At 37.8% G+C, this 115,343-nt stretch carries 114 protein-coding genes, 2 tRNA genes, 2 other RNA genes, 6 pseudogenes and 3 riboswitches (1 of these 127 running past the window's edge); of the genes and pseudogenes, 31 read left to right on the top strand and 93 right to left on the bottom strand.

The annotated features are described in order from the left end of the window. Positions 1 to 202 (top strand): annotated as a pseudogene (locus tag ACSU6B_RS03505) (IS110 family transposase); the annotation flags it as partial. Positions 203 to 702: 500 nt separating this feature from the next. Here the strand turns inward: ACSU6B_RS03505 and ACSU6B_RS03510 are convergent. The 5 genes from ACSU6B_RS03510 to ACSU6B_RS03530 all read right to left on the bottom strand — a co-directional run bounded on the left by ACSU6B_RS03510 (position 703) and on the right by ACSU6B_RS03530 (position 4,851). Continuing rightward, positions 703 to 1,092, bottom strand: a complete 390-nt coding sequence (locus ACSU6B_RS03510; RefSeq protein ID WP_410882805.1) for a VOC family protein — start codon at positions 1,090 to 1,092, stop codon at positions 703 to 705. Positions 1,093 to 1,243: 151 nt separating this feature from the next. Then, complete coding sequence (locus tag ACSU6B_RS03515; RefSeq protein ID WP_410882807.1) at positions 1,244 to 2,041, bottom strand: fumarylacetoacetate hydrolase family protein; 798 nt, start codon at positions 2,039 to 2,041, stop codon at positions 1,244 to 1,246. Between the two features lie 74 nt (positions 2,042 to 2,115). After that, complete coding sequence (locus ACSU6B_RS03520) at positions 2,116 to 3,381, bottom strand: cation:dicarboxylate symporter family transporter (RefSeq protein ID WP_410882809.1); 1,266 nt, start codon at positions 3,379 to 3,381, stop codon at positions 2,116 to 2,118. Positions 3,382 to 3,407: 26 nt separating this feature from the next. Further along, positions 3,408 to 3,983 (bottom strand): FumA C-terminus/TtdB family hydratase beta subunit, encoded by a 576-nt coding sequence (locus ACSU6B_RS03525; RefSeq protein ID WP_410882811.1) that lies wholly within the window; start codon positions 3,981 to 3,983, stop codon positions 3,408 to 3,410. A 25-nt stretch (positions 3,984 to 4,008) separates the two neighbouring features. Continuing rightward, a complete protein-coding gene (locus ACSU6B_RS03530) occupies positions 4,009 to 4,851 on the bottom strand; it encodes a fumarate hydratase (protein ID WP_410882813.1) in 843 nt (280 codons plus the stop codon). 197 nt (positions 4,852 to 5,048) lie between these two features. Between ACSU6B_RS03530 and ACSU6B_RS03535 the strand changes: the two genes are divergently transcribed. Together ACSU6B_RS03535 and ACSU6B_RS03540 are read left to right on the top strand one after the other, a co-directional pair. Then, positions 5,049 to 5,936 carry a LysR family transcriptional regulator gene (locus ACSU6B_RS03535; protein ID WP_410882815.1) on the top strand — a complete coding sequence of 296 codons (888 nt, stop codon included), beginning with the start codon at positions 5,049 to 5,051 and terminating at the stop codon, positions 5,934 to 5,936. Positions 5,937 to 6,628: 692 nt separating this feature from the next. Next, complete coding sequence (locus ACSU6B_RS03540; protein WP_410882817.1) at positions 6,629 to 7,633, top strand: DUF3231 family protein; 1,005 nt, start codon at positions 6,629 to 6,631, stop codon at positions 7,631 to 7,633. 139 nt (positions 7,634 to 7,772) lie between these two features. Here the strand turns inward: ACSU6B_RS03540 and ACSU6B_RS03545 are convergent. Beyond that, positions 7,773 to 9,222: pseudogene (locus ACSU6B_RS03545) on the bottom strand (IS1182 family transposase). Positions 9,223 to 9,481: 259 nt separating this feature from the next. Here ACSU6B_RS03545 and ACSU6B_RS03550 point away from each other — a divergent pair. Next, positions 9,482 to 9,715 carry a DUF3892 domain-containing protein gene (locus tag ACSU6B_RS03550; RefSeq protein ID WP_410882819.1) on the top strand — a complete coding sequence of 78 codons (234 nt, stop codon included), beginning with the start codon at positions 9,482 to 9,484 and terminating at the stop codon, positions 9,713 to 9,715. A gap of 373 nt (positions 9,716 to 10,088) precedes the next feature. On the opposite strand, the gene ACSU6B_RS03555 is transcribed toward ACSU6B_RS03550, so the two are convergent. From ACSU6B_RS03555 to ACSU6B_RS03585, 7 genes and pseudogenes are all read right to left on the bottom strand, one after another. Then, on the bottom strand, positions 10,089 to 10,715 hold the full coding sequence (locus tag ACSU6B_RS03555; RefSeq protein ID WP_410882821.1) for a class I SAM-dependent methyltransferase: 627 nt from the start codon (positions 10,713 to 10,715) through the stop codon (positions 10,089 to 10,091). Between the two features lie 76 nt (positions 10,716 to 10,791). Further along, a pseudogene (locus tag ACSU6B_RS03560) lies at positions 10,792 to 10,918 on the bottom strand (YnfA family protein); the annotation flags it as partial. 237 nt (positions 10,919 to 11,155) lie between these two features. Then, positions 11,156 to 13,756 carry a phosphoenolpyruvate synthase gene (ppsA, locus tag ACSU6B_RS03565; protein WP_410882823.1) on the bottom strand — a complete coding sequence of 867 codons (2,601 nt, stop codon included), beginning with the start codon at positions 13,754 to 13,756 and terminating at the stop codon, positions 11,156 to 11,158. Between the two features lie 47 nt (positions 13,757 to 13,803). Continuing rightward, positions 13,804 to 14,020: pseudogene (locus ACSU6B_RS03570) on the bottom strand (helix-turn-helix domain-containing protein). A gap of 10 nt (positions 14,021 to 14,030) precedes the next feature. After that, a complete protein-coding gene (locus ACSU6B_RS03575; RefSeq protein WP_410882825.1) occupies positions 14,031 to 14,249 on the bottom strand; it encodes a DUF2975 domain-containing protein in 219 nt (72 codons plus the stop codon). Between the two features lie 20 nt (positions 14,250 to 14,269). Beyond that, positions 14,270 to 14,740 (bottom strand): DUF2975 domain-containing protein, encoded by a 471-nt coding sequence (locus tag ACSU6B_RS03580; RefSeq protein WP_410883304.1) that lies wholly within the window; start codon positions 14,738 to 14,740, stop codon positions 14,270 to 14,272. A 3-nt stretch (positions 14,741 to 14,743) separates the two neighbouring features. Continuing rightward, positions 14,744 to 15,328 carry a nucleotidyltransferase family protein gene (locus tag ACSU6B_RS03585; RefSeq protein WP_410882827.1) on the bottom strand — a complete coding sequence of 195 codons (585 nt, stop codon included), beginning with the start codon at positions 15,326 to 15,328 and terminating at the stop codon, positions 14,744 to 14,746. A 100-nt stretch (positions 15,329 to 15,428) separates the two neighbouring features. Between ACSU6B_RS03585 and ACSU6B_RS03590 the strand changes: the two genes are divergently transcribed. The 3 genes and pseudogenes from ACSU6B_RS03590 (at position 15,429) to ACSU6B_RS03600 (ending at position 16,293) form a co-directional block, all read left to right on the top strand. Further along, the gene (locus ACSU6B_RS03590; protein ID WP_410882829.1) at positions 15,429 to 15,518 is read left to right on the top strand and encodes an NUDIX hydrolase N-terminal domain-containing protein; all 90 of its coding nucleotides are present in this window, start codon (positions 15,429 to 15,431) and stop codon (positions 15,516 to 15,518) included. A gap of 38 nt (positions 15,519 to 15,556) precedes the next feature. Continuing rightward, positions 15,557 to 15,757, top strand: a pseudogene (locus tag ACSU6B_RS03595) (IS3 family transposase); the annotation flags it as partial. A 131-nt stretch (positions 15,758 to 15,888) separates the two neighbouring features. Further along, complete coding sequence (locus ACSU6B_RS03600) at positions 15,889 to 16,293, top strand: hypothetical protein (RefSeq protein ID WP_215006982.1); 405 nt, start codon at positions 15,889 to 15,891, stop codon at positions 16,291 to 16,293. A 32-nt stretch (positions 16,294 to 16,325) separates the two neighbouring features. Here the strand turns inward: ACSU6B_RS03600 and ACSU6B_RS03605 are convergent, their stop codons facing one another. The 4 genes from ACSU6B_RS03605 to ACSU6B_RS03620 form a co-directional block, all read right to left on the bottom strand. Continuing rightward, complete coding sequence (locus tag ACSU6B_RS03605; RefSeq protein WP_410882831.1) at positions 16,326 to 16,682, bottom strand: fluoride efflux transporter FluC; 357 nt, start codon at positions 16,680 to 16,682, stop codon at positions 16,326 to 16,328. Positions 16,683 to 16,687: 5 nt separating this feature from the next. Further along, positions 16,688 to 17,062, bottom strand: coding sequence for a fluoride efflux transporter CrcB (gene crcB / locus ACSU6B_RS03610; protein WP_215006988.1), 375 nt, complete (start codon positions 17,060 to 17,062; stop codon positions 16,688 to 16,690). Between the two features lie 83 nt (positions 17,063 to 17,145). Then, the gene (locus ACSU6B_RS03615) at positions 17,146 to 17,526 is read right to left on the bottom strand and encodes a DUF2680 domain-containing protein (RefSeq protein ID WP_410882833.1); all 381 of its coding nucleotides are present in this window, start codon (positions 17,524 to 17,526) and stop codon (positions 17,146 to 17,148) included. A 47-nt stretch (positions 17,527 to 17,573) separates the two neighbouring features. Beyond that, entirely contained in the window at positions 17,574 to 17,912 is a 339-nt protein-coding gene (locus ACSU6B_RS03620; RefSeq protein WP_410882835.1) for a PepSY domain-containing protein, read from the bottom strand. A gap of 319 nt (positions 17,913 to 18,231) precedes the next feature. Here ACSU6B_RS03620 and ACSU6B_RS03625 point away from each other — a divergent pair, with 319 nt between their 5' ends. Then, positions 18,232 to 19,608: a cation:proton antiporter gene (locus ACSU6B_RS03625; protein ID WP_410882837.1), complete on the top strand. Its 1,377-nt coding sequence runs from the start codon at positions 18,232 to 18,234 to the stop codon at positions 19,606 to 19,608. Positions 19,609 to 19,819: 211 nt separating this feature from the next. Here ACSU6B_RS03625 and ACSU6B_RS03630 read toward each other — a convergent pair whose 3' ends face one another. The 3 genes from ACSU6B_RS03630 to ACSU6B_RS03640 form a co-directional block, all read right to left on the bottom strand. Then, positions 19,820 to 20,317, bottom strand: a complete 498-nt coding sequence (locus ACSU6B_RS03630; RefSeq protein ID WP_410882839.1) for a peptidoglycan recognition protein family protein — start codon at positions 20,315 to 20,317, stop codon at positions 19,820 to 19,822. Between the two features lie 15 nt (positions 20,318 to 20,332). Then, entirely contained in the window at positions 20,333 to 21,145 is an 813-nt protein-coding gene (locus tag ACSU6B_RS03635; RefSeq protein ID WP_410882841.1) for a protein phosphatase 2C domain-containing protein, read from the bottom strand. Between the two features lie 401 nt (positions 21,146 to 21,546). Next, complete coding sequence (locus tag ACSU6B_RS03640; RefSeq protein ID WP_410882843.1) at positions 21,547 to 22,311, bottom strand: sulfite exporter TauE/SafE family protein; 765 nt, start codon at positions 22,309 to 22,311, stop codon at positions 21,547 to 21,549. 126 nt (positions 22,312 to 22,437) lie between these two features. On the opposite strand from ACSU6B_RS03640, the gene ACSU6B_RS03645 reads away from it, so the two are divergent. Continuing rightward, positions 22,438 to 22,521 carry a DUF5808 domain-containing protein gene (locus ACSU6B_RS03645; RefSeq protein WP_410883306.1) on the top strand — a complete coding sequence of 28 codons (84 nt, stop codon included), beginning with the start codon at positions 22,438 to 22,440 and terminating at the stop codon, positions 22,519 to 22,521. Positions 22,522 to 22,991: 470 nt separating this feature from the next. Here the strand turns inward: ACSU6B_RS03645 and ACSU6B_RS03650 are convergent, their stop codons facing one another. The 11 genes from ACSU6B_RS03650 to ACSU6B_RS03700 all read right to left on the bottom strand — a co-directional run bounded on the left by ACSU6B_RS03650 (position 22,992) and on the right by ACSU6B_RS03700 (position 29,509). Further along, positions 22,992 to 23,600 carry a DedA family protein gene (locus tag ACSU6B_RS03650; protein ID WP_410882844.1) on the bottom strand — a complete coding sequence of 203 codons (609 nt, stop codon included), beginning with the start codon at positions 23,598 to 23,600 and terminating at the stop codon, positions 22,992 to 22,994. A gap of 344 nt (positions 23,601 to 23,944) precedes the next feature. Beyond that, positions 23,945 to 24,030, bottom strand: an RNA gene (gene ffs / locus ACSU6B_RS03655) — signal recognition particle sRNA small type. Next, positions 24,030 to 24,101: transfer RNA gene (locus ACSU6B_RS03660), tRNA-Asn, on the bottom strand. Before ACSU6B_RS03660 ends, ffs begins: the two co-directional genes overlap by 1 nt. 66 nt (positions 24,102 to 24,167) lie before the next feature. After that, positions 24,168 to 24,530, bottom strand: a transfer-messenger RNA (tmRNA) gene (gene ssrA, locus ACSU6B_RS03665). A gap of 9 nt (positions 24,531 to 24,539) precedes the next feature. Further along, a tRNA-Ser gene (locus ACSU6B_RS03670) sits at positions 24,540 to 24,630 on the bottom strand. 202 nt (positions 24,631 to 24,832) lie between these two features. Continuing rightward, positions 24,833 to 25,675: an aldo/keto reductase gene (locus ACSU6B_RS03675; protein WP_410883308.1), complete on the bottom strand. Its 843-nt coding sequence runs from the start codon at positions 25,673 to 25,675 to the stop codon at positions 24,833 to 24,835. Positions 25,676 to 25,760: 85 nt separating this feature from the next. Beyond that, the gene (locus ACSU6B_RS03680; RefSeq protein WP_410882845.1) at positions 25,761 to 26,777 is read right to left on the bottom strand and encodes a thiazole biosynthesis adenylyltransferase ThiF; all 1,017 of its coding nucleotides are present in this window, start codon (positions 26,775 to 26,777) and stop codon (positions 25,761 to 25,763) included. Next, entirely contained in the window at positions 26,774 to 27,541 is a 768-nt protein-coding gene (locus ACSU6B_RS03685; protein ID WP_410882847.1) for a thiazole synthase, read from the bottom strand. Before ACSU6B_RS03685 ends, ACSU6B_RS03680 begins: the two co-directional genes overlap by 4 nt. 1 nt (position 27,542) lies before the next feature. Beyond that, positions 27,543 to 27,746, bottom strand: coding sequence for a sulfur carrier protein ThiS (thiS, locus tag ACSU6B_RS03690; RefSeq protein WP_168243388.1), 204 nt, complete (start codon positions 27,744 to 27,746; stop codon positions 27,543 to 27,545). Positions 27,747 to 27,756: 10 nt separating this feature from the next. Next, positions 27,757 to 28,887 (bottom strand): glycine oxidase ThiO, encoded by a 1,131-nt coding sequence (gene thiO / locus ACSU6B_RS03695; protein WP_410882849.1) that lies wholly within the window; start codon positions 28,885 to 28,887, stop codon positions 27,757 to 27,759. Beyond that, the gene (locus ACSU6B_RS03700) at positions 28,871 to 29,509 is read right to left on the bottom strand and encodes a thiamine phosphate synthase (protein ID WP_410883310.1); all 639 of its coding nucleotides are present in this window, start codon (positions 29,507 to 29,509) and stop codon (positions 28,871 to 28,873) included. The genes thiO and ACSU6B_RS03700 overlap by 17 nt, the downstream gene beginning before the upstream one ends. Before the next feature lie 120 nt (positions 29,510 to 29,629). After that, positions 29,630 to 29,738: riboswitch (TPP riboswitch) on the bottom strand. A gap of 177 nt (positions 29,739 to 29,915) precedes the next feature. Here ACSU6B_RS03700 and ACSU6B_RS03705 point away from each other — a divergent pair. After that, a complete protein-coding gene (locus ACSU6B_RS03705; RefSeq protein WP_215007023.1) occupies positions 29,916 to 30,332 on the top strand; it encodes a DUF1284 domain-containing protein in 417 nt (138 codons plus the stop codon). 119 nt (positions 30,333 to 30,451) lie between these two features. Here ACSU6B_RS03705 and queE read toward each other — a convergent pair whose 3' ends face one another. From queE to ACSU6B_RS03765, 12 genes are all read right to left on the bottom strand, one after another. Then, positions 30,452 to 31,180 carry a 7-carboxy-7-deazaguanine synthase QueE gene (gene queE / locus ACSU6B_RS03710; protein ID WP_410882852.1) on the bottom strand — a complete coding sequence of 243 codons (729 nt, stop codon included), beginning with the start codon at positions 31,178 to 31,180 and terminating at the stop codon, positions 30,452 to 30,454. Next, complete coding sequence (gene queD, locus ACSU6B_RS03715; protein ID WP_410882854.1) at positions 31,177 to 31,653, bottom strand: 6-carboxytetrahydropterin synthase QueD; 477 nt, start codon at positions 31,651 to 31,653, stop codon at positions 31,177 to 31,179. The genes queE and queD overlap by 4 nt, the downstream gene beginning before the upstream one ends. A 3-nt stretch (positions 31,654 to 31,656) precedes the next feature. Beyond that, a complete protein-coding gene (gene queC, locus ACSU6B_RS03720; protein ID WP_410883312.1) occupies positions 31,657 to 32,310 on the bottom strand; it encodes a 7-cyano-7-deazaguanine synthase QueC in 654 nt (217 codons plus the stop codon). Between the two features lie 253 nt (positions 32,311 to 32,563). Beyond that, positions 32,564 to 33,595, bottom strand: a complete 1,032-nt coding sequence (locus ACSU6B_RS03725) for a LacI family DNA-binding transcriptional regulator (RefSeq protein WP_410882856.1) — start codon at positions 33,593 to 33,595, stop codon at positions 32,564 to 32,566. A gap of 191 nt (positions 33,596 to 33,786) precedes the next feature. Continuing rightward, positions 33,787 to 36,969, bottom strand: coding sequence for a glycoside hydrolase (locus ACSU6B_RS03730; RefSeq protein ID WP_410882858.1), 3,183 nt, complete (start codon positions 36,967 to 36,969; stop codon positions 33,787 to 33,789). A 368-nt stretch (positions 36,970 to 37,337) separates the two neighbouring features. Next, positions 37,338 to 38,396: a PrsW family intramembrane metalloprotease gene (locus tag ACSU6B_RS03735; protein ID WP_215006518.1), complete on the bottom strand. Its 1,059-nt coding sequence runs from the start codon at positions 38,394 to 38,396 to the stop codon at positions 37,338 to 37,340. A 135-nt stretch (positions 38,397 to 38,531) separates the two neighbouring features. Continuing rightward, positions 38,532 to 39,107, bottom strand: coding sequence for a hypothetical protein (locus ACSU6B_RS03740; protein WP_410882860.1), 576 nt, complete (start codon positions 39,105 to 39,107; stop codon positions 38,532 to 38,534). Between the two features lie 332 nt (positions 39,108 to 39,439). Then, positions 39,440 to 40,147 (bottom strand): DNA alkylation repair protein, encoded by a 708-nt coding sequence (locus tag ACSU6B_RS03745; RefSeq protein ID WP_410882862.1) that lies wholly within the window; start codon positions 40,145 to 40,147, stop codon positions 39,440 to 39,442. 494 nt (positions 40,148 to 40,641) lie between these two features. Next, the gene (locus ACSU6B_RS03750; RefSeq protein ID WP_410882865.1) at positions 40,642 to 41,031 is read right to left on the bottom strand and encodes a cupredoxin domain-containing protein; all 390 of its coding nucleotides are present in this window, start codon (positions 41,029 to 41,031) and stop codon (positions 40,642 to 40,644) included. 204 nt (positions 41,032 to 41,235) lie between these two features. Further along, the gene (locus ACSU6B_RS03755; RefSeq protein WP_410882867.1) at positions 41,236 to 42,465 is read right to left on the bottom strand and encodes an MFS transporter; all 1,230 of its coding nucleotides are present in this window, start codon (positions 42,463 to 42,465) and stop codon (positions 41,236 to 41,238) included. Positions 42,466 to 42,509: 44 nt separating this feature from the next. Further along, entirely contained in the window at positions 42,510 to 43,535 is a 1,026-nt protein-coding gene (locus ACSU6B_RS03760) for an ROK family transcriptional regulator (protein ID WP_410882869.1), read from the bottom strand. Between the two features lie 290 nt (positions 43,536 to 43,825). Continuing rightward, positions 43,826 to 44,236, bottom strand: a complete 411-nt coding sequence (locus ACSU6B_RS03765; protein ID WP_410882871.1) for an Lrp/AsnC family transcriptional regulator — start codon at positions 44,234 to 44,236, stop codon at positions 43,826 to 43,828. A gap of 118 nt (positions 44,237 to 44,354) precedes the next feature. Here ACSU6B_RS03765 and ACSU6B_RS03770 point away from each other — a divergent pair, with 118 nt between their 5' ends. Then, a complete protein-coding gene (locus tag ACSU6B_RS03770; RefSeq protein ID WP_410882873.1) occupies positions 44,355 to 45,116 on the top strand; it encodes an MBL fold metallo-hydrolase in 762 nt (253 codons plus the stop codon). Between the two features lie 61 nt (positions 45,117 to 45,177). Here ACSU6B_RS03770 and ACSU6B_RS03775 read toward each other — a convergent pair whose 3' ends face one another. Continuing rightward, positions 45,178 to 46,071 carry a DMT family transporter gene (locus tag ACSU6B_RS03775; protein WP_410882875.1) on the bottom strand — a complete coding sequence of 298 codons (894 nt, stop codon included), beginning with the start codon at positions 46,069 to 46,071 and terminating at the stop codon, positions 45,178 to 45,180. 365 nt (positions 46,072 to 46,436) lie between these two features. Here ACSU6B_RS03775 and ACSU6B_RS03780 point away from each other — a divergent pair, with 365 nt between their 5' ends. After that, the gene (locus ACSU6B_RS03780; protein ID WP_410882877.1) at positions 46,437 to 47,306 is read left to right on the top strand and encodes a LysR family transcriptional regulator; all 870 of its coding nucleotides are present in this window, start codon (positions 46,437 to 46,439) and stop codon (positions 47,304 to 47,306) included. Positions 47,307 to 47,517: 211 nt separating this feature from the next. On the opposite strand, the gene ACSU6B_RS03785 is transcribed toward ACSU6B_RS03780, so the two are convergent. Together ACSU6B_RS03785 and ACSU6B_RS03790 are read right to left on the bottom strand one after the other, a co-directional pair. Continuing rightward, positions 47,518 to 47,655: a hypothetical protein gene (locus ACSU6B_RS03785; protein ID WP_410882879.1), complete on the bottom strand. Its 138-nt coding sequence runs from the start codon at positions 47,653 to 47,655 to the stop codon at positions 47,518 to 47,520. Positions 47,656 to 48,168: 513 nt separating this feature from the next. Continuing rightward, a complete protein-coding gene (locus ACSU6B_RS03790) occupies positions 48,169 to 49,995 on the bottom strand; it encodes an APC family permease (RefSeq protein WP_410882881.1) in 1,827 nt (608 codons plus the stop codon). A gap of 160 nt (positions 49,996 to 50,155) precedes the next feature. Beyond that, a riboswitch (cyclic di-AMP (ydaO/yuaA leader) is annotated at positions 50,156 to 50,300 on the bottom strand. 155 nt (positions 50,301 to 50,455) lie between these two features. Between ACSU6B_RS03790 and ACSU6B_RS03795 the strand changes: the two genes are divergently transcribed. Both ACSU6B_RS03795 and ACSU6B_RS03800 read left to right on the top strand, forming a co-directional pair. Then, positions 50,456 to 50,584: a hypothetical protein gene (locus tag ACSU6B_RS03795; protein ID WP_168243370.1), complete on the top strand. Its 129-nt coding sequence runs from the start codon at positions 50,456 to 50,458 to the stop codon at positions 50,582 to 50,584. A 797-nt stretch (positions 50,585 to 51,381) separates the two neighbouring features. Then, a complete protein-coding gene (locus tag ACSU6B_RS03800) occupies positions 51,382 to 51,537 on the top strand; it encodes a hypothetical protein (RefSeq protein WP_214716742.1) in 156 nt (51 codons plus the stop codon). 784 nt (positions 51,538 to 52,321) lie between these two features. On the opposite strand, the gene ACSU6B_RS03805 is transcribed toward ACSU6B_RS03800, so the two are convergent. From ACSU6B_RS03805 to allC, 4 genes are all read right to left on the bottom strand, one after another. Beyond that, entirely contained in the window at positions 52,322 to 52,789 is a 468-nt protein-coding gene (locus ACSU6B_RS03805) for a CoxG family protein (RefSeq protein WP_410882883.1), read from the bottom strand. Positions 52,790 to 53,037: 248 nt separating this feature from the next. Beyond that, positions 53,038 to 54,615, bottom strand: a complete 1,578-nt coding sequence (locus ACSU6B_RS03810) for a phytoene desaturase family protein (protein ID WP_410882885.1) — start codon at positions 54,613 to 54,615, stop codon at positions 53,038 to 53,040. A gap of 252 nt (positions 54,616 to 54,867) precedes the next feature. After that, positions 54,868 to 55,992, bottom strand: coding sequence for a pyridoxal-phosphate-dependent aminotransferase family protein (locus ACSU6B_RS03815; protein ID WP_410883314.1), 1,125 nt, complete (start codon positions 55,990 to 55,992; stop codon positions 54,868 to 54,870). 144 nt (positions 55,993 to 56,136) lie between these two features. After that, on the bottom strand, positions 56,137 to 57,384 hold the full coding sequence (allC, locus tag ACSU6B_RS03820) for an allantoate deiminase (RefSeq protein WP_410882887.1): 1,248 nt from the start codon (positions 57,382 to 57,384) through the stop codon (positions 56,137 to 56,139). 199 nt (positions 57,385 to 57,583) lie between these two features. On the opposite strand from allC, the gene ACSU6B_RS03825 reads away from it, so the two are divergent. Next, positions 57,584 to 59,185: a PucR family transcriptional regulator gene (locus ACSU6B_RS03825; protein ID WP_410882889.1), complete on the top strand. Its 1,602-nt coding sequence runs from the start codon at positions 57,584 to 57,586 to the stop codon at positions 59,183 to 59,185. A 189-nt stretch (positions 59,186 to 59,374) separates the two neighbouring features. Here ACSU6B_RS03825 and ACSU6B_RS03830 read toward each other — a convergent pair whose 3' ends face one another. From ACSU6B_RS03830 to azlC, 9 genes are all read right to left on the bottom strand, one after another. Beyond that, a complete protein-coding gene (locus ACSU6B_RS03830; RefSeq protein ID WP_168243364.1) occupies positions 59,375 to 59,521 on the bottom strand; it encodes a hypothetical protein in 147 nt (48 codons plus the stop codon). Between the two features lie 103 nt (positions 59,522 to 59,624). After that, the gene (locus tag ACSU6B_RS03835) at positions 59,625 to 59,966 is read right to left on the bottom strand and encodes a hypothetical protein (protein WP_410882891.1); all 342 of its coding nucleotides are present in this window, start codon (positions 59,964 to 59,966) and stop codon (positions 59,625 to 59,627) included. 141 nt (positions 59,967 to 60,107) lie between these two features. Then, positions 60,108 to 60,668 (bottom strand): NADPH-dependent FMN reductase, encoded by a 561-nt coding sequence (gene ssuE / locus ACSU6B_RS03840; RefSeq protein ID WP_410882893.1) that lies wholly within the window; start codon positions 60,666 to 60,668, stop codon positions 60,108 to 60,110. A gap of 646 nt (positions 60,669 to 61,314) precedes the next feature. Then, the gene (locus ACSU6B_RS03845; RefSeq protein ID WP_410882895.1) at positions 61,315 to 62,514 is read right to left on the bottom strand and encodes a phosphoglycerate dehydrogenase; all 1,200 of its coding nucleotides are present in this window, start codon (positions 62,512 to 62,514) and stop codon (positions 61,315 to 61,317) included. 183 nt (positions 62,515 to 62,697) lie between these two features. Further along, a riboswitch (ZMP/ZTP riboswitch) is annotated at positions 62,698 to 62,778 on the bottom strand. Between the two features lie 94 nt (positions 62,779 to 62,872). Next, positions 62,873 to 63,898, bottom strand: a complete 1,026-nt coding sequence (locus ACSU6B_RS03850) for a threonine aldolase family protein (RefSeq protein ID WP_410882897.1) — start codon at positions 63,896 to 63,898, stop codon at positions 62,873 to 62,875. 364 nt (positions 63,899 to 64,262) lie between these two features. Then, a complete protein-coding gene (locus ACSU6B_RS03855; protein WP_410882899.1) occupies positions 64,263 to 65,177 on the bottom strand; it encodes a VOC family protein in 915 nt (304 codons plus the stop codon). Between the two features lie 629 nt (positions 65,178 to 65,806). After that, positions 65,807 to 66,283 (bottom strand): PaaI family thioesterase, encoded by a 477-nt coding sequence (locus ACSU6B_RS03860; protein ID WP_410882901.1) that lies wholly within the window; start codon positions 66,281 to 66,283, stop codon positions 65,807 to 65,809. Between the two features lie 35 nt (positions 66,284 to 66,318). Next, on the bottom strand, positions 66,319 to 66,651 hold the full coding sequence (locus ACSU6B_RS03865; protein WP_098933906.1) for a branched-chain amino acid transporter permease: 333 nt from the start codon (positions 66,649 to 66,651) through the stop codon (positions 66,319 to 66,321). Next, positions 66,648 to 67,391 (bottom strand): azaleucine resistance protein AzlC, encoded by a 744-nt coding sequence (gene azlC, locus ACSU6B_RS03870; protein ID WP_410883316.1) that lies wholly within the window; start codon positions 67,389 to 67,391, stop codon positions 66,648 to 66,650. The genes ACSU6B_RS03865 and azlC overlap by 4 nt, the downstream gene beginning before the upstream one ends. Before the next feature lie 219 nt (positions 67,392 to 67,610). On the opposite strand from azlC, the gene ACSU6B_RS03875 reads away from it, so the two are divergent. Continuing rightward, the gene (locus tag ACSU6B_RS03875; RefSeq protein WP_410882904.1) at positions 67,611 to 68,999 is read left to right on the top strand and encodes a PLP-dependent aminotransferase family protein; all 1,389 of its coding nucleotides are present in this window, start codon (positions 67,611 to 67,613) and stop codon (positions 68,997 to 68,999) included. A 106-nt stretch (positions 69,000 to 69,105) separates the two neighbouring features. Here the strand turns inward: ACSU6B_RS03875 and ACSU6B_RS03880 are convergent. The 3 genes and pseudogenes from ACSU6B_RS03880 to ACSU6B_RS03890 form a co-directional block, all read right to left on the bottom strand. Further along, a pseudogene (locus ACSU6B_RS03880) lies at positions 69,106 to 69,219 on the bottom strand (aldo/keto reductase); the annotation flags it as partial. A gap of 299 nt (positions 69,220 to 69,518) precedes the next feature. Next, complete coding sequence (gene htpG, locus ACSU6B_RS03885; RefSeq protein ID WP_410882905.1) at positions 69,519 to 71,399, bottom strand: molecular chaperone HtpG; 1,881 nt, start codon at positions 71,397 to 71,399, stop codon at positions 69,519 to 69,521. A 232-nt stretch (positions 71,400 to 71,631) separates the two neighbouring features. Beyond that, positions 71,632 to 71,979 carry a hypothetical protein gene (locus tag ACSU6B_RS03890; RefSeq protein ID WP_410882907.1) on the bottom strand — a complete coding sequence of 116 codons (348 nt, stop codon included), beginning with the start codon at positions 71,977 to 71,979 and terminating at the stop codon, positions 71,632 to 71,634. Positions 71,980 to 72,297: 318 nt separating this feature from the next. Between ACSU6B_RS03890 and ACSU6B_RS03895 the strand changes: the two genes are divergently transcribed. Both ACSU6B_RS03895 and ACSU6B_RS03900 read left to right on the top strand, forming a co-directional pair. Continuing rightward, the gene (locus ACSU6B_RS03895; protein WP_168243354.1) at positions 72,298 to 72,483 is read left to right on the top strand and encodes a hypothetical protein; all 186 of its coding nucleotides are present in this window, start codon (positions 72,298 to 72,300) and stop codon (positions 72,481 to 72,483) included. A gap of 142 nt (positions 72,484 to 72,625) precedes the next feature. Then, entirely contained in the window at positions 72,626 to 72,781 is a 156-nt protein-coding gene (locus ACSU6B_RS03900) for a hypothetical protein (RefSeq protein ID WP_215002037.1), read from the top strand. A 298-nt stretch (positions 72,782 to 73,079) separates the two neighbouring features. Here the strand turns inward: ACSU6B_RS03900 and ACSU6B_RS03905 are convergent, their stop codons facing one another. The 6 genes from ACSU6B_RS03905 to ACSU6B_RS03930 form a co-directional block, all read right to left on the bottom strand. After that, positions 73,080 to 73,874, bottom strand: a complete 795-nt coding sequence (locus ACSU6B_RS03905) for a COG4705 family protein (protein ID WP_410882910.1) — start codon at positions 73,872 to 73,874, stop codon at positions 73,080 to 73,082. A gap of 24 nt (positions 73,875 to 73,898) precedes the next feature. Continuing rightward, positions 73,899 to 74,330, bottom strand: coding sequence for a GtrA family protein (locus ACSU6B_RS03910; RefSeq protein ID WP_410882912.1), 432 nt, complete (start codon positions 74,328 to 74,330; stop codon positions 73,899 to 73,901). A gap of 9 nt (positions 74,331 to 74,339) precedes the next feature. Then, a complete protein-coding gene (locus ACSU6B_RS03915) occupies positions 74,340 to 75,332 on the bottom strand; it encodes a glycosyltransferase family 2 protein (RefSeq protein ID WP_410882914.1) in 993 nt (330 codons plus the stop codon). Between the two features lie 23 nt (positions 75,333 to 75,355). Beyond that, the gene (locus ACSU6B_RS03920; RefSeq protein WP_410882916.1) at positions 75,356 to 77,044 is read right to left on the bottom strand and encodes a DUF6044 family protein; all 1,689 of its coding nucleotides are present in this window, start codon (positions 77,042 to 77,044) and stop codon (positions 75,356 to 75,358) included. Positions 77,045 to 77,562: 518 nt separating this feature from the next. Then, positions 77,563 to 77,751 carry a hypothetical protein gene (locus ACSU6B_RS03925; RefSeq protein WP_251032964.1) on the bottom strand — a complete coding sequence of 63 codons (189 nt, stop codon included), beginning with the start codon at positions 77,749 to 77,751 and terminating at the stop codon, positions 77,563 to 77,565. A 40-nt stretch (positions 77,752 to 77,791) separates the two neighbouring features. Next, positions 77,792 to 78,070 carry a hypothetical protein gene (locus ACSU6B_RS03930; protein WP_410882918.1) on the bottom strand — a complete coding sequence of 93 codons (279 nt, stop codon included), beginning with the start codon at positions 78,068 to 78,070 and terminating at the stop codon, positions 77,792 to 77,794. A 250-nt stretch (positions 78,071 to 78,320) separates the two neighbouring features. On the opposite strand from ACSU6B_RS03930, the gene ACSU6B_RS03935 reads away from it, so the two are divergent. From ACSU6B_RS03935 to ACSU6B_RS03945, 3 genes are all read left to right on the top strand, one after another. Beyond that, positions 78,321 to 79,229: an MBL fold metallo-hydrolase gene (locus ACSU6B_RS03935; RefSeq protein WP_410882920.1), complete on the top strand. Its 909-nt coding sequence runs from the start codon at positions 78,321 to 78,323 to the stop codon at positions 79,227 to 79,229. 104 nt (positions 79,230 to 79,333) lie between these two features. Beyond that, positions 79,334 to 80,017, top strand: a complete 684-nt coding sequence (locus tag ACSU6B_RS03940) for a YhcN/YlaJ family sporulation lipoprotein (protein WP_410882922.1) — start codon at positions 79,334 to 79,336, stop codon at positions 80,015 to 80,017. 284 nt (positions 80,018 to 80,301) lie between these two features. Further along, a complete protein-coding gene (locus ACSU6B_RS03945; RefSeq protein WP_410882924.1) occupies positions 80,302 to 81,123 on the top strand; it encodes an SGNH/GDSL hydrolase family protein in 822 nt (273 codons plus the stop codon). 211 nt (positions 81,124 to 81,334) lie between these two features. Here ACSU6B_RS03945 and ACSU6B_RS03950 read toward each other — a convergent pair whose 3' ends face one another. The 4 genes from ACSU6B_RS03950 to ACSU6B_RS03965 all read right to left on the bottom strand — a co-directional run bounded on the left by ACSU6B_RS03950 (position 81,335) and on the right by ACSU6B_RS03965 (position 84,041). After that, complete coding sequence (locus tag ACSU6B_RS03950) at positions 81,335 to 81,514, bottom strand: hypothetical protein (protein ID WP_214716784.1); 180 nt, start codon at positions 81,512 to 81,514, stop codon at positions 81,335 to 81,337. A 65-nt stretch (positions 81,515 to 81,579) separates the two neighbouring features. Further along, the gene (locus ACSU6B_RS03955) at positions 81,580 to 82,407 is read right to left on the bottom strand and encodes a histidinol-phosphatase (protein WP_410882926.1); all 828 of its coding nucleotides are present in this window, start codon (positions 82,405 to 82,407) and stop codon (positions 81,580 to 81,582) included. 118 nt (positions 82,408 to 82,525) lie between these two features. Beyond that, the gene (locus ACSU6B_RS03960) at positions 82,526 to 83,089 is read right to left on the bottom strand and encodes a DUF2062 domain-containing protein (RefSeq protein WP_410882928.1); all 564 of its coding nucleotides are present in this window, start codon (positions 83,087 to 83,089) and stop codon (positions 82,526 to 82,528) included. A 145-nt stretch (positions 83,090 to 83,234) separates the two neighbouring features. Further along, positions 83,235 to 84,041: an HAD family hydrolase gene (locus ACSU6B_RS03965; RefSeq protein ID WP_410882930.1), complete on the bottom strand. Its 807-nt coding sequence runs from the start codon at positions 84,039 to 84,041 to the stop codon at positions 83,235 to 83,237. A 236-nt stretch (positions 84,042 to 84,277) separates the two neighbouring features. Between ACSU6B_RS03965 and ACSU6B_RS03970 the strand changes: the two genes are divergently transcribed. Further along, complete coding sequence (locus ACSU6B_RS03970) at positions 84,278 to 85,540, top strand: MFS transporter (RefSeq protein WP_410882932.1); 1,263 nt, start codon at positions 84,278 to 84,280, stop codon at positions 85,538 to 85,540. A 61-nt stretch (positions 85,541 to 85,601) separates the two neighbouring features. Here ACSU6B_RS03970 and ACSU6B_RS03975 read toward each other — a convergent pair whose 3' ends face one another. Further along, the gene (locus ACSU6B_RS03975; RefSeq protein ID WP_410882934.1) at positions 85,602 to 86,114 is read right to left on the bottom strand and encodes a hypothetical protein; all 513 of its coding nucleotides are present in this window, start codon (positions 86,112 to 86,114) and stop codon (positions 85,602 to 85,604) included. 213 nt (positions 86,115 to 86,327) lie between these two features. Between ACSU6B_RS03975 and ACSU6B_RS03980 the strand changes: the two genes are divergently transcribed. Both ACSU6B_RS03980 and ACSU6B_RS03985 read left to right on the top strand, forming a co-directional pair. After that, entirely contained in the window at positions 86,328 to 87,425 is a 1,098-nt protein-coding gene (locus ACSU6B_RS03980) for an AbrB family transcriptional regulator (protein ID WP_410882936.1), read from the top strand. Between the two features lie 72 nt (positions 87,426 to 87,497). After that, positions 87,498 to 88,235: a metallophosphoesterase family protein gene (locus ACSU6B_RS03985; protein ID WP_410882938.1), complete on the top strand. Its 738-nt coding sequence runs from the start codon at positions 87,498 to 87,500 to the stop codon at positions 88,233 to 88,235. 134 nt (positions 88,236 to 88,369) lie between these two features. Here the strand turns inward: ACSU6B_RS03985 and ACSU6B_RS03990 are convergent, their stop codons facing one another. Next, positions 88,370 to 89,023 (bottom strand): YcnI family copper-binding membrane protein, encoded by a 654-nt coding sequence (locus ACSU6B_RS03990; protein WP_410883318.1) that lies wholly within the window; start codon positions 89,021 to 89,023, stop codon positions 88,370 to 88,372. 58 nt (positions 89,024 to 89,081) lie between these two features. Then, positions 89,082 to 89,675: a DeoR family transcriptional regulator gene (locus ACSU6B_RS03995; protein WP_410882940.1), complete on the bottom strand. Its 594-nt coding sequence runs from the start codon at positions 89,673 to 89,675 to the stop codon at positions 89,082 to 89,084. 238 nt (positions 89,676 to 89,913) lie between these two features. Between ACSU6B_RS03995 and ACSU6B_RS04000 the strand changes: the two genes are divergently transcribed. Continuing rightward, positions 89,914 to 90,231, top strand: a complete 318-nt coding sequence (locus tag ACSU6B_RS04000) for a hypothetical protein (protein WP_088087033.1) — start codon at positions 89,914 to 89,916, stop codon at positions 90,229 to 90,231. A gap of 134 nt (positions 90,232 to 90,365) precedes the next feature. Next, entirely contained in the window at positions 90,366 to 90,587 is a 222-nt protein-coding gene (locus tag ACSU6B_RS04005) for a hypothetical protein (protein ID WP_088087032.1), read from the top strand. A 46-nt stretch (positions 90,588 to 90,633) separates the two neighbouring features. Here ACSU6B_RS04005 and ACSU6B_RS04010 read toward each other — a convergent pair whose 3' ends face one another. Further along, positions 90,634 to 91,455: a GNAT family N-acetyltransferase gene (locus tag ACSU6B_RS04010; RefSeq protein WP_410882943.1), complete on the bottom strand. Its 822-nt coding sequence runs from the start codon at positions 91,453 to 91,455 to the stop codon at positions 90,634 to 90,636. Positions 91,456 to 91,683: 228 nt separating this feature from the next. Here ACSU6B_RS04010 and ACSU6B_RS04015 point away from each other — a divergent pair, with 228 nt between their 5' ends. Next, positions 91,684 to 91,902: a hypothetical protein gene (locus ACSU6B_RS04015; protein ID WP_410882945.1), complete on the top strand. Its 219-nt coding sequence runs from the start codon at positions 91,684 to 91,686 to the stop codon at positions 91,900 to 91,902. Between the two features lie 173 nt (positions 91,903 to 92,075). Here ACSU6B_RS04015 and ACSU6B_RS04020 read toward each other — a convergent pair whose 3' ends face one another. From ACSU6B_RS04020 to ACSU6B_RS04055, 8 genes are all read right to left on the bottom strand, one after another. Further along, positions 92,076 to 92,465 carry a YybH family protein gene (locus ACSU6B_RS04020; RefSeq protein ID WP_410883320.1) on the bottom strand — a complete coding sequence of 130 codons (390 nt, stop codon included), beginning with the start codon at positions 92,463 to 92,465 and terminating at the stop codon, positions 92,076 to 92,078. A 22-nt stretch (positions 92,466 to 92,487) separates the two neighbouring features. Further along, positions 92,488 to 92,943 carry a GNAT family N-acetyltransferase gene (locus ACSU6B_RS04025; protein ID WP_410882947.1) on the bottom strand — a complete coding sequence of 152 codons (456 nt, stop codon included), beginning with the start codon at positions 92,941 to 92,943 and terminating at the stop codon, positions 92,488 to 92,490. Between the two features lie 346 nt (positions 92,944 to 93,289). Next, complete coding sequence (locus tag ACSU6B_RS04030) at positions 93,290 to 93,769, bottom strand: COG4315 family predicted lipoprotein (protein ID WP_410882949.1); 480 nt, start codon at positions 93,767 to 93,769, stop codon at positions 93,290 to 93,292. Between the two features lie 189 nt (positions 93,770 to 93,958). Continuing rightward, the gene (gene clpP / locus ACSU6B_RS04035) at positions 93,959 to 94,540 is read right to left on the bottom strand and encodes an ATP-dependent Clp endopeptidase proteolytic subunit ClpP (protein ID WP_410882951.1); all 582 of its coding nucleotides are present in this window, start codon (positions 94,538 to 94,540) and stop codon (positions 93,959 to 93,961) included. A 27-nt stretch (positions 94,541 to 94,567) separates the two neighbouring features. Further along, positions 94,568 to 95,290: a sigma-70 family RNA polymerase sigma factor gene (locus tag ACSU6B_RS04040; protein WP_410882953.1), complete on the bottom strand. Its 723-nt coding sequence runs from the start codon at positions 95,288 to 95,290 to the stop codon at positions 94,568 to 94,570. Between the two features lie 316 nt (positions 95,291 to 95,606). Beyond that, entirely contained in the window at positions 95,607 to 97,088 is a 1,482-nt protein-coding gene (locus ACSU6B_RS04045) for a sucrose-6-phosphate hydrolase (RefSeq protein ID WP_410882955.1), read from the bottom strand. A 67-nt stretch (positions 97,089 to 97,155) separates the two neighbouring features. Beyond that, a complete protein-coding gene (locus tag ACSU6B_RS04050; protein ID WP_410882957.1) occupies positions 97,156 to 98,589 on the bottom strand; it encodes a sucrose-specific PTS transporter subunit IIBC in 1,434 nt (477 codons plus the stop codon). A gap of 156 nt (positions 98,590 to 98,745) precedes the next feature. Beyond that, positions 98,746 to 99,732 (bottom strand): LacI family DNA-binding transcriptional regulator, encoded by a 987-nt coding sequence (locus tag ACSU6B_RS04055; protein WP_410882959.1) that lies wholly within the window; start codon positions 99,730 to 99,732, stop codon positions 98,746 to 98,748. A gap of 197 nt (positions 99,733 to 99,929) precedes the next feature. Here ACSU6B_RS04055 and ACSU6B_RS04060 point away from each other — a divergent pair, with 197 nt between their 5' ends. Continuing rightward, positions 99,930 to 100,127 (top strand): hypothetical protein, encoded by a 198-nt coding sequence (locus ACSU6B_RS04060; RefSeq protein WP_066253763.1) that lies wholly within the window; start codon positions 99,930 to 99,932, stop codon positions 100,125 to 100,127. 134 nt (positions 100,128 to 100,261) lie between these two features. Continuing rightward, entirely contained in the window at positions 100,262 to 100,450 is a 189-nt protein-coding gene (locus ACSU6B_RS04065) for a hypothetical protein (protein ID WP_410882961.1), read from the top strand. Between the two features lie 44 nt (positions 100,451 to 100,494). On the opposite strand, the gene ACSU6B_RS04070 is transcribed toward ACSU6B_RS04065, so the two are convergent. The 6 genes from ACSU6B_RS04070 to ACSU6B_RS04095 form a co-directional block, all read right to left on the bottom strand. Continuing rightward, positions 100,495 to 100,863: a hypothetical protein gene (locus ACSU6B_RS04070; RefSeq protein ID WP_410882963.1), complete on the bottom strand. Its 369-nt coding sequence runs from the start codon at positions 100,861 to 100,863 to the stop codon at positions 100,495 to 100,497. 309 nt (positions 100,864 to 101,172) lie between these two features. Further along, positions 101,173 to 102,531, bottom strand: coding sequence for an MATE family efflux transporter (locus ACSU6B_RS04075; protein WP_410882965.1), 1,359 nt, complete (start codon positions 102,529 to 102,531; stop codon positions 101,173 to 101,175). A 282-nt stretch (positions 102,532 to 102,813) separates the two neighbouring features. Further along, positions 102,814 to 104,292, bottom strand: a complete 1,479-nt coding sequence (locus ACSU6B_RS04080; RefSeq protein ID WP_410882967.1) for a SulP family inorganic anion transporter — start codon at positions 104,290 to 104,292, stop codon at positions 102,814 to 102,816. A 371-nt stretch (positions 104,293 to 104,663) separates the two neighbouring features. Continuing rightward, entirely contained in the window at positions 104,664 to 105,683 is a 1,020-nt protein-coding gene (locus ACSU6B_RS04085; RefSeq protein WP_410883322.1) for an MBL fold metallo-hydrolase, read from the bottom strand. Positions 105,684 to 105,821: 138 nt separating this feature from the next. Continuing rightward, positions 105,822 to 106,706, bottom strand: a complete 885-nt coding sequence (locus ACSU6B_RS04090; protein WP_410882969.1) for a hypothetical protein — start codon at positions 106,704 to 106,706, stop codon at positions 105,822 to 105,824. Between the two features lie 179 nt (positions 106,707 to 106,885). Beyond that, positions 106,886 to 107,086 (bottom strand): cold-shock protein, encoded by a 201-nt coding sequence (locus tag ACSU6B_RS04095; protein WP_066253749.1) that lies wholly within the window; start codon positions 107,084 to 107,086, stop codon positions 106,886 to 106,888. A 383-nt stretch (positions 107,087 to 107,469) separates the two neighbouring features. Between ACSU6B_RS04095 and ACSU6B_RS04100 the strand changes: the two genes are divergently transcribed. Both ACSU6B_RS04100 and ACSU6B_RS04105 read left to right on the top strand, forming a co-directional pair. After that, positions 107,470 to 108,699: an MFS transporter gene (locus ACSU6B_RS04100; protein ID WP_410882971.1), complete on the top strand. Its 1,230-nt coding sequence runs from the start codon at positions 107,470 to 107,472 to the stop codon at positions 108,697 to 108,699. A 53-nt stretch (positions 108,700 to 108,752) separates the two neighbouring features. Further along, positions 108,753 to 109,481, top strand: coding sequence for a protein-glutamine gamma-glutamyltransferase (locus tag ACSU6B_RS04105; protein ID WP_410882973.1), 729 nt, complete (start codon positions 108,753 to 108,755; stop codon positions 109,479 to 109,481). A gap of 54 nt (positions 109,482 to 109,535) precedes the next feature. On the opposite strand, the gene ACSU6B_RS04110 is transcribed toward ACSU6B_RS04105, so the two are convergent. From ACSU6B_RS04110 to ACSU6B_RS04120, 3 genes are all read right to left on the bottom strand, one after another. Beyond that, positions 109,536 to 114,428 carry a DUF4132 domain-containing protein gene (locus tag ACSU6B_RS04110; protein ID WP_410882975.1) on the bottom strand — a complete coding sequence of 1,631 codons (4,893 nt, stop codon included), beginning with the start codon at positions 114,426 to 114,428 and terminating at the stop codon, positions 109,536 to 109,538. A gap of 14 nt (positions 114,429 to 114,442) precedes the next feature. After that, on the bottom strand, positions 114,443 to 114,865 hold the full coding sequence (locus tag ACSU6B_RS04115; protein ID WP_410882977.1) for a hypothetical protein: 423 nt from the start codon (positions 114,863 to 114,865) through the stop codon (positions 114,443 to 114,445). Between the two features lie 154 nt (positions 114,866 to 115,019). Beyond that, positions 115,020 to 115,343: the final stretch of an ABC transporter substrate-binding protein gene (locus tag ACSU6B_RS04120; RefSeq protein ID WP_410882979.1), read on the bottom strand. It continues 681 nt past the right edge of the window; only the last 324 of its 1,005 coding nucleotides appear in the window; the start codon falls outside the window, past its right edge — the gene reads right to left on this strand; the stop codon is at positions 115,020 to 115,022.

Below are 115,343 nucleotides of genomic sequence, written 5' to 3' on the forward strand. Positions count from 1 at the left end.
GGGTAAAAAACGTGCTGGTATTGTAGTCGCTCACGCAATGTTACGTATCTCTTATTATCTCTTAACCCGAAAAGAAATGTATGTAGACTTAGGCGAAGACTACTTTGATAAGCAAAGACAACAATCTATCGTCCGGCATTCACTGAGACGACTCGAAAGTTTAGGATACACCGTTACGTTAGAAGAACCTAAAGCATCTTAATCCAGTCACATTCTAAACCATAGATCCATGAATCTGGCGCTCTCCCCTTTTTTAAAAAATGAATGAGCTGCGTCCTCTTTAGTATTGCCTTTTTTCACTGAGTTAAAAGAGTTAATTTTCATGGTAGTTGCATAAGGAAAAAGCGATACCCTTGTTGAAGTATCGCACCCGTTTGTTTAAGTAGATTTATTCACAATCTTGTTCTTTATAAAAATAAAAAGGCACTATAGCAAGCTAGTGCCTACTCGCTTCAGGTAACACCTATTTTATGTTAGGCGTACTCAAGGTCATAGATTTATTTCTAAAAAGGCAAAAGCCCATTATCGTTAATCTTTTTCCGCTCCTAAGCTTCTATATCTAAAACCTATTGAAGCTGCTATGCCAATGCCGACTCCAAACCAAGCAGCTATACTCGGAACACAGGTCTCCTTTTTGTTAAATTTTTTATTTTATCCTAGCGAAAAGTTTTGGTTATACATCAGAAATCCTATTAAATAATTTTAATTTCTTGCTCGTTCGACCAATTGTAGTAATTCACCATTAGGTCCATAAAATAAAATCATAAGACCGCCTTCAAGTGTTGATTTTGGTTGGTCCGATAAAAATTTAATTCCTTTTTTTTCATAATAGCTAATTGCTTGATTAATATCCTCAACTGTAAAAGCAAGGTGGTTAACAATCCCACTTTTGTTATACTCACCTAAAGGACCAATATCTCGAATCAGTTCAATTTCCATACTAGGTTGTTCTACCAGATATAAAAATGCCATCTCTCTCGTTTTAGAAGATCCTCTAAGGCGAACCTTAAATCCAAACATATCTGTGTAGTATTGAATAGCATGATCCATATTGGCAACAATGATGGCTGTATGTTCCATTTTTTTAATCATTTAGATTCCTACTTTCATCATAAATAACAAATTTATATAGGAGTCTCACACCCACACTGGGTTTCTCTTATTCCTGGAAAATTTGAAATATGAAGCATTCACCAACTTGGACACTGGCGATATCCTAACAAATGTCCTTTTCCTATAACTGCTATATTACATAATTACACAGCTTACCGATATTTTCTACTTCCACAGTAACGCTGTCACCAGATTTCATTTGACAACTGCCAGAAGGAGAACCTGTAGCTAAAACATCACCGGGCTCCAATGTCATAATCTGAGAAACCCAACTAATAAGGTAAGGAATGGAAAGTGACATTTGATTCGTATTACCATCCTGAACCACTTTACCATTTAAAGTTGTAACGATTCGTAAATTGGTTGGATCTATGCCTGCTACAATCCAAGGCCCCAATGGGCCAAAAGTGTCAAAACCTTTGCCGCGTGTGAACTGAGGGTCCTTTTGTGTTAGATCTCTTGCTGTTACATCGTTAAATATAGTACAGCCAAATACATAATCCAACGCTTCTTCTTCTTTAATATTTTTTCCTCTTTTCCCAATTACAAGTGCCACTTCCCCTTCCAACTCCACCTGTTGAGTTAAATTACTTGGTGGAAGAACGATTTCCCCTTGATCTGGAATCAAGCTAGTTGTAGGTTTTAAAAATAAAAAGGGTTCTTTGAGGTTGGCTGTTCCACCCGTCTCTTTTGCGTGTGCTGCATACGTCCAACCAAAATTAATCACTTTTGATGGTGCCACAGGCTCCACAATTTTCACATCATCATATTTCACTCTTACACCGTCAAATTTCAGTTCATTGTTTATAATTTCAGTAAAATTGCTGGACAACTGTAATATTTCGTCATCCTCAACAATTCCGTAATATACTTTACCTTTATAGTTCTGATAACGAACTATCGTTTGTGTTTTTTGTAGTACCTGCATTAGAAATCAACTCCATATTACAAATATTTACAAAAGAAGGGCTGCAAATTCATGCAGCGACCCTTCTAGATTCCCTAAACAGCAGTTTTACTGGAAACCACGTCTGTCTTATTCCTTTCATGATCAAATTGACCTTCCCATTTCGTAATGACTACGGATGCTAAAGCGTTTCCAATTATGTTAATAGTAGCTCGGCCCATATTTAAGATAAAGTCAATTCCTGCGATAAAAGCTAAACCTTCAAGCGGAAGGCCTGCAGCTGCCAAAGAAGAGAGGAGCACTACTAATGCTCCGCCGGCTACTCCAGAGATGCCTTTGGAAGTAATCGCAAGAATTATCAGCAACGTAATTTGTGCACTTAGTGACATGTCAATTCCGTAAAGCTGGGCAATAAAAAGGGAAGCAACAGCCAGATATATACAAGATCCATCCGTATTGAAGGAATATCCAACTGGGACTACAAATGAAACGATCGATTTCGGACACCCATAGCTCTCCAGCTTCTTCATCACTTGGGGTAGAGCGGATTCGGCACTTGACGTAGAAAAAACAAGAAGGAATTCATCCTTAAAAAATTTGATAAACTGGATAAAATTGATTTTAAATAATTTGGCTACTAATCCAAAGCAGACGATAGCGAAGAGCAGGTAAGCTCCATAAGCTGTAACGATTAATTTTCCTAATGGAATCAGTGAGGATGCACCAAACTTGGAAATGGTTACACCAATTAGCCCAAAAACCCCGAACGGTGCCACTTTAAGAACATAGGAAACCATATGGAACATTGCACTAGAAAAGCTTTTAAAGAAATTCAGCAGGGGCTTCCCCGTTTCTCCCATCGCGGAGATACTTAGACCTAACAGAGTAGCGAAGAAAATAACAGGTAAAAGCTGCCCTTGGGCCATCGAGTCAATGATATTTGAAGGAACTATATTAATAATAAAATCTAAATGACTCCCCTTAGCCATCTCCTGTTCAGTCGCCATGTATGTTGATATGTTCCCTTGAGTAAGCGTTTGCATATTAACCCCCGTGCCAGGGTGGAAAACGTTTGCAAATAAAAGACCGATTGCAATGGCGATCGTGGTAGCCACTTCAAAATATAGAATGGTTCTAAACCCTAATTTCCCGAGTTGCTTGGCACTGCCCATACCGGCAATGCCAACCACAATACTTGAAAAAACAACGGGAACTACAACCATTTTAATTAACCGCATAAAAATGTCGCCTACTGGTTTTAAATAGGTCTCGACTCCAGGATGTTTGTAAAATACCAACCCAACGATGATACCAAAGATCAGACCAAGTAAAATTTGGATAGGGAGCCCCAGTTTTTTCATTAGATAATCCTCCTATTTTTTATCCTTTAAATTAGTCCTATTATTTTTTCTATTGATCGATACTTAGCGATTTCCTGCTCATAAAGATCGTTACCGTATGCATCATAGACAACCATAACCGGGAAATCCTTAACAATAAGTTGACGAACAGCCTCTGGGCCCAGATCTTCATATGCAACTTCTTCTGCGGATTGGATTTTATCGCTTAAAAGCGCGGATAGCCCCCCAACGGCAGAAAAACAAATGGCTTGATGATCTTTGCATGCGTCTTTCACCGATTGACCTCGTGGTCCTTTTCCAATCACACCCTTAACCCCGTATTCAAACATGGCCGGTGCATAGGGGTCCATACGGGAGGCTGTTGTAGGAGCGATGGATCCAATCACTTGACCAGGTTTAGGAGGTGTAGGTCCAGCGTAAAAGATGATATGGTTTTTCAGGTCCACAGGAAGTGGTTGATTTTTGTCCAACAGCTCGAGAAACCGCTTATGGGCAGCGTCTCTGGCTACATAAATAATTCCATTTAGGAAGACTTCATCTCCTGCGTGTAAATTTAAAACATCCTCAATAGTAAGCGGCGTTTGTAAGTAGACTTTAGCCATTTATTAGCACCTTCCTTTTGCAAATTTAGAGTACATGCGATTTTTTACGTGCAGCATGGCACTGGATATTCACGGCTACTGGAAGAGCTGTGATATGGCATCCGTAGGTTTCTGTAGCTACCCATAATGCCGTATTAGTACCACCCAATCCCTGTGGACCAATTCCCAGCTTGTTAATCTCTTCGAGTAATTCTTTCTCTAGCTGGGCAATATGCGGTTCGTGATGATGCACGCCAATTTCACGCAGAACGGCCTCTTTAGCAATCTCCGTTACCTTATCAAAGGTCCCACCAACGCCTACCCCCACTACTATAGGAGGACATGCTCTTCCTCCAGCCGCTTCGATCGTATCCAATACAAATTTTTTCACCCCTGCCACTCCTTCTCCAGGGAGCAAGAATTTCATCGCACTCATATTTTCACTTCCGCCACCCTTAGGCAGAACCGTTAATTTAATTTTGTCACCTGGAACGATTCTGGTGTGTATCACACCCGGGGTATTATCGTTTGTATTGATTCGAAGTAATGGATCCCCTACGACTGAATTACGAAGGTATCCCTCTTTGTAGCCTTTTCGAATGCCCTCATGAATCGCCGCTTCAAAATCTCCTCCCTCAATTTGTACTTCCTGGCCCACTTCTGCATAAACAACGGTAAGCCCTGTATCATGGCAGTAAGGTCTGTCTTCTTTGGCAGCCAAGTTAGCGTTTTCAATTAGCTGTTCAAGAATCGACTTCCCCAACGGAGACTGTTCTGTTTCCAAAGCCTTATGGAATCCATTCACAATGTCTTCCGGTAAGTAATAACAAGCCTCCCAGCAAAGTACAGAGACTGCATCGCGAATCTGTTCTACAGAAATCTTTCTCATTCTTCATCCATCCTTTTAATTTTTTTGTTTATGCTTAAAATATAGCGAGAAGAGGTTGATTTGTGCCCCTCTCCGTTTGTCCCTTGAACCAAGTATAGAACAAAAAAACATTCATGTATAATGAATGTTTATGAACGTTTTAATCGACAAAGTCAATCAAAGCTGGTAATATCATAGTCGTAAGGAGGAGAGTCACTTTGGAACTTAATTGGTTAAATACATTTATAACGGCTGCAGAAGAGGGAAATTTCAGGAGAACTGCGGACAGGCTCCATGTTGCCCAGTCAACGGTCACGCTTCATATTCAAAATATTGAGGACGAGCTCGAAACTCAGCTGTTCGACCGCGTCGGTAGGTCAGTTCAGTTAAATCCAACAGGACTCGGATTCTTACAGTACGCCAAAACCATTTTGGAGAACTACAACGAAAGCATAGAATATGTTGCAAGGCGTCTTCAGGGTTACCAGGAAACCATCAAAATCTCTGTAGCTACGGTCGTTGCAACAACATATCTTCCCAGTTGGATTAGAGAGTTTCGCAAAATGAGTCCAGAAACAGAGTTCTCAATTGAAGTGACGGATTCGAGTTCAGTAATAAAAAGCGTGATCAATCGGGAGTGTGACATCGGCATTGGCCGAATTCCCGCAGTACAGGAACACTTGGAAATCATTGAACTATATAACGACCCAATTGTTCTAGTTGGTCCACACGGCGTAGGTGTACGAAATGAAAGAGAGTTTAGTACGAACGATATCTTTCATGAAAATTTACTGTTCACCTATAATCATCCACTATATTGGGATGATCTGTTATTTCAACTTCGGCAACACGTGTCAAATGTGAGAACCATGAAGGTAAGCAAGGTACACGTTTCCGTTGAATGGATTAAGGAGGGGATGGGCATATCCTTTCTTCCGCTCACAACAGTGAAAGACCAGGTAGAGAAGGGAAATATCGATATAATTCCTTTTCCATACTTCTCTCTCCCGTCTGCACACACCTACTTACTGACGCGTAAGAATCAAAACCAGACAATCAATAGTTTTATCGAGTTAATATCAAGGAGAGATTTTACTTTTAAGTGAGAACAACCATAGGACAGGCGTCTAACGAGCTCCAAAATAGAGTGGAGGAAAAATTGGAATATATAAGAAATCGATTTTTCCCAATAGTATAAACTCCATAAGGTATTAACCTTTCTTTTGTTCTAGAGAAATAACAAAAACAGCAAAAAGACTGCACTTTCATCTAGTGATAAGTCCTTTTGCTGTTTTTCGAGAAAAATCTGCTTTCTTATTTCGCTAAGGCTCCTTTAGTCTAAATACATACTTCATTAACTCATATCATTATAAATGTTCAATTGTTTTGGGAGCTTTTCTCAAAGATATGACCCTATTGTTGAATAATAGTAAATAATCATTCTTTAACTAAACTGCCACGTTAGTTCAACAAGAAAAAGCTGTTAGTCACCTAACCTTCCCCTTTACCTTAATAAGAAAAGGCGATTACTCTTTGTTCAATAATCGCTCCTTTTCTTTTCTATTCAATAAAGTTTATTTTATTTTCCTGACACCACTCAATCGCAATTTGTTTAAAATACTCGTCCCGGTATGAATACCATTGATCCTTAAGTATTGTCATTTTTCTAATCTTGAAGAAACTTATTTTCATGGTAGTTCATCAAGAAACTACTCAACTAATCATCTAAAAGGTTTAAGTCCAAAGAAATGCATACCTATTTCTGTATTAGTGAAAAATACTGAAGAGGTGAGAACAAATGGAAAATGATAATTTAAAACTTACATCTTCCGAAATAGGAACACTATGGGGGGAGTATGTAAACGGAACAATGGCCGAGATAGTAAATAGGTATATGATTTCTATTTTAGAAGACGAATCAATAAAAGAAGTTTTTGAAACAGCCATTGAGACATGGGAAAAGCAAAAGAAGCAGCTTGTTTCCTTCATTGAGAAGGATGGATTTCCAGTTCCCATTGGATTTACTGAGTCCGACCTTAATAAAAGTGCAGAGAGATTGTTTTCTGACACATTCTGCTTAAATTATTTACATATTATGACTATACATGGTTTGTTGGGTCATACAACTGCTCTAAGTGTTTCTGTCAGAAAGGACATACGGGAATTTTACAATTCATGTGATAATGATGCAAAAAGTATGTACGATTTAACCATTGAGTTATTGCTTAAAAAAGGAATATTCCAAAGAGACCCCTATTTCTATCCTAACGAGAGCCCTGAATTTATTTCTACCAAAGATTTTACTGATGGATTCTTCGGAAAAGGGAGACTTTTATCTGCTACAGAAATTATCAGTATTTCTCTAAACATTAAAAAGGGCATTATGGCAAAGGTCCTTTCAATCGGATTCAGTCAAGTCACAGAATCGAAAGAAGTAAGAAAGTTTTTTGAGGAATTAGAAAAAACCGCAGATGAAAACCTACAAGCACTTTCAAAAATAATGCACAAGGATAATTTGCCAGTTCCAATGTCGTGGGAATCAGAGGTTACAACGTCAAAAGACTCTCCTTTTTCAGATAAATTAATGTTGTATCATATGGGTTTCTTGGCTCAAACTGCACAAGTATATTACGGGACAGGTCTAGCAGGAGCCATGCGAACAGACCTAGCTGTAGCTTATGAAAAAGCAATTCTAAAAACATTAGGAATTACCAAAAACTGGTTCGATATTATGGTGAAAAACAAGTGGTTAGAACAGCCACCACTTGCTCCCAATAGAAAAGAACTTGCACAAGATAAATAAGATATACCCCTCATTAGTGAAGGGCACTGAAAAACTTTCGTTTTTTATGTTTTAATGTATAACTTAGAATTTAAAAAGACATCCAATCGTTCCATTTTTGACGATTGGATGTCTTTTTCCTATTTATTATCTCTTTGATCTACTTCATCAGTGTGAGAATTCGCTTGAGATTCACAGCGAAGATCGTGATCGCACCTTGCATTTGCATGCCAATCAGACCCGAGGAAGATGCAACATCATACCCGTGCCTATGCTTTAGTTCACTATTCTTCGCTTCTATTTTATAGCGTTCCTTTGTTATCGTTTTAAAGGTTTCGCTATTTTGGAACAATTCATGGTCTGAATGCTCCTTAGACTTGATTGTAACAGAATACGTTTTACTTTTTGCGCCATCTTGATAACACCCGTCTTTGAATGGACAGATTTTGCATTTCTCCACATCAAAGTAATACGTATCTCGTTGATTCTTTCCTTTATTTTTTCTGCCCTGACGGGCTTTTCGTATAGCCATGTGGCCAGCTTTGCATACGTACATCCCTGCATCTTTATTAAACTCAAATTATTCTTCTTTTGTTCGCCCACCTTGGGTAATTTGCGGATTCAATTTCGAAACTAACTGTAATTCATTGCTCTTGGCAAATTGGATATTGTCTTTCTCAGAATACGCTGTATCACCAATGACTGTATCAATTTCCATCCCTGTTTCTTGACTTTTCTCAATTAACTCTTGAAGATATTTGCCATCACTTTTTTCGCCCGTTGTCACAATCGCTGCTGTAATAATACGCTCATCATTCATAGCAATATGAGTTTTATATCCAAAGAAAGATGAGTCCGCTGTTTTATGACCCACCCGTGCGTCTGGGTCCGCGGATAAAAGTAGTTGTTCCTGGTGATCTTCCACAATCTCTTTTAAATAATTAAGCTTCTCTTTTACATTTGGATACTCACGTATCGCTTCTTCCGCCTCTACAGTTTATAACTTGACGACAATAATTCAGTTCATCAACTAGTTCATTCGAAGTTGTTTTTGGTGGGAACTTCTCTTTCATTTTTTCATTAACTTGGTATACAGCTTTTCGAAGGTTTTTCGATTTTTCAATCAAGACCTCTTTTGGAAACTTTTGATTATAACGTGCTTTTGTATGTGTGGCATCAACAATAATCGTTTTACTTTTGATGAGTTCTTTCTCCAATGCAATTTCTACTGTCTTTTGAATAAGCATATCTAATAAACTCACATCTTTAAGACGGAGTTTACGGAATTTAGTTAAGGAACTAGGATTAATGACGGGATCTTCTGGTGCCATGTCGAGGAAATATTTAAACGACATATCATATTTAGAACGTTCTACGACATCCACATCGGACAAATCGAAGATAGATTTCAACAATAAATATTTAAACATACGAATAGGTGGCACTGCATTGCGACCGTTGTCGAGGCAATATTTATTTTGTAATTCTTCTAGGACAAATGAAAAGTCGACTATTTCATTCATTTGTCGTAGCATATTATCTTTTAGAATAACGATATCGTAAATAGCCATAAATGGGCTGAGCGATAAAGACTGTTGATTGGAAATCATTCCGGACACCACCTAAAGTTAGTACTTTCATTATACAAAAAACACGCAATCCTTACCTCTAATAAATTGAGGTAAGGATTGCGTGTTTAGGTCGAAGGTACTTTTTCAGTGCCCTCCATTAGTGAGGGGTATATTTTTAATTAGCTTCTTAATTTAATGGATAATTCCAACATAAAGTAGCTATTCCTTCTTCAAGTAACCTGCCAGTGAATTTTTTTATTTTTTTAAGTCATCCTACTTATATATAGGAGGCGAAATTATGGAAAAACGTCAAGAATCTGTCATCGCCGTCCGTAAGAATGGAGATGACGATATTATTGAATTAAAGTTGTCAAACGGTCAAATCGTTGATTACAAAGAAGCACAACAGATGGTAAAAAGTAGGTTAATTGTAAACGTCAATGTTTTCAAGGGTGGCGATGGAGAGGAACATCTTCGGAGCAATCCGGACGGTGATCCGACCAACAACCTTGATAATCTCCCCCAGTTCTAACGAAAATATAAAAAAGAGTCTTTTAGTAACGGGTTCCATTATGAAGTACAAAATTCCAATTCGCAGTTAAAATCACGGGAGAATTAACATTAGGAATAACAAGAAAATTAACAAAATAATCGGCATATAAAAATACGCTCAGGGCATATAAACTCTGAGCCTTTTTCTATATATTGGGCTTATTGAATTATAGCCCCAGTTATTTTAAGTAGATTTGTTCACAAACTTGTTCTTTTCCACTCATTTATTACAAGAATGCTGCCCAATTGATATATATAAAAGGCTTCTTATTATTTAAGGAAAAGCAGCCGTTAAGATATCCACATCCTATCTCCTAACAATTCACTTTTTTATATTTATTTTATGATTATCTTTATATTTCTTTCTTACATTTTACAATTAAAAAATTTATTGGAGGTTTATTTTTCATGTTCTTACTTGGCTCGTCAATTTCTGAAAACTCTACAAGGCCATATTTTCCAAATTCTTGTTTTATGGAGTCAGAATCATAAAAAAACATTTTTACGCCTTCCATTATCTCGAAATAGTCTTTATCCAATTGTTTTCCCTTACCAAACATTGGGGCTTTTTTTGAAACAGTTGTAAAAATCATATATCCATTTGGCTTTAACTGATTATAGCAATCTTTAATAAACTTATCTCTCTCTCGATTATTCAATAAGTGAATAAGTGCATAGCAAAATATACCATCATAAAGTTTGTTATCAAAAGGCATGTCAGTTACTGAACCATGAAAAATACTAATAACAAGCCCATTTTGCCTCGCCAAATCAATCGCTGTTTTTGAAATCTCAATACCTGTAACATCTATTCCATTGTCAATAAAAACCTTTGCATTTCTACCATATCCAATACCTGGTACTAGTATATCTTTAACATTCCTTTCAAGGAAAAAGTCCTTTGTTAATGTTGCGGAGTCTGTAGGTTCAAATCCCCACATCGTTTGTTTTTCTATAAAACTTGATTCCCAGAATTCCATTATATTCTATCTCCTTTAGGTTTTATTTTAGTTTGGCTGCTATGTTGACTCTTGCACTGTTACTTTAATAAGAAATTTATTGAAGTGTTACGAACAAGATTATTGAAGCACCAATTAAACATATCCTGCACCCACCCAATCATAAAAATCAGGTGTTTTTTTATCTATGCCCCATCCCATAAAACAGATAGTACGATAAACACTTCCTAACCATAAATCAATATTTAAAGTAAAACGTACTCTTATTCAATTATCCTGATTCGTTACATTAAGTACAACATTTCACAATATATTCTGTGGAAAAAGAAAAAGGCGACCTTCATCTTGAAGGATCGCACCCATTAGTTGAACAAAAAACCTTAAAACATAAAAATAATTATTCTATAACAAAAGATAAGAATTTCAATATAACATCTTTCATACTGTAAGGTATTCAGCCATTACAATATTTCGATATACCCTTCTGTTCCATGCACGCGAATTCGTTGCCCGTCTCTTATCAGTTTGGTTGCATTTTCTACCCCGACAACTGCTGGTAATCCATATTCACGTGCGATAACTGCTCCATGAGTCATCAGTCCACCAACTTCGGTAACTAGTCCTTTTATGGATACAAATAAAGGTGTCCAGCCAGGATCAGTAAAGGAGGTGACTAATATATCACCATCTTCTAAATCAGCATCTTCCATGTTTAAGATGACACGCGCTCGTCCCTCTATCACTCCGGAAGAAACAGGCAGCCCTAACATCGCTTCGGCTGGGAGATTTTCTCGTTTGTACTCACCCGTAATGATTTCACCATCAGACGTGATCACACGTGGGGGAGTTAGTTTTTCATATAATTTGTACTCGTCTTTTCGTTTGCTGATGATCTGGTAATCCAGTTTGTTTGTACGTACGACTTCGGGAAGTTCTTCAAAAGTGAGGTAGTAAATATCTTCTTTTTCATGAACTACGCCCGCTTTTACGAGTCGTTCGGCTTCTTTCAGTATAGCCTGCTTATAAACGAAGTAGCGATTAACAATGCCGTATTTTGGATATTCACGATAACCGATGAAATTCCGAATACGATCGATCATTCGTTTTGTCTCTTTGGCCTTTTGTTCACCATCCGGCAATTGCTTCAATCGAACTAATAACTCTTGTTCTTTTTTCAAAGCCTCCTGTTTCCCTTGCTCAAATTTCCGCTTACCGGCATCAGGCTCAAAGTTTTTGATGATACTGAGAATCATGGGGACAAGTGTAATTGGTTTTTCGCTCCAACGAGTTTTCGTAATATCGATTTCTCCGCTGCACCGCATTCCATATTTGTTGAGATAATCATAGATAGCGTCCCGTGTTTCCTGTCCGCCATTAAACTTAACCAGTTCTTCCAAAAAGTTATCATCTTTTACATGGTGTAAATAATCAATTACTTCTGGATATGGACGAATCACATCTGCGACATCCAATAATGCTAGACCCATTTCCGAAGTAATATTGTTTGGTACAGATTGAGAAAGTATGTCTGCTACGTTTTTTTCACCTAACCACTCCATCATTTTTTCATTGATCCAACGTGAAGCATTTATAGCAGTCATAAAAACAGATGTACTTTTTGGGTCAAATAAAATCTTCTTTAACTCTTTGATATCTTCCAAAATAAAATCAAATAGATCCGATCCTGATTTCGTTTTAATCTTTTGTTTTAACTCTTCTATCGACGTTTGACTGCGCTTAATCAACTCATGAACAATGGTCTGATTGTTTTTGATTTCTTCCGGCATATCTGTATTGTTTCTGTTGGGACTCGGTGCTTTTTGATCATTTGGTAACGATTTTATAAAATCTCCTCGCTCTACAACAGTCGTAAGTGCGTCTTTCATGAGCGGATCGTGTTGTCCCATGGTATTTAATAAAATGTTTCTGCTGTCAGGTGAAGCCAGCATAGGTGTGACATCCACAAACAACCTTCCACCAGCTTTACGCATAGGTGCAGGAGTTATTAACAGGTGAAAAGACAATCCCAATGGTTTTAAGGGCGCGGTCATCATTTGTTGATGGCCAACAGATACATAGACGTGATTTTCTTGATCATTCGCTTCAGGGATGGGGAAAAGCGTCGTGATTGGACGGCTCTGGACAATATAAAAAGTATCATCAACCAAACACCACTCGATATCTTGCGGGAAGCCAAAATGAGCTTCGATATGTTTTCCGATCCGTGCCAGTTGTAAAATTTGTTGGTCGGTAAGAGTGTTAGTCTGTTGCTGATCGGGATCGATCTGCTGGGTCTCTGTTCCGCCTTCTTTTCGTCCATAAATAGCCAATTTTTTGGTTGCTATCCTCTTATCGACGATTTTATCTTCCTGTACTTTATAACAATCGGCAGATACCAAGCCAGAGACCAGTGCTTCTCCTAGCCCAAAACTGGCTTCGATTGATAGCAGCTTTCGGTTAGAGGTAATCGGATCAGCGGTAAATAAAATCCCTGATGCCTGTGGGAAAACCATCCGTTGAATGATAACGGATAAATACACTTGGCTGTGGTCAAATCCGTTTTGTATACGGTAGATTACCGCACGATCCGTAAATAGGGAAGCCCAGCATTTGCTGATATGCTGCAAGATGGCTTCTTTTCCGATGATATTTAAATAGGTGTCTTGTTGACCAGCAAAAGAGGCATGTGGTAAATCTTCAGCAGTCGCACTAGACCGCACTGCATATGCATGTTCATCGCCAAACTGGGAGAGATAATGAGCAACTGCGCACGCAACATTGGAAGGAATTTCTACTTCTATAATGAGTTGTCGAATCTTCCTGCTGATTTCACCAATTTGATCTCGATCCTCTACATTTAGCATTGTTAGTTGATCTAACAATGCTTGAAACGTTTCGTTATGTTCGATGGCTTTTTGATATCCCACTGTTGTAACGCAAAATCCTTCTGGTACTTGTATTCCTTGAATTTTTGATAATTCCCCTAAATTTACCGCTTTTCCGCCAACGAGCAAAAGCTGTGTTTTTTCCATTTCCTGAAAACCGAGAACCAATGAACCCATTCTACATCCCTCCAACAAATCTCATTAATCCGTATTTTCCAAGTATTTTAAATCTCTTCATCGCTTTTGTACTCTAAAATATCTCGGGGTTGACAATCCAATGCCTTACATATCGCTTCTAATGTTGAAAAATTGAATCGCTTTTGCTTTCCCGTTTTTCAGAATGGAAAGGTTCGCCATTGTAATCCCAACCCTCTCCGAAAGTTCGGTTACGCTCATTTTCCTTTTAGCCAGCATCACATCAATATTGATTATAATTGCCAAGTTATCCACCTCACACTATTAAATCATTTTCAGATTTTATTTCTACGACTTCATGTACAAGCCTTTGGAGGACACCAGCAAAGGTTGCGATTACGCTTAAAGCAAAGGTCGAATATAATCCCATTGCTATGACACCTGCTCTGTCACCTTCCATATATATATCAACAAATATGATTCCTGCAACAATCAAGGCAATGATTGTGATGGCACAGCACTTGATAACCTTCAAAGCTTGCTATGTTCTCCACCTCAGACCGTTAAATCATTGTCTGATTTTATATCAATCGCTTCTTTTAAAAGCTTTTGGAGAACAGCAGCAAAAACTGCAATCACCATGGAAGCAAAAGGTACAACCAATCCGACAAAGATAACTCCTGGGGCGTCGTCTTTCTCCGCAAAGAGATAGAAGAGCGGCAATACTAGTACATGCAAGATACTGATTGTGATGGCACAGTGTTTGATTTTCTTTAAAGCTTTTACAGAAATTTGCGAGAAGGCTTTATTTTTGTCAATATAACGTAATAGTTTGAAAGCCTGATACAAAGCAAAGTAAAAAGGGATCGCCGATGCATAAAAAACAATGGAAACGAGATATTTTATATAAGCAAACTCTGGAAGCAATTTTGCTGCAACATTCCCTAGCTCAGGCACCAAAAAGATACACAAAGCAAGAACCGGAATTCCAATTAAAGGTATCCAATCTAGATTCTGTATCGAAATATATCATCCTTTAGAATAATCAATGGCTTTTTGAAAATCCTCCAGTGTATCTACATCCATTAATACTCCCGGATCATCTACATTTATGTATTTTTTTTCGTAACCGCCCAGGACCGCACGCAAATTACTTTCTGAATTGGTTTCGATAATTTTTTGTTTCACTTCGCTTGATAATTTGATAGGGTGACCGCCTTTATAGTTAAAGCTGGGAATTACTACCTTCCCTTTGTGTTTTGCTATTAGCTTAACGGTCTCTTTTTTAACAAGCGGACAATCTCCGGGTGTTATAAAGAAGGTTGGGGCATTTACTTCGCTGCAGCCCTTTTGAATGGAAGTAAACATTCCCTGGTTAAAGTTTTCATTATAAACAAGCTTGATCTGAAATGAATAGGCATTTTTACTGCTGATTTTTGCCAATTCCTCTTGGATGAGTTCCGCTTGAAACCCAGCTACGACGATGACCCTGCTGCATAATCCTTCAAATTTAGATAAGGTATGCTCCAAGATGGACATTTCCCTCATAGGCAATGTCATTTTAAATGTATTTGCTCGGCTGGAATATCCAGCAGCTAAGACGATCGCTTCCATTTTATGTCCCCCCCTCTATCTATCGTTTTATCTAAATCTTCTATTAGTCTTGTAACCCCACCTTTCAATTACATTTTCTTTGATAATACTTATTATATATGTGATTTTGGAACCTAAATGGCTGGATTGGGCGAAACAACTTCAATCCATTGCGCAGGTCGGATTAACGTATAATTTTAAGGTCAAGTAGACTACAGATAATATATATTTGAGGAGAATCTACAATTATATGATAATGCAGTATCTGAAGCCACGTTCAAAATCATTAAAACAGAGTTTGTCAAAGGACGTTCCTTTGATTCACTGGAAGACCTGATCTGTGAGTTACATGATTATATACATTGGTTTAATCTTCTTCGTATTCACGGTACGCTAGACTATTTAAGCCCGATTGAATACAAACTTACACACCTTAAAAAAGTTGTCTAGTTTGGTGTTGACAATCCAGATATCCCTTTTAAAAAAGGCTGTAAATAGCCAATGGATAAGCATGTACATTCGCCCTTACAATTATAGACAACCCTCAATAAGATAGTAAAGAAGGAAGTGAGGAGTGTTAAATGAGTATTTTTATACTATTAACTGGGGCTTGTACTGTATTTTTCCTTTTTAAGTGCTTCTATTTTAGAAAAATGATAAAGGAAAAAAGAAAGGAATGGATTCAGTGGGGATTGGGTGTTGACTGTTGCTGCTTCTATAGCCGACCCTTTACGGTTGCCAATCAATACATCTCCATTAATGGATTCCAGGAGGTTGTTGACAAGAAAAGTCCCATTTGTTATTCGCTCGTAACAATGAATTGGTGGGGGAAAAGAAAGGTATTTGGACAGGGCTATATCCACGGCGATTATAAAGATTCAAAAGGTTTTCAAATATTCATGAAAAACATCCCAAATGGTGAAAACTACCAAATAGAGGTATTAAACGGATTTAATATGTCATTTGGACAGTTTCAAGTTAAGTAAAAATGTAAATAGCCTAGTGTCAATCCCGGATATTATGTGTTTGCAATTGAATATCCTAGGATAGCCAATAGAATGCCAAGAAAATAGCTGCTAGCCAAATAAAGAAAAAACTGAAAGTCTCTATGATTCCTTTTTAGCATAAAAAGTTCAAAATTAAATGTAGAAAATGTTGTGTATGCCCCCAAAAAGCCTGCACTTAAAAAAACACGAATGGAGTCTGTAATCCAATCACTTCCCATAAGAAGCCCAATTAAAAATGAACCTGTTGTGTTTACCATAAAGGTTCCCAATGGAAATAACAGAAACCTTGAGAAATACTGGTTTACAAAGTGCCTAACGATTGCACCGAAAAAGCCGCCTAAGCCCACAAGCCAAATTTGAACAACCATTCCCCTCACACTTCCCTTTTTTTGTAGGTAGAAAGAAAGAATCCGATGTATGCTAAGAAATACCCGCCAACCGAACTGACCACTATATAAGTAAATGCAATAATGATAAGTCCTTGATTTAAATAATGAACTACCTCTATGCTAAAAGTGGAAAAAGTCGTATAAGCTCCAATTAATCCTGTACCAATTCCGACGACAAACCATCCTGGTAATTCATACACTCTTGAAATCCCCTGAAGGAACCCTAACAAAAAACACCCGGTTAAATTTACAAATATAGTCCCAATAAATAGAAAAGAATCCAAACTTAAAAACCACTGGGAGATGGAAAATCTTAGTAAAGCACCGATGATTCCCCCTATACCTACGGATAAATACATGGTCATCCCACCTTTATGAATTATTTTATGCAGGACAACATAAAAAAGAATCAGGGCTCCCCTGATTCTTTCCCTATTCGGTCTTAATCGTTATCATTATTATACCATTCTTCTTCCCATTCATCCGATTCATGCTCGGAGCACCACCGATAATTTCTTTTGTAAAAGGTTTTCACATAGTTATTCAACATGACATGTCTTAGCTTTTCTTGTGCTGGCGTCAATCCCCCTGCCTCAGAGTATACTTTAATTAAATCACTATAATCATGATGAATTTTGTTATAAATTTGATCAAGTTTTTTTTGCTGTTCCGGGGTTAGCTTCACTTTTTTTGTACAATTCATCTCTGGATCATACATTTCATTTTCTGTTGGTTTATGGACTGCCCCCTTAGCTTGGGTGGCAGCTGATATGAACACGAAACTGCAAAAAAGGATACAGGAAATCACGAATACTTTTGCCATTTAGTGAACCTCTTTAACGTAAATTTTTTAATTTACTAGAAACTTAATCAGTCATCATGATCTTCATGGTCGTCATTGTCGTCGTCATCCCCGCTATGTCTTCCTGAGCCTTCCTTCTCTACCTCCAACACTTTACCGGTAGCTTTATCAATTTCCACTTCATACCTTCCATTTTTAGCTTGAATGATAATTTCATATTTTACCATTCCGTCGTCTTTTTCAACATGTGCGCTTACAATCTTCCCGTTTACCTTTTTCAGTGCAATTTGTTTTGCTTTTTCCATACTTATACCCTCAAGCGGCTTTACTCCTTGGGCGTTGACAGATAGCAGGTTAATTCCAAACAGGAAATTAAATGTTAAAAACAGTGCTCCTAATTTTTTCAATATTTTCACTCCTCATTTTTTTTTAGTATGTGGATTCAAAACCAAAATTATTCATAGTAATTCTAAATTATGAAAAAACATAATTTAGGGGCTGTTTTTGTTTTGAGTCTCCTCAAATGTTCCTTCCCTACTGGGAAAGGGGGCTTCTTGTAACTTTATTATTCTTTTAACGTTTACTACAAACGCAGTTAGAAATGCTTGTAAATAAATGTAAGCATTTTGCATATGGTTTTTCCCTTAGAATATTTCCTTTGTCCATGTTATTAGCCCGAGCTATTTATAGGAAGGGACATAGGATATTGAAAAAAGGAGGGGGCCAATGTTTAACTTTAGTTCTATCGATCTTAGTCATTTTTTGTTAGCAATGTCTGTTTTGTTAGGTTTGGCACATTTACTGGGCTATTTGGCTGAGAGGTTAATGGTGCCAAGGGTCATCGGCGAAGTCTCAGCAGGACTTGTTTTAGGGCCAACAATACTTGGGTACTTTTTTCCCCATGCCTTTACTTGGCTGTTTGCTGGTTTTCCACAGGAAGATCGAATGTTTGGACTTATGTACCAAATCGGTCTAACTTTACTCATGTTCTGTTCGGGGTTAAATATGCATACAAAATTAAAAAGAGGCGACGGGAAAATCGTAACGGTGATTGTGCTTGCATCTACTATTCTCCCGTTTGCCCTTGGGTGGCTTGCTACTTATTTACTTGATTTCAAACAATTTCTTGGTCCGGCTAATAGTAATTTTGCAATCAAAATCGTCATCGGGATTTCAGTTTCAGTAACCTCAATTCCGGTCATTTCAAAGATTTTTCATGACTTAGGAATTATGCATTCAAGGTTTGCAAAACTGGTAGTAGCAATTGCAGGAGTCCATGATACTTTCCTTTGGGGGGCTCTTGGAATAGCTACAGCGGTTGCCGAGCATGGCGGGCCTGTTACAGTTAGTGCAGTTTTTAAAAGTATCGGCATTACGACAGCGTTTGTTATCGTTACCATGTTTGCTCTCTATCTTTTATTTAAGAAATTAACGATTCGAAAAGGGAATTTCTTATTTAGAGCTTCACATATTGGGTATTTCTTATTTATCGTTTTCGTCGTTTCCGCCATTGCAGGTTATCTACATGTAGAAACCATTTTTGGGGCTCTGTTAGCTGGAATTGGAGCAAAATTAACTTTACCTTCAACGTTGTTTGAGCGTTTGAAACAGTCGGTTGTACACATTTCATTTTCTTGGTTTATTCCTGTATACTTTGCTGTCGTTGGTTTAAATTTAAATCTTGCAAAAAATTTCCAAACACTTTTTTTTCTCAAATATTTGATATTTGCTACTCTCACTCAATCCATTATTGTGTTTTTTGCCTGTAAGATTATTCGTCAAAATTTTTTAACAAGTATGAACTTTGCGATGGCAATGAACGCTAGAGGTGGCCCGGGAATTGTTTTGTCAACCGTTGCTTTTTCAGCAGGAATTATTAACCAGGATTTCTTTGGGATTCTTGTAATGCTATCCCTAATAACATCGTGGATGGCAGGTTCATGGCTTCGTTTTGTCTTAAATAAAGGCTGGATATTTATGCCGGGGGATGAAGGGCTGCTTCCAGAAAAATCCTATAACAAAAATGATATAATCGATTTACAAAAACAGATTCAAATTGACCATGAAACCCGAAAAAAACGTTTAAACAATACCCTTTCATAACGAGATTAAAATCTTAAATAAACATCCAGCATTACCCTTTTGATTTATAGGACCCCATCCATTTTTATGAAATTATTGAATTGGAACATGAAGAACTTTTATAAATATTTAAAAAAAATGGCTTAGAGAAAACTCAAAGCCATTTTTATGTGAATTATCTGTTCTCTTTTAAGGTACCCGCATAAACTTTATAATGTGTTTTGTTTGAACTTCACTCTTTATCTTTATAATTTGGCCACTGCATCTTAATAGATTCTCTGAATTGGCCCATATTAAAGTTTTTACCTGGACAACTTTTTGTGACCCCTTTTAATTCACGATGTCCCAGAATGTGAGTAGTTGATAAATTAAATTGGTGTAAAAGGAAAATGCATAGTTTACTCAATGATTTTAGCTGCTCTATTGATGGAGTATGAATATCAAAATTACCAGCTATACAAATACCTATTGATTTTTCATTATATGAATATGCGTGTGCTCCAACATGGTATCCTCTTCCTTTAATAATTTCACCATTTTCCTCAATAAAAAAATTGTACCCTATTCCACTCCATCGACGATGATCCTGATGAAACCTATGCGTCTTTTTAATATCCCAACCTATTTCTTCTGTATGGTGTACAATGATGTACATGACATCTTTTAAAGCAATAAGCGGTTCTTTAAACGATAAATTAATATCTTTAATCTTTACCGGTTCTACTTTCATGTAGGCTTCTCCTAATCACATAAGCTTAATCATGATCCCCGTCTTATCATCTGTACGAAGATAATTCCTTTTCTCATATTGTTCTAAGACATAAGAATATTCTTGTAAACCGATTGTATGTATCTGTTTAAGTGTTTCTTCAATTGAATAGTTTGGATGAAAAAGGCCATCTGTTATCATTAATAATGTTTTGATTTCACTGATATTTACTTGACCATGCTGAATAAAATTGAAAACTTCTTTTTTTCCATTAGCTACAGAGTAACCATATTCCTTATTAGCTAATGAACGATTAAAGATAAGCTGTTGAGTACGATCCTGATAATACTCCTCATCTGGAATTTTAATTCCTTGCTTTCTTTGTTCTTCACGCCATGCCTTCGCTCTATAACTTATATCTTTTACAGTATCCCTTGTTAAGGCATTTATGGTTCCGTTTTGATACTCAGCAATGATCATACAATCACCAAGCTGAGCATAAGAAATCTTTCCGTCTTTTTCAATCTTTATAATTGCAGCACATGTTGACCAAAGATTTTCATATTTTTCCTGATTCACCTTGTATTTTTCCATGCGTGCTCTCAACATTCTATTAGCAGCCATGACTCCTTCAACTAATGAAAGGTTACTTCGGTAGAGTCTAAAGAAATAATCTTTAAATATATTTGATGCTAAATATGCACCGTTCCTTCCGTTTTCATCTTTGAATGGCAATAATGGAGTTGCCCCATCAAAAACCCCATAGACATTTATCTTTTCATTTAATACGATTGAATCTTCACTTACACTTTTATGAGTGGCAGCACATAAAAAAGATTCAACTTTCATTGGTTGTCCACCTTCTTTTTTTTCAAAATTAACAGAAAATCGATTAATTAATTAAAGACATTATATGATTTAATGAGAAAATTTATTGTTAATAATTTTCTGTTTCTTTAAATAAGGTGCTGCCCCCTTCACAAACACACTTTGTTTGAAATCATTTTGGAAATCAACTACATACAATTAATATTATTAATTATAAAATAAAAAGGCAGTTGAAAGTTCGATTCAATTGAACTTTCAACTGCCTTTTATAACTATTGGACTTTTTCAGTGCTCTCGTTGAATACAGAAATCATCTTCTCCATGTGGCATAACCTTTTTTAGAATTCCACTTACATCGGGTACACTTTATATAAATGCTGAATTTCTCTTAAAATTTCATTTTAGGTTTATCCATGCAAATCCTAGATTAGCTTTAGTCCACTTACAAAGATCAATACAGCAACAACCGTACGCAGCGGTCTTGTTGGAACCTTAGCAGAAATGCTGCTACCGATTAATACGCCTGGAATGGAGCCAATGAGTAAATTACCAACTAGCATATAGTTAACATTTCCATAACCAATATGTAGCAATCCTGCAACGGTTACCAAAAGAAACGCATGAGTAATATCAGTGCCAACCATTTCTGATGTCTTCATTTGATACAGATAAATCATTGCCACAGCGAATAATGAACCTGAGCCTAAAGAAGTTAATCCGACAATAAACCCAAAAAGGCAGCCAATTAAAATGGTGAGCATTTTCTTTTCTTTCAAAGGTTTTAATTGCCAACGATTCGGTCTTAATTTTTTCTCCACAAAGGTTCTGATAATGATAGCCAGTGAAACAACTATCAGGATGTATCCGAGGGAATGCCTAATAATCTGTTCTTGATTATGGTAATAAGCTTCAAAATAATGAAGGGAACCAATCGCTACCACCGCACTAGGAATACTTCCTATCGCTAATAACTTAACCATCTGTAAATTGACTGTTTTTTGTCTCCAATGTTGAAAAAGTCCGAAGAATTTCGTAATTGAGTTATATACAAGGTCTGTACCTACAGCAATTGAAGGATTTACCCCTATTAGAATTAATACGGGGGTTAGCAGTGCTGCTCCTCCTACACCAGTTAACCCTACCAAAAAACCTACAAGTAAACCCATCAATGTAATCCCTATACTCATATGCTCACGCCCCAACAATTCCAAGTATTTATATAGGGATTATATACATTTATATGAATCCTGTAAATAACAAAATATTTATTAGATTCTGAGAGTTTTCTACCCGGTTATTTCAAAAGCATATTTATTTCAAAAAATGATCCCTCCATCATTGTTGAAAAGAGATTCGGCGTTGGCTGTACCCTTAATTTTGGCAACTCTATCGGTTAGATCATCGTTTTAGTACCATTAGTAACAATCATCATGTTTCGATATTTATAGGGATAAATTTCTTAGAAATAAAAAAAGTCACATCCGTTTATTGGAGGTGAGTTTTAGGGTATCTTTTAGCGATTTTATTTTGTCCTATGTAATAGCCCACACAATTTTACTAGTTATGGCTGCTGCGTTCCCGCCCTGACCAGTCCACCGTCTGAGGATGAAGGAAGAGACTAACCAGACTAGCTGCTTCAACGCCTGTCAGTAGGCTAAAGAAGTAAGTGAAATCAATTCTACTGACTACACTCGTAGAAGTATAAGTGCCAATATATTTAGGTTGAAAAAAAGCATTACAATTAACAGTTTTGTAAAAATTACAGAAGAAATTAATTATCGTTAGTGGACAAACAATGAGTTTGATAATTAACCTCCCCATAAGAAATAACTCCTTATTTAGTTTTAGTTTTTAAAGGAAGCCACTTTTATGAAATATCCCTTTTTAATAATTTTCTTCTCCTCCATAAAAAATAAATCAATATTGAAAGGACCAATAAGCTCGTAATTAAATAAATACTATATGTCGATATATATAGTTCCACACTAGTCCAATTTTCCCCTAATATTCTTCCTAGTGTGATAAAAGTAATACTCCATATTAATGCACCCGTAAAAGCGTAAACCGCAAATTTTCTAAAGGGGAAGAGATTGACAGCAGCTATATATGCTGTAAGATGACGAACCCCAGGAATAAAATAACCAAGTAATAAAAGATAAGGTCCGAATTTCCTGAATAATTTCTTTGTTCTATTAATTTTTTGCTCAGTAATGTGAATTTTTGGTCCAAACTTTTCTAATAAAGGCAATCCAAATTTGTAACCGATGAGGTAACTAAGCGAAATCCCCCCCATGGCCCCTACAAAGGCACTTACTATTGGCATTATGTATGATAATTTTCCCTGAAACACATTGTAACCAATATATGTAAGAAGAACCTCATCGGGTATAGGAAGTCCAACAATACCACCGATTAAGGCGAAGGTTATTCCGAAGTACCCATAATGTTCTAGAAGGTACGCAATATGATTCTGCATTTTCTCATTCCACCTTAAGATAATTCTAAAAATCACTTATACTTTTTTATTATCAGAAGTATTTTAATAAATAAAAAAGAAGGTACTTTCTTTCCACTCTAACAGTTTGCTCAAATAAACTGCCGCTTAATGCAGCTGGTCTTCAACTCTTGTACTCGTTACTTTAAGTACAATTCTTTAAAATCTGTTTCGTTCATTAAATCAAAAATAGACGATGCTTTATATTAAAGCATCGCACCTGTTAGTTATACTAGTCCCTTTTTAAACCAATATACAAATTTTTTAACAATATATAAAAATTGGATGTGACTTTTAGGATATATTTTAGCGTTTTTGTATCGTCCTATGTAATAGCCCACACAATTTCACTAGTTATGGCTGCTGCGTTCCCGCCCTGACCAGTTTCCTAGCGTCCTTGTTGGACTATGACTCCGCAGGTAGGACTCGAACCTACGACCGATCGGTTAACAGCCGATAGCTCTACCACTGAGCTACTGCGGAAAATTTCTAACTTCCTATTTACTTGATCATCGGATGATGAATCTAATTCAAAATATTTTTGTTGCTTAGTGGAAATGACGGGAGTTGAACCCGTGTGCAAAGATATTGGCACTTATACTTCTACGAGTGTAGTCAGTAGAATTGATTTCACTTACTTCGTTAGCCTACTGACAGGCATTGAAGCAGTTAGTCTGGTTAGTCTCTTCCTTCATCCTCAGACGGTGGAATTCGGCGTAGTCCACTTATCATAAGTCCCTTACCCTACCACATGGACGATGGAGGGAGGAACCGCTATCGTCTGTTATTAGGCAGCGAAAGCGAAGTTGTTGTTTTGTTTGCCAGTTATAAGGCTTTATCGTTTTTACGAGGACGATTCCCTCGACTCGCCATATAAGCTCAAACTATCCCTGTCGATACCTAGACATCCCCATTATATAATGGCAGAGAAGAAGGGATTTGAACCCTCGCGCCGGTTACCCGACCTACACCCTTAGCAGGGGCGCCTCTTCAGCCACTTGAGTACTTCTCTGTAATAAAAGCTTACCGTCAGTTCCGTTAAGAACTTACAAGAGAAATATATCATGTCTGCTAAATGGATGATAGCTGTAAATTTTGGTAGTTCAAAAGTACTAGTTACATCATTAGAACTTTTGGTTAACATATATTAGAATATTTGTTTTAAAAAAATAAGGCCTCTCTTATGATTGGATGAGGCCGCAAGTTCATACGGTTTAAAATTCTTCGTATTCTGCAGTATCTTGGTTGTTTATTCTGCCATCAGGGCGAGTTAATCCTGAAATGATACTCATTTCTATTTCATCTAAGGAGAAATCAAAAATAGATATATTTTCAAGCTGCCTTGCAGGAGATGATGATTTAGGAATGGCAATGGCCCCAAGTTGATAGTGCCAACGTAAAATAATTTGTGAAATAGACTTGTTATGATGATCGGCAATCTGTTGAAGGGTATCATTTTGGAAAACTTCATTTGCTCGAGCTATTGGGCTCCAGGATTCCGTTGTAATGTTATTTTCTTCATGCCATTTTCTTTGTGGTGCTTGATTGAATAATGGGTGTAATTCGATTTGGTTAATGCTAGGTTTCACACCTGTTTCTTTTTCTAAACGCTCTATATGTTCAGGTAAGAAATTACAGACACCGATCGAACGAATAAGCCCCCATTTTTTAGCATCAATTAATGCTTCCCAAGCTTCCAAATATATATCCTGTTTAGGATTTGGCCAATGAATGAGATATAAATCATAATAATCTAGATTTGCTCGAAATAACGATTCTTGAATGGTCGCAACCGCCCTGCCATAGGTTTGATAGCGACCGGGCAGTTTCGATGTAATCTTTAATTTTACTCTTGGAACAGAACTGCGTCTAATAGCCTCCCCAACCGTGCCTTCATTTTCATAATTATAAGCAGCATCTATTAGTCTATATCCCATATCAATTGCACTTAAGATCGAATGAACACCATCATTCCCTCTTAGCTTATATGTACCCAAACCGATTACTGGCAAAGTAAGCCCATCATTAAGTGTAATTTCTGGAATTGATTTATCCATCATTAATCACTCCATTCCATAATTATCAAGTTTATCATAATTTTGGTAACATTTCATGGAAAGACTTCTTCTCCAATGGTTTTCATTACCCTAAGTATCGATGGTATAGTGCCTTTGCTTCGGAAATATCCTTGGTTCCGTGGACTAACACCCTTCCGTCTTTAAAAATGACTAATCGGTGCGGATCCGCTGTATATGATAATAGATACGGATTTCTCTGTACTGTTCCCCCTTGATTTGCCAATAATTTTTCTAACGCTACTAAGTCACGCAAGGCGGGAAGCGCAGGACGTATCTGAACAGAATCTCTTCCACAGAGGACAGCTGTCTTGGTTTGATTTTCAAAAGCTAAATAGGGGAAGGAACGTTCTTTCCCACAGGTTGGACAATCTTCTTTTTTCAATTTATCTACCTTGATCGTACTATGTTGATTTTTCCACAAGTCAAAAGACACGAGTTTGCTCCGAAGAGAATCCAGATCGCCAACCAAAATTTTCAAGGCTTCACTTATTTGATACGCAACGACCATGTTTACAGCTGGACTAATAATTCCAGCTGTGTCACAGGTTAATCCGCCTAGCGGAACGGTTTCAAGTAAGCAAGCAAGGCAAGGTGTTTTTTCTGGAATAATCGTGTAGGATATGCCGTAGCTTCCCACGCATGCCCCGTAAATCCAAGGGATGCCCACCTTTTGTGCTACATCATTCATGATCATTCTTGTTTCGAAATTATCGGTTGCATCAATCATCAGATCCACATTTTGAGCCCAGTCAAGAAGCTCGGTGACGGAGGCATCACCAATGATTGCCTCAATCAGCACCGAAGAGTTAATCGCTGTTAAGCGGTTTTTGGCTGCGATGACTTTGGGAATTCGGTTTTTGGCATCTTCTTCAGCATAGAGCTGCTGTCGCTGTAAATTCGACCATTCGACATAATCCCGATCCACAATGGTTAGTTTCCCTACTCCAGCACGGACAAGGGCTTCGGCACTTCCTGAACCGAGTGCTCCCATTCCGATGATAAGTACATGTTTCATGGAAATTAGCTGCTGTCCGTCTTTCCCAATCGGTGAAAATAGTTCTTGTCGTGAGTAGCGATTCACCCGATACTCATTCCTTCCTTGGGACTGCTGGCTGTCGCATATCTCTTTTTCTCGATTCGGCCGGCTTCAAAGCCTAATCGTCCCGCTTCGATCGCTAAACTCATGGCTCGAGCCATTTTGACCGGATCGTTTGCTGCTGAAACAGCCGTATTTAATAACACCCCATCAGCACCTAATTCCATCGCCAATGCTGCATCAGCTGGGGAGCCAATACCAGCATCCACAATCACAGGTACGACCGCTTGCTCGATAATAAAGCCTAGATTAACAGGATTGATGATCCCTTGACCGGATCCAATGGGCGAGGCCCCAGGCATGACCGCATGACAGCCCACTTCTTGGAGCTTTCGAGCTAAAACCACGTCATCGGATGTATAGGGGAGGACAATAAATCCTTCCTTCACTAATTCTTCCGTTGCTTTAAGGGTTTCAATCGGGTCAGGAAGCAAGGTGCGATCACAGCCAATCACTTCCACTTTAATCATATCGCATAGTCCTGAAGCTTTCGCTAGTTTTGCGATCCGGACCGCCTCTGCGGCTGTTTTTGCTCCAGCAGTATTAGGCAGAAGCTTATATTTTTGAGTGTCGAGCTGTTCTAAAAAATTCGGCTGGCTTGGTTCAAAAATATTCATTCGTCTCACCGCAAACGTGAGGATTTCTGCTTTCGACACTTCCACTGCTGCCTTTTGGATTTCAAAGCTTGGATACTTTCCCGTACCTAGTAACAAACGAGATTGAAAGGATAAAGAACCTATTTTTAACATGTCAACCGCCTCCTACAAAATGGACTATTTCGATTCGATCTTTATCTGATATTCTCGTACTTTGGTGCTCTAACCTGGTTAATATTTCACCGTTCACTTCCACAACAACGACCTTATCTTGGATGTCATGATGTTTGAGAACATCTGAAACAGATACGATATGGTCGGGTAATTGGATCCACTCGCCATTAACTACTACCTTCATGGTATACCTCCTAACTAACCGTTTCTTTGTGCCGTTCTAGGTGAAAAGCAGAGAGTAGTTCCTGATCTAGTAAGCTACCTGACACTAGGTCCGCAACTAGTTCCCCTGTAATCGGGCTTAATAAAATTCCATTTCGAAAATGGCCTGCTGCCACGAACAACCCACGCCAGCTTGGATGCTCGCCCATATAAGGGATTCCATCGCCTGTCTGCGGTCTGACTCCAGCCCATACTCGCTCCCATGCTGCCTCCTTAATCTGTGGAACTAATTGAGTCGCTCTTTCTATCAATGTAGCAATCCCTTCAGGAGTTACCTTGGTATCAAAGGTATTTTCAATCACAGTCGCACCTATATAAATTTCCCCATTTTGTTTGGGTACTAAATAACAACGTTTGTCGGAAAAAATGGTCGAGTTAATGATCGGCCTTTCTGTTCTAATCGAAAAGCATTCTCCTTTAACCGGATACACAGGAATATCGATTCCTGATTCTTGCATTAATTTCGCCGCCCAAGCTCCAGTGGCAACAACCACCTGTTCACAATGGATGACGCCGTTGCTGGTGTTTACCCCTTTAACTTGACCGTTTTCATAGACAAAAGAAAGAACCTCCGTCTCTTCACATATTTTGGCACCAAAATGTTCCGCGGATTTAGCAAAGGCTTTTGTTAACTTCGCTGGTTGCACATGCCCATCACGGGGAAGATACATCCCTCCAGCTACACTTGGTGAAAGAGATGGTTCCAGCACACGTACTTCTGTTGCATCGAGCCAGGTAATGGTTGGATCCCATTTTTTTTGAAAGGAGACCTGTTTTTTTACCTCGAGTGCTATTTCTTCGGTTTCGGCAATTTTCACCATGCCTTTATTCACATACTCAATATCAATTCCTGTATATTCAAATAACTCACTTGCGAGCGTTGAAAACATCGCTTGACTTTTTAAAGCCAGCTGGAATAAGGGACCGTCTTGTTCCAGCTCTGCTTGTGCTGCCAGCATTCCGGCAGCCGCACTGGACGCTTGGCAAGCCACTCGTCCCTTCTCAATCACGACGACTTTTCTTCCCCTTTTTGCAAGCTGATAGGCAATCGAGGACCCGATAATTCCGCCACCGATAATGGCCACATCAAATGAATTTTCCACTTTGTTCATCTCCATTTAATACATTTAGGTAAGCCTTAACTGCTGCTAGTGGATCGGGAGCATCTAAAACTCCTGACATAACTGCGATTCCTTTTGATCCTGCTTGAAGTACCTGCCCCGTATTTTCAGGTGTGATCCCGCCGATGGCTATTACCGGGATGTCTAATTGGGTGAGCCTTGCTAATTCCCTTAGTCCTTTTGGGGTCTTACCCGGTTTTGATTGCGAAGGAAAGACATGGCCAAATAGCACGTAATCAGCACCATTCTCTTTTGCTTGTTGTCCTTCCTCGTAGGAGTGGATGGAGTTCCCGAGCAAAAACTGAGGAAAGTTTTCTTTCACAAGCGCAGTATCTAAACTATGGAAGGCTAATTGAACTCCTCTAGCCCTTGTAACGCAGGCAACATCGACTCGGTCATTAATGATAATCTTTGATAGTGGGATGTTTTCATTTGTTAACCGTTGGACGGCCTGGAAAAGTTCCTTGGCTGTTTTTTGTTTTTCCCGCAAATGAATCGCGGTTATATATGGATGAATTTCGCTTACAATTTCACATAACTGTTCAATTGGCATTTTCCCATTGGAGATAATATGTATCTCTTTATCTTTTATACTAGTTGAAATACCCGTTCCCCCCTTTTAAGCAGATTCCGAAGATCGAAGGCCTAAAGTGAAAAACAAAAAACCACTTTCTTTAAGTAAGAAAGTGGTCGAAAATTCGAAATAGAAACATACGTTCTTCAAATATCCCGTTTTCCACTTCCCTACGCTGGTATTACCCAGATCAGGTTCATAGAGTCCCGAAGTCGTACTTCAATCTCAGCCCTTTAAAAAGGCACCTCTAGCGGATTTGCGTCATTTATGTAATTTTCATGTAATGATTTCCCTGCAAGAATAATGTTAACACTTCGGGTAGAAATGTCAAATGTTTTTCTTATTTATGGTAGAATAAACCCTATAGATGTTAACTAAATTACAATTATAGTTTACTTTTAAAATCTAAATGGAGTAAACAAACAGGGGGAGAATAATGTATAAGCTACGAGGACATCATCTTTTTTGCCTTCTAGGGTATCGGGGAATGGGCTATTCCCAAGAATACGTGGAAAATATGACGCTTTTGCATCAAACCTTGAGAAACAACCCAAAAACGTTGATTCTGCTTGTAAAGGGACCAGATCAGTTGTGTGAAAAGTTCCCTAATTCAGGTGAATACCATTGCCAAGACGACCAGATCGATGAAAGAGATGCCGTTATTTTAGACAAAATGAACCTTAAAATCGGACAAATTCTTAGATGGGAGGAAATAGAGTCCCGCATCCTAAAACATGTCATCCCCGCCGATATTCAAGTTGTCTGTGAAACTTGTTCTTGGCGTTCTTACGGGGTTTGCGAGGAAGGTATTCGAGAGATTCATGATAGGAAGGGCTTAAGAAAAATTCAATAAGCTTCATCTATTCAATGCCCACATGCCCACAGGGACGGTTCTTTTGGCCTTTTTTAATCTCTTTCCTTGTCCCAGAAAGCCAGTAGAACTGTCCCCATGGTCCTCCATGGTCCCTGTCCTTACACGCCCCGCTTATTTCCCCAAAGAAGCGCATGTAATTGTGGTAATACTTTTACATCATTCAATTGAGTGTCAGCGACCACACAATTGACTAACCACTCATATTTCAACAGTAGTTTTTGAAGCAATTCATTATTATTGAAATTCGTAATATCATCGTTCCCAACCTGGAGATAAAAAGGAATATCCGCATAGCGGCTATGAACCTTTTTCGCATACTCAAGATCGGTTTCATCAAAGATAACTACTTTTAGACTTACTTTATGTTTAAAATCATTGTCGTTTAAATTTTGAAAAATAGAATCTAATATTTCAAAATTGGTTACCATGTTGGAGCTCGGCGGCTTAGGTGAAATGGTCAGTTCATTGACGTTTAAGAACCAGTCCTGCCATATGCTTCCTTGTGTTTCAATACCAATTTTGATGTCTTTTTCTTTTAATAAATCAATAAACACATCTAAGTTTTTCAACAGCGCCGGATTTCCCCCTGAGATCGTCACAAACGAGAAATTGTCCCCACCGACTCTTTTCAATTCATCCCAAATTTCTTCAGCGGTCATTTGCTGAATATCCTCCTTGGCACTGCCATCCCATGTAAATGCAGAATCACACCAGCTGCATGAATAATCACAGCCGGCCGTCCGAACAAACATCGTTTTTTGACCAATGACCATGCCCTCTCCTTGGATGGTAGGGCCAAAAATTTCTAATACAGGAATCTTACTCATTCCTCCATCCACTCCCTTCTCGCTTCTGCGTAGCTTGTTGGAGTTTCAAACAGACGGACAAATTCCACTCTTGCTCCATGATATTGGTCCCTACGATCTTCTTTTGCTAAGGCTTCTTTCATTTTCTCATATATCCAGACAACCATGTTTTCGGCTGTTGTATTCATCGATGGAAGGGTTTCGTTTAGGTATTGATGATCAAGATAGATTTCGATTTCATTTTTCCAAATGTCTTTAATATCGCCAAAGTCGATCATTAAGCCGCGTTCATCAACAAAACCACTTAATCCAAAAATAACTCTGTACGTATGGCCGTGCAAATTCTTGCATTTCCCTTCATAGCAATGCAAGTGGTGTGAAGCATCAAAGGTAAATTCCTTGCTCACTAGTACACGCTTTGAATGATATTTTAATTGATGAGGTTGAATGTCCTCATTTATCTTCTGAAGTTTATCAACGATTCTAAAACCCATCGTTTAAAACCTCCCATTAAGAAAGTCATCGAGCCCTCTTTTTCTTAAGACGCAAGCTGGACACTCTCCACATCCATCCGAAATCACACCATTATAGCAAGTTAATGTTTTTTCACGAACAAATTCAAACGCACCTAATTCATCTGCCATGGCCCATGTTTCTGCTTTGTTTAACCACATTAATGGCGTATGAATGACAAAATTATCATCCATCGATAGATTTAAAGTGACATTCAGTGATTTGATAAAAATATCACGACAATCTGGGTATCCGCTGAAATCTGTTTCGCAAACACCAGTGACTAAATGCTTGGCACCGATCTGACGTGCTAAAACCCCTGCGAAGGTTAGGAATAACAGATTACGGCCTGGCACAAATGTCGACGGAAGTTCCCCTTCGCCGCCATCAGTCACCTCAATATCTGAACGTGTTAACGCATTAGGGGCTAGTTGATTTAATAACGACATATCTAAAATATGATGTTTCACGCCAAGTTCATTGGCTATATTTTTGGCACATTCAATTTCTAAACTATGCCGTTGATTGTAATCAAACGTAACTACTTCTACTTCTTTAAATTGCTTTAATGCCCAAAATAAACAAGTGGTGCTGTCTTGTCCACCACTAAACACAACAATTGCCTTTTCATTTTTCAACATGTATATCAAATACTTCCTTTCAAATAGAAAAAAACAGCACCCCAAGATAGAAGTGCTGCTTCATCTTAGTTTTTTTAATGTGGGGGGCTAGAACCACTTTCGCAAAATGCGAACTATATAATTTTAAATGACTAAATGATTATAAACCATTTTTTCAATTTTTTCACCTATTTGTCGACATTTTTAGAGTCAATGACTTGAAGTATTTACGAAGTCACCAGCATAATTCTTCCTGCCAGCAGCGTGGTAGTCACCAATCAGTGGAGTTCCTCTTGGTGAGAAAGGGTTCAATGGTTACTTCTTTTGTAACTTCCGGTGCTTCTTGCTCATTTTTTGCGTTAATAATTAAATCTAGTGCCACCGTTCCAAGTTTTTCGTAATCATGGTTTATGGAAGTAAGGCTCGGCGTCAAGATATCTGCGACAAACGAATCATCATAGCCTACAAAGGCAAATTTCTTGGGGTCGATATTTTGATGATTGCACGCAACTAAAGCTCCGGAGGCAATCATATCATTTATACAAATAATGGCCGTAGGCATTGCCTTGTTTCCCAGTAGCTTGTTCATCGCCTTTTGACCGCTTCCTACTGAAAAACCGCTGTATATATGCCATTCAGGATGATAAACCAGACCATTTTCCATCAGGAGCTGCCTGAATCCTTCTACTTTTATATCGGTAGAAGTGATCCCCTGCTTTCCTCCCAGCAAGCCAATTTTTTTGTGCCCCATTTCGATTAAATGCTCGACAATCATCTTCATACCCAACAGCTCATCGGATTTCACTTTATAACAATCGACACCGGCCATCTCTCCGTTGATCATCAAAATAGGGATCTTTTTCATAACCTCCTGCACCTCAGAGGCCTCTTCCGCATCCGTTAACGATTTGTTAATCCGGCCGCCCATCATGATGATCCCTTCGACCTGGCGTTCCGAGAGAACCTTTAGGTAAACGGACTCCATCCCGCTATCGTTCATAGAATTACATAAGAATATCGTATATCCCTTTTTTTGAGCGTATTTCTCCAATTCCATGCAGAAGCTTGAAAAGAATGGATTCGTGATGTCTGGCAAAATCAGCCCAATCATCTTTGTTTCTTTTTTTGATAAACTTCTAGCAATACTGTTTGGCTGAAAATTATATTCCTGTATTTTCGCCAGCACCTTCTCTTTTGTTTTTTGGCTGACTGGATAATTGCCATTTAGGACCCGCGATACAGTTGCCGGAGATACATTTGTGGCTTCGGCAATATCATAGATGGTAAACGTTTTTTTGTCCAACTGAAGCCCCCCTTCTTAGAGATATAAACCCTAAATATATTAATCAGTTTTATCTTAAGTATCTTTCTTCCAATTGTAATCTATTTTAATAGAAAAATGGTAGTCGATAGGGTGAACGTGAAGGCGGGGGGAAAAACGGCAATAAAAGTCATAGTTGTGGACTACAGCATCCTCAACTATGACTAATTATATTATCTAAATTTAACCGTATAGGTTTCAGTCCGGAGCCCATCCTCCGATTCTACAGTGATCACAGCAGCGTCCTCTTCTTCAGATACCTGATAAGAGGCAAATAGGTCGTTGGTTACTGCTGTAACAACAGGAGATATCGATGCTTTTTCCATCACATCATAAGTAAATTGGTCAGGTTGGAAGTCCTTTAACGGCTTCCCATCGATTAAGATGCTCTCAAGCGTTGCATTATCGCCAATGCTTGGTTCAGCCTTCGTGACATCTCCTTTTCCAAATACCTCAATTTCCGAAATCGCAATGCATGTATTTGGCATCGCTTTCATCACCACTCGGACCTTCGATGTGATCACTGGCGCAAAATTCACCGTTAAGTCCTTTTTCGCATTCACAGCTAATTGGGTACCGTCGATGGCCTTCCATTCGGTACCATCCCAGTACTCAAGCTGTAGGGATGCTGGTGGTCTCGTTCCACCCCCATCATCATAGAAATGGAAATCGAGTTTAGAAACCGTATCTTCACTCCCAAAATCAATTGCTACCCAATCTTCTGACCTCCAGCTGTTTGGATCCCAATTCGTCCAGCGAATGGAAGAGATATCACCATCATTAACATTTGCGGCTTTATCATACTGTCCTGTAAAGGAAGCAATTGCCTTTGGAAACTCTTGTCCAGAGCCGGGAAGGTTTAAGGCAATGTTCTGCAATGCCGGTTTGGTGACTTGCACATTGGCAGTTACTTTAACCGGACTATACGGAATCGAGCCTTTTACGGTAAATTTGGCAAGCGTTTCATACTTGCTTGGGTCTATCGTTTCCCAATTCACATGTACGTTTCCTTCTGTACCGATTTCAAGTTTAGCAGGAACAAAATCAGGCAGTTCCGGCGCTTTACCTGGTACAGTTTTCACTTTAATTGGTTCGACACTTTCCACTTTGCTGACGGTAACATTGGCAACTGCCGGCATGTTCGTTCCTTCTACCTTGCCCTTCACGGTAAAAATGGTTTCCCTGTCATATTGATCAGGGTCAACCGGCTCCCATTGGACCGCTTTTTGCACTTTTTTCCCGTCACCGTAAATAGCAGTTATCTCCTGTGGCAGTTCCGGAGCGATTTTTTTCTTCGTTACAACGACATTGGCAGGCTCAATTTCTACAATTCCGGACTTGTCGATTTTCCAACTCTGATTCTTTCCAGCATTCGCTGACCAGACGTCCACACCAGCATCTTCTTTTGTTGACGCGCCGCCAACTTCCAGCAGCTGACCGTTTGCTGCGTTAATGAACGTGTATTGCTGATTGCCTGAGGTGGATAACATCCACTTTTGGCTGACAGTGTTTTGATAGGTTTGTTCCACAGCGGACCCATTTTCTACACCAATTACTTTGCCACTGTTGGTGTCGACGATTTTATATAATTCCTTGGAGCTATATCCATTGGTCACTTTTTGAAGGCTCCATTGCTGGCTCGCTTTATCGCGGTCATAGGATTTTTGGACTATCTTTCCATCCTGAGTGATATCCAGGACCTTTCCACTATTTAGATTGCTAATTTTGTATTTATCATGATTATTTAAGAAACCGTCGTCCTTGTTGACTCCAGAAACACCGGATACGACGAATGTTGTAATCGATTGTGCCGGAACCACCGCTGCTAATTTTTCATCCTTTACCTTGATGTCTTCCTTTTTCTGCAAATTATCGGTGGCCGATGTTACATATGGCGTTGCCGATGCTGTACCATTTATCGTTTCAAATCCAGATAAGTCAAAGTCGACTACTTTTTGTTCCGCAGATGAATTGGTATAAACGACGACAACGGAGTCATCTTTCGTATCAATGGCGGCCAAAGTATTTTGGTTGTTTGTGTTGATAAACTGGTCGCCAGGGCGGATAAATTTACTGTAGTTGCCCACTGCGTAGTATTTTTTATTTTTGTATATTTTAAAATTGCTGAAATCCTTTGCGGCAAAATCAACCTGAATCAGACCCCAGTTGCCATTTTCATGCTCAGGCCTCATGTTTACCTCATCTTCCACTGCTTGCCAAAGCACCCATGCTTCTGGCTCGAGCTGCTGGATATCCGCCTGGATTCTTTCCGATATAGCAAGCCCTGGCTTGATGTCCTCATGATTCTGGCCGCCGACACTTAGGTCAACCTCCGACATCCATAGTTTTTTCCCCGCACCCTTGGCAATATCTCTGGCACCATTTCTTTCTCCCGTTCCGTACGTATGTACATTCAACTGCCCAATATTATTTCGGGTTTCCGTATTGTAGGCATCCCAATTGGATCGAAATTTTGATGGATTGGTTTCGTCCATTGCCGAGACAACGGTATTCAAACCTTTTTCGGTTAATTGTGTTTTCACCTCATTAATCATTTTCGCTTGTGATGCCGGTGCCCAGTGTGATCCTTCCTGTCTGCCCTTGGCTCCCCAATAGTTAGTATTGGGTTCATTTACCGGTGAAAGCGTTTTAAATTGAATGCCTGTTTCTTGCTGTAAATGGTCCACAACTCCTGTTAAGTAGCTGGCAAAATTCGTGTATTGATCAGGCTTCAGGTTATCCTTATTTGAATCCCAGTTTCCAGATACGTATCCACTTTGAGTCATAAAGTATGGTGCCGAGTTCGAAAAGGCCTCAAACGTATCTGCTCCTCTAGACTTAGCTGCCGTCAGCCACCAGCGTTGATTGGCATCAGCGTTCCAATTCCAATGGTCAGGATTTTTTGGGTCCCACCAATTTGTCTGCTCTGTCCAGCCTTCTGTGTTTCCATTTGGCGGACCAAATTCAGCAGGCCGATTCCAATAACCTGGGACTGCTCCGCCAAGACGCATGTATGGAGTGGTTTCTGGTGAATCACCACCGCCTATATTATAACGAGCAATATTAAAATTAAGTCCATCCTTGCCATAAAGGGCATCAGCTACTTGGTTTTTGATTTCATCGGGCCAGCCGCCCGTAATATTGGCAAACCATACAAGGGCCGTTCCCCAACCATCAAATGGTGACTGTTGGTAGCTTGGATCTAATTTCACCGTTTCTGTTACTGTGCTCGATGGATTTACTTCAGCGGCAGATCCCTTAGGTGCGGCAGATGCGAGCAGACTAAAAGTAAGGGCAGCGGCCGAGCCGCATGTTAAAACCTTTTTAGCCATTTGTTTAAAATTATCTTTTGCCATGTTTGTATCCCCCTTTTACTATTTTCCTAGATTAAGACAGTTACGTTTATGATCACCTCCCAAATGGTTATTGGTATAGAAACCGGTTTCTATAATAGCGAAAAAAAATATATCAAGTAGTTTTGTATGAATAAATTTTAAATAAGGATACGTGCTGTTATTTTTTTACATAGAAACCGGTTTCTATATAAAAAGATATCTGTTAATTCTGAATACTTATCTTGAGTATTAATATAAAATTTACCCTGGATGCTGTCAATACGAAAGGAAAATTTCGGTTCATTGTTCCTATATAAAATAGGACTTAGGGACTCCAAAGACATTTGCTTAATATAAGAAAAAGAAACAGAAGAACTCTCCTCTGCTCCTTAAACATTTATTTTTCTTTCTCCAATCTCCTTAAGGCCAGCACGGATGAGCAGGAAGACAACTACCCATGAAGCAAGCATTAGAAAAATCTGTCCGAAGGGGAACATTCCTGTTATAGGGGTGTCCCATAATGCATGCATCAAAACCACTAAGATAAAGACCCGTAAAAACCTAAAGCGGAATAGCATGTTAAATTTAAATGGCTCGTCCCCTTGTACTCTGCAGAATGCTGCACCAGTCAGAGCAGCCCATGCAATATGTCCGCCAGGAGCAAAGATCCCTCGCCATAGGATCGTGTTGTAGAGAGTTGCACCATCTCCAGAAAGCAGTGCCCTTAGAGCATACCCAGCTGTTTCAAACGCTGCAAAACCCGCTCCGACTGCTGCACCGATGAGAAGGCCGTTTAAAATATATCTGTATTTTCGGTATCGAACAAACGTAATCACCGTTATTGCTTTGGCGAGCTCCTCTGCAATTCCAATCGTAATCGGATTAATAATGTTTTTCAGAATATCGAAAAACACGAGTGCGACTAACATGGAGAGAATCCCACCGATCATCACGACGTATATCACTCGATAAAAGGCAATATTTTGCGGAGCATTCATCTCCCAGAAGAAGATTAACGTTGTAAACGGAACAGCAAAAGCACCAACAATAATGAGTCCGGGTATAAAGTTCACATTTCTAAAATAGCTCACACCAATGTAAAATCCTGCGAAGGCAAGAAGTGAAATGATGAATACCCTTGCAAAAAGCCATGGTTTTGGCCAGGTGTCCTTCACTTCCGAAATTTTTGGTGTAGTAAGCGCAGTTCCTACGATAAACAGCCGGTCCGCTTCCAGTTCGCTATGATTATGGAAAACACGCGAAAATATGTTTTGAAATTTTGGTTCAATCGATCGTTGGAATCTTGGGACCATATCTACGTAATGGGCAAACTCATAAAAAAAGCTATTTTCATTCTCTTGTGTGTTATTTTTAATAAACTTTTCTCCGCAGCTTAAGCAGAATTTCACACCATCTGGATTGGTATAAACGCATTGCGGGCATTTCAAAAAACTTCACCCCTCTTGGTTAGCAAAAACATCCTCAAATAGAGGATGCCCAATAATAGGTAAATTATTTGAATACACGTTCTATCCAAAAAAATCCGCTGACCTGCCAAGGCAAGTCACCGGTTACCTGTGCAGTTAGAGAATATCCTTTTTCAACGAGCTTTTAATCAGCTTCATTTCTCCTTTTTTAGGGATGAATTCACTGATGTTTTCATACTTTTCTTCCCTTTTTAAATGGTTTTGGTCCTGGGCCATATATTCCTTAAAGGAGCAGCAAAAGAGTTTACGGGCAACTCTGCCTTTATCACCAATGAGGTTGAACCAATTTTGCCCAACATAAAATGGATTCGTTACTTTTTTATCAATGAGCTCATTAATACGATCCTTTTCTTCCCCTGGATTAAATTTTGTTTTAGAAGAAAGGGCCAAGATAAAATAGTTTTTATACTTATCAAATTCTAGTAATTGAAGATGGTACTTCTGCCGCTCTATTTGATTGAAATCCCTCAGAACTATTTTGATACTTTTTTCAACATCAATTTCAAATTTACTTGCATCTTTCCAAGTCGATAAACGGGAATCAAAAATGGACAGTGTTAGTATATAATAGGCTTCAAAATGTTTGGGATCAAATACTTCATTTCCAACTTGCCTTTCATCTTCCGGTACAACAATATAGTTTTTATAATCAGCAAAGAAATTTTCAATCATATCGTATACCCTCTTTCATATCTTGATAAAATTAATGAATAATTCGAAATTATATAATATATTCCTTTATTAAAATCAAAAATCCTGCTAATTCTTCCAAAATTCCTCACCTTTCAGGATTTTTAATTATATAGTCCCATAATAGAATGAATAATTTGTCGTGTATTCGAAAATGCAGCTCCTCTGATATCGGAATTTGCTTAAGATTTTCGTCATAAAAAAATGGCTCAGTAAAGTGAATACTAAGCCATTTTTTATTGTATTGTTTTAAAGCCTATACATTATGTATGGAGCTCTCATTCTCAGTTAGATTAGTTACACTACAAACTAGGCTAACACCTTACATATTTGCGTTTAAAACCAAGTTTCCCTCGATCTATTTCCTTTTGAATATTTTCGGAAGCAAGCAAAATACTGCTTTTTTTCTTGTCCCGCTTGATTTCTACTGGGCCGACTGCCTTTGCAGTTTCAACCGCCTTATCATGGAGCGGCAAATAGGAAATTCCTACTGTGTAGATAAAATTATTCATAGCGGATTTTGTTCGTTCAGGAAAATCGTGAATCATATTTTCCACCTGATCAAGCATACTGGCAATCTTGCTGGCGCTAAATTCACTATCCGGTCGATTACCCAAAAGCCAGCAGTAACAGCTCCAGCCTGCCGACATTCTAAGTTCTTCACCACTTGCGATCCATTTATCGGCAATATCTTGCGCAATATCAGTTTCAGCCAACGTTACAGCAACCACATAATCGGAAAGCATATAAAAATACGCCCCATCCATCCAACGCTCAAAATCTGACTCAGTCATTACTATTGGGTCCGCAATGATGCCGGCAAAATACATGGCATCATAGTTCCCGGTGGCGTAAAGCTGATCGGCTAAAGGCTGATTTTTCTTGATTTTCTTTGCAAGAGGCTTCATTGCACCTGTAGCCACCCCAAAAACCGGCTCATGTGCACCATTGCTTATGTAAGTCTTTTTCATTCGTTCCTTGCCAAGCGCTTCCAGTTCCTGCATAACCATTTCGAAATCCATCGTTTTGCACTTCCTTCCTTTTCATCCATCAAAATGAACAATCCTACTTTTTATCCTTTTGATCATGGCATTCAACTACACCCATTTTTATAAATTTTACTATGAATTAAGTGAAGTGAATAGAGTAAGGCTACTACTATGTGTTTTTTTAGATTAAAAAGGAATTCGTATACTTTGCAAAAAATACCTTAAAATAATTTTGGAATAACGAACGAAACAAAACTTGAGAGTAATAGGAGGGAATTTCTTTTGGGGATTTTCGGGAAAACAAAGAGAAACACCTTATCCGCTGCGGAAGTTTCTGCTCTTTGGCATCAGTATATGGGTGATAGATGGCAATATGCGTTTATAAATATTTTCTTAAAATTGTTGAAGACAAAGAAATAAAACCTATATTAGACACTAGCCGCTAGGGCGCTGGACTGGACAATTTTCAAAGTCGAAATTTATACTTTCTAATCTTGTAAACAAGCAAGGCCGATTGGCCCTGCTTGTTATTTGACAATTACTTTTCCAACCATACCTTCCTGGAAATGGTACCTACATATCAAGTCATATGTACCAGGATTTTTCGGATTCACGGTAATAGTTTTTTCTTTTCCCGGCTGGACTTCGGTGTCAATACTGAGCTTTTCCACTGTGAAGGTGTGCTTTTTCTTACCTTGGTTTTTCAAAATCAGCGTTGTCGTTTTCCCATTCGGAATCGTGATGACACTCGGATTAAAGGAATCATCATGCAACTCGACCTCTATCGCTTTCACTGTCTCAACAGGCCGTGTTACGACGCCGGATTCAGCGAATACATCAAGTGAGCCTAGAGTTGTCATAACCAAAATCATCCCAAACATAACGACCAATCCAGTTAACCACTTTTTCACAGACATTCTCAATCCCTCCTTTCCTAAGCACTATTGTTTTCCAATTGATACAATTTTATCACTTTAATTTGAGTTCCAACGTGTATCAAATAGTAACTCTTTTATCTGAAACAGCGACAATGAAAAAAGATCGCCTCTAATGACGATCTTCTGGAATCCATTCTACTTCAATTAATAGCAGGTTACTGAATACGGAAACCCCTTTATACATTAAATTACCGTGGAGTTTTTATTTTTTACACTTATTAAATTGTCTCTATTCAATTTGATATTTAATTTTTCGGAACCCAAGAGCATTATTGCAATAAAACCTGCAATGACAAATGGGAAGATTCCTAATGTCGAGTGTGCTGCAATGAAACCAAGAAGTGGCGGTAGGAACGTACTACCTGTATAAGCAACGGCCATTTGATACCCCATGATTGTTTGGGAATGTTCCTGCCCAAATCGTGTTGGCGTTTCATGCAACATACACGGAAATATCGGTGCCAATCCTAATCCAACCATAATAAAACCGACAAGCGAGAAAGTGGGCGGCAATGGTAGGAGTAGGAATGCGGCACCAGATAATGCTATTATTTGCCCCACCCGAATGAGCGTGCGGTTACCTATTTTCAAGGTAATAAAGCCTGTTATAAATCTTCCGATTGTGATACCCGCGTAATACAAGGAAACCCATTTTGCCGCTGCATCTACGGATAATTCTTTTACATTTACCAGGAAACTACTTCCCCAAAGCCCCATTGTTGCCTCCGCACCACAATAAAACAAGAAAGATATCAAAGCTAGCTTAACTCCCCTAATTTGCAAAGGTTTTCGATATTTAGCATCTACTCCATATAATCCATCATCTGTATTTTCTGTCTCATTAGAGATCACAATGCTGTTTCCTCTCACCTTATTCCATAAAGGCAAAGTGAAGAAAAGAATGACAACTAATACAAACTGCAGACCAGCGATGGCAAGATACCCGTTTCTCCAAGAATGTTGCCCTGTAATAAACTGAGCCATAATTACGGGACCTAGTGTAGCCCCAACTCCCCAAAAACAATGAAGCCAACTCATATGGTGTGCTTTGTAATTTGTCGCTACATAATTGTTTAATCCCGAATCAACGGCACCTGCACCTAATCCAAGTGGTATGGCACAAATAAATAACCAAAAAAGCGAAGGAGCAAATTGAAACCCAAGCAGTGCTCCAGCAGTCATTAAACAACTGAAAAATGTGACAATGCCCGTTCCGAAGCGTTTAAGTACAACTTCACTAGCAAAACTGGAAATGATCGTTCCCCCAGCGATTGTCATAAAAAGCAAACCGGCTGTCTCAAAGTGAGCTCCAAATTCCGATTGCATCAAAGACCATGACACTCCCAACAATGAATCAGGTAAACCTAAGCTTATAAAAGCCATGTAGATAATTACTAAAAAGAATGTAGCCATTATAACCCCGCCTTTTAATTTTTTGTAATAGGTATTGAATTGTCTTAACTGTTTATTCCGGTGATCATGAGATCAAGACCAAGACTTTGTAATCCAAATAAATAATCCTGTTTCCAATCACTCATTATAAGTTCTGGAAGATGCTCTGCTGGAATATACTTTGCACTTCGGTCTAAAATTTGGTCTAGGATAAATTGGTTGACTTCATCATCACAAAAAATAATTGTATAAGGATTAATGATAGCTACAAAGGAAGCTACTAACCTGCTAATGGCGTCGACCTCATAGTCCTCACATATAAATGCTTTCATAGGCCTGTTTTCATTTTGCAAAGCCTGGCCAAAATTTTGGTCATCGTACTGTGGAACGAATGAAACCTCTCCTGAAAAATTAGTGTTACCTCGTACCACGACTCCATTTACCATAATTCCAGCACCTGGACCATTTTGACCTGAATATAAATAAACAAGAGATTTATTTTTCTTATTTCCCTTACTATCGTAATATCCAAGCACCGCCGCATTCATATCGTTCTCTATTACAACAGGTATTGAGAAACGACTTTCCAAGTATCCCTTCAAATCGAAGTTTTGAAGGTGTTCATACCCAGGTATATAAATAATCCGTCCATCATCCACGGAACCAGGTACACCGATGGATACACAACTAATTTTTGGATATTTCTCTCTGATCTCTTCAACACAGTCGGTTAATAATCGTAAATCTACATCTGCTAAGAGACTTGAGGTTTTTCCAACATCCTTCACTTCACCTAAACAGTTAAAGACAATATAATTTGTCTCTGTCCTCTCTAAAAAGATTGCCATACCTAACATATACTCTGGATTATATGTATATCTTTTTGCCCTTCTTCCACCACTCGAATCATCAAGACCAACTGAAATCAGTTCACCATCCTTTTCCATCTGGGTTAAGAATTTACTTATGGTAGGGAAACTAATTTCTAATTTATTGCTAAGTTCAACTTTTGTTGCACTGCCAAGTTCTAAAAGAGATTTACGAATACCGCGAAGGCTTTCCTTCCCTATCGATTTTGGAGTCGTATTCACAAAGGTCACCGCCTATTAAAATGGACTTATTAAAGAGATTTAATAAGTATCAACCAAAAAACTTATTAAATCACTTTAATAAGTCGTGTTGATAATATATCATATAATTTTTCCGGAAACAATGGAGATTATGAATGGAATAGCTCTGTATTCAAAATTCAGGTGCCATTTTTAAACTTCCTGAACTGTCAGTGGAACAAGAAAAAAAGGCTGCGCAGCAACCATTTTTTAAACTTAAGACCCCGTTTGTTTATGCGAATTAATTTATTAAATTCATTTGTATTGATGTATTATTTACTAATAACAATCGATAGTTTATAGCTCACAAAATTACTTAGGCTTGTCAAAAAACCATCTAATATTTCATTGGATGGAAATTTGCATTCGAGAAGATAACAACTTTCTCCACTAATTTTGAAGTTGTTTATGACGCAATGTTCTTGTTTTTTAACGAACGACAAATAAGGTTGATGGTTCGTGCTTTTCGTATAAATATGTATAATAGCGTGAACAGAATACCCCATTTTTGCTTGATTGACTTTTATGCTATACCCCTCAATAATCCCTTTATCCTCTAACTTCGCAACCCTGGCTGAAGCAGCCTGTCCAGTCAAATGGACTTTTTCACCCAATTCCTTCATCGTGATACGGCTGTTCTTGGAAAGTTCATCTATGATTCGTATATCCGTGCTATCTAACATTTATTCAATTCCTTTCAATAATCAAGTGAAACCGCAAAAAGACTTGATTTTTTCTATGTAAGTAAAAAGCGGTCCTATTATAAACTATATGTACATTAAAAAAAAGGAGCTAAAGAATATGAATCTACAATTAATTCGTAATGCAACATTAGTTGTCCAATATGCAGGGAAGAAGTTTTTAATAGATCCATTTTTGTCTGAGAAGGGTACTTATCCGCCCTTTCCCAATTCATTAAGTCAAGATCAAAATAATCCTTTAGTCTGCTTACCAACCTCCATTGACGATATTATTAAAAATGTTGATGCTGTTATTGTAACTCATCTACACTTAGATCACTATGATGATGCTGCCAAAGAAGTTTTGCCAAAAGATATAAAAATGTTTGTACAAAATGAAGAAGATGCTGGAATAGTTAGAAACGATGGGTTTCAAAATGTAGAGGTTCTAAAAGAAGATACAGTTTTTGAAGGGATCCAATTAATCAAAACAAAAGGCGAGCACGGAAGAGGAGAAATATTAAAGCTTGCTGGTCTAGTGTGTGGTGTTGTCTTCAAGCACACAAATGAGAAAACTTTATATGTTGCTGGAGATACAGTTTGGTATGAAGCGGTCCAAGAAGTAATTGCAACACATAACCCAGAAATCATTGTTGTAAACGGTGGAGATAATCAATTCCTGCAAGGTGGTTCCCTAGTAATGGGGAAAGAAGACATATATGAAGTTTACAAAACTGCCTCTAACGCAAAAATTATTTCTGTTCATATGGAAGCTGTCAATCATTGGACCTTATCGAGAGCAGCATTGAAAAGTTTCATTAATGAAAATGGAATTTCATCAAATGTTTTGGTACCAGATGACGGAGAATCATACTCATTCTAAGAATCAGAACACTCTAAAATATAAAACAGTGGGAAACGAATGCTTCCCACTGTTTTTAACGTTATTTAGCTGGTGTTTTCATTAATTGTTTTGAAAAGTTGACTGATCTAATTTCACTAACAAATGTAGAGCCTAATAGCAATACACCACCAAGCATTTGAACAATTGTCATTTGTTCTTGCAGGAAAATTGCAGAAATCAATATAGCTACAAATGGATCTACATAACTTAGCATAGCTATACTCTGTCCTTTTAATTTTTCCATACCAGAGAAAAATAACCAAAATCCAATCCCCGTATTGATGATCCCTAAAATTAAAATAAAAGGAATGGAAGAACTTGATACTTCAAAGATACCAAAGCCGGAAGTCAAGAAAACATATGGCATTAGAAGTAAAGTGGTTGTTCCAAGCTGAATGATGGTCAGCTCTAACTTTTCCATATCTTTAATAAATTTATTTAAAAGCAATAACGCAGCATAAAATGCAGCTGCGATTAATCCAAAGGAAAGTCCAAGTATATCATCCGATCTGGGTGCACTCACGCCTTCTCCTACAATCATTAACATACCTATGATCGCTACACCAATACACACAATTTTTTTAATGGATAATTGTTCCCGAAGTACAAAGGGAGAAAGAATCATCACAAACACAGGTGCAAAGTAATAACCTAGCGTTGCATTGGCAATTGTCGTATGGTCATACGATTGATAAAGAAAAATCCAATTTCCTCCCAATGCAATACCTGAAAGAATCAAAAATAAAGCATTAGATTTAACTAAATTCCATGATATTTTTTTCTTAATCATGAAGAATATTAACAGTAAAAATAAGCATCCTATGAAACTGCTTAGTAAAGCTCTTTCGCTCGAAGATAGATCAATGTATCGAACAACTAAACCAATTGTACCGAAAATAATCATTGATAATATAAACTGAATTTTAGATTTCATCGTCTCCTCCTACGAATCTGCGAAAAAGCTTATATTTCGCAGATTCTTAAGTTTTTACCATTTTCACATCCAATTTTTGATTGATCTCGATACAGTCCTCCATTGAAAATGCTTCATCTGTATTCACTCGTTCAAATGAAATCTGTAACTTTGTCTATGATTCTTAGACCCATATCTAGTAGCGGAGACTTATAGCTGTCTGGTGCTTTTTCCATAATATCACTCACTAAAAAACATCTTTATATACCTTTTCCTTTCCTAACTTGAATTTCTGATAGTAATAACATATCATATTGATGTGTATTACAAAAACGAATGTTTCTCATGATATGTATGACGAAACCAGATGGGAAAGGAAAAGAGATATGAATATCCAAAAATATATGGCATTTGTCAAAGCAGTAGAATTTGGTAGCTTTACAAAAGCTGCCGAAGCATTGGACTATTCACAGTCTGGGATCAGCCGTATGATTAACGATTTAGAAACGGAATGGGGGGTTTTCCTTTTCGAAAGAGGACGTGCCGGTATCAGTTTAACCTCGGATGGCTTAAAGTTACTGCCCCAATTAAAGCGAATCTGTAATGAGCATGAAATCTTAATGACGCAGATCGAAGACTTACACGATATGCAGTCTGGGATGATTCGTATTGGGACATTTTCCAGCGTAGCAACCCATTGGCTCCCTAACATTATTAGAATTTTTAAGAAGGATTACCCAAAGATAGATTTTGAACTTCTGCTTGGTGATTATACTGAAATTGAAAGCTGGATTCTAAATGGACGTGTTGACTTCGGATTTGTGCGGCTACCGACAAAAGCAGAACTTGAAATTATCTTTTTGGAGCAAGACCGTTTGCTGGTAGTGATTCCGGAAAATCATTCGCTTGTTAATTGCGAAAAGTTTCCAATCAACGACTTACTGAACAGTCCGTTTATGCTATTGGAAAAGGGAGCAAAAGCAGAAATCTCTGAAATTTTTGAGAAGCACCATATTTCGCCGCAAGTTAATTTTACAACATGGGATGACTATGCAATTATGTCTATGGTGGAAAACGGGCTAGGAATCAGTATATTACCAGAATTGATTTTACAGCGTATTCCTCACAAAATTATAGCGAAAGAGCTTGAAGTTCCTGCTTTTAGAAGTATTGGTATTGCTACGAGAGAGCAAAAATCACTTTCCCTTGCGTCCAAGAGATTTTTAGAATATTTATCATTTAGGAACAGAGAGTGAAAAAGTGTGATGGGGAAATCATTTAATCACATTGTTAAAACACCACATCATTTTGCCTTGTCGAAGTCCGATGGACTTACTGGCTCCTGGCCTTGGACCGATTGAGATCCTCTGTAACTGCCCCTTAGTACAGTAAGAACAGCTTTAGAAAGATCCCTTTTGATAAAGAAAGCGATATAAAAAATTCCAATCAAGGTATTCTTGAAAGGAATCAGGTTTGTTTTTTGTTTTCAAGTTTTGATTTTATGTTGTTATTTTGAGATATGATGATATTGCTAAATATTGTTGTTGCAATAATGCCTAAAATCGAAAAAAAGACAATAGCAGCAAAGTTGGTATTATCACGCATAACAGTTCCTCCCTCTATGTTAGGTATAGTTTGTTTTAAACATTTAATTATTATTCGCTATAAATACTTCGAGTATTAAATGCAATAGAAGAGAAGGTGCTTGTTCATTTAACGGGACAGCATTCCTGTAATGAGTGAAAATGAAGTTTGAACAAAAAAATAACCTCTTGGTAGAATAAGAGTGTCCTAAACGAATTAGTGAGTATTCGAGAGATAATTGTATCTTACTGAGGGAGCTAAATAAGAATTAGGCTGTTGCAGCAGAGCGATTTAATGATTGTTGTTAAGCAACATTAGTTTACCTAATCTTACTGCTATAGATACTTCAGTCGAGGAATTCACCGAAGGTGCCTACCATATTACCGACAAATCTAAAAGGTTCAGTTTTGAGATTTCCTTGTTCAAAAAGTAAAAATGCAACTTCAATTCGTAATTATTGCTACCCTTGTCTATAATAAAAGGCAGCTCTACATAAAGTAAGCTGCCTGAAAGAATTGATATTTTTTATAGTCTTTATTTTTTTAAATGATAAGGAACAGTCGTGATAATAACATTTCTCCGAAACAGTAAGTAGGCCCGAATCAGTAAACTTGATTGATTATGCAGAATATTGTGCCAACCTTTCTTTGTAATAAATTGTGGGATGATTACTGTGACTCGGTAGTTCGATTCACTAGCTTTATGTTCAATAGTATCAACAAATTTGGTAAGGGGATTAATGATACTTCTGTAATGAGAGTGCAGCGTCACCAGTCTTACATCTGGTTGCCACTTCTTCCATTTTTCTTCAAAGTTTTTCTCGTCATCTCTTTCAAAGGAGACATATACTGCAATAATTTGATCTTGAGAAAGTGATTTTGCATAGTTGATCGAATTCGCTACCACATTAGTCATGCCAGCAACAGGAACTATTAGTACATTTCCTTCAATTGGCATTAATGGTTCACAAGTTGTGAGGCTAAGCTGGGCACCGACTGCTTCATAATGCTTTCTAATTCGGTAGAAAACAAAAAGAATAATTGGTAAAAAAACTAATACCGACCATACTTGAGTGAATTTAGTTAAAAAGAACATCATTGTGACAATAAAGCTAATAATGGCCCCTATTGTATTAATTATTAGTTTTGGAAGCCACCCCTGAGGCTTCTCGCGAATCCATTTAACGATCATTCCGGTTTGGGACAAGGTAAATGGAATAAACACACCAACAGCATAAAGAGGAATTAGATGCTCTGTTTCTGCCTGAAAAGCAATAATTAAAATGATTGAAGTGATGGCAAGTATGATAATGCCATTTGAGTATCCCAATCGGTCTCCTCTAACAAGAAACATCCTTGGAATAAACTTATCTTTTGCAAGATTAACTGCTAGCAATGGGAAAGCAGAATAACCAGTATTTGCAGCAAGGATTAAAATTAATGCTGTAGTACCTTGAATAAAAAAGTACATGAAATTCCGTCCAAAAGTCTCCTCAGCAATCTGTGATACAACGGTTACCTCTGCGCTTGGCGTAATCCCATAATAGTAGGCTAAATAAATAATTCCTGAAAATAATACGGCAAGTAATGCGCCCATCATCATTAACGTTTTGGAAGCATTATTAGGTGCGGGATCTTTGAAGTTAGGAATTGCATTGGATATAGCTTCAACCCCAGTTAAAGCGGAACTTCCCGAGGCAAACGCCCTTAAAAGAATAAACAAACTGATTCCGGTAACAGGTGTACCAATTGGGGGATGTAATTCAGGCGAAACTCCTCCTGTTATAATATTATAAATTCCCACACCAATTAATATGAACAACGCTAATACGAACAAGTACACGGGGTAGGCTAAAATTGATGCGGACTCTGTTACTCCTCTTAAATTTAAAATTGTAATTAAAATGACGAATACTATGGCAATTTCGACATTAAATTTATGTAAGGTCGGAAAGGCAGATGTTATCGCGTCAGTACCAGCAGACACACTTACAGCAACAGTTAGTATGTAGTCTACCAATAGAGAGCCTCCAGCTATTAAGCCAGGATTTACACCTAAGTTATTTTTTGAAACCACATATGCTCCCCCACCGTGAGGATACGCGAAGATGATTTGCCTATAAGACAAGATAAGAGCTGTTAAAAGTATTAATACACCAACTGCGATAGGAATTGAATACCAAAATGCAGCTGCACCAATTGTAACTAAAACTATCAGTATTTGTTCAGGACCATATGCCACCGATGATAGAGCATCAGATGAAAGGATAGCTAATGCTTTCGTTTTGTTAAGTTTCTGTTCTCCTAATTCATTGGATTTCAAAGGACGTCCAATTAAAAACCTTTTTAAGGCTGAAATCATTAATTACTCACCACCCAATAGTGTTAATAAGTTTTATATTACCCTTTAAACAGTAATTTCCACAAAAAGAGCAATATTTTTACACAAATAAAAAAAGTGCCTACAAGTCATGGTAAATAGACCTGTAGACACGTCATTTTTCTTGTGTCACAAGCTCCACCTTCCTTCTCATTTAACGCTTACGAGGTTAGCTGTCGGATTCGGACCTTTGAGTAGCCCTACCTTGAAAGGATTCACCCCGTGGATTAAATAACAACCCACAAAAATGGTTCCCCCGTACCATATGGTTTCAGCGACTTAAGAATTTGAAACTGTGATTATATTACTCCTGTAAATAGCAAAAGTAAATGAAATTTATGTAAAAAGATTAAAACTTTAGGTCAGTGGTAATGTTAGTAATATAGATATTATTTCAACCTCGTAGAAGATTTTAAAATTCCACACGGAAATGAGGAATTATATGTTCAAAGAAAATAGTCCCTTTTTATCTGATGACTTTTTAGATGAATTAGCTAAAGAAATTAACAAACAATTTGGACGTCCTACAAATGAACAATATGTAGAGCCTACCAACAATGATATTGATTAAATTGCACACGGATCAAATATAAAGGATAAAACCTAATCGCTCATTGATTTGCTTAATGAGAAAATTAGAGGTGCATAATGAAGAAACCAAAGATGCTATTAATATTACTGTTTGTTCTACCCTGGCTTTCATTCCCTATATTAGGTCGGAGAACAATAATTAGATTTTTACCCGCTACTATTTTTATTAGTGTCATCTCAAAAATATTATACTCGATAGGTAAAAAACGTAGGTGGTGGTTGTTTTATACAAAAGTAAATCCTAAAATAAGCGGTGACACTGCATTTGTATTTGGTCCTTTCTTTCTTTCAGCACTCTGGATTCTTAAATTGACATACAGTAGATTTCCTTTGTATCTAATTACAAATATCATAGTTCATATATTATTTGATGTTTGGGGATTAAAATTTTTAAAACGAACACGAATAGCTACATTAGTCAGAATAAATCCATTCCAGCATTTTTTGTTCCTTCAATTTAGAGCCTTGCTTTTATATAGCTTTCAATTATTGTTTGAGAAAATAAGAAAATATAAAAACCCTTTATTGAATAAAATCAGTCAATAAGGGTCTTTTTTTTGCCACCTTCTTCTTCAACTATCCTGTTACTTTAATAAGCTATCGGAACTAAAAAGGCATAGGTTCCATTTTTCAACACCAAATAAAAATTCATTCTATTTCTTTGGCATATGCAGCTTCAATTTCCTTACACAACTAAGGGAATTGTTTCCTCAGGATAAACCGAGTGTTTTTTTGTAAATAATAAGATTGTTAAATAATAAAATGCGGAGGAATTCTATGCAACAGGAACAAGCTAAAGAGAATGTGGGTTCTATTATGAGACCAGAATTTGCCGGAACTGATGCACAAAAAGTAAAACAAGAAATTCAAAAAGATGTAAGCCAAGGACAAGGTGCAATGACTTCCCGAGAGGCAGGAGCAATGCAAGATTAAAAAACCACTCTGAGTGGTTTTTTATTTTTCCTTCACTCTTTCACCCGTGGTTACTTTAATTGAATTAACTTGTCAAACCGTTTAGCTATGTTTCAATAAAATAAAATTTTTATTCAGCTCCCTTTCATTAATTGATATCCTGATTGCTAAGTCACTAGTTCGTAAAACATAATCTTTGACACCTATAAATTCAGATTCAGCAATCAAATAGAATTGTGTTCCCTTTTTTATTCCATTAAAATTATTCTTTAGCTTATATACCTTCATTATCTTACCTAGCTACTCCCCATCATCTTTATTAAATCTGACATGTAAACACTTGTATTGCTTTTATGAGTCTGCCAGCATTTACAAAAATTCCAGTTATGGATCTTCATAAATCCACATTGGATTATTCAAGAAACTTTAATCACCTACTGCTATTATTGTCTTATCGTTTAATTTCTCCGTATAGGGCACCTAAACTATCTGCTTGCACACTTTTATCCATACAAGACCACCTTTTTCCATATTAGGTATTCTCTACATTATATCAAATCTTTTCAGCTAGCCTGCTCCTTTGGTTATTTACAAAAAGAGCCACCCGATTGGTAGCCCTGATTTTCAAGTACACGCCCCCGTTAGCTTAAGTGCAATGATTAACAATTAAAAAAGCTGCCCCAATATAAATAGAACAAGGAGCAGCGGCCTTAGACCACTGCTCCTTGTTCTATTTATTGCCAATTTACCTTTCCCGCCATGATGGTTACAGGAATAGAGATCGATTCGACTAATGGAACTCTTTTCACCTGCCCTTTTTTTTCAAATAATAAAGACTCCTTTTTATTTCCTTTTCTACTTTTTGAAAAAACGTCTCTAAACCCTTATTAGCTCCACCCTCTAATACCCGCTGACCTGCCAAAGCGAGGGCACCTGTTACCTGTGCTTCAGCTTTACAGTTTAGTTGGGTCGCCCCTTGTTGATCATTAAAATAAAGTTCAGCTTTACCGGAAATTTCTCCGATATTACCCGTTCCAATTACTTGTAATTGAAGGATGGAGGATGGCTTCTTCTCATGGAGTTGAATCTCAAGGACAAAGTGATCTTGAATGGGGCCCATTTTTATCTCCACTTCAGCTTGGTATACACCTCTGGTCACTTCTGAAAAAGACTTACAACCAGGGAGTGAGTTCCGCAGCACCTTTTCATCCTTGATATATTTCCACACAATGTTCCTTGGCAGCCCGAATGTGTATTCGTACGCGAATTTCACTGTTCCCCCTCCAATTGACCACAAAAATTACAATCAATTATATGTATTCAATTGGATTGTAAATGGTTAAAAGGAACTGAGTATGTTGTTTTTTATGATTGGCCGTCTAAGGGGTATGAAGGACAAATCTCGCAGCAAAAACAATAAATTTGTCTTTCGCCTATCATGATGAATTCATCTCTGATTCTCCTATTAGTAAAAAAAACCTACTTCCACTGGGAAATAGGGTCTTACTCTTTTCAGATATTTTATTGTGAGAGAAGCTGCTGCGCAACTATATAACCTGATCCGCCATTCACTCCATGTCCAGGCCAGGTTGCGGCACCGAGCATATACACATTTGGAATAGCTGTCTGATGACCCGGCTGCCCTGGTAAAGGTCTAAAAAGATAGCTTTGCGCCAAATCGTGCGCCCCGCCGTAGGGATCCCCCGGTCCTGCGTTCGGGTTAAACCTGGCAATCGTATCTGGGGTGACGACATGTTTTCCAATCACCGCACTTGGGATATTTGGGATATGCTTACTCACCACATTTAGCACGCGTTCTGTGAACCGCTCGGTTAAATCATGCGTCCATGTACCATCTCCGACATCGATAAGGTTAGCCGCATCCCTACGTGGACGGATGGGCACTTCTAGCACTTGAATGCGCATGATTGCTTTTCCTTCCGGTGCTCTCGTTGGATCGAGGTTGGTAGAACAATCGACCGTAAAGGTAGGATTGGACGGAAGCAGATTGGCCGCCCCTTGGGCAATCGCTAGAGTAAATCCGTCCAGTCCATCTGTTAGATGCGGCTGCCCGACACGGTTAAACCGTTTATCTGGCCAGTTTGGCGGCTCACTTAGTGCTAGATGAATTTGGACGCAGCCTCGGCCGTATCGATATTGTTTCGCTTGTGCCCGAAGTGGTGGTGAAATCTCTGTATCGGCCAAGAGCGAGAGATAGAGCTGATCAGGTGTGGTTGAGGCCACGACTGCCTGCTTAGCACGATACTTTTTCCCCTTTGAAGTTCGGACGCCAATCGCTCGACCGTTCTCCACTAGGATTTGATCAACATGAGTATGGGTAAGAATCTCGCCGCCTTGATCCTTTATCAGTTGAGATAATGCTTGAACCAGTTTCTCACTACCGCCTTCAGGTATCGGCATCCCACCGCCCATCAGTGCCAGCACCGTCAGCGGTACCCAAATCCCGCTTCCGACTTCATCCGGCGTGCGGCCAAGGTGTGTGACCCAGGAAGCCAGCATCGCCCGCGTCACCGGTGACTGAAGAGAACTGACCGTATTACGGGCGGTTGTAACTAGCGAGGCAGCGAAAGTCGAATAGCCCGCCCCGCCCCCTTCGTGAAGCAAGCGCTTCAGGATCGGTGCAGCTTCAGGACTGGAGAGATCCATATTGAATAATCCAAATACATCGTTAACATATGGATTTAACTGTTCAAACATGCCGGCAAGTGCTGCGCCGTCTCCGGGAGCCAGCCGTTCTGCCTCAGCAATGAGCTCTTCAAATGAACTAGGCAGGACAGCAGTTCGTCCGTCTTCCATCGAAACACCGGTCGGCAGGTCCGTATTTATGTATCGGAGCCCGCGTGCTTCTAGATCCCCTCTTAGTTCAGCGTAGGCTGGTCCGGTTGTAAAGAGAGGATGTGCAGCAGCAAACACATCATGTTTGAACCCTGGCAGCGTCAGTTCTTCGGTACGCAGAAATCCGCCCGGGCGATCATTTTTTTCTAAAACTAGGACGCTGCGACCCGACCGCGTTAAATAGGCAGCCGTAATTAAAGCATTATGGCCGCTTCCAATCATAATGACATCAAAGTTATCCATCAAATCTCTCCTTTAATAGGATCAAGCCATATCTACGTAAAAAGATATTCTGGAGGATGGATACTAAGTACTAAATCTAGTGCTTTTATAAAAAATTTTAAGCAGTTACTACCAATATTGAGACACTTCAAGAAAACCTTGCTTTGATAGATTGAATGTGCAATTTTTTGCGAAATGCAATCAATAAAAAAAGGCAGCAGCTCGTCCTGTGTAAAGAATCAGCAGATCATATCCAGTTATTCAACTACACCTCTATTTCAAGGCTAACAAATGATTAATCTCTACTGCATATACATCAAGGGCAGCCTGTAATGCTTGTCCACGATTAACGTTTACTCCGTGACGAATTAAAACCGCTTCTAATGCACCTAGAACAGCAAGAATATTTTCTTTACGGCAGCTATATCCCATAGTTCCTATTCTCCAAATTTTTCCGTGAAGTGGGCCAAAGGAGGATGCTATTTCAATACTAAATGCATAGAGGAGCATTTTTCGTACGGATTCACCATCCACACCGCTCGGAATTTCTATGCAGGTTACACACGGCAGTTTATGTTCCTCATCGCCAAACAGATTCAATCCCATTGCCTCTAGCCCCGCCACTAACGCTGTTTCATGATACCTATGGCGGTCAAATCGCTCTTCTAGTCCTTCAGCTAACACCAGTCTCAGTCCCTCGTACAAAGCATAAATCATTGAAGTGGCCTCTGTATGATGATTGAGTCTTCTTGGGCCCCAATAATCTTGAAGCATACTTAAATCAAAATAATTGCTTGCAATCGGATGTCTGCTTCGGGAATAGCGCAGGTCCTCCTCTGTCGCTATCCCGCGTTCGACCTTTTTACGAGCAGTAAGGATACGTTCAATTCGTTCATTAAAGGTAATTGGTGCCATCCCAGATGGAACGGACAAGCATTTTTGGGTACCGCCTATTAAACCGTCAATATACCATTCATCGGTTTTGACTTCTACTCCACCGATTGAAGCAACAGCATCCACCACGAACAATACGTCCCGTTCACGACATGAAATTCCAATCTCCTTAGGAGGCTGCATTCTACCTGTGGACGTCTCTCCATGAACAATCGCTAAAATTTTCGGAGATACCCTCTCTAATTCATCGATTACAGTTTGCGGATCAAACACTTCTCCCCACGGGCATTCCATTGTATATACTTCCGCACCATATCTTTCACAAATCTCTACTAATAAATGACCGAATCTCCCATAAATCGGCACAAGCACCCGATCTCCTGGTTCAATGATGCTGCAAAGGATCGCTTCATTTCCGGAGCGCGAAGTGCCATCGATTGGAAATGCCCACTGGTTCTTCGTTTGAAAAACTTGGCGAAGCATTTCCATGACTTGGTTCATAATATCCGTAAACGCCGGATCAAATTGTCCTTAAATAGGTGTACTCATGGCCCGTAAGACACGGGGGTCCACTTCAACCGGTCCTGGGGTCATAATGGTTTGCATTGGTGTTTGCAGCTCTGAAAAAGTCATTTCTAACATCTCCCGTTAATAGGCTAGTTTATATAATAGTTCAGTTAAAAGTTCAATTCCTGTTTCTAACTCTTCCAAACTCGTAAATTCTTTTGGTGAATGGCTGATTCCATTCTGGCTCGGTACAAATAATAATGAGGTGGCGCAGACGGAACCAAATACTTGGGCATCATGTCCAGCACCTGAGATCATTTCTTGATAACGGTAGTTTCTCTCCTCTGCAATTTCACGGGTCCACGCGTACATCTCAACATCCATCTTAACCGGCTTTACATCCATCCACTGGGAAATTGCCACTTCTATATTTAAGCTTTCAGCTACTCGTTTAAACTCCGTGAAAATCTCGTTACAATAATGATCAATAACAGCTTCCTGATGATGTCGAATATCGAGGCTAAACTCTACCTCCCCTGCGATTACATTCGGAACATTCGGTTTGACGTTTAGCCTTCCAACCGTTGCGACTAATTGCGGATCAACACCCCTCGCTTTTTCTGTTAAAAAAGAAATAAAATGGGCAGCTGTATTCACGGCATCCTTACGATACTGCATCGGAGTCGTCCCCGCGTGGTTACTTTCTCCATTGATGTGAACCGTAAAGCGGCGTTGTCCGACAATATGGGTCACAATCCCAATCTGATTCTGATTTTTCTCAAGAATCATCCCTTGTTCAATATGAATCTCCACAAAGCGTTCCACATCATCCCGAACTGGAGGAGTATACTTTTCAGGATCAAAACCCGCTTGATTCATCGCTTCTAAAAATTCAATTCCCTCTGGGTCCTTTATAGCTTTTACCGATTCAAGGTTGTAGGAACCACTGATATTTCTCGACCCCCAAAAGGTAAGCGGAAAACGACTTCCTTCTTCTTCGCATAAAGAGACGACTTCTATCGTTTTCTTTGGGTACCCATAGGTTTGAAATAGCCTTAATACAGCAATGAAACTGGCGATGATTCCATAGGCACCATCGTATTTCCCACCATCGACTACCGTATCGATGTGAGAGCCGGTCAAGATTGTTTTCCCATTGGATTCTGTTCCTGGGAATCTTCCAAATAAATTTCCGACACTGTCAAAATACGTATCTAGTTTCGCTTGGTCCATTTTATTCTTTAACGCCAGCTGCGCATCGAGCCAGGATGGAGAATACAAAAGTCTTGTTACGCCCCCATTCTCCGTTTTTCCAATCGAAGCAAGCCATTCAATCATTGCTCCCACATGACCTTTTTCTAAAAACTGTTTGTCTACTTGAATGGCCATCCACTTCACTCCTCGTAATTAGTTATATTATCTTTCCTTACATTAAACTGGTTATATTCCTAGTTTACATTCAATCAAAATGAACTTCATTAGACGATTCGTAAAAATTCTCATTATCTTTTATGCAAAATAACCAAATCATGATAATATAGATGGCAAATACATAATTTGTAGTGTTTCTTTACAAGGAGCGGTTCAAATGAAAGTAAATGAACTCTTATCCATCCTACATTTAGAAGGAATGATTATAATTGCCGGGGAATCTGGAAAAGATCGTGAAGTGGAATCAGTCAATATGATGGATGCACCCGATATTATTGACTACTTACATCAAAACGAATTTCTTATCACAACCGCTTATCATTTCAAAGACGAACCTCATCTGTTGACCGAACTAGTTAAAGCCATGGCTGAACAAGGGTGTGCCGGATTAGGGATAAAGACAAAGCGCTTTTTAGATAAAGTACCGGAAGTAGCAATCATTCTGGCAAACCAGTTAGCCATTCCGATCATTGAACTCCCATTAGAATTATCACTTGGGGAAATTGTCAATCATACTTTCCGAGCGATACTCGACCAACGAGCTAGCGAATTAACACTTGCGCTTGAGACCCACAAGCAATTTACCAATATCATTATGCAAGGTAAAGGGATTGGATTATTACTTCAAGATTTATCTCAACTGATTCATCGTCCAGTTCAACTAATAAATCACCATTTCAAGCCGATCTATCAACCGAATACGAACCTGGACTTTCCTTTGTTATTGGATGGTCTGAAAATTCCTTCTTTGATGACTTCTCCGATTTCTATATCAGTCCGATCCACTAAACAAACCTGGACTTTATTCCCTGTTCACATCAGTGAAAAGAAAAAAGGGTTTCTTATGCTTATTGGAGAGATTGAGAAAACCGATCATTTGACTTCTTTAATAATTGAACAAGCTACTAATGTTATTTCTTTTGCACTCATGAAGGAAAATGCGCTTAGACAACAAGAGCGAAGTATTCGCAATGATTTCTTCCTTCATTTCTCGGATGGCACTTTTACTTATCAACAGGAAATCATCGGTCGAGCCGCGGAATTTTCATTAAAAAACGATCAGAAGTATATTTGTGTGGTCGGTAAAATCGACAGGGATGAGCATCTCCCTACCTATACGGAGCGCCTTGAAAAAGCAGATGATATTTATGATTTTATTGAAGGGGAAGTCTCTGTTATAACTCCCAAAATCCACTTTTTTACCCAAGGTGAATCTTGTATTCTTTTATTTGAAGTTGAAGAAAACATCTCCAATCCAGGCGCTTACTGTGAATCTGCGTTACTGCAACTTCAAGAAAAAGTATTGAATTACTTTGGGAATACGATTTCCTTAGGTGTTAGTAATGTAAGCCATACTTTCTTAGATGTTAAAAATGCTTTCAAAGATGCTTTAGATGCCTTATCACAAGGGCAGCTTTCAAAGAGAACGGCATATATCCAAACCTATCATACGAAAGACGTTATGGAATTATTGCGAATGGTTCCCCAAGATGACTTAAAGAATTTTTATACTTTTACCCTTAGCCGCTTTGCAGAGACAAAAATTGAAGAAGAGCAGTCCCTGCTAGACACGTTGTCTGTCTATTTAGAAACACACTGTCAAATTTCCGAAACAGCAAAAAGATTGTTTGTCCACAGGAACACGGTGGTTTATCGAATTGAAAAGTGTGAGGAAATTCTCGGAAAAAGCTTAAAGGATTCAGAAACAACCATGCAAATTAGACTTGCCTTAAGGATTAGATCCTTGTTTGAGACTTAAAAGAAATATTTAGACTCAAGCAAATGGACTTCAAAGCAGCTTGAGTTTTTTTGTGTCATGTCTCTTGGCGACAACATCGCAATTTTAGAATAATAAGAGTTACTTTTTCTAACTCTAAAAATCTAACATAAAAAAGCCTATTTCCTTAAGGAAAATAGACTCTAGAATCGATTACACCTTTTATAAAAATTAAAACAACTTATTTATGTCATTTTCAGAAACCAATACCACTTTCCCGCGTTCGTCTTCTTTTTTAATTTCGTACAGACCATTTTTATAATCGTATATTATCGTATATACATCTCCAGCGAAAAGAACTTTGTCATTCGTGCTCATATAAAGCCCCCCTAATATTTATATATAGATAATTTAATACAATTATCTTTGTGAGTCTCCATTTTTGTTAACTTATCTTACGTAATATTTCAAAGGAGTAATTTTATTCCTGATTAATATCCCGTATAAATCCCTGCAGCCTTCGAATGAGACCACCATTTCCAAATCGGATAAATTTCTGTTGGTCCTTCACAATCCCATAATCTTTACTAAAATCTAAAAATTTCAATATGAAGATACGGCGATATTGAACGCGTTCAATTCCAATTCCATAAAACCACTGGTCAATCGTATTATAAACTCCCTTATTTAACCCAAATTGTGAATGACACCATTGAAAAAACTGTAAGTCCGGCAGATTTAGATATTCACTTTTTTCTAAGGAATTCTGTTTTGTTGTTTTTAAGTGAATCCCTACAGGACGAGAATTTGAGGTTTGCATCATGAATATCCTCCTTTTAAGTATATATTTAGTCCGTGAGCAATAAATAGATAGGTTAAATCCCGCTTATGCTGTAAGCTTTGTAATAAATTTACAATTTGAGCCTGTACAGACACATCTAACACTGAAATGTTGCTTATGTTTTTAAATAATCGAGCTGATGACTCCTTTATCAGATAACAAGGAAGGCTTTAACTTATTCAATTCAGTGTCTAATCGTTTTTTAACTTCTCCATCAAGTTCATAACGATTATTCACTAGTTTTTTTACTTGGCTATCTACGATATAAGTCCCTTTTAAGATGTAGGTAGCTCCAAGTGCTGCGAGCACTGGTTTTAGTGCGTAATCAATCATAAGGAGATGTCCGATCGATCCTCCAATGGCAATGGGTAAAATCGTTTTATTCACCAAACTATTTTGTGGCAGAAGATCCAAATAAGTTTTTAAGACCCCGGTAAATGATGCTTTATAAACCGGCGTTAAAATCACAATTATAGATGAATCTTCGACTTTTTTATTGGCATCAGTTATTTTATTGCTGTCAAATCTCGCTTGAATTAAATCCTCTGCTGGAAGATTGCGGATATGGATGATTTCAGGAGAATGATTCACTCCCTCGAAAAACTCTACAACATAATCCAATGCCCCATTTAATCTCGTATGTTCTGAAGGACTTCCTGAAATAATCGTTACTTTACTCATCATTGTTACTTCCTTTCTTTTGTGAATTGATAATTTTCTAGAAAAACTTAACCAACTAATCATTCATCACCAAAACCAATAAAAAAGACTCCTGTTAATAACAGGAGCCTTTGGTAGTCCAATCGGCTTTTACAATACTAGGTGTAGCTCCAACAAGTTCGGAGCTCACATATTTTCATAAGAATACTTTTTGCTGAGGAGAGGCCTGGTTATCTAAATACCATTTAACCTACTTGTTTACTTGGCATTGAGATACTAACTGTTGAATACACTATAAATCTTAATTAGTGTTGTTGTCAATCCATTACTTTGAATTTTTAGACAAATTTTTTTATTAATTCCCACTTGACTCTGATTAGTTAATTGATCTGCATCTTTATTAGTCATTAGAATAAAAAACACGCCAGTTGGCGAGCTTTCCATTGCTGTTTGTTTTTAAGCGTGGAGTTAAAAGCCTTCATTGATTCTCGGTTCATACTTATAGCGTTTTCAAGGTTAATCGGCTCAGATAAACGGAATCATTCATCTTTTTGATTTTTGATCCTTTCCAAGATTACAACTGAAACGGTCAGCTCAAATGAAAAACATCAGAAATTAAAAAAGTTCAAGGCCCCATTAATTTTATTAATGGGACCTTGAACTTTTTTGTTTATATAATACGTGCGGTTACGATTCCACCGATTTGATCGATTTTTTCTTGCAAACCAGGAATGATATCGCCATTTACTTTATTGTCAATGTCAATCATCGTATAAGCATATTCCCCACGGCTTCTATTAATCATGTCTGCGATGTTTAAATTATAGCTTGAAATAGCTAGTGTAAGCTGTCCAACCATGTTTGGAACGTTTTTATGGAATACTGCCACACGTTTCTTTCCTGTATAAGGGATGGATGCGTTCGGAAAATTCACTGAGTTCTTGATATTTCCGGTTTCCAGAAAATTCTTCACCTGGCGAGCAGCCATAATTGCACAGTTTTCCTCTGATTCTTGCGTAGATGCACCTAGATGAGGGATTGGAATTGCATTTTTCATTTTTAATACATTTTCATTTGGGAAATCTGTAATATACTTACCAACCTTGCCGCCTTCTAGCGCTGCTGCCATATCTGTTTCATTCACAAGCTCTCCGCGTGAGAAATTCAAAATGTGAACTCCAGGCTTCATAATGCTAAAAGTTGCTTGGTTAAACATTCCTCTTGTGTCATCGGTTAATGGAACGTGAACCGTAATATAATCAGAATTAGCAAACAACTGTTCAATCGTCATTGCGCGCTGAACATTTCTAGACAAATTCCAAGCTGTATCAACAGAAATAAACGGGTCAAAACCAATCACGTCCATGTCTAAATCTAGGGCATCATTCGCTACAAGTGCTCCGATGGCGCCTAAACCAATTACTCCCAGCGTTTTCCCCTTAATTTCTTTTCCAACGAATTGTTTCTTACCTGCTTCAACTAGCTTCGGTACTTGGTCACCTTGGCCTTCTAATGTCTTTGTCCATGCTATGCCGTCAAAAAGGTTTCGGGATGAAGCCATCAATGTAGTAAGAACCATTTCTTTTACAGCATTTGCATTCGCACCAGGGGTATTGAAAACCACAATTCCCTGTTCTGTACATTTTTCAACCGGAATGTTATTAACACCCGCTCCAGCACGTGCAATGGCCTTTACATTATGACCTAATTCTAGTGAATGCATATTAAAACTGCGCACAACAATCGCATCAGGATTTTCATTGTCATTGTCAATCGTAAAATTATCCTTATTGAATACATTTAGCCCGCTCTCAGCGATATTATTTAAAGTTTTGATTGTTTTCATTTTGTCTAGTGTTGTTGTGCTCATCTCGTATTCTCCTCTATTCTTATATGATAGTTTGAAATTTCCTAAATTCATTAAGCAAGCGGAAATGGCCAAATTTTATTAAAATCTGTACCTACTTGATTTTTAAAATATTAAAGTAATCTTGGCTCCTAGCCGGTTGAAATATCCCCTCCTATAAACAGAAAGAGGTAAGGAATAAATCCCTACCTCTGCCCAGGCGAACGGCTACGAGACATTATGTGCTCCCTCACGGTAATCCGTGTTTCGCCAGTTACACATCGTCTTTTTAATTTCTCTTACTATATCAAATTTTCTTACAATAATCAAGCTAGAAAATGCATTATTTTATGAAGTTTGTGTTCAAATTATTTTCCGCTTCTTACATTAATTTTTTCAAATCCTTAAGGAAAGCTGCTACCTCTTCCTCTTCTGTTGCCCAGGATGTTACGAGTCGAATCGCCGAGTGATCGGTATCGACCTTTTCCCAAATATGAAAGGCATAATGTTTCTCTAATTCCGTAATCAGCGCATTTGGTAAAATCGGAAAGATTTGATTCGATGGAGAATGGGTTAGAAACGGAATATTTGCTTTGCTGATTTCATCTCTAAGAATGGTAGCCATCATATTAGCATGCGCGGCCAAATCAAAGAACAAATTGTCCCTGAACAGTTCAAGAAACTGAGTGCCCAAAAGTCTCCCTTTCGCGAGCAGTGCTCCCTTTTGCTTCATATGGTATCGGAAATCCTCCTTAAGAGAATCCTTGCAAATCACCAAAGCCTCACCAATAAGTGCCCCATTCTTTGTTCCCCCGATATAGAAGGCATCCACAAGTGTTGGCAGATCGCTTAACTGAAGATCATTTTCTGTTGAACAAAGCGCTGAGCCTAACCTTGCACCATCCATATATAATATGAGATGGTTCTTTTTACAAAAATCTCTTAACTGCACGAGTTCACTCCGGTTATAAATTGAGCCAATTTCGGTGGAGTTGGATATGTATACAAGCTTAGGTTTGACCATATGCTCATCTGGATGATCGTCGAGTACCGATTGCACATCAGATGGGGTAAGTTTCCCGTTCTCTGTTTCAATTGATAGTACTTTATGTCCTGTCGCTTCAATGGCTCCTGTTTCATGCCCCAAAATATGGCCAGTACTCGCTGCCATTGCTGCTTCGTGCGGTCTTAAGAAAGCAGAAATTGCAATTAGATTTGTTTGTGTCCCGCCTGATAAGAGGTGAATGTCAACGTCTGTCCGTCCCATTCTCTCCTTTAACAGTTCAACCGCTTTTTGGGAAAATTGATCCTCTCCATAGCCTTCCACTTGGACAAGGTTGGATTCTATTAAAGCATTTAATATTCTAGGATGTGCGCCTTCACTGTAATCGTTCTTAAAGCTATACATCAGATTGCCCCCGTTTAATTATTTATAAGTGTAATTTCATGTCCATCCTAACATATTTTTTAAACAATGATGGGTATTTAGAGGATAAAAAACGGTAATATTTATCTTAATTTATTCATTCTATACTAAAATAAATACTCCTTTATACAAAGATACTTTTTATTGAGCTAAACTTCTTCGTTAGTCGAAGAACAAAAAATCCGGCTATGTAGCCGGATTTTAAACTCTAGCACCCGTTAATTCAATAACATTTTTATGTAAAATTATCGTTCATCAAGGGAAAATTTAGGTTCATATAAGCATTTCTCTGAACTCTTCATCATTTGATCGACTAACTCAGATCTTCCGTAGGCTGTTATTCTCATTATCCCTTGTATGCTTTCTGTAATTTCACAAGATCAAATTTCTTCATTTTAAGAAATGCTTCTGTTAGGCGCGCAAGTTGCTCTGGAGTGCCTTTGCTCATCATCTCGTCCATTTCAGTTGGCACAATCTGCCAGGATAGGCCAAACTTATCTTTCAGCCAGCCGCATTGCTCGGCTTCAGGAACGGCAGAGAGCCTTTCCCAGTAGTAATCAATCTCTTCCTGTGTGTCGCAGTACACCATAAATGAGAATGCCTCGTTAAAACTGAATTTGTGCTCATGCGCGCTATCCATTGCGGAAAACCACTGATTTTCAAGCATGAAATCAGAGAACATGATGGTTCCTTCTTTGTCAGGTTCCATGCCCTTAGGGTAGCGGGCGATAAGTCCCCGCTTTGCGTTCTTAAATACGGATAAATAAAAATTAATCGCCTCTTCCGCGTTGCCGCAATTATCGCCGACAAACAAAAGTGACGGCACTAATGAAGGCCGCTCTTCACCATCTGGATTGGTAAGGATTAACTGCCAGGACAAACCATACTTATCCTGAATCCAGCCAAACTTCTCACTGAACGGATACTTATCAAGTGGCATTAACACGGTGCCACCTTCGGACAATTTGTTCCAAACCTCATTTATTTTTTCTCCCGCTTCTTTTTCTCGCGATGGGTCAAAATTTACAACGATAGACACTGACGGATTGAGATTGAAATAGGGCCCTGCACTGATTGCCATGAACTTCTGCCCCCAAAGTTCAAACGAGACAATATCGGAGTCACCTGATGGTGTGTCGTGAATTGTGGTTACATTCGTAATTTTTGATTCCGGGAATACCGAAGTGTAAAACTCGGCTGCTTCTTTTGCCTCCTTGTCATACCATAAATGCGGAACGATTTCTTGATTTGTTTTTGACATTGTTATTCCTGGTTACTAAAATCTATAAAAATCTACCCTTCGCCTCCGAACCAATAAAAGAGACATACCGTGACGAGTCTCACGTCATTCCATCAGGAAGGGAATTGAACCCTTGTCATGAACCTGCTGTTCCCCGCGGTGCTCTGTTAGGGCCGGCGATTTGTAACAGACCATTCCTTCTATTGGTTAGACTGACGCAAAGATTGGATTTTAGTACCAGGACTACACCTCCTTGAATTGTAATTCCTGGTTCTTTATTATTAATGTTTTATGAATCACGTCCCATAGCTTCCAACAATGGTTTTCTTTGAATGTTTCTATATTTCTTAATTACATCCCCATATACTTCCGCCTTTGCATGCCGTTTTTTGACTTTTTCTCGGATTCTTCCATTGACCCAAGAATGGAAATCAGTTTTGGCTGTACTAGCTCACGTACCTGGTTTAGGATTTCTTGCGGTATTTTTTCATCAAAACCATGACCTCTTCTCCCATAATAAAAATATTAATCAAAGTTTTTTCGTAGTCGATTGATTAATTCTTTTGCTGGCAAAGGTACATAAGTCAAAGATACAAGAGTGGCTGTATAAACGGCTCTTTTTTTCAATAATTTTGCCAATACTTCATATATCATACTAAAACTTGTTCATCGAGCTCAATAAAATAATGATCTTTACGATATGACACTGCCTCCATGGTTGCAATTAGATTTTGCTCATGAAAAATGTCAATTCGATAGAATCCTGTACGAAAGTTTCGTCTTATTTCTGTCGCACGGGCAACTATTCTGTGTCCTGGTTTTGCTGCTTCAATAAACTGGATAGTTGTCGAGAGTCCTACTGAAGTTTTTCCATATGCATTACAAGCTACCGAAAATGCGTGGTCTGCTAAAGCGTATATAACTGCTCCATGAACAGTTCCATACGCTTTCACCATATGGTCCTGAACTTCTAGAATTGCTTCTGCAAAACCAGCTTCAAATTTTGTTAACTGAATACCTAACGATTGAGCATATGGATCGTTTTTTACTTGCTTGTAAATTTCTTCGTAGTGTTTTTCATAAATTTCATACTCGTCAATTTTCTTTTTCACAAATAAAACTACCATCACCATAGAGTGAAGAAATAGTAATACGTGATGAATTAAAATACCAATTGAACCAAAATCATGTATACAATCGTTCCTCCAGCTATAGACAGGAGCATGTTTTTCTTCCATAAGTGAAGCAACGCCACTACTACTACCCCAATCAATTCGGGTAAACCGTGACTTCCAGAAACTAAACTCACGTCCTTAAAACAATAAATGACCAAAAGCCCAATTACTGCTGCTGGAAGCACTTTACCGAGATATTGTACATACTGCGGTGTAGGCTTACCCGATGGGAAAACGATGAATGGAAGAAACCTTGTAAGCACTGTGCCCAAAACCACCATAGCAATCGTAATAATCTGTTGCGTTAAACTCATTGTCATATGGTGCTAACCTCAACTTTCTCCAATGGCTTTCTAATGAGGGTCAGTAACCCAAGAATTGCAAACATCGCAGGGATAATGAAGTGGTCTCCGCCAAAAATAAAGAGACTGACAGTTGAAAGCCCAACACCGATGAGGGCACTGTGGTGCTTTTTCTCTTTCATCCACTGTTCAATGAAAATGACTACAAAGAGAGCCGTCATAACAAAATCGAGCCCTTCTGTGTTGAACTTGACAAGAGATCCAAAAATACCGCCAATTGTTGAACCTATGACCCAATAAGAGTGATTGAGTAGTGTCACAAAGAACATAAACCAGCCCTTGTCTACATTCTTCGGAATATCAACGGTACAATTGATAGAAAAAGACTCATCGCAAAGCCCATAAATCATGTAGAACTTCTTTTTCCCAATTCCCTTATACTTATCCAGCATGGATATGCCGTAAAACAAATGTCGTGCATTCACCATTAAAGTTAGAAAAAGGGCGTTAATCGGATTAAACGCGAAAAGCAATAAATTGGCTGCCACAAACTCCATTGATCCTGCAAATATGAATAGACTCATCAGAATCGGGTAAATTGCACGAAACCCTAATGAATTCATATAGATGCCATATGCGATTCCCAAGAATACAAATCCAGCAAAAATGGGGACTGTATTTGGAAAAGCCGCACGAAATGCAATCCATATTTGATTTCTTTTTTTCAAATGATTCACATCCTCGATTGCTAAATTTATTTAAATTTAACATACAAAATCCATACAAAAAACAAGATAATTGTATGGATTACAATTATCCCTACATAGAAATACCCCCTTTTATCATAACGGGGGTACAAAGTTTTTTTCTAAAAAAATAAACTCGTGAGTTCACCTTTTCAAACGATCCGATTTCATTATAAGAATTCCATACAAAAATGATATGATTGTATGGAACACAAATATTAGAGGTGTAGTATGCCAATCAATTCATTTGAAAATTATCCAATGTCTTGGAAACCTGATAAGAAAGCCTTAAATCGTCCTTTTTATAAATCTCTTGCGTTATTACTTGAACAGGATGTTATTAATGGCTTTTTGGCCCCTGGGACAAAGTTACCTCCGCAACGAGAATTAGCGGACTTTCTTGATTTAAACTTCACCACTATTACCCGGGCTTACAAAATATGTGAGGTAAAGGGATTAATTTATGCCGTTACGGGAAGTGGAACCTTTGTAGCTCCAAATGCCGCCCGTTCTATAACCATTTCCGCTGATAAAACAGCAAACCTCATTGAGCTCGGATTTGTGGCATCGTTTGAGCAAACCAATGCTATCGTAACAGAGGTTATTCAAAAGGTTGTGAACAAAAGTTATGTAGAACAGCTACTAAATTACAACGAACCGACAGGGATTCTACATCAAAAAACAGCAGCTCTAAACTGGATGGAGTCTTTCGGAATTCACACGGACCATGAGCATATAGCAATCGTTTCTGGTGCCCAAAATGCATTGGCAATTGCTTTAGCTGCTTTGTTTGAGCCTGGCAATAGAATTGCCACCGATTTATACACGTATTCGAATTTTATTGAATTAGCAAAAATGTTCCATATTCAGTTAGTCCCCATTCTCGGAGACGAGTTTGGGATGTTACCAGACGAACTTGAAAAGCAGTGCAGCCAAATAAATATTCACGGAATTTTCCTAATGCCCTCTTGCTGTAATCCTACCACAGTGATGGTTCCAGAATTTCGAAAGCAAGAATTAGCTACGGTCATCAGTAAGCATCGTTTAATTTTAATTGAGGATGATATTCATGCATTTCTGACTGCAGGTATAATCTCCGATTACCAGCAGCCAATGTTCAATTCACTCCCCGAACAGAGCATTTATATTTGCGGCACCTCTAAGTCCATTTGTTCTGGATTAAGAGTTGCCTATATGGTCTACGGGGATGCGTTACGTGAGAAAATTCAGCGGGCTATTTTTAACATCAATGTAAAAACCTCTTCTTTTGATGCAGAGGTGATCACAGAGCTAATCTTATCAGGGAAGGCTCATGAAATTGTTTCTCTAAAGAAACAGCTTGCACAAACTGCAAATGATATTTATTTTGAATATTTTCCTTTAAGGAAGAATGTTGGACACCCTTTTAGTTTTTATCGTTGGCTTCCAATTCATGGATTTAACGATGCCTTTCAGCTAGAATCGGATTTAAAAAGACCAGGTATTAGAGTCTTTCATTCTGATCGTTTTTTAAGTGGGCAGTCCACCCCTGATAAGTATTTGCGTATTGCACTTGCTTCCACTAACTCATTAGATGAGTTAAAAATAGGATTAAGTATATTAAGACAGTATCTCAATTAATTCGAACAAAAATGAAAAACGGATGAGAAAAATCATCCGTTTCTTTACTATTATAGTCTTTGTTATCATGTACACCGTTAAAACACAATGTATATCTCAAGTTGACCTAAACTAAGGGACCAACTACAGGGTGCGGTACATATGGTTCCTCTAGTGATACTATTTCTTCAGGTGTTAGCTTGATTGAAAGAGCTGGTACTGCATCTTCAAGATGCGATATTAACTAGCTCCAATAATAGTAGACCTTCAGAAAACCGCCTATTATTGTTATTAAAAACACTGATTGGATACATTTCATGGAATTTTTATCTGAAAAACGTCTTCAATGAGCTCTATTGGAGACTATTTTAGCCTTTTTTATCGGATTATTGTTGCCAATTAGCCCTATTGGATACCATATTAGCCATTTTTATTAGATTTCTGTCGCCAATGATCTAAATATTACCATTTTAGATACTTACCAATGAAAATTAAAAAGCCGCCCTCACTTTATGCGAGAACGGCCAGTTCATTTGAAGATTACACCATTATTTTGCAAATATCATTCGTAAATTCTACTGGGTCACTAATTGGTAATCCTTCAATCAATAGAGCTTGATTGTATAATAACTTGGTATACAGATCTAATTTATCTTTATCATTTTCAAATGCTTCTTTTAATGATTGGAAGACTTCGTGATTGTTATTGATTTCTAAGACCTTATCCGCTTTGATATTTTGGTTATTCGGCATCGCAGCAAGAATTTTTTCCATTTCAATCGATATTTCCCCTTCAGTTGCCAGGCAGACCGGGTGGGACTTTAACCTTTTTGAAATCCTTACATCCTTCACTTTATCAGCTAAAATATTTTTCATATAGTCAAAGAGTTCTTTGTTTTCTGTCTCTGTTGATTGGGAATCGTCCTTGTTTTCTTCCCCTTCGATTCCCAGGTCACCACTTGAGATCGACTTGAATTCTTTTTCTTTGTAGGTCATTAACATTTTAATTGCGAATTCATCGATATCCTCAGTGAAATAAAGGATTTCATAGCCTTTTTCAGAAACGAATTCGGCCTGTGGTAATTTTTCAATTCGTTCAATCGATTCACCGGAAGCGTAATAAATATATTTTTGATCTTCTGGCATTCTTGATACATATTCATCTAAGGTGACCAATTTCTTCTCTTTAGAAGAATAGAACATGATCAGGTCCTGTAATAATTCTTTGTTTGCACCAAAATCATTATAAACTCCGTACTTTAACTGACGACCGAAGGATTGATAAAATTCTTCATACTTTTCGCGTTCTTTCCTTTGAAGGCTTAGTAATTCGCTTTTAATGTTTTTGTTAATGTTTTTAGCGATCAGCTTCAATTGGCGATCATGCTGGAGCATTTCTCTTGAAATGTTAAGAGATAAATCTTCGGAATCGACCATCCCTTTAACGAAACTGAAATGGTCTGGCAGCAAGTCAGCACATTTTTCCATTATCAGAACCCCATTGGAATAGAGTTCTAAGCCCTTTTCAAATTCTTTCGAATAGAAGTCGAACGGAGTTTTTTCAGGAATAAATAGGATTGAATTATATCTAATGGTCCCTTCGACGCTGATATGGATATGTTTAATCGGCTTGTCAAATCCGTAGCGTTTTTCGTTATAAAAGTTCTCGTAATCTGCATCGGTAAGCTCGCTCTTATTCTTTTTCCAAATTGGAACCATGCTATTGATAATTTCTTCTTCTTGATAATCCTCGTATTCGGACTCACTGCCTTCCTTGAGCCTTCTGTTATTAACATCCATTTTGATTGGATAACGGATGAAATCAGAATATTTCTTGATAATCGCTTTTAAGCGATATTCCTCTAAATACTCATCATAGTTTTCATCTTCACTATTTTCTTTAATCTTTAAAATAATTTCTGTCCCAACTGAATCTTTTTCTACCTGCTCAATCGTATATCCATCAGCACCTGTGGATTCCCATTTAAAAGCCTCATCACCATCTAAATTTTTACTAATCACAGTAACTACGTCAGCAACCATAAAAGCAGCATAAAAACCTACTCCAAACTGACCGATAATATCATAGCCATCTTTTAATTCGTTTTCCTTTTTAAATGCTAGGGAACCACTTTTGGCAATCGTCCCAAGATTTGTTTCCAGTTCTTCTTTGGTCATCCCGATCCCTGTATCGATAATCTTAAGAGTACGGTTTTCTTTGTCAGCTTCCAATTTAATATAATAATTGGATTGATCAAAACTTAAAGCATCGTCAGTTAAGGCTTTGTAATAAATTTTATCAATGGCGTCACTGGCATTAGAAATTAACTCTCTTAAAAATACCTCTTTGTGAGTATAAATGGAGTTAATCATCATCTCTAGTAATCGTTTAGATTCTGCTTTAAACTGTATCTTCGACATAGAAAAAGCCCCTTCCTATTCTTAATATGTAAAGACTGATTTAGATTGTCTAAAAAGTAAATCAGCGCCTATTAGCACTCTCACCACCTGAGTGCTAATCCATATAATTAAATATCATATTTCACGTTGTCGTGTCAATATGTATCTATTTTTATTTCAATAAATCTTTTAACAAAGTGAAAAAAAGCCACCAATAAAGGCAGCTTATCATTCCGTTTTATGAAGTGCGTTTTTACCAAACTGCAATCTCGTTATTGACCCGGAGCATTGCTGCCTCATGTCCACTACGATCTTCTTTTTTTAATGAAACCTCTAACCTATCATCATTATGGAATGTTAAAACAATATTTTGATCACTAATAATTTTCGACTTCTTTACTTGATGGTTTATAAGCGAACATAAAGAATCTCGATATCCTAACGAGGCGCTTTCAAAATATCGGCCATTCACGACAGAAACTGGCAATGAATATGTAGTCAAGGTTCCATTAATCTGTTCACCTTCAAAATAAAATTGCAAATAATCTCTAATAAAAATGACTGAGCTAACTTCTGTATTTTCTAAGGTTTTAATAAACATGGTTAACCTCCGAACTTTGGCTTATTATTCGATGGGAATATCAAAAAAGGCTGCCAAATTCACACCCACCATTTTGGGAACTATTTTTGTATAACATATCATATTACTTGGCTTTTTAAATGTGCAATTTATGAAAATATTATGTCAATTTTACATTTAGACCTAAAATGAGTGGTATTGATTCATTCTTCATCCCTATATCTAAAATCATTCCACTTCTACACATTTCTTTTGTAATTATATTTTTTACGCAATTGACATATCCGTAACAATATTGACATATATTTTATCAATCGTATCGGAAGGAGGGTAAACCAAATGGATAATCGAATTTTTTTATTACTTGCTACAATCTTATCTGGTTTCGCACTTATTAGAGTTCCCTTAGCTGATTCATTTCTTGAAAGCGTTTCCCCAGTCACTGATATCATTGGTATACTAACTGTTTTAATCTTCTCACTCGTCTTAATTTATAAAGGAGTTAGAAGTTTGTTCAGTAAGTAAATATGATTATGGAAAGCACTCTATATAGGGTGCTTTTCTCTTTGAATTAAATGTTATCCACCTACTAAAATAAATTAATTATTTTTGCAAACAATAAAATAGTGTTATTTATTACTCAAACCGATTTAAAGGAGAATCTAAAATGAAAAAAGATACATATTCAAAAGGAGAACCAACTATTGCAGAAGGTATGGATACAGAGGATGTACTAAATAGAGATGCCACTCAAGCAGAAATTGAAAATGGGAATTCAACAAATGTAACTGTTTTGTCTCTGGATGAAAACGATCCTAGCTGATTTAATCTAATGGTAGAACATGTACGATCTCTATAAAGTAATTCCAATACTGTGAAGAAAAAGCGAATAAGATCAAAATTGAAAAGGAGTATGGCTACTCCATTATAATTTTCACCATTATTCTCCTCGTTTATATTTCTTGGAGTAACCTTTTTTTCATAGTATTGGAAAAACCAAATGGCACTGTTACCAAAATCCGCTCGCTAAATATCCGGCAATAATATCACTTAAATAATATAATCACGTAACGTCCATTTTCTTTACCTAATAAACTTGTCATATTGTACCAAGACAAGTTCTACTTCTCTACTATACTCGGAGAGTCGATCTTCGTCTTAGTTAGGTAGATAACCAATCCCAAGATGGTTATCAGGAAGATTGTGCTGGTTCCCACCGTACCCAAACCAAGACCACCGTTTTTTTGAGACTGTGACAGGAAGTCACCAAGAGAAGCACCGAATGGACGGGTCAAGACATAGGCAATCCAGAAGGACAGCACTGCATTTAGCTTGAATTTGTAGTGCGCAATTGCCACTAACCCAATCAGTACAGCAAACATTAGTGCAGATTTCCAGTAACCCATGTTAAGACCCTCTGCAATTAGATCCCCGGCTGCTGTACCCAAGGCGAAGGTGAACAAGATGGCCAACCAGTAGAATGCCTCCCGCTTGGATGTATAGATGGAGTGAATAGACAATGTCTTCTCACTCGCGTACCAAGCCGCAAAGGTTGCCAGCATGGCAATGGTGAAGATGATGGTGGTCGTTTCTAATGCTACACCGAAATTGTCGACAAGGTTATCAGTGACTAGCGTACCGACAACACTTATTAGCACAACAGCGAGCCAGTAAATCCTTGGCACGTACATCTTCAACTTAAACTGGAAGAACAGCGTAATGATTAACAGGATTGCCATGATATAAGTGGTATTGGTCAAGCCAAGGTTCAAGTTATCGTTCAAAAAGTCTGCAGCTGTCTCCCCCACCGTGGTTGCCAAAATTTTAATGATCCAGAAGAAGATTGTAACTTCTGGAACCTTATTCAACATTTGACGGCCTCTGGATAGATTTTGTATCTCCCCTGAATAACTCATTTAAAATGCTCCTCTTTTTCTTTTTTATTTTGAATCAGCACTCACTATAGCGGTACCCTCTTTTGAAAACACAAACAGCTTTTGCCCAAAATAGTTTAACAACGTGTACAAACAAGTACCCACTAGGACAGAGAGATCAGTTTGAATATTCTTTGGGATGAAGTCATTATTTTTTAAAATGTCTACCACGAAACGCCTTCCCATTTCATATGAAAGGAAATAACAGCACAAGATAACGATTACAAAGCGGACCGCACTCTTTGACATTGAATTTTGGCTTTTGAACGTAAAATTTCTATTTAATATAAAACTAACAAAGGCTCCAATCGAATTGCCAACAAAAGTGGCTATCCAATAGGACTGTCCAAGTAGATGTAAAAGAAGATACATGACGGATAACCCTACGACAGTATTAACGACCCCTACCATAATAAATCGAACGAATGAATATTTCATAACCGACTCCTAATTTATCACTGCTTCACTCTGCTTTTTCACTTCTAATAAATTTGTGTACAAATCTTTTTCAACTGCATACCTTGGCCGTCTTTTAACCTCATGATAGATTTTACCGATATATTCTCCAATAATACCAATACCCAACATTTGTAAACCTCCAACGAACCAAATGGAAATAATTAAAGAAGTCCATCCGGATTCGGTGTGACCTAATATTTCTTGGGTGATCGCATAGCCCTCTGCTATGGCACTTATTAACACTGCCAAAAATCCAATAAATGTGACAAATCGAATAGGGGCGACACTAAAGGATGTCATTCCATCAAATGCGAAGGCAAGCATTTTCTTTAGTGGGTATTTTGATTCTCCAGCAAACCTCTCTTTTCTGTCATAGTAGACCTTTGTGGATTTATAACCTACAAGTGGAACAAGTCCACGAAGAAATAGGTTTGTTTCTTTATAGTTTAATAGCTCATCTAAAGCACGTTTACTCATAAGACGAAAATCTGCATGGTTTGGGACAAGTTTAATCCCCATTCTTTCCATCATGCGATAAAAACCTAAAGCAGTTGTCCGCTTAAAATACGTATCCGTCTCTCGACTATCCCTTACACCATAGACAATATCCTGTCCTTCCCAAAACTTTTCAATAAATTGATGGATGACCGTTATGTCATCCTGCAAATCCGCATCGATTGAAATGACACAATCCGAATGCTTTGAGGCTATCTCTAATCCAGCTAAGAGTGCATTTTGATGACCAACATTTCTAGCAAGCTTCAATCCTCTTATATTTGGATTTCTTTCATTTTCCACTTCAATTAATTCCCAGGTCCGATCCCTGCTGCCATCGTCCACAAAAAGGATCCTACTGTCTATTGAAATAAGCGACTCCTCCATTAATTCAAATAAAACAGAAGATAATTGTGCCGAAGTTTCAGCTAATACCTCCTCTTCATTAAAACAAGGGACCACAATCGTTAGCACCGGTTTATTCATATGGAATCACTCCTGTAACCACATTATTTGACTTGGTAAAGGTAAATTTTCCAAGCAGAATCTCTTTGCTCAAAGGCCTTTTTGAATACAAGTCCATTTTCATCCGCATTTAAGATTGGGACTGCTGAGAAGATATATTGTCCGCCCATCTTTTTAAATACTTTTGTATTAAGTTGTAAATGGTCAATCTTTACCTTTGAATCTTTTTTAAATTCATATTTTTTCCCTAATTTTGCGACAAAAAGATAGCATCTACCGCCCCATTCATCGAAGTATTCCTTCAAGGTAAGATTTTTATCTAATTCTTTTGAAATAATTTTCCGAAACTCTCGTTTATAAGCTAAGGGATAGAAATTATTATAGGTATCAAGTGTATAAAAACCATTGTATTGGGCTATTGCCGGGTGGAGTCCTATACTTGCCACCCTGTAACTACTTTGGGGTTTACCTATATATTTTTTAATTTCATGAAATTGGCTTGTCGCATAGAATTGCTTTACAGAGGGCTTTCCAGCACTTCTGTAGACAATTTCATCATTTGCTGCAAACAAGACGAACATCTGAACAATGAGACATATTTTAACAAATCTCCGCCAATTCTTTCCCATCCTCCAAAGTAAATAAGAACCAACTGCAAACATAAGATAAATGATTAAAGGTCTTAGGAAATGAAATCTTGCAAAGTTGAATGTATTTAGGAGTGAGACTCGCTCCTTAAGAGGCTCCCAGCCTTTATAAAACCAAAAAGCATACCAAACGGATAAAACGATATTAAACATGAAAAGATAAAGATAGCGATTTTCTAACCAGTCTCTTTTTTTATTTTTCAACATCCATAGAACTAGAAAAGAAAGAGGGACGATTACTAAGGTGTGAAGTGTTAATACATGTGTATGGCCTAAAAAATAGTTTTTAAAAACTAATCGGATGGTGCGCCAAAGTCCAAGCTTTGAATTAACAAAATCATTTCTGCTGGTTGGTGCTTCGGGAAAAACTAACGAGTAAACAAGACGATACTCTATCAGTAAATAAATAACTGTCATTAGTGCGATACTGGAAAAGAAGAACCAATTACTTTTTCTTTTTACGAAAAAATCTCTTAACCATAGTAATCCCATGAAAAATAAAAAGAAGAAAAATCCTAACACTAAACTAGAATAGAAAGGTAAAAATATAAGAGTGAGCCACTCTTTCCAGGTATGTTTACCCTCTCTAATATTCAAAAAAGCCCATAATGCAAGTGGCATTCCCAAAGTACTTAGCATACCGGACGGCCAAAATGGGGTCAGGGCAAAAGCCACCGATACCCAAACACGGATAGGGTAAGCCTCTTTTTCTTTTACAAAATGATTCTTTAGTAGTAGATACATGCCTAAAAAAGCAAACATTCTTGTGATTGTTTGGCTTATAGAATACGCAAGCATCGAGGGAAACAAGTTATGCAGCCATTGTATCCCGCTGAACTCCGTACCAAAGGCATTTCTAGGCAGGCCATTAATAATTTGCGGGAGAGTACTATTGATCCCGCCAAACAATTGGCCACTATCCTTCAACACTTTATACCAGGCAATGTTAGAATCTAGATTATCATGAACCCTTATATGGGCGTTTTCCCCCAAAATAAATAAGGGCGAAACGTAAACTATCAATAAAAGTGTTGCAAAGTATAAATGCTTTTTCTCTTGATTAGCGTTTTTCCAAAAATTAGACATTTTTTCACCGCATTATATAAATTTCTTTGTAAACTAATATCATCGTTTGCTTCATTTATGGCTTTGCTACCTGTTTATGTGCATCTCCAAATTATCAGACAGTTTATGAATTTTAATGAATTTCCTTTTTACTCCTTTACTTTATATCTTTCTATATTCGATGATCACTTACCAAATGATTCAATATATTGATACAGGTAAAGTATAGTCTGATAACCTAAAAATTGTATTAATGAATTATTAAAAGTTAATTAAAAAATCCATAGTAAAGGGAGGTGAAATCCCGGTAATTATCGGGGAAAAGCTTAGTTTGGTAAATGTAACTGGCATAGCCCTTATTTCTCTCGGCGTAATCATCAATCCATGGGTCTAAAAGTAAACATATTATGAACGTATCCAATGTACCCTTCTTTGTAACGCTCTTTCATTTACCGCAGATACTTGTTTTTTTACTCGCCTGCTTTAAAAAAGAAAAAGCGATCCTTCTTAAATAGAAGCATCGCCCCTAATTATATCTATCATCCATCGTAGTGTTCTCTTTCTCTCTCTTCTTCCTCAAACATTTCGTCATTATCTTTGATTGGATTGCCCTTGAGCAAATCCTGTGATTTATGCGAATCGTTTTTTTGCGAGAGAATCTCTTGTTCATTGGTATTTCCGTTCAGTTCCTCAGAAAATTCAGTCACAAAACTTGGTTGTTTTTTCATAATAGGTTTTCCTTTTCTTATCGTATTTTGTACTCTAGATCTAGTGCTTAATCTCATCACAAAATAAATCAGGGAATATATCACAACCATAACAATCCCTACTAAAGGAACCTATTGTAGGATTAGCTACAGTCATCTCTGACAAGGCGTATAGAATTAAATATACCAATCCACCTCCTAAAATATAGGATATTAAAATTGAGGGCCCTGCTGCATGAATGGCGACTGATGAGCCTAGAAAAAAGGACCCGCCAATTACACTTCCTAAGGCCATCATGGTGAGCTGCCATGCAGACAGTCCTTTGCGCATTTTCTCCATTAAAGCTTTTCTCCCCTGCCATTTATTTTGTAAACTGAGGTTAACGGTTATTATTTACTCAGCTTTACAAAAAGATTCTGACATGGAAAAACGTCGGACATGCATGGTCTCCCAGTTATGCCATATACGAAAGACAAATTTTCTTAATAGATCATAAATTTTTTATATATGCTTTGATACATGGTATCCTTTACTTAAATATCAATGATTTGTTTATAAAAAAAGTTCAAAAGAAAATCGGTGAATATTAATGAAGATATATACTAATTTGGATAATGTGAAGAGCTACAAATCGTTTAAGGACATGAGGAAATGGCAGAGTGAACGAAGGAAGAAAGTGAAAGATTTATCCGTTAACATTGAACAGTGTCCTTCTAAAAAAGTGAGAGAATTAAATGAGAACAGGAGCCAGACATCTTATACTTGGATTGGACATTCCACCTTTTTGATTCAAATAAATGGGATGAACATAATAACTGACCCTGTTTGGGCCAAGCGGATGGGACTAGAAAAAAGATTAACGGAGCCGGGCCTTTCGTTAACAGATCTGCCAAAGATTGATGTGGTTGTAATTTCTCACGGTCATTACGATCATTTGGACTTCCCCACACTAAAAAAATTAAATGGGAATCCCCAATACTTTGTTCCAGCGGGTATGAAGTCCCTTTTTAACAAAAAGGGCTATCAGAAGGTAACTGAAATGAATTGGTGGGAAAGTACCGAACATGAGGGAGTAACTATTCATTTCGTCCCCGCTCAGCATTGGACAAGAAGGTCGCTGAAGGATATGAATACATCCCATTGGGGGGGCTGGATTTTTCAAACCCGAGAAGAAACGCTTTATTTTGTTGGCGATACCGGCTATTTTAGTGGTTTTAAACAAATAGCCGAACGATTTACCATTGATACGGTGTTTATGCCGATTGGTGCCTTTGAGCCAGAATGGTTCATGGCGCCTGCCCATATATCACCAGAAGACAGTGTGAAAGCATTCATTGAATTAAAGGCAAAAAACTTCGTCCCGATGCATTATGGCACTTATCGGTTAGCCGACGACACGGGGCCAGAAGCCTTGGAACGTTTAATCCGTGCGTGGGAAAAGCATCAGCTTCGCAAGGAACAGTTAACGGTTCTTCTACTCGGGGAAACGGTATTTTAGTTGGGGGCTTCTAATTTTAAATTACCTGCTCTTTGACTCGCATAGTTCCACTTTAATTGGTCACTATATATTTGTAAGACCATTTTTAAAGGGGAGTGACTTCTGTGGTGAAAAAAAGTTGGGTAACTTTTGTTTTAGCAACTACCTTATTAGGATTAACTGGTTGCGCAAATAATAATAAGAATGCATTGAATGACAATAATGCAGGCAATATGGGAGTAAATAATGTTAGAAACAATGCCATTAATGGGGTTAACGTAAGGAATGTTTCGAACCAAAATTTACGTGTTTCAGGTCGTGCCATTAGTAATGTAGAAAGCCTGAAAGAAGTTGACCAAGCCAATGTAATCATTCGAAATAATGATGCATATGTGGCAGTTCGATTAAATAATAATATTCAAAATGGCACCCGCGCAAATAAAGGCACAACTGGGACAGGGCCAAATATGAATGCTACTTATGGGAATGGCTATAACTCCGGAACAACAGGAACCAATGGCTCTACAAATATGAGTGCTACTACCGGCAATCTTGACAACACGGTTACCAATGGAACAAGAAATAATCTCGGAACTACAACTGGAACCCGTGGGACTACCACCAAACTTGATCAGAAAATAATCGATCAGGTCCGTGCAGCTGATCGAAATATTGACAACGTTTATATTTCTTACGATACCGATACTTTCGGCCAAATGACGAACTATACAAATGATATTCGTACTGGAACAAACAGAAATGGCCTGTGGAACGATTTTACGAATTCTGTTAACAGGATGTTTAGATAAGAGGAAATCAGCTGCCGGATAAATTTTCGGCAGCTTTTTTTCTTTAGAATTGTTCTCTCCTGTCACCGCTCACGGTTTGCTTCCTATTAGAAGGAAGCACATAGACTCCTCCCCCGTCCTTTTTGAAACCCAAAGAAATAATTTCAATACTCCAATAATTAATCCTCTAGGTTCAAACCAACTTCTCAGGTGTATCTTATTTACCTTACTTTAACTGGAAATCAACTCCTACTTATTTTCACTTGTTATTCTTGCTATAATAGGATATTCAAGGAGTGGTTGGTATGAAAATAGTAAAATATCTAATAGTTTTTGTATTGCTCATTGGCCTTGGTATTTCTGCGTGGTTTTATTATCCTCAGTACCAAATCCACCAAATGAAAAAACACGCGGTTGCGGTGGTTAATAAGAGTTCTGACCAAATCTCTTATCTCAATTATTATCGAAATTCTAAAACTTCTCAGATTCACCATTTGGCGATTGGTGATTCTATTATACGTGGAGTTGGTGCCGGAAAGAATGAAAATTTTGTCAGTCTATTTTCTAGCAAATTAGCAGAACAAACCGCAAAACCAATTGAATTTCAAAATCAAGGGATCAATGGGATCACCAGTAGTGAATTAAATGACTTGGTTCAAGAGGGTCGATTTGATGAATCAATTAAGCAATCCGACATTGTCACGATTAATGTAGGCGGTAATGATATTCTTCGAATGGCAAACGGACAAAATTTTCGTACCGTCATTCAAAGCTATGACCAATTGCAAACCACCTTCTCGAAAAATTTGTCTGATATTACATCAAGAATTACCAAGCTAAATCCAAAGGTCACAATTGTATTCTTAGAATTGTATAATCCATTATCACCAGATGACCAATTGTACCCTATAGCAGATAAAATGCTGCCAAAATGGAATGTTAATATATATGAGGTTGCTCATAAAGTCCCTGGGTCGATTGTCATCGAAACAACAAAGGTCATAAACGGGGACCACCTGCAAAATCTTTCCCCTGATGGTGTCCATCCAAATTTGGCCGGTTATACCGCTATTTCGGAGCAAATGATTTATCAATTTAAACATCAATTCAGAAAAAGTGCCGTATAGAACCGAAGGAAGATTCATTTGCATAGAAAAATATTCCAGATCCAAACCTAGCAACGATTTTCAGCCGAATGAAGATGATAAGAATAACCGGATCAGAAAAAGAACTTTTTAACAGCATAAAAACAAGCTTAGAAAAACACCTTCCTCGTTTCATTTTTAGGAAAATGAATGTGAGAAGGTGTTTTTTTGATTAAAAATAAATCGCTTAACACTATATTAGAGGTCTTCCCGCATCAGGTGAAAGATTGGGATCTCCGCCACCAGTGATAATAGCGCTGTCGGGCTGAATATCATTATCCTCTAAATTAGCTGTTAGATTTGTTTTGCTATTTTTATGATCATTTACATTATTTTGAAACTCTTGTGGTACATTCTTTTTCTCTTTATCCATGATTACACCGCCTTTTTACTGGTAGTGTTTGTAATTCAAGAATAAATATACGAAGCATGTGTTTCCTAAATCCTAACTGTGACTCTCTCTTTATTTTTAAAATAAACCCATTCCTTGAAGCCGATTTCCTTAAGGCGCCGATGAACTTGATCAAACTCGTCCCCTACTCGATGTGGATCATGGGCATCCGATCCAAACGTTACCTTCACACCATAGTGAAGTGCCATCTCTAAAATATCATCCGACGGATACCAGCCGCCAACGTCTTTTGTTTTTCCGGATGTGTTGATTTCAATCGCGATATCATTTTCTCCTATCACCTTTATTGTATTTTCAACTGCAGCTGTCTGGATGGATGAAAAGGCAGGATAGAATCCTTTCATAGCATCAATATGGCCGAGGATTTGAAACATCCCACTTCGAGCCGATTGCTCAATAAGCGAATAGTAATTTTCTTTCGTTCTGATTTTTTCTTGTTCAGTGAGCCCATTCCAGCGCTTTTTATTAAAAATACTCACCCCGTCCACATGGTGAACCGAACCAATGATGTAATCAAAAGGGTACGGCTCAAAACAGGAACGATAAATCTTTACAGACTTAGGGAAGAAATCCGATTCCACTCCAAGAAGAACCTCGATTTTATCGCTATAAGCTTGTTTCAGCTGCAGTACTTCGTTGACGTATTCTGGAAACATACTTTTTGCCATCGCGATATGGGGACGGAGATGATCTTCGTCACTACTAAAGTAAGGGGAATGATCAGCAATCCCGATTACACTTAGCCCTCGTTCAATCGCGGCATCAATATAATCACGAATCTTTCCGCGAGCATGGCCGCAACGATCATGATGCGTATGTAAATCAAATTTGGGATTTGAATTCAACTTGTCCATGTTAATCACCTCACCTATTAATATGTACATATATCAGAAAAGATTAATCAAAGTAAAAAAAGAAAACACCTTCCACTAGTTCCGATGTTAAGTGGCGGCGTTTTCTTTTTCGAAACAATTAAACATAATTCTGCTTGATTGAATTGAGAGGTGTCTCTCGTTTATTGCGTCTTCTTTTAAGCCTTTTCGTTTTTTCTTTTTCATAAAAATGATAAACAATAAAGTAAGAACTAAAGCTTAGGATCATCCCAAAAATGGTCATACCTATTAAAGTATGGAAGCCTCCATGAAGGATACTAATTAGACTATGAAGATCACCGTGGATTAACTTTTGAAAAGAAAATGATGACTTGTGGCCTAAATTTACTTTCATCGGAAAAATCAATTTCCCAATTTTTTTTGCAAAAGGTAACAGAATAACTGGAAGAAGGGTTAGTTTACCGATGACATTACCAATAATGGATGCAGGTAATGAACCTTTCGCTAAACGGACGATCGGTACAAATAATATATAAATAAGCGAACCTGTTGAAAGAACCAACATTTCCAAACCAAGGCCCAGCGCAAATCCTAAGGATACTTTTCTCGCTCCACCAGGAGATCGAAGAAGTTTAGTTATATTAAACTTAAAAGCACGTCCAAATCGCTGCAATAAATTATACTTTTTTGGTTTTATGCTCATGTAGGTATCTCCTTATTACGATGATAAGTTTATTATACTCTAAATGAGCCATAACTACTATTCTAACAAATCAATTAATTAAGGAAATATAAAGCAGTCCCCATGATGGAAACTGCTCTGCTTTATCTATTGGGATTGGACTAATTTACGCTTGAACCTCTTTATTTAAATGAACCCATTCTTGAGATCGGAATTCTTTGACAGAATCCCTTCTAGTTTCGCCACGAGAATCTGCCTGTTCTCTTATATACTCTGGCAATTGAACAAGTGATTTTAATTCGGCATAGGTACCGCTTGGTTGAATTTCAATATCCACGATATTATAGCTCCACTCTATCTCCGCTGGGATATGAATGGCATTTAGACCAAGCTCAATCGCCGGCTTGATGTCTGTTTTGAGTGAATTGCCGATCAGCCAAGTATTCTTTTTATCAGCGTTTATTTTGTTTAAAACCTGTTGCAATGCTTCTGTATTTTTATGTTCAAAGATAAAGATTCTTTCTTGAAAGTAATCCGATAAGCGTAATTGGGAAATTTTTCTATTTTGATTCTCTTCATCTCCTCCAGTAAATAAATATAATTGATGCCGCTCTGCTTGTAAGGTATCCAAGATTTCATACATATAAGGAAAAGGTTTTACCTTTCTTTGAAAAACACTTTGACCAATTTTTTCTACTTGATTTAGTTCAGACGCTTTCATTTTTCTCCCCGTTTTTTCGCAAAAATACCGATAGGTTGTCACTAGGGATTGCGTATATAAGGAAGAATGCAAGCCATCAATTTCAACAGATTTTATATCAATTTCAGATTGTTTTTGGAGAATTTCCTGCTTTTGTACGGATTTAAACCATTTCTTCATCACATTTGCAAATCTGTTTCTAGATTCTACAAAGTATTTATTACAGTGAATCAAGGTGTCATCTAAATCCAATATTAAGGTTTGTTGATTCATGAACCAATCCCCCCTTAAATAGTGGTGTAACTTAATTATATGAGATAACATCATTTTCATGATAAAATGAGCCTTTCCCATTAAAAGTTAGTGCATTAGTATTAGCGGACAATTTAAAATCGGAAATAAACTTTTCAATATAATAGTGACACGAACAAAAGCCAGTGTCTCGATAGACCCTAATTAAGTTTTATATAGTATAATAAGGAAATTATAACAAACAGGAGAAGAGAATATTGGAAAAACAAAATAGCAAGTATAGATGGGTCGTTTTAGTATCAATTTTATTAACGTATTTATTAATTGTTAGTCAACGAACAGCTCCAGGGTTAATATCCGATCAATTGATGAAGGATTTCAACATTACAGCTTCTACGATTGGGTTACTGACAAGTATTCAATTTTTTGCCTATGCTGGTCTGCAAATTCCTATTGGGATCTTATCTGATCGATTTGGCCCCAACTTTTTTCTAGTGATTGGGGCGCTTCTTACTGGAATAGGTACATTAATTTATAGTCTAGCCACGAATGAAATAGTGCTTCTTTTTGCTAGATTATTGGTAGGTACGGGTGATTCAGCTATTTGGGTTAATTTAGTGTTAATCCTAAGTCAATGGTTTAAAGTGAGGGAGTTTGTTGGATTACTGGGCATAGCTGGAATGGCAGGGAGTTTAGGCTTTTTGCTAGCGACCGTCCCCTTTTCAGCATGGATTACTCTATCAGGCTGGCGCGCCCCCTTTTTTACATCGGGAATTATGGTAGTTCTCTGTGGAGTACTTCTCTACTATGTCCTAGTAAAAAAACCAAAGACTTTTGAATGGAACGATACCATACCTAAAAAACAGAAAAAGCCTCGTGAAAAAACGCTGATCTTGTTACGTCGTATTTTTTCCACCCGCCAAGCATGGGCCACGTTCTTCTGTCACTTTGGTACTGTTGGAACGTATGTAGGATTTATTGGGTCGTGGGCTGTCCCCTATGGGATGCATGTATATGGATTGTCTCGTTCAGATGCGAGTCAACTGATTATGGTAGGTCTTTTCGGGGCAATTATTGGTGCTCCATTAACTAGCTGGATTTCCAGCCGCTTAGACTCGATTAAACGTCCGTATGTAATTGTTCACTGCATTGTGTTTTTATGCTGGGCGTCATTCCTTTTCATGAATGGAAAGCCGCCAGTCTTAATGCTTACGATTATTTTCTTTCTTATAGGATACGGAAATGGAGCGAGTGCTTTAACCTTTGCGATTGTTAGAAAATCCTTCGATATCAAGGAAGTCGGGGTTGTTTCTGGCTTTGCCAATATGGGCGGTTTTTTAAGTGCTGTTCTTTTGCCAAGTATTTTTGGGAAAGTGTTAGACCATTTCCACGCATCTGCAAGTAGTATAGGATACCAATATGGTTTTATTATTCCTGTCATTTTCTCCTTACTAGGGTTATTGGGTGGATTGATTATCGTGGAGAAACGACAAGAAATTTTGCAAAGTCAGGTAAATTAATTTTCTTAATGAAACAAAAACTAGGGAACTCATATGAAGCTTCCTAGTTTTTTTTCTGTTATTATTCGATTTTGTAATCCATGACCCACTCTGTGTTTGGCAGGTAGTTAATCAGAAAACGGCGTCCTTCCACATTTTTTTCGATTGGATATTGTGGATTTGGGGATATATTTAAACGTTTGTTATGGATTATTACAGTAATAGTTCCTTGGATTTCACCCTTAGAAGGTTTCTCATAAACAATTTTTGAAGGAATCCCTTCTAATATTGTGTAATTCTTTTTTATGTAAGCCGGTGAATCTGCCCAATACGCAGAAGCGCTGAACAAGGCCAGAGCTCCAAGTCCCAGAATCCCTAAGCGATAGATCCACATGACCGATGAGCCGATATAAGGTAATTCTTGCACCCTGGTGAATCCCTTCCAGACATTGTTTACTTTTAAACTAAATAATATAAATGATAAACCTGCACCGGTTAAGCCAATCGCGCAGAATGGGAAGATATTTGTATACATGCCAAGTGGGACTAATAAGAAGAAGGTAATACCCAGTCCTAAAATAAATGGTGCTTTCATATATTACTCTCCTTTTCAGCTATATTTTCCATGTAAACTTTCCCGATTATTATGCGTAATTCTTCCCAAAATTACTTCACTCAAATGCACCAGTTTAGATTAAATTTCCACACCATGATAAAATAGTTTAAGCGCGGAATTACATAAATATCGTGTTTCCTTGCTTCAAGGTTGTTAATATTCTACTAATTTATAGAGATAGAAGGGTTTTGCTTGATCAAATTTGCAAATGGCGACAAAAGGATTCGATTTTGTGTCTCATTGTTAATCGCTTTAATAGGAGGAATTACGTTCGCTGCACTACATACACCTATTCCATGGCTGCTTGGACCTATGACAGCTGTTTTAATTGGCTCAAGGTTTAGAAAAGTTCAGTTTTACTGGCCTAGTACCATTCGCGACATAGGTTTAGTGATTGTCGGATATTCGGTTGGCCTCTCGTTCACAAAAGAAGCACTTTTGGAAATAATGGCTAAACTTCCTTCCATGTTGCTTATGACAGTATTACTTGTTTGTATTTGTGCTGGAATTGCTTTTGTTGTTTCTAAGTTAACTGGTGTCGATTATCCAACCGTGTTGATTGGAAGTATTCCGGGCGGGCTATCACAAATGATTATTTTCGCCGAAGAATTGAAAGGAATTAACATTACTACGGTAACCTTTCTACAGGTAGCTAGATTGATTATGATTATTTTCTTTGTTCCGTTTCTTATTTTGGGACCTCTTTTTAAAAATACGACAAACAAAGCTTTGGACTTTGTTAATAATGGAACTGTCTCCCCTATCCCACTTTTTCCAACCATCATTTGGTTTGCTATTATTTGTGTTGTTTGTGCATTGCTTGCTCGAAAATTAAAATTTCCTACCCCCTATATGTTAGGTCCAATTTTAGGAACAGCAGTCATCAATTTATCAGGCTTACATGGGCCCGCGGTACCAGCTTCGATTCTTGATGCCTCCCAATTTATGATTGGCGGGTACATTGGTTTGCTATTAAAGCCTGAGAAACTGGAGCACAAAACAAAAATTATTACACTTGCGCTCCTTAGTGGGATGGTAATGATTTTGGTCTCCATCGGGCTAAGTTTATTACTCGTTGCTTACTACCCTATCAACCATTCAACCAGTTTTTTAGCTTTGGCTCCTGGAGGAATGGATCAAATGGGAATTCTCGCTCATGAGGTCCATGCCGATTTATCGATGGTGACCGGCTATCAACTTTTTCGACTCTTTTTTATTTACTTTGCCGTTCCACCGCTTCTAAGATGGATTTTTAAAGTCGGGATGAGGAAAACAGCAAAGACCCCTTAGGTCCTATGGTCCAAATATTTGTATTTTATTACTTGCAGATGTGTAAACTATCGGAAAAACGGAGATTAGAAAATGGAGAAGAAAATAGCAATCATAACGGATATTCATGGTAATTATTCGGCATTAATGGCAGTTTTGAATGAGATTGGCAAGGACGAAAAGACTGAGCATATCTATTGTTTGGGAGATTTGATCGGGATTGGGTATGAAACGAATGAGGTTCTTGAGCTCCTAAGTTCACGTTCTGATATTTCGTATGTGATGGGAAACCACGATGAAGCTATTTTGGATATTATTGCAGGTAGAGAGCCTTATAGCAGGGGTAGTGAAAAGGTACATCATCAATGGATTGCAGCCCATCTAGACCATAAGTTTATTCCGTTTTTAACCGAGATTCCTGTCACGTTAGAATCGATTTACAATGGTAAAAGATTGTTTTTTGTTCACTACCATTTGAGTGAACTAAATAAATTTATCTCAGTGGATAAAGAGCCAACCGAGGAGAAACTTGACGCCCTTTATCAGACATCTAATGCGGATATTGTTTGTTTTGGCCATCATCACGTAATCCATCACTTTAAATCCATGGAGCGACTCTATCTCAACCCAAGCTCTTTGGGCTGTCATTATAAGCCATTGGCCTCTTACGCTGTTGTGACGATTGGTGAACTGGGAGATATTTCTATTACTTTTAGGGAAGTGCCGTATGACAATAAAGAATTTCTGATCGGTTTTAACAGATTGAATGTACCTGATGCGGATTATATTTTAAAGATATTTTATGGCGATCAACATTTGAAATTTATGTAATTCTATTTACCGCATCTAAGTTTAACCCCGGGCAGACTTTTTTATACGTAAATAATAGCCCTCGATTATAATTTCCATAAAAAATGACGATGAGCTTGATCATTCCAAGCTTATCGTCATTTTTTTAATAGGTATTACTTTTTACGAATGGCAAATACAAGAGCCACTAATGATAACAAGGCTGCAACAACCGATAAGATGGTCGGAAGTGAATTAGTGTTATCAGAGTCTGTTTTTTTAGCTTCAACTGTTTTTGTTTCTTCTTTTTTCGTTTCTTCCATTTTAGCATTGTCGTTGTGGTCATCCGTTGATGCGCCTGCAACAATGTCAGTTATGGAATGAGGACTATCTGCTCCTTCTTCCCCTGTCCATTCTACTATGCTGCCATCTTTATAATATTGAAAAGCATCCCAAGCTGCTTTAGTTGCCGTTTCAGGGTTTTTTCCAACAAACGTAAATTGCTGGAATTGACCAGGTAAAATCCCGTCACCTGTTGCTTCGAAAGTAAATGATTTTACTATACCTTTGGCATCTTTTTCATCGGAATATTTCCATCCAGGGACTGGCTGATAAGACTTAATTTCAACTCCAGCTGGTGCTTTTAACGTGAATTTTGTCGTGGCTATATCCTTTTCAACGGGAACTTTAACTGTATATGTTTCCCATGCACCTGTTGTCGACGTTTTCGGTACTACTGTCACATGGGCACTTGCCACACTTGAGAATAATAATAAACCTAATATTGTTGGTAAAAACACTTTAGAAATCTTTTTCAATGTACGTTTCATCATTTTTGCTCCTCAATGGTTATTCATTACTGCAAAAGTAAAAGCTTCCTTCTTACTTTCATTCCAACAATCTCTCTTTTTTATTGCATCTACATCCACTTTGACCATTCATTCTTTTTTGTATTTCTAAGATGGCTTCTCCAAATCGGAGAACAATTCCACCAAAGCCTTTTTGAAATTGATCGGCATGTTTTAATGAATCAAAAGCTAATACTTGTGGCTGGCAGCAATTCAAATTAAAATCTGCGTCAAGTAAGAAATACGCCATTTTTGCACTAACAGTCGTATCCTGAAGGAAATCGCGACAAATGATTTGAGAAACATCTTTTTCTATGTCGTTATATCGTAATAAGCCACAATGAGGACAGCAAAGGTGCTCTACCCTTAACTCATGGGTTATAATTTGAACTGGGTGGCGATTATTTGATTCCTTCAAGCAATATGTACATGCGCTTGAAGATGTGTTAGTTTCTTGTGTTAAGCAGATTCCACCTGAAGTTTTAATGACCTTTTTGTCTTCTATTAATGGCTTAATATCTCGATAAACGGTCATTTCGGAAACTTGTAAACGATTGCTAATTTCTGTAATCGATAGGGTTCCTTCATTATTTAACCATGTTAATAGGTGCTGTCGACGTTCAATAGGTAACAATTGTGCACCTCCTTCAAGATTTGTTGAAATTGCTTTTATATAATAAGATTAGAATACCTTTAAAATATTAACAAGGTATAAATGTGAATAACTTGTGAATTTTTATCAACGAAATCACATTTTCTCACAAAACTTAACAGGTGGTTGAATTAAGAAATAGGTATAAAGACATAAGGAAGATAGGAGGATTTACATTCCTATCATTTCTCTTAAAATACATAGAAGGAGGTAGAGTACAATGATTAAAAGAGTGATCATCCTTTTGGTGCTCTCATCAATTTTAATAGCATTAGTATTAGTAAAAGATCATACTTCTGCTCCTGTTAACAATACTATAACTAAAAACAATGGTTCCTCTGAGTACACCACTGTAGAATACAAGATTAGTAAAATTAAAGGGAAGCAATACTACGGAAAAAGTGATGACGGAACAGATATCATCTTTTCTTCAAAGAACATCCTTTCGGGTGATAAAATACGCGTTCATGATGTGGTCATATGCTATTTTGATAAGAATAATTTAGGAAAAGGTTTAGTCAAAGTGGAGAAGAAATAAATATTATAAGGTCCCTCTTGAGTGGCTTCTGCCCACTTCATTCGAGGGGCAGATTTCTTGTTTACAGAGTACAGTTGCAAAAATGAAGTGATTTCTATTCAAAACCACAATTAATTACAGAAAGGAAAATTAGATTGAAGGAATTTACAGTTTGCTATACGTTTGATCATGAGATCATAACCGAAAAAATGATTAAAGAATTAGATGTTAATAAAGAAGATGTTGAACAAGAAGTAGTTGAAATGATGGAGCGTAACAAATACTTTATCGTGAAAAATGATCAAGGGAATTATATAATAAATTCCTATTTAGTTCGTTTTGTACGGATAATTAATGAAAGGATATTAGTCAAATAAACAAGCTGCAAGCCTTAGAAGGAATATTTTTCCTCTCTATACAAGATTACTTACATAGTGAACTCTTCATAATTACCTTGTTATAAGCTAATTTAAAACCGTTTCTTTCCATATTCCTGGCGGATGTGTTATTCGGTTTTGTCGTCACAGTCAAATGGGTACATCCTTTAGACTTTGCATAATTAGTTCTTTCTTCAATTAGTAAATTTTGATAGCCTCTTCCTCTGTGTGTTTGAATCGTACTAGTTAAGAACATTTCACCGAGCTGGTCAGATATTGCCACGAATGCCCCTGCCACACTTTCTTCCTTTTCTTTTAATAAAAAAGCAGCTGAATGAGATAAATTTAAAAAACCTCTTACGGATTCGATTGAATCCTCCGTTGTGTTCTGGTCGCTTGAAAAACCAAGGGCAACGGTTCGTGCCCATTCATATGATTCTTCAGCACCCACTTTTACTATTGAAACCTCGTCATTTCTTAGGTTTCCTTTGTTTGGATTCCACTCCTCTAATTTAAGTACCCAAACAGCTAGGAATTGTTCTAGAGTGTATCCTGATTCTTGGAGTATTTTTAGTAATGTTTGATCAGAAAAGGGAGTTAACTCAAAATGTATATTTGAACAATTATCTTTTTCCCGAATGAAGTTTTCTACCCTCTCAATATCACTGGATAAAACAGCTCCATTTAAGCCAAGGCCTACACCAAAACAATAATTATCCATTTGAAACACAGTTCCCTTTCCATCTAATGACAAATAATCTCCATTATAAGATGGTGACATTTTCTTTCGATTAATAATGTACTCCATGGTCCCTTGAATTTTTATATCCTCTATTTCCCTTGCTAATTCTTCATTATTTAAAATCACCTATGTCGTCCCCCGAACGTATTTCATTTTTTAACAAAGATATCCAATATTAATTCAACACAGTTTTTCTCTTTTGAAAAGTTACGATTATTACCCCCAGCTAAAAATTGAGGTAAACAGCATTTTTCAATTTTTTTTTGTATTAGTAATTTGGTCTAAATTTAACTCATATATTTTATATGAGCATTTTTTATGTATCATATATCATAAGAAATAGGTGAGACCAAAATGTTTGCTGTTCATTTTATTGAAAAAAATAACGTTTTATTAACTCAGCTGCTTAATCGTGTTCCAACCGAAGGTGAAGAGTTAAAAATTAAAGGTCGAAAGGCAAAAGTTGAAAGTGTTAAGAATATTGATGATCTCAATATTCATGTTCAAGTTACCATAGTGGTCGTTAATAAAAATAAAATTGTTGTAGATAATTCAAAAAAGAAAAAGCGGTAAAAAAGAAAAAGAACGTACATGTTAGATTTTCATCTCTAATATGTGCGTTTTTTTTATTTCTGTTTTCACAACCTTGAAATATATTCACAGCTATTTTTTTATTTTCTGACTGTGTGAATTATTCACCTCCAAGTATGAGAGGTAACCAACTCTTTTTATTTGTCCTCGGATGTCTAATTATTGATCAATTCGGTCCCATATGAGTTATCGATTGCACAAAGCCAATCACCTTGTAAATTTTTCTTAAATACATAGGTCGCCTTTCTATCCATAGAATATTCCGAATCCTTTTTATCGGCAGCGAGTAGTGTCTGGGAAATGACTAATGCCGTGTCTCCAGCTTCTAGTATAATCATTTCACCCTGTGTTGGTACAACACTGTTATTGAAATAATTTGCAATCGCAATAAATGCTTTTTTGATTTCCTCTTTTCCGCGTGCAATCATTCCAGGCCTTACAACAAGAATGGCATCATCGGTATAGTAATTCATCAGCGTGTCAAAATCTTCCTGTTTAATTGCCATATCACACTTTTTGATGACCTCTTTTAATTCGTGTTCCATCATCTATCCCTCCCTAACTTAATTATAATTCCATTGTCATAAATACACTATTTGGGTCGCCCATGTAATCCGCAAAAGGCATACAAAACTGGAACCCGAAACTTGCATATAGTCTTCTTGCTGGTTCAAAAGCATCCATTGATCCTGTTTCCAAACTTAGTCTGCGGTATCCGCGCTGTTTGGCTTCTTCAATAATGTGTTTTAGCATCCGTTTAGCTACACCTTTTCTTAGATGTGAGGAAGAGGTTCGCATGGATTTGATCTCTCCATGTTGACCATCAAGTTCCTTCAAAGCGCCGCACCCAAGTAATTCACTTCCTTCCCATGCACTCCAGAATGTAATCTCTGGTTTTCGCAATTGTTCAAGATTTAATGCGTGGATACTTTCCGGCGGGGAATTCAGTGTCATACCATGAAGATGCTCCCCCACTAATTCAGCCACTTTTTCTCCCGTTAAATTATCTATTTTTATATCCATAGAAAATTCCCCTCAGTCTCTATATTGGAAAATATATTAAACTATTAGCAGGATTAGTGCCAGTAATAATTCCTTTTCTAATAAAAAAAGCGGCCATCGGCAACTTTCTTGACAAAACTCATTTGATAATCGGTAAATTGTCCTTCGGCATGGTTCCGATGGACAAAAACCTCCTTGAGTTTCGGTTAAATGTCTTTCGTACAACTGGAAAAAGTATTGGCAGATATGCAATAAAAATTTTATAGATAAACTAAATAGACCGGCTGCATCGACAGTCGGTCTATTACTCTCTATTTGCTTCATCTGAATGTTCTAGTTCCATTCATTGTACAATTAAATAATGTAATTAGAAAGAGGTATCCGCATTAATAATAAACCATACATCTCCTACTGCCTGTCCTGTTACATCACCCTTTGATTTATCTTTAATGAAATAATAAAGTGGATATCCTTTGTATGTTACTTGTTCGGTTCCATTATCTGCCCTCTTGATTGTACCAAAGTCACTTTTATTAAACCCGTCTGGAACTTCGAAATCTTGTGCAGGGAACGCCGGCCAATTCACTAAGCATTCTCCACTACAATTGGTTACACCCGGCTGATCCTTAGCGAAATAGTATAACGCCATTCCTTTTGAATCAGCTAAGTATTTTCCTATCTTATCATTCTCTAATAATTGTAAACGATCATTTTTACTCTCTTTGTCAGTAGTTGCGGATTCACTTTTTGGTTTATTCTCTTTCGTAACTTCCTTGGTACCATTACTGCATGCAGCTAACAAAAAGATAAATAAGAAAACGGAGATGAGATAAGCATATTTTTTCATTTAAGTTCCTCCTTTAATAGTGTTTACATTAAAGGAAACGGACAACGCTTTAAAACGGTTTGATGTAAAAATAAAAGTTTTTAGTTCTTCTCAATTTTTAAGAATCCCAACATAAAAAAGCTCCCAATGGAGGGAACTTTAAATATATTTTTTTTATACTCTATTTTTCTCTTTCTATTCCATTAAAACTTATTTTGGATAGAGAATCTCATCGATTATCCCATACTCTTTCGCTTCTTCGGCACTCATAAAGTAATCTCGATCCGTATCCTTTGCTACCTTTTCAAGCGGTTGGCCGGTCCGTTCTGAAATAATTTTATTGATATGCTCCCTTAGCTTTAAGATTCTTCGTGCAGAAATCTCGATTTCCGTTGCCTGCCCTTTTGCTCCACCTAACGGCTGATGAATCATAATTTCACTATTTGGCAGTGCGTACCGTTTTCCCTTTTTTCCAGCAAGCAGTAACATCGCCCCAAATGATGCGGCCATCCCTGTGCAGATTGTCCTGACATCTGGCTTAATGTATTGCATCGTGTCAAAAATGGCAAAACCAGCTGAAGTCAAACCTCCTGGGCTGTTGATATAGAGCGAAATTTCTTTATCCTGCGCATCTGCAGCTAAAAATAATAATTGGGCAACAACACTATTGGCCGTATGTTCGTTTATTTCATCCCCAATGATAATAATTCTGTCCTTTAAAAGTCGTGAATAGATATCATAAGAACGTTCTCCACGATTAGATTGTTCGATTACATATGGAATGGTACTCATCCCAATCCCTCCTTGAAAGCAATTTGGCTATGCAGCCATACAGAGAGTGTTTGAAGGAGTGTAATTTGGTTTGGACCGTAATTTACCTGTCACGTGCTTAGGAACTTTACTAATACCTGTTCGTGAAGGAAGCGCTTGAATGAGGATGGTTGGATCTTGATTTTTTAATGCCTCATAAAATAGGTCCGAAAGTTGCTCCCGTTCTTCCTCCTCCCAAAACAAGTCAACTGACTGAACTTGCCCTTCATCGATTGCTTTATCAAGACGCTTTTTCGCACGATGAAGATTAGACTTCACAGCCATTTCTGTAAAATCTAACATCGAGGCGATTTCCTTCAGCTGATATTGAAATCCCTCTTTTAACAAAAAGATAATCGCTTGGTTGGGAGTGAAGTTCTTCAGGAGTATATCAACCGATTCCCTTGTGTTATCAAGTTGATTTGTTAAAGAACGAGTGGAAAAATCGAGATCCGCCTCAACCGTTTCATTTTTTCTTTTTCGAAGCATATCAATCCAATGATTATAGGCAATCTTATTTAGCAATGCAGTGGTAAGCTTTTGCGAGTGATTGCCATATTTTAAGGCCTTAATAAAGGTTTCCTGTGCGATTTCGTCTCCATCCCATCCATTACGGGCAAGAAAGTGACAATATCTTCGAAGTTTTGGATAATTTTCGATCCAAAATTCATTTTCGAACGTATCCTCGTTCTGTGATCTTATTAAGTTGGCCTCTCTAATTTTCTGTGACATGATTTCACTCCTTTTGCACTCTCTACCTTTAAACGTTTCGAGAGGGATGAAAAGATACGGGGGCAATAAATTTTCTTTTGTTAAAGTTACTTTATGTTGTTGGAATTTAATATAAACTTGACCATTTTAGAAATCAAAAGAATAACTTTAAAAATGCCCCTTTTATGATTAGGCCTGATTTATTAATTGAATTTTCCGAATATAAATGAAGCTTAAATACATAATTCTAATCTAATTAAATTGTTAACAAAAAGCTGTCGATTAACCCCAACAGCTTTAGTTTATTTCTATAAACAATGTAAGAAATAATTCACACCTACTTCTTCTTAAAATCCCATTTCTTTATATTGAACATAGCACTGCCTTGTGACGCAAAGAATCTAATTTGGTCGCAATCTGACTCTGGGAAAATCCGTGCTGTAAAGACTTCTTCCCCATCATTGATAAATATCTCAACAGAAGAGGTATCTACGAACATATGAATCGAAATCTTATTGCTATTAAGGTAACATGCTCTTGTTGTCCCATAAGCAGTCCCAACCTCTTCACCAGAATAACTGCGATCCAAAATCACCTTTTGTTCGGCAAGATGATATTTAATTACGGTTTTTTTCGTATCATTCGCCCGAAACTCGATTCCACATTCTTGTGCAAAAATATCGGACATTTCACAATACATTTCAAATGTTGTACCATTCATACTTGGGAAGCTTTTCACATCATTCTCAATAAAGGCCGTAATTTTTTGTTCAACTTTACGAAGCAGTTTCATTTCTTCTATTGGCTTTTGGATTAATTTATCATTTTTCACCTTTAGTTCGCGAGGAATTGTTAAACAATGAGCCCAGCCGTTAGGATCCGTTGGATATTCTATTTCCGGTAACCCCATCCAGCCAATAAGAATTCTTCTCCCATCCGGTCCAAGTGTCGTTTGGGGGGCATAAAAATCAAAGCCGCGGTCAAGCTCACGAAAATCACCGTGGACAAAATTTCTATTCGGCAGTTTTAGCTTCTTTCCCAGAATATACCCTGATTGATAAATGTTGCGGAAATCATCGCCATGAGGTTCGAGCCCTTGAGGAGAAAATAGAAAAATGCCTTGATTGGCGAGTTCAAAATAATCTGGGCATTCCCACATGTACCCAAAATCCTTTAACTCCGTTTCTAATTCTCCTTCAAAGTTCCATTGTTTTAAATTGGACGAACGATAAAGGACAGCTGCACCGGTTAAATTATCACGTTGTGCACCAATAACCGTATAATATTGGCCATCCTCAGACTTCCACACCTTCGGATCACGAAAATGGTCAGTATAACCACTTGGTACAGTTGAGATTACTGGCAGGTTCTCTTTTTCAATATCTCCTTGTTCATTCATAACAGCCAAACATTGATATGGATACCTTTGCCAATTTTCATCGCGTGTATTCCCTGTATACATCAAATATAAATTTCCATCCTGTTCAATTGCACTGCCTGAATATGCTCCATGGCTATCTAAAAAATCCCCCGGTGCAATGCCTATTCCTTCGTCTTCCCAATGCACTAGATCCATTGATTTCACATGGTACCAATATTTCAACCCATGGACAGGTCCTAAAGGAAACCATTGATAAAATAAATGATAGTAACCATTATAAAAAGCAAAGCCATTTGGATCATTTAGTAAACCTGTATTAGGCTGTATATGAAACGATTGCCTCCAAGGGCAAGCATTTACTGTTTTCATTAATTCCTGCATTGCTTCAGGGCTTTCATCTTCCATTCGGCGGTATCTTTTCTCTTTAGTCCACTCCATAATGTTTCTACTCCTTAAATAAATGGAAGAGAATCATTAATGATTCCCTTTCCGATTTTATAAATCTCTAGTTGGCTGCTACTTGCTTTTTCGCATCGCGTTTCCCGAGAATAATAGTAACAAGGAAAGCCACAGCAAAAGAAAGTGCCATGCCGATAATATAAAAAGTAATTGTTCCTGGTTTAATAGAAATGATTCCAGGTAAACCAGCAGCCCCCATGGCAATAGCTTTCACTTTAAACAAAGTAACAAAGCCGGAACCTACGGCAGAACCAACGATTGCACCTATAAACGGATATTTTAACTTAAGGTTAACCCCGAACATGGCTGGTTCGGTAATACCAAGAAGTGCTGAAATACCTGCAGCAGAAGCTACTCCTTTTACTTTCGCATCCTTAGTCAGTGCAAGGACTGCCAGCGTTGCCGCACCTTGACCCACGTTAGACATGGAAGCGATTGGAAAAATGAATGACCCGCCAGTTTTTGCAATATCAGCTAAAAGCTGCGTTTCAATGGCGATAAAGCTGTGATGCATACCAGTGATGACGATTGGAGCATAAACAAGACCAAATAATATCCCGCCGATAAAGCCAGTTGTGTCATATAACCAAACTAAACCGTCTGTCAACAGATTACCCGCTCCACGAGTGATCGGTCCGATTAATGTGAACGTAAGAATTCCTGTGATAAAAATAGATAATAATGGTGTAACTAAGTTATCAAGGAATGAAGGGACTCTCCTTCGTAAAAATGTTTCAATTTTTGCTAAAACAAATGATGAAACTAGGACAGGAAGCACAGAGCCCTGATAACCTACCTTTTCGATTTCAAAGTTAAAAATCTTCCAAATTGGAACTTCGCCTTTAGCTACCGCATCAGCATACCCGTAACCATTTAATAAGTCGGGATGGACCATGAGCATTCCAAGTGCAGCACCAAGATATGGATTACCACCAAACCGCTGTGTTGCGGAGAAGCCAATTAATATTGGCAAAAATACAAAGGCTGCATTAGCAAATGTATTTATAAGTCCCGCCAAATCTGCGATATTTGGATAAGCTTCGATTAATGATTTTCCTGCAATAAAGAAATCCTTAGCAGTTAAGAGATTATTGATGCCCATTAATAATCCGCCAGCAACGATGGCTGGAATAATCGGAACAAAGATATCCGATAGCATTTTGACAAATTGTTGAATAGGATTTAACTTCTTTGATCCTGCTTTGGAAACTTCCTTAGTAGACATTTCAGATAATCCTGTTAATTTAGCGAGTTCCTTGTATACTTCATTTACTGTTCCTGACCCCAAGATAATTTGGAATTGACCACCCGTAGAAAAAGTACCTTTAACTACATCCATTTCTTCTAATTTAGCTTTATCAATGTTTTCATCTTCGTTTAAAACCATTCTTAATCTTGTTGCACAGTGTGCTGCTGCCGATACATTTTCCTTACCACCAATTGCATCAAGTATCTCTACAGCAATCTTTTTATAATTCATCAAAAATCACCCTATCCTATCAGTTATTTTGTGGAACCGGTTCCGAAACTATTCAAAAAAAATCAATTAAAGGAACGAGTTCCAAGATGCTCTTGTAGGAACCGGTTCCAAAAATAAATGTATTAAAGTGGAACCGGTTTCATCTAGATTATAAGATTAATAGTTTACCTTGTCAACGCTTTCTTGCTCCATTATTTTAAATTTTGAAAGTGTTGTTTTTTCTATTTGTTCCTCATTAACCAATTTAACGATATTCATTGCGGCTACATGTCCTGCCTCTTTATAGAAAAACTTTGCTGTTGTAATGCCTGGAAATGTGATTTTCGTGATATCATAGCCGCCAAATCCAGTGATGGAAAGCTGGTCAGGCACCGTTAGCCCCTCCATATTTGCTGCTTTTAAAGCACCTAAAGCGATATTATCGGTTGCACAAGCAATAATAGTAGGATGGAAGCTTTTAATAATATTGGGGACATTTTTGATTGCATCTTCAATTTTAAAGCTTGTTTCAAAATACTGAACTTCACACCCAGGTTGTTCTGAAACTGCCTTCATGAACCCAGCTTTTCGTTTGACACCTACTGCTATATCCCTTTCTGAAACACCTAAGTAGGCAATTCTTCTATGTCCTTTTTCCAGAATATATTGGCCTAACTCGTATGCAGCTTGATAATCATCGTGGATAACGCTATGAAAATCAGTATGCTCCTGCCCCACTAATATGATGGGAACCTGAATATTGTCAAAGGCTTCAATATGCCTTTCAGTGATTTCGGTTGCAAGAAGAATTATTCCTGCTACCTTTTGTTTGGCCAAACTATATATGTTTTCAATTTCTCGATCTAGATCCTGACTAGAGTTGGATATTACTAATTGATATCCTTGTTCCCTTAGCTGGTCATCCATCCCAATCAGTGTCTGTGATGTGGCGAATGAATCTAATCTTGGGACAATCGTGCCAATAATATTTGTTTTCTTGGCTTTTAGGCTTTGGGCAAATTTATTAGGTGTATATCCCGTTTCTTTAATGACACTTTCAATTTTTTTACTCGTTTTTTCACCCACAGATCCCCCGTTTAAGTACCGAGAAACCGTACTCTTTGCAACACCCGACAGTTTTGCTATATCCGCTATTGTAATCATATCTTCCACTCCATTTACACCAATCACTATTATGAATGTATTATACACAACTTCCACTCAATAATCGAAATTAGAGATAACATTCGATGTAACCGGCCTTATTTGCTGATTTTTGCTGAAAAATAATGATGGACTATTTTTTCAAGCCTGATATAATCCATATATAAAACAATAATTTATTTTTAAAGGTGGACATTATGGCGAACACTTGTAGATATGTTGTCAACGCACTTGGTAAAGGTGGGGAAACATATTATACGCTTTGTAAAGATAAACAAGAATTACAGAATTGGATTACAACCAATCAAGAAAAATTAATCATGGAAGAATTAAAGGTAACTGATAAAAATCAAACTTTATTCTCTAAACTATTTAACTTAAAAAAATTATATTAATCTTTTCAGACGCCATTCTTAATAGAATGGCGTCATTTATTTTTTAGATTATTAGTGTAAACACACCTAGCCTTTTATAGTTGGAATTTTTTGTGAATATAATTATACTATATTTATTAGAGGGGTGATTTTTTTTGAAAGAATTTAAGGAATTTAATAATCAACCAGGTTCGAATAACAATAAAAATGATGTCAGGGTAACTAATAATTTCACTTTGAATATTAACCTTGGGGATCCATTAAATTTATTTGCTCTAATTGGCGGTATTATTATTGTTAGAAGATTAGTTAAAAAACGTAAAGTAAAAAGAAAAAAAATGTAATGACGCAATCATCATTACATTTTTTCCTTTTTCATGCGCATTATTCACTCTTCCAAATGTCTTAATTTCTTTCTTAATTCAATCATTACAGTTCGTGGGTTTTCAATTTCAAAAATGACATATTTATACTTTCCGAAATCTTCTAATTCAAAATGGATAAGTGGTACCTTATGTTCACATGAAAGGAAGTACCATTCATTACCAAACTTAAAGCTGCCTTCGTAAATGTTGAGTGGTGCAATGGCGGTTCCTGGCATGCGGAGCATCCACATTGGAGGATCAAAATCATCAATATAAACACTTTTTATAGATTTGTAAGGAATTTTCAACTGCCACTTTAATGCAAAAATGCTTAAAAGTCCAGTTAACTTCAGTACGAATTCTTCCTCTTTAAAGTGTACTTCCCTTCCCATAAAGGGTCACCTCACCTGCAGATTTGAAACATACCATCATCTATATTTTACCATTGGAAGATTCAGTAAGCCAATTAATTATTAAATTTTCTACGTGACTCTAATCGGTGCAATTATACAATTACAGGCACGTAGACGTGCTCTACGTGACCCAAAAATGTGAAAATGAACAAAAAAGAGCACGTAGCTAATCTACGTAACCCTTTTTGTTTCCAACAATATCAAAGTGTCCATTTCATACGGACAAAATCCAAATACTGTCTTTTCGTGGTGCCTGACACCAAATAATGACTCCAATATATGAGACCATTATACCGCTCTACTGACGAATTTCTGCTTTTGTATGTAGATGAGTCTGATGGATAGGGCTATTCCGGCTGCGAGCAAGCCGATGGTTAGTCCGATCCAGTAGCCTCTTGCTCCTAAACTCGTATAATGTGCGAGTAGGTATCCTGATGGAAGACAGATAAGCCAATAGGCTATGAGTGTCATGATAAAGGCAAGGTTGACGTCCTTATATCCTCTTAAGGCTGCTTGGGCAGTTGCCTGGATGGCATCACAAATTTGGAAAAACAGCGCAAAGATTAAGAAATTAGCGGTTAAATTAATGACGGCTGTTTCATTCGAATATAAACCGGCAACTTGATAGCGAAAAATCACTACTAATACTCCAGTCACAACGGCAATCAAGATGGCAAGATAAACTCCTAACCAGCTGTATTGTTTCGCATCTTTATAACGACGGGCCCCAACTTCATACCCGACTAGGACTGTTTGTGCCGTCGAAATACTAATCGGAATCATGTATAGAAAAGAGACGATATTTAAGGCAGATTGATAGGCAGCAATGGTAGTGACATTAAATTTACTTAGTAGGATGGTAACCACCGCAAACATACTAGTTTCAAAGAATGTAGAGAGTCCCATCGGCACGCCGATCTTTAATATCTCTTTACATTTATCCCAAGAAAATTCCTTTAAATCAGCGAAAACGGAGAACGTAGAGAAAGGTTCTTGGGTTTTAACAATAAACACTGTCATCCCCATAATCCCCCAATACGTAATCGATGTTGCATACCCTGCCCCTGCACCACCAAGCTCTGGGAAACCTAAGTTTCCAAAGATAAGCACATAGTTTAAAAAGAAATTGGCTGGTAACGACAATAACATGATAATCATAATGACCCTTGTTTTGCCAAGTGCATAAATAAATGATCGAAGTACATTAAAAATAAATAGCGGAAGAATTCCATAGCTGAGTCCGACTAGATAATGAAAGGCAGTGTTATGCACACCGGAATCAAGTTTCATTAAATCTAGGATCGGGTTTAACAAAAAGAACCCCAGGATGATGACCACTAATGCAATTAAAATGGAAAGATACATTCCATGCTTCACCACTGATGCTACTTCATTGCTCTTCTTTTCACCAAAGCGTTGTGCGGCAATGGGTGAAACCGCAAGAAGAATTCCGCTGATCCCCGTAAAAATCGGACTCCAAATCGAGGTACCTATCGCTACTCCGGCTAAATCGGTGGAATGGTACTTCCCTGACATAATCGTATTAAAAAACACCATCGAAAACATGCCAAGCTGTGTGATTAAGATAGGAATCAACAAAATAAAAATTTGCTTTGTCTTTTCCTTTAACGTATAGGTTTGATTCATATACAGGTTCTCCTTGAGAAATAAAAATCCGAAACTTCATTATACTCTATATTGGAGTATTATTCCTCAATTAAATTGGAGAACTATAGAAGAGTTTTCCTTAGCAGCAAGATAATTTCTGTTCTCCTGAATTTGTGCAGCAGTTTTCGTGTGTAGTTTGGGTGTCCTTGCGAGTTTTACTAAACTCTTTGATCTCCACCTTGAAACAGTCTTTGGAGGAGTTTTTCCCTAAAATAATATGCAAAAAAACGCTGGATTTCAATTGATCCAGCGTTCATTTATTTAGTGGCCAACTGCTTTTCCCAGTCCACCCGGTTTGTTGTGAACGGCAAGTTTGTCAATCAGTTTATTGCTTTCAGAGTTTAATCCTATTAAGTTTACTTTAACTCCATTTTGATGGTACTTGATGACTACTTTATCAATCGCACCAATCGCAGAATCATCCCAAAGGTGGGCATTGGATAGGTCTAGGTCAATTTCACTAACGTTTTCTTTATAATCAAAACTGTTTACAAAGTCAGTTACTGAAGCAAAGAAAAGTTGCCCTGAAACATGATATATTTTTTTATTTGAGCCTTTAGCTGAAAGACTTGATACTTTCACTTGTGAAATTTTTGAAGCAAAGAATATCGCACTTAAGATGATTCCCGCTAAAACCCCTTTAGACAAGTCATGAGTCTGTATTACTGTAACAACGGTCACAATCATCACAATGGTATCGGTAATTGGTACCTTTTTGAATGACTTTAGGCAAGACCAATCAAACGTTCCAATCGAAACCATAATCATCACACCAACAAGTGCGGCCATTGGAATTTGCACGAGGAATCCTCTTAACGAAACAATCAAGATTAATAAAAACGCCCCTGCGACAAAAGTGGATAATCTGCCCCTGCCTCCAGATTTGATATTAATACCAGACTGACCAATCATTGCACATCCAGCCATTCCTCCAAAGAATGCTGAAACAATGTTCGCAATACCTTGTCCAACGGCTTCCCTGTTCTTGTCACTCTCTGTATCAGTCAGATCATCGACAATCGTTGCTGTAAGAAGTGATTCAACTAACCCTACAATCGCGATGGATAATGAATAGGGAAAAATAATCTGTAGTGTGTCAAAGGTGAATGGAATGTCCGGAATCAAAAAGACAGGTAATTTGGATGTTAATTCTCCCATATCTCCAACGGTCCGAACATCACTGCCCGTAAAAATAGCAACCGTTGTTACTACAATAATCGCGACCAACGCTGAAGGGACTGCCTTCGTAAAACGAGGTAAGATATAAATGATCGCGAGCGCAAGTGCGACCATGGCATACATTTGCCATGACTCCCCGACGAAATGCGGTAATTGAGCGGCAAAAATAAGGATCGCTAGTGCATTAACAAACCCGGTCATTACGGACCTGGGAACAAATTTCATCAATCGCCCTAACTTTAAAGATCCCATAATGATTTGTAAAACACCCGTTAGAATCGTTGCCGCCAGTAAATATTGCAATCCGTGGTCTTTAACCAACGTCACCATCAGTAAGGCAGTGGCACCCGTAGCTGCAGAAATCATCCCCGGCCTTCCACCAACAAACGCGATTGTCATGGCAATACAAAAAGAAGCATACAATCCGACCATTGGGTCAACACCGGCAATAATGGAAAAAGAAATAGCCTCTGGAACTAATGCAAGTGCTACCACAATACCTGCTAATATATCGCCCTTTGTATTTCCAAACCACGCATATTTAATTTTATTTAAATCCAAAATTGCATCTCTCCCTTAGTTTATATATATTTTTCATGAAAATAATACAGCCTTAGCACGTGTAGGTACATCTGCTTTTATTAATGACTTTCAACTCTCATGAAAGTCGGGTCCGTTATTAACAGAACAAAGTATAAAGGATTGTGACAAATTTGTGAAACTCAATGTAATCGGACACATTCTATATTTGCTTTGTTTTGCGCCATTTTACTTTGGATTTCGACTTATCTCCAAAAATATAGAGAAAAGTTGTTGGAAGCAAAAATGTATTAAATAAAAAGGATTCTTATCAATTAAGTGTAATAAATGATCGAATAAAAAAAGATTGACTCCACTTAAATAGCGGACATCAATCTTTAGCTTTTGTAACTCTATTTCCACCAAACTTTACGAGGGTAATCTTCCGAATCAATATAAACCGTTTCACCGATTCTGGGTGTTGAAATGGCAAGTAGTCTTTCTTTTTGGGCAGCTTTTGTTACTCTTTCAATTGGATCCGTCCAGTCATGTAAAGCTAGTGTAAAGGCTCCCCAATGAATTGGTATCATTATTTTCCCCTTCACATCGAGATGTGCTTGGACGGTTTCTTCTGGCGTCATATGAATTGCCGCCCAACGTCTGTCGTATTGACCGCATTCCATTAGTGTCAGATCAAAGGGACCGTATTTAGCACCAATCTCTTTAAAATGTGGTCCATACCCGCTGTCCCCACTAAAAAAAATATTAGTATCCTCCCCCTTAATTACCCATGAACACCATAATGTCGTATCACGGTCTGTTAGGCTTCTGCCTGAAAAATGCCTTGCCGGTGTGGAAGCAATCTTAAGTCCTTCATGATGAAGCTCATCCCACCAATCTAGCTCTATTATGATTTCTGGATTAACTCCCCATTTTTCTAAGTGGCTTCCAACACCTAGAGGGACAATAAATTGTTTGACCTTTTCCTTTATTTTTCTAATCGATCCATAATCCAAATGATCATAATGGTCGTGACTGATGATGACTATATCAATCGTTGGAAGATCTTCTATGATAAATGGAATGTCTTTGCTATAGCGCTTTATGCCGAAGATTGGAAATGGTGTAGGTGCCCCGCCAAACATCGGATCTAATAGTATTCTTTTTTCATCCAATTCTAAAAGTAGCGCCGAGTGCCCAAACCAGGTGATTTTTGGTTGTGTATCATTTGGGTGATCCGAAAGTTTCAATTTTTCTATTGGGATGGCATTCTTAGGTCTTCCATTGGGATTACCTTTGATGAAATCAATTAATATTGAAACCGTTTCTTTAAAGCTATTTTCCATTATTGTTGGAACGCGGTTGACGAATTTCCTTTTATGAGAGAAGTTTTCGGATTGCTCATATTTGCTAAGCCTCTCCTTCGACGCCATTTTCCCAAATGGAGGATAATAACTCAAGAATAAATAAGTAAGTCCAACTAAGCCTAAAACAATAATCAGTGCGATCATACAAGTGCCTCTCCCTTTGACATGTTTGTCTGACAAAAATAGGACCTCTATGAGAGCGTCCTATTTTTTAACGATTTTTGATGGGTTATTGATTTTATACAAGACCGGGACATCTACTAGGAATTCTTCGTCTACATCTTTTCCTTTTCCAAGTTTCTTAGCAGCAACTTTACCATCGAATTCAAGTGCATCCCCTATCGCCAATTCAAACTTTTTGAGTGTCTTGCTGTGGCTGCACCAGGCTAGACCGATTTCTAGTGGATTTTCCTCGTGGACAATCTGAACATTTTCTAAGACAACAACTTCATCATTTTCCTCATTAAATGGATTGTAAACGAGCGCGAACTGTTTTACATTGGCAGTAAAATGGACCTTGTCTACTGGAAGTTCCAGTTTTGGAGCCTTCTCCTTTTTGGGTTTCGGTTCCTTTGCTTTTGGTGGCTTAGCTGCTTCTTTTTTGGCAGGTTTTTCAGGTTTTTCAGGTTTTTCAGGTTTTTCAGGTTTTTCAGGTTTTTCAGGTTTTTCAGCTTGTTCTGTGATTGCCTCTGCAATTATTGGTTCACTTTCGTCTACAGTCACAAGTTCAGGTGCAACCGTTTCTTTTTTATCAAAAGTTAACAAGCTTTCTTTTCCAAAGCTTGATTGCTGCATTTCTTTTAAATAGGCTGGATGGATACAGGTGAGATTTCCGTCTTGGAATTCAATCACTAGCGTATTAATATCCAATGCGCTCCCGTAAGTTTCATACCCTTTAATAGTTACTTGCCGCTGATAGTTTCGATCCTTGTACCAGAATTCTTTTTTTGCTTCTCTCGCTGAGGATAAACCCCATTCCTTGAGTTTCTCTTTGTAATGGTCCATATCACGGAATGTTTCATATTCACCTTTGGGCGGAATATACTTCGTCAATTCGGACTGCTCTAATTGAGGACGCTGGATGATCATCCTAACACTTCCTTCCACTATGTATGTGATTTCATTATATTTCAACTTCTGCTAATAAAAAAGGGAAAGAGTTTTTCCTCTTCTCCCCGCGGTATTTTTATGTATTTGCTTATAAATTGTATGAAATTAAAAAAAGGCTCTACAAGAGAGCCTTTTCATTCACATTTATGTGGTTTAGATTATGCTTTACGAACGTTAGTTGCTTGTGGTCCACGTTGACCTTGTTCAACTTCAAAAGTCACTGCTTGACCTTCGTCTAAAGATTTGAAACCTTCGCCTTGGATAGCAGAGAAGTGTACGAATACGTCGTCTCCAGCTTCGCGCTCGATGAATCCAAAACCTTTTTCTGCATTAAACCATTTTACTTTACCTTGTTCCATTTGTGTTTCCTCCTGCTGTGTGCTTTGCACACATAAAATTACTATCCTTGCTCAGTTCGATCTTTTAGACAAAAAGCAGTATTCCCTTTTTTCATCTTTACCGACTAACAAAAATAATTCTCCTTAACTATAACAGATGGTCCTGGATAATGCAAATAAATATGAGGAATTTATTATTTCTTTTGTAAAAATATTGTAGAAATACTATTGTCTTTTTATCATTAAAAGGCAGTAATACTACAATCCAGACGGAATATTTCTAAGGGTAGCACAAAACACTTTCATAAATGATCCATGGTTAGTTATTTTAAAATAATTTTGAAAAAATCAAGTATTCTTGTTGTATAATAGCTATAGAATTTTGATGAAGATGGTGGATGAACATGCGCACATACAACGAAAAAGTTAGTATCTATCATGGGATGGTATCTACCATAGCTGTGAACCTTGCCAGTAATTTTTTTCCTATTTTCGCTATTTCCATTCTCGGCGCTAGCAACTATCAAGTCGGTTTGATCAGCTCGCTTCCGCCATTAGTTGCACTAATTATGACAATACCAGCTGCTATCATGTTGAATCGTTTAGAACAGCAAAAGAAGACCGTTGCCATGTCCGTTTTATGGGCAAGAATCTTATTTGTTCTTTTAGCTGGAGTCCTTTTTATTCGTTCGGATTATCAAGCATGGGCGTTTTTGATCATCGTGGCTTTAATGAATGTACCCGGAACGATATCAAATATCGGCTGGCAAACGCTTATTAGTGGAATGATTAACGAAGACCGAAGAGGAGCGTTTTTCAGTGATAGAAATCGACTATTAACCATTGTAGGCATGATCACAACTTTGATCATTGGGATCGTTATGAAAAACCAAACCAACCATGCGGTCGCCTACCAGCTTTTATTTCTCATGGCCTTTCTATTTGGGTTATTAGAAGTATTTTTCTTAATGAGGCACAAGGAAACAGTACAACCGAAGTCGAACAAGGAGCATGAGCAAAAGAATGCGTCAATGGATTGGTCGATTTTTAAGGATAACGGATACAAGTGGTTTCTAATCACTGCCTTATGTTTTAATTTCTCATGGCAAATGGCATGGGGATTATTTAATATTTATAATGTGAAATATGCTCATGCAACGATTCTTTGGATTAGTATATTTTCAGTAGCGAATCAATTAGTGCAGATATTTACCTTCCCCTTATGGAAAAGATGGGCGGAACAAAAATCCAATACCTTAATGCTCGTTTGGGTTGCTGCAGGAATGGCAACTGCACCGTTTTTGACCGTTTTGTCCACTAATCTAATCTATTTAACCTTTGTCTCGATGACTTCAGGGTTCTTTCTTTCAGGTACCATGCTGCTATTGTTCAACCTGTTGTTGGAGCAATCTCCAAAGGAAAAAAGAACGTATTGCATCACAACCTATAATGTCCTATTATCCTTTGTTGCCTTCATCGCGCCGCAAATCGGCATTTGGCTTCTCGAAGTAACCGGCATACAAAAAGCAATGAACATCATATCCATCCTAAGATTCATCAGCGCAATCGTCTTCTTCTTAATGTACGTTAGATTTATGAAAAATAAAAAACTAGCAGATAATTGGAACTATTAGTTTAAAAGTTTCATATTTTTTAGAAGGAGAGGATTAGGGAAGCAGGTGGGAAAATGATTAAAATAAATCAGCAAACGATTCACGTGGATGATCTTAGTCATACCCTTACAACGAAAGAACAGAAAGACATCGTTACTAAAATGGATAAATACAAGGAAATTTATCAGTATCAAACTTTAGGTCAATTCCAATTTGAGCTGCTGTTCCGAACAAAAACGCTGCAAGCTGCCCGAGAGCTTAATAAAAGTAAGGTAAAGTTTACAACCTTTACCTATGCCTTTTGCAATAAAAAGTACTGGGATCGTCTAAGTAATGGCGGCTTTCTCTTGAAGCCAAGTGTTAGGCCCAGCGTCGCCATTCTTGATGTTTTAAAGAATGGAGCCCTTTATGCCTTTGATTGTTCAACAGGAATCGCGATTGTCTTATATCTTGCTACCCTTTATTCGATTGGAAGCACAAGGTTTGATCTACTTTTTAACCGGCTTCTCTTAATGGATTGGCAATTTGATAACGATCTAAAGCTAACTCAAAAATATGGGTATGATTTCATACCTGGTGACATCTTGCATTTCAATAATCCGGATGTCAACCCGAAGGAGTCACATTGGCGCGCTGAAAATGTAATTTTTATGTCCGATGACCAATTCTATGGACATGGAGTAGGGATCAAAAAGGCAGACACCATCATTACCTTCCTAAATAAAAAAAGAAAGCCAAATCCGCGGATCTCTGCATATTTCATGAATCTTATCACGAGACCCGTTTATCGTACATTTTTATAAAATGGAAAGACCGCTACCATCGAAATAGCGGTCTTTTGTATGAACGAAATTTTGCTAGTTTTTTATTTGTTCCAAAATAAACGGATCTTTGATTTTCTTATCTTCCGCGAGCAAAAGGACTTTTGAAACAATTTCGGCTGTCTTTGGGTCCTCGTCCATGAATGGCAGGAAGATTCGACCACGCTGCTGTGAATGGACGGGAACGATATAAATGGCACCTGTAGCCTGTTTATACACATTGGCACTTCCCAGGTGAACACTATAATCCCCAAGACTTCCGTTAATCAACGCAAAATTGCCCTCGATTCTTACATTTTCCAGTCTCATTAATCGAACCGATTCCGTCACTATTACTTTTCTCATTTCAATCGTCGTTAAGCTTGCCTCTGGGTCCACCCCGCCGAAATGGGCGATACTGACAACCAAATCAATGTCTCGCATCGTTTCCGAGAAGATCACCTTCGGAATATTTTTAATTTCTAGAGGTTGATAGGTAAGACGGTCGAAAAATTCGATTGTTTCCAAGGTCGGACACTCAACATCCGATGGAGAGAACCAATCGGCTAAAGCATTTAGTTGCACGATAATATTTTCCTTGTAGTAGACTTTTTGAAGTCCCGCTTCATAGCTCGTCGTCCACAAGCGATTTTTTAATAAGGCAACTGTTTTTTGCGGCTGGATTTGGTGACCCGCGTATCTTCGTGTTCCCGTTCCCGCTGCAAGTTCATCTTGATTTGGTAAATATAGTTCTCGAAACACCTGCTTAAACGGCTGTTTCACCTTCCGAGCGAATAAATCCCGTTGGAATTCACTCCATTGCCCACTCTCAAAGAGATAGACTGGGTGAGCGATGAAAATTTCATCAGTGGCCTGAATGGAATACTTATCAACCGCCCCAACACCATTTAGACAACCGTCTTCAAAAAAGCCTAAATAGTTCCCCACTTTTAGTACCAATGATGTCATGAGTGGCGTTAACACCGGATTTTTCATCATAGTATAAACTTCACTTAAAAGAAAACCGTTTCCAAGCTCCATCGAGCGTTCTAACTCTTCTTTTGCTCGTTTGTATTGCTCCCTTAAATCAGATTTGATCCCTTTTAAGACAACTATATATTCGTGTTTATTGTACTTGGCTGGGAGTTTTTTTAGTGCTTTATCTCCTTTTACTGCTTTGATATCTCCTCGCCCATTGGCATCAATCACGAGCTGTACAGTCAGATCATCCATCACTTTTGGTTTAAGAAATGGCGCAATTTCTTCCATTTTTTTCGCTTCCATCGCCCACTTTAGCCTTGTTACATCCTTATAGCCTGCATTTCTGGCAAGGTTATCAAGGGAAATTGTGACTGTTTTCAATTCACTGGCACGACGCTGTGCCCCAAACTTCTTACTTTCCTGTAAAAATCTTTGTATGAATACATACCGTTCGAGAACATCTTGTTCATTTTTCACTGGAATCAAGCTGTAACATAATACCTGATCCTTTGTTCTTTTTTCCTGAACTAGGTTTTTAGTATTTTCAATTGCTAATTTCCCCAAGACCGCATCCGCAAACAGCTGTGATCTGCGATGATTCGCACCTGCCGAAATGTATTTAGCACATTGATAGAGAATTTGAAAGCGTTCCTGACCCAACTGTTCGTAAGACTCTTTAAACCACCTGATGTCAAAAGCACCATCTTGAAATTCCTGTGGTGAGATGGGCGAATAATGGGCGACAATGGTTTCTTTTTCCTCAGAAAATGTCTCATTGATATGGGCATGGAAATACCAGGCGGCACTCCTCAAACCATTCCAATTTAAGTGCTTTGAAACAATGTCTAGCCATTGCGGGGCATACATCGCTGCCTCTAATAATCTTTTTTCCGACAATGTCTTCCCCTTTAAAAATTGCTTCAGTTGTACGTCGCTGTCTCCCTCTTTTGGATAACTTGTTTTTAATAAGTGGGAGAACACTTCTTTTTTAGTGAGATCGCTGCCATAACCATAAATATAGCCGCGCACGAACGATTCTTTATCAAGGCCTAATAAGATTTGAACAAAGGATTCTATGCCTTCATGGCGTTCAATTCCCATTGCTACGGTAGTTATATCTGTTTGGAGATCCCCTCTTTTTAGTTCAATTTCTAATATTCTTTGAACCAGCTGATCTTTAATAGGAATCATATCAGGATAATTTTTTAAAAAATGATCCTTGGGATTGGTTAATTCTGATACATAGTCTCTACTTGTATCCTCTCGACCCAAAAGCTCATGAAAAATGACTTGTTCATCGATCAATTTACGTGCATAAGCTTTTGCTAAATCTTCCATCGACGGAAAAAAACTTTCAAAATTAGCCATCGTATATAACTGATAATGAAGCTTGAAATACACATCAAAGTATTCACTAGTAATATCGGCAAAGTGTTCAGTCCATTCCAGCCATGGATCGGTAAGAAAATCAAGCTGCTTGTATTCAGTTTTGAGTTTATCTTCAGGAATCGAATGTACCAGAAAATTTAACACAGCACTGATGTTGTCGAAAAGCTCTTTTGAATCTTGACTGGTAAAATAAGCATCAAAAAGCGTTTCTACTTGGGAACGATAATTCAAATCATCAAGAAAGCGATTCATTTCTTCGATGTTTTCGATTGGATAAATTTCTTCTAAAAATGTTTTCCTCCAGCCCTCTGCCTTTGGATAATCCATAACCTCCCAAACATCCAGCCTATTATGGTAATAACTAAAGATTCTGTCTGAGTGAAGATAGAAGGCAGTCTGAATGAGCTCTGATGCTGGTAGCACATGGGTATTAAAATACTCCTTCCAAACTTCAGCTAATGGAAGATGATCGACTTTCTGTTTTTCATCCACTTGATAAGAGCACCTTAATTCCTCGCCAATATGGAGCGTATCCTTTGAGCCATCATACCACTCAACTACATATTCCACCTGACGATGTTCATGAATTAATGCGGCTAAACCTTGAAGAAATTGATTGCTAGAATCTGTGGTTTGCTGTAAAAGGTTTTTTAACTCTTGTTTAGGATGCTCGAGTTCAAGGTTTACTCGATGATTCGGGTCATATAATCCAAACCCATTTTCCAGGTTGTATTCCTCGGTTTGAAACAATTTATCAAATAATATTTGTTCTTTTGAGCCAGCTTTCATTTGAAGGATTGTATTTTTAAAAGCTTTAACAAGTCTTTCACGATCCTCCTGATCATTAATTTCTGATAAGATTTCAAGCGCACCCACTCGTTGCAACTCTGCTTTACTTGATAATAAACGGTCAAGCGCGGTTTCTAGTTGAACCTTTGGGAGTCCTAGTAAAATCTGAATGGCTCCTTGTCGGAGGGCTCCAGTTTTTAATTTTAACATCGCTTCAATCTTTAAAATTTCCTCAGGCATAAGTTCCATTAATTTGATGATCGTGAGTGCGATTTCTCGATTGTTCACACTTTTATCAGCGAGGCTTGCAAAAAGGAAATCGCGTTGTGTTTTATCCGAGTCATCCTTGATAAAAAATGATAGCAAATCTTCTCTTAATTCAGCACTTAGCTTGTCCTTCGATTCAATTAATTGTCTTAGCCAATCCTTATCCAAGTCGTAGGCAGTTAAGAACATCATTTTTCTCGCAATTTCGTCTCTTGAGAAAATTAGAGTTTGGCCTTGATTCGTTTTTGATTCGATTTCGAGTTCTCTTTTGGGCATTTGTAAGAACATATTTTTAAACAACTCAAACTGTCGAGATCGTTCCTTCTTGTTTTCTAAAAATGGGACCTGGTTGAATGTCAGGGTGCTTTCACTTTTTTCAGAATCGTATGACCAAAGGATATCGTAGTCATACACATAGTTTTTGAGAAGATAATATTGTAGCTCTACGTTCTTTTCACTTAAAAACGGGTGTACTAACTCAAATCTCATACCCGAATTTTGGCTTTGTGTTAAAAAAAATTGGGCCATCACCTTTTGATAGGTTTCGCCGTTTTCCATCAGGAATTGGATCGGTTCTTTTATATCATCTTCTTCATTCACAGCTGTTGCCCAAAGGCTAATGCAAAGCGTATTTAGATTCTCGCTTCTAACTCCCTCTTCACGCAGCACTCGATTGGATAGAGAATCTGCCGCGTATTGAATCGATCGCTTAGTCACTCTTTTATCCGAGGATTGCAGGTCCAAGCCTGTCCAAACGTCAAGCGCTCTCACAACGGAACTGTAACGAATAAGTTCGTTGTCAAGGATGACTTTAATCATGTATATAGTAGCTTCTAATGTACCTTCATCCATATTTTCGACAATGCTTTGGCGCAAGCCCTCTTGCATTCTGGCAGCAAGTAACAAATCACCGAGCATATTATATCCTTGCTGGCTATGGCTTTTAAAAATACCCTTGATCATTTCGTATGTAAGTAGTGCCGTATTATTTTCTCCGAAAATTATATTGGATAGGGCTTGAAATACCCGCTCATTATTTTGGTCAATTTCATAGGCAATCATATCACTGATCAGAGGATTGTATATCGGCGAACCCTCACGGCTAGATAGATAATCAATAATCGAAAACTCTTCAAAATCCAAGTCAAATATATAAAGGAAGCTCTCGATCATTCCTTGGAAGTGATACTCGAGGTTTCTCGTCCGAAACGGTCGTCGCGAATACCCTTCACTGTATGGATATTCACATTTATGGTCGACGATATATTGAAAAAGAGCCCCGTATTCTGCTCCGATTAAGGTGTGCACAATTTCCACTAGCGGTTGGAAAATGAGGGGGTCACGGGGGCTTTTTTGTGTGAATAGGATGTTTCTAATTTCTTGAAGGTTTGTGTCGCGTACGATGTAGGTCGCGTCCATTAATTTTATTAGCAGCAGCGCCAACTTCTGCTCTTTTCCAGAAAATTCTTTGTTTGCCTTCGCTTCTAAACTCTCATAATATTGATCCTTATTTTTTGCTCTCATACCGTTTCCCCCCATTACCACATACGTCCTGCTAACATTGTCAGCTTTATAAAAGTAAGTTGATCATCCTCTTGTAAATCCAATGGCTTATCTAAATCGAGCGACTCTTTTTCATTAATAAATACTCGGTATAACCCATCTTCAAAGGCTTGGATAGCCACCCTGGCTGCCGTTTGCAGATTGGCTTTTTGGTCGCTATATTTAGTCCCAAACCCTACTTTTCCGGCATGGACTTGCTGTTTGATTTTCTCGTTTGTAAGAAAACTTACCAAGTTGGTTTCTGCTTGGGTTGTTGCATTAAACTCCTGGACTTGGATTGACACTAATTCTGTCAACAACACTCTAAGTGTCGGCGGAGAACTCTCTAAATGAATCTCCTTACTCGTAAGATAATCCTTCCTCTTAGCCAGACTTTTCATTGTTACAAAGATTTTCATGTAGCTACCTCAATAATAGATTTTACCTATATATTAGCAAACTTCATTGAGGTATACAGCAACAACCCCATAAAAAATACCAACAAAAAAATGTCCACCCAAGGCGGACATTTTGCTCGTTTTGTCTTTTTGTGGTGCCTGACACCAAAATATTTTAAAAGTTAATAAATGCTTTCTCGGCTTTGACTGTGTCTTTTATGACTTTTTTGTCTTTAAGCCATTGGGCTGCGGTTTTCCAGGTTTCTGGGTCTTGGTAGCCGAATGGTTTTTCTTTGGCATCCATTAGCGGGAGAAGAATTTCTAAGCTTTTTGTTTCGACGTCCTTTTCTAATGGTGATGTTTTATCTTCATGGTTCATTAATATCGAGAGACCATCTTCTGGATGTTTCTGAACGTATTTTTGACCATCTGTAATCGCAGCCATAAACTTTTTAAACACTTCTGGTTTTTCTTTTAATCCCTTTTCACTAGCGACCAT

Source organism: Neobacillus sp. C211, from assembly GCF_051842875.1.
GTDB lineage: Bacteria > Bacillota > Bacilli > Bacillales > Cytobacillaceae > Neobacillus.

Excerpts from the sequence above, each read along its gene's own strand:
- ACSU6B_RS03860 (WP_410882901.1), bottom strand. The coding sequence starts at position 66,283 with ATGGTAGTTTTATTTGTGAAAAAGAAAATTGACGAGTATGAAATTTAT.
- ACSU6B_RS03550 (WP_410882819.1), top strand. The coding sequence starts at position 9,482 with ATGGAAAAACGTCAAGAATCTGTCATCGCCGTCCGTAAGAATGGAGAT.
- ACSU6B_RS03740 (WP_410882860.1), bottom strand. The coding sequence starts at position 39,107 with ATGATTGAAAATTTCTTTGCTGATTATAAAAACTATATTGTTGTACCG.
- queE (WP_410882852.1), bottom strand. The coding sequence starts at position 31,180 with ATGAGTAAGATTCCTGTATTAGAAATTTTTGGCCCTACCATCCAAGGA.
- ACSU6B_RS03765 (WP_410882871.1), bottom strand. The coding sequence starts at position 44,236 with ATGTTAGATAGCACGGATATACGAATCATAGATGAACTTTCCAAGAAC.
- ACSU6B_RS03785 (WP_410882879.1), bottom strand. The coding sequence starts at position 47,655 with ATGCGTGATAATACCAACTTTGCTGCTATTGTCTTTTTTTCGATTTTA.
- ACSU6B_RS03800 (WP_214716742.1), top strand. The coding sequence starts at position 51,382 with ATGCAACAGGAACAAGCTAAAGAGAATGTGGGTTCTATTATGAGACCA.
- ACSU6B_RS03650 (WP_410882844.1), bottom strand. The coding sequence starts at position 23,600 with ATGCAGAATCATATTGCGTACCTTCTAGAACATTATGGGTACTTCGGA.
- ACSU6B_RS03510 (WP_410882805.1), bottom strand. The coding sequence starts at position 1,092 with ATGATTAAAAAAATGGAACATACAGCCATCATTGTTGCCAATATGGAT.
- ACSU6B_RS03630 (WP_410882839.1), bottom strand. The coding sequence starts at position 20,317 with ATGAAAGTAGAACCGGTAAAGATTAAAGATATTAATTTATCGTTTAAA.
- ACSU6B_RS04075 (WP_410882965.1), bottom strand. The coding sequence starts at position 102,531 with ATGAATCAAACCTATACGTTAAAGGAAAAGACAAAGCAAATTTTTATT.
- ACSU6B_RS03555 (WP_410882821.1), bottom strand. The coding sequence starts at position 10,715 with ATGGAATTCTGGGAATCAAGTTTTATAGAAAAACAAACGATGTGGGGA.
- ACSU6B_RS04105 (WP_410882973.1), top strand. The coding sequence starts at position 108,753 with ATGATTAAAATAAATCAGCAAACGATTCACGTGGATGATCTTAGTCAT.
- ACSU6B_RS03525 (WP_410882811.1), bottom strand. The coding sequence starts at position 3,983 with ATGGCTAAAGTCTACTTACAAACGCCGCTTACTATTGAGGATGTTTTA.
- ACSU6B_RS03835 (WP_410882891.1), bottom strand. The coding sequence starts at position 59,966 with ATGATGCAAACCTCAAATTCTCGTCCTGTAGGGATTCACTTAAAAACA.
- ACSU6B_RS03905 (WP_410882910.1), bottom strand. The coding sequence starts at position 73,874 with ATGAGTTATTCAGGGGAGATACAAAATCTATCCAGAGGCCGTCAAATG.
- ACSU6B_RS04070 (WP_410882963.1), bottom strand. The coding sequence starts at position 100,863 with ATGGGAAGGGAAGTACACTTTAAAGAGGAAGAATTCGTACTGAAGTTA.
- ACSU6B_RS04100 (WP_410882971.1), top strand. The coding sequence starts at position 107,470 with ATGCGCACATACAACGAAAAAGTTAGTATCTATCATGGGATGGTATCT.
- ACSU6B_RS03850 (WP_410882897.1), bottom strand. The coding sequence starts at position 63,898 with ATGTATAGCTTTAAGAACGATTACAGTGAAGGCGCACATCCTAGAATA.
- ACSU6B_RS03900 (WP_215002037.1), top strand. The coding sequence starts at position 72,626 with ATGAAAAAAGATACATATTCAAAAGGAGAACCAACTATTGCAGAAGGT.
- ppsA (WP_410882823.1), bottom strand. The coding sequence starts at position 13,756 with ATGGGTTCATTGGTTCTCGGTTTTCAGGAAATGGAAAAAACACAGCTT.
- htpG (WP_410882905.1), bottom strand. The coding sequence starts at position 71,399 with ATGTCGAAGATACAGTTTAAAGCAGAATCTAAACGATTACTAGAGATG.
- ACSU6B_RS03810 (WP_410882885.1), bottom strand. The coding sequence starts at position 54,615 with ATGGATAACTTTGATGTCATTATGATTGGAAGCGGCCATAATGCTTTA.
- ACSU6B_RS03950 (WP_214716784.1), bottom strand. The coding sequence starts at position 81,514 with ATGGATAAAGAGAAAAAGAATGTACCACAAGAGTTTCAAAATAATGTA.
- ACSU6B_RS03685 (WP_410882847.1), bottom strand. The coding sequence starts at position 27,541 with ATGTTAAAAATAGGTTCTTTATCCTTTCAATCTCGTTTGTTACTAGGT.
- ACSU6B_RS04085 (WP_410883322.1), bottom strand. The coding sequence starts at position 105,683 with ATGGCGTCGAAGGAGAGGCTTAGCAAATATGAGCAATCCGAAAACTTC.
- ACSU6B_RS03920 (WP_410882916.1), bottom strand. The coding sequence starts at position 77,044 with ATGTCTAATTTTTGGAAAAACGCTAATCAAGAGAAAAAGCATTTATAC.
- ACSU6B_RS04090 (WP_410882969.1), bottom strand. The coding sequence starts at position 106,706 with ATGATCATCCAGCGTCCTCAATTAGAGCAGTCCGAATTGACGAAGTAT.
- thiS (WP_168243388.1), bottom strand. The coding sequence starts at position 27,746 with ATGAAGGTAGTAGTTAATGGCGAGTGGATCCAATTACCCGACCATATC.
- ACSU6B_RS03605 (WP_410882831.1), bottom strand. The coding sequence starts at position 16,682 with ATGGTTGTTCAAATTTGGCTTGTGGGCTTAGGCGGCTTTTTCGGTGCA.
- ACSU6B_RS03705 (WP_215007023.1), top strand. The coding sequence starts at position 29,916 with ATGTATAAGCTACGAGGACATCATCTTTTTTGCCTTCTAGGGTATCGG.
- ACSU6B_RS04040 (WP_410882953.1), bottom strand. The coding sequence starts at position 95,290 with ATGTCACAGAAAATTAGAGAGGCCAACTTAATAAGATCACAGAACGAG.
- crcB (WP_215006988.1), bottom strand. The coding sequence starts at position 17,062 with ATGTATTTATCCGTAGGTATAGGGGGAATCATCGGTGCTTTACTAAGA.
- ACSU6B_RS04025 (WP_410882947.1), bottom strand. The coding sequence starts at position 92,943 with ATGGATATAAAAATAGATAATTTAACGGGAGAAAAAGTGGCTGAATTA.
- ACSU6B_RS04015 (WP_410882945.1), top strand. The coding sequence starts at position 91,684 with ATGTTTGCTGTTCATTTTATTGAAAAAAATAACGTTTTATTAACTCAG.
- ACSU6B_RS04000 (WP_088087033.1), top strand. The coding sequence starts at position 89,914 with ATGATTAAAAGAGTGATCATCCTTTTGGTGCTCTCATCAATTTTAATA.
- ACSU6B_RS04055 (WP_410882959.1), bottom strand. The coding sequence starts at position 99,732 with ATGATTACAATAGCGGATATAGCAAAACTGTCGGGTGTTGCAAAGAGT.
- ACSU6B_RS04045 (WP_410882955.1), bottom strand. The coding sequence starts at position 97,088 with ATGGAGTGGACTAAAGAGAAAAGATACCGCCGAATGGAAGATGAAAGC.
- ACSU6B_RS03520 (WP_410882809.1), bottom strand. The coding sequence starts at position 3,381 with ATGAAAAAACTGGGGCTCCCTATCCAAATTTTACTTGGTCTGATCTTT.
- ACSU6B_RS04095 (WP_066253749.1), bottom strand. The coding sequence starts at position 107,086 with ATGGAACAAGGTAAAGTAAAATGGTTTAATGCAGAAAAAGGTTTTGGA.
- allC (WP_410882887.1), bottom strand. The coding sequence starts at position 57,384 with ATGGCCATTCAAGTAGACAAACAGTTTTTAGAAAAAGGTCATGTGGGA.
- ACSU6B_RS04115 (WP_410882977.1), bottom strand. The coding sequence starts at position 114,865 with ATGAAAATCTTTGTAACAATGAAAAGTCTGGCTAAGAGGAAGGATTAT.
- ACSU6B_RS03615 (WP_410882833.1), bottom strand. The coding sequence starts at position 17,526 with ATGGCAAAAGTATTCGTGATTTCCTGTATCCTTTTTTGCAGTTTCGTG.
- queD (WP_410882854.1), bottom strand. The coding sequence starts at position 31,653 with ATGGGTTTTAGAATCGTTGATAAACTTCAGAAGATAAATGAGGACATT.
- ACSU6B_RS03855 (WP_410882899.1), bottom strand. The coding sequence starts at position 65,177 with ATGTCAAAAACAAATCAAGAAATCGTTCCGCATTTATGGTATGACAAG.
- ACSU6B_RS03960 (WP_410882928.1), bottom strand. The coding sequence starts at position 83,089 with ATGAGCATAAAACCAAAAAAGTATAATTTATTGCAGCGATTTGGACGT.
- ACSU6B_RS03530 (WP_410882813.1), bottom strand. The coding sequence starts at position 4,851 with ATGAGAAAGATTTCTGTAGAACAGATTCGCGATGCAGTCTCTGTACTT.
- ACSU6B_RS03890 (WP_410882907.1), bottom strand. The coding sequence starts at position 71,979 with ATGTTTATTAAAACCTTAGAAAATACAGAAGTTAGCTCAGTCATTTTT.
- ACSU6B_RS04020 (WP_410883320.1), bottom strand. The coding sequence starts at position 92,465 with ATGGAACACGAATTAAAAGAGGTCATCAAAAAGTGTGATATGGCAATT.
- ACSU6B_RS03770 (WP_410882873.1), top strand. The coding sequence starts at position 44,355 with ATGAATCTACAATTAATTCGTAATGCAACATTAGTTGTCCAATATGCA.
- ACSU6B_RS03640 (WP_410882843.1), bottom strand. The coding sequence starts at position 22,311 with ATGAGTATAGGGATTACATTGATGGGTTTACTTGTAGGTTTTTTGGTA.
- ACSU6B_RS03635 (WP_410882841.1), bottom strand. The coding sequence starts at position 21,145 with ATGAAAGTTGAATCTTTTTTATGTGCTGCCACTCATAAAAGTGTAAGT.
- ssuE (WP_410882893.1), bottom strand. The coding sequence starts at position 60,668 with ATGATGAGTAAAGTAACGATTATTTCAGGAAGTCCTTCAGAACATACG.
- ACSU6B_RS03625 (WP_410882837.1), top strand. The coding sequence starts at position 18,232 with ATGTTTAACTTTAGTTCTATCGATCTTAGTCATTTTTTGTTAGCAATG.
- ACSU6B_RS03515 (WP_410882807.1), bottom strand. The coding sequence starts at position 2,041 with ATGCAGGTACTACAAAAAACACAAACGATAGTTCGTTATCAGAACTAT.
- ACSU6B_RS03955 (WP_410882926.1), bottom strand. The coding sequence starts at position 82,407 with ATGGACAAGTTGAATTCAAATCCCAAATTTGATTTACATACGCATCAT.
- ACSU6B_RS03775 (WP_410882875.1), bottom strand. The coding sequence starts at position 46,071 with ATGAAATCTAAAATTCAGTTTATATTATCAATGATTATTTTCGGTACA.
- ACSU6B_RS03985 (WP_410882938.1), top strand. The coding sequence starts at position 87,498 with ATGGAGAAGAAAATAGCAATCATAACGGATATTCATGGTAATTATTCG.
- ACSU6B_RS03750 (WP_410882865.1), bottom strand. The coding sequence starts at position 41,031 with ATGTCTGTGAAAAAGTGGTTAACTGGATTGGTCGTTATGTTTGGGATG.
- clpP (WP_410882951.1), bottom strand. The coding sequence starts at position 94,540 with ATGAGTACCATTCCATATGTAATCGAACAATCTAATCGTGGAGAACGT.
- ACSU6B_RS03600 (WP_215006982.1), top strand. The coding sequence starts at position 15,889 with ATGAGTATTTTTATACTATTAACTGGGGCTTGTACTGTATTTTTCCTT.
- ACSU6B_RS03780 (WP_410882877.1), top strand. The coding sequence starts at position 46,437 with ATGAATATCCAAAAATATATGGCATTTGTCAAAGCAGTAGAATTTGGT.
- ACSU6B_RS03585 (WP_410882827.1), bottom strand. The coding sequence starts at position 15,328 with ATGGAAGCGATCGTCTTAGCTGCTGGATATTCCAGCCGAGCAAATACA.
- ACSU6B_RS03990 (WP_410883318.1), bottom strand. The coding sequence starts at position 89,023 with ATGAAACGTACATTGAAAAAGATTTCTAAAGTGTTTTTACCAACAATA.
- ACSU6B_RS03975 (WP_410882934.1), bottom strand. The coding sequence starts at position 86,114 with ATGAAAGCACCATTTATTTTAGGACTGGGTATTACCTTCTTCTTATTA.
- ACSU6B_RS04050 (WP_410882957.1), bottom strand. The coding sequence starts at position 98,589 with ATGAATTATAAAAAGATTGCTGTAGAGATACTTGATGCAATTGGTGGT.
- ACSU6B_RS03965 (WP_410882930.1), bottom strand. The coding sequence starts at position 84,041 with ATGAATCAACAAACCTTAATATTGGATTTAGATGACACCTTGATTCAC.
- ACSU6B_RS03925 (WP_251032964.1), bottom strand. The coding sequence starts at position 77,751 with ATGAAAAAACAACCAAGTTTTGTGACTGAATTTTCTGAGGAACTGAAC.
- ACSU6B_RS03935 (WP_410882920.1), top strand. The coding sequence starts at position 78,321 with ATGAAGATATATACTAATTTGGATAATGTGAAGAGCTACAAATCGTTT.
- ACSU6B_RS03945 (WP_410882924.1), top strand. The coding sequence starts at position 80,302 with ATGAAAATAGTAAAATATCTAATAGTTTTTGTATTGCTCATTGGCCTT.
- ACSU6B_RS04110 (WP_410882975.1), bottom strand. The coding sequence starts at position 114,428 with ATGAGAGCAAAAAATAAGGATCAATATTATGAGAGTTTAGAAGCGAAG.
- ACSU6B_RS03875 (WP_410882904.1), top strand. The coding sequence starts at position 67,611 with ATGCCAATCAATTCATTTGAAAATTATCCAATGTCTTGGAAACCTGAT.
- ACSU6B_RS03755 (WP_410882867.1), bottom strand. The coding sequence starts at position 42,465 with ATGGCTACATTCTTTTTAGTAATTATCTACATGGCTTTTATAAGCTTA.
- ACSU6B_RS03895 (WP_168243354.1), top strand. The coding sequence starts at position 72,298 with ATGGATAATCGAATTTTTTTATTACTTGCTACAATCTTATCTGGTTTC.
- ACSU6B_RS03915 (WP_410882914.1), bottom strand. The coding sequence starts at position 75,332 with ATGAATAAACCGGTGCTAACGATTGTGGTCCCTTGTTTTAATGAAGAG.
- ACSU6B_RS03910 (WP_410882912.1), bottom strand. The coding sequence starts at position 74,330 with ATGAAATATTCATTCGTTCGATTTATTATGGTAGGGGTCGTTAATACT.
- ACSU6B_RS03790 (WP_410882881.1), bottom strand. The coding sequence starts at position 49,995 with ATGATTTCAGCCTTAAAAAGGTTTTTAATTGGACGTCCTTTGAAATCC.
- ACSU6B_RS03845 (WP_410882895.1), bottom strand. The coding sequence starts at position 62,514 with ATGAGCACAACAACACTAGACAAAATGAAAACAATCAAAACTTTAAAT.
- ACSU6B_RS03825 (WP_410882889.1), top strand. The coding sequence starts at position 57,584 with ATGAAAGTAAATGAACTCTTATCCATCCTACATTTAGAAGGAATGATT.
- ACSU6B_RS03930 (WP_410882918.1), bottom strand. The coding sequence starts at position 78,070 with ATGGAGAAAATGCGCAAAGGACTGTCTGCATGGCAGCTCACCATGATG.
- ACSU6B_RS03675 (WP_410883308.1), bottom strand. The coding sequence starts at position 25,675 with ATGGATAAATCAATTCCAGAAATTACACTTAATGATGGGCTTACTTTG.
- ACSU6B_RS04060 (WP_066253763.1), top strand. The coding sequence starts at position 99,930 with ATGGCGAACACTTGTAGATATGTTGTCAACGCACTTGGTAAAGGTGGG.
- ACSU6B_RS03865 (WP_098933906.1), bottom strand. The coding sequence starts at position 66,651 with ATGACAATGAGTTTAACGCAACAGATTATTACGATTGCTATGGTGGTT.
- ACSU6B_RS04030 (WP_410882949.1), bottom strand. The coding sequence starts at position 93,769 with ATGAAAAAATATGCTTATCTCATCTCCGTTTTCTTATTTATCTTTTTG.
- ACSU6B_RS03795 (WP_168243370.1), top strand. The coding sequence starts at position 50,456 with ATGTTCAAAGAAAATAGTCCCTTTTTATCTGATGACTTTTTAGATGAA.
- ACSU6B_RS03830 (WP_168243364.1), bottom strand. The coding sequence starts at position 59,521 with ATGAGCACGAATGACAAAGTTCTTTTCGCTGGAGATGTATATACGATA.
- ACSU6B_RS03540 (WP_410882817.1), top strand. The coding sequence starts at position 6,629 with ATGGAAAATGATAATTTAAAACTTACATCTTCCGAAATAGGAACACTA.
- ACSU6B_RS03730 (WP_410882858.1), bottom strand. The coding sequence starts at position 36,969 with ATGGCAAAAGATAATTTTAAACAAATGGCTAAAAAGGTTTTAACATGC.
- ACSU6B_RS03745 (WP_410882862.1), bottom strand. The coding sequence starts at position 40,147 with ATGGATTTCGAAATGGTTATGCAGGAACTGGAAGCGCTTGGCAAGGAA.